Source organism: Erwinia aeris, assembly GCF_041224955.1.
Lineage (GTDB): Bacteria > Pseudomonadota > Gammaproteobacteria > Enterobacterales > Enterobacteriaceae > Erwinia > Erwinia aeris.
The window spans coordinates 57,672-170,113 of record NZ_JBGFFX010000001.1 but is presented as its reverse complement, the minus strand read 5'-3'; the positions used below and the strand labels follow the sequence as shown (position 1 = coordinate 170,113).

118 protein-coding genes and 1 pseudogene (1 of these 119 only partly in view) are annotated in these 112,442 nt (G+C 54.9%); 48 read left to right on the top strand and 71 right to left on the bottom strand.

Annotated features, from left to right (window positions below; genetic code table 11):
- The first annotated feature begins 33 nt into the window (after positions 1-33).
- The 13 genes from AB6T85_RS00825 to AB6T85_RS00765 all read left to right on the top strand — a co-directional run bounded on the left by AB6T85_RS00825 (position 34) and on the right by AB6T85_RS00765 (position 5,841).
- Positions 34-201 carry a hypothetical protein gene (locus AB6T85_RS00825; protein ID WP_369894590.1) on the top strand — a complete coding sequence of 56 codons (168 nt, stop codon included), beginning with the start codon at positions 34-36 and terminating at the stop codon, positions 199-201.
- Positions 198-485: a host nuclease inhibitor GamL gene (gene gamL, locus AB6T85_RS00820; protein WP_369894589.1), complete on the top strand. Its 288-nt coding sequence runs from the start codon at positions 198-200 to the stop codon at positions 483-485. The genes AB6T85_RS00825 and gamL overlap by 4 nt, the downstream gene beginning before the upstream one ends.
- Positions 485-1,234 (top strand): ERF family protein, encoded by a 750-nt coding sequence (locus AB6T85_RS00815; protein WP_369894588.1) that lies wholly within the window; start codon positions 485-487, stop codon positions 1,232-1,234. The genes gamL and AB6T85_RS00815 overlap by 1 nt, the downstream gene beginning before the upstream one ends.
- Positions 1,234-1,914 carry a lambda exonuclease family protein gene (locus tag AB6T85_RS00810; RefSeq protein ID WP_369894820.1) on the top strand — a complete coding sequence of 227 codons (681 nt, stop codon included), beginning with the start codon at positions 1,234-1,236 and terminating at the stop codon, positions 1,912-1,914. Before AB6T85_RS00815 ends, AB6T85_RS00810 begins: the two co-directional genes overlap by 1 nt.
- Before the next feature lie 3 nt (positions 1,915-1,917).
- Positions 1,918-2,328, top strand: coding sequence for an HTH domain-containing protein (locus AB6T85_RS00805; RefSeq protein ID WP_369894587.1), 411 nt, complete (start codon positions 1,918-1,920; stop codon positions 2,326-2,328).
- 1 nt (position 2,329) lies between these two features.
- Positions 2,330-2,857, top strand: a complete 528-nt coding sequence (locus AB6T85_RS00800) for a hypothetical protein (protein ID WP_369894586.1) — start codon at positions 2,330-2,332, stop codon at positions 2,855-2,857.
- 255 nt (positions 2,858-3,112) lie between these two features.
- Positions 3,113-3,352, top strand: a complete 240-nt coding sequence (locus AB6T85_RS00795; protein WP_369894585.1) for a hypothetical protein — start codon at positions 3,113-3,115, stop codon at positions 3,350-3,352.
- Between the two features lie 57 nt (positions 3,353-3,409).
- Complete coding sequence (locus AB6T85_RS00790; protein WP_369894584.1) at positions 3,410-3,622, top strand: hypothetical protein; 213 nt, start codon at positions 3,410-3,412, stop codon at positions 3,620-3,622.
- The gene (locus tag AB6T85_RS00785) at positions 3,622-3,843 is read left to right on the top strand and encodes a hypothetical protein (RefSeq protein ID WP_369894583.1); all 222 of its coding nucleotides are present in this window, start codon (positions 3,622-3,624) and stop codon (positions 3,841-3,843) included. Before AB6T85_RS00790 ends, AB6T85_RS00785 begins: the two co-directional genes overlap by 1 nt.
- On the top strand, positions 3,840-4,046 hold the full coding sequence (locus tag AB6T85_RS00780) for a hypothetical protein (RefSeq protein ID WP_369894582.1): 207 nt from the start codon (positions 3,840-3,842) through the stop codon (positions 4,044-4,046). Before AB6T85_RS00785 ends, AB6T85_RS00780 begins: the two co-directional genes overlap by 4 nt.
- 41 nt (positions 4,047-4,087) lie before the next feature.
- Positions 4,088-4,438, top strand: coding sequence for a helix-turn-helix domain-containing protein (locus AB6T85_RS00775; protein ID WP_369894581.1), 351 nt, complete (start codon positions 4,088-4,090; stop codon positions 4,436-4,438).
- Positions 4,321-5,478 (top strand): site-specific integrase, encoded by a 1,158-nt coding sequence (locus AB6T85_RS00770; protein ID WP_369894819.1) that lies wholly within the window; start codon positions 4,321-4,323, stop codon positions 5,476-5,478. The genes AB6T85_RS00775 and AB6T85_RS00770 overlap by 118 nt, the downstream gene beginning before the upstream one ends.
- Before the next feature lie 9 nt (positions 5,479-5,487).
- Entirely contained in the window at positions 5,488-5,841 is a 354-nt protein-coding gene (locus AB6T85_RS00765; RefSeq protein WP_369894580.1) for a RidA family protein, read from the top strand.
- 32 nt (positions 5,842-5,873) lie between these two features.
- On the opposite strand, the gene AB6T85_RS00760 is transcribed toward AB6T85_RS00765, so the two are convergent.
- Positions 5,874-6,125: a YoaH family protein gene (locus AB6T85_RS00760; protein WP_253460853.1), complete on the bottom strand. Its 252-nt coding sequence runs from the start codon at positions 6,123-6,125 to the stop codon at positions 5,874-5,876.
- A 110-nt stretch (positions 6,126-6,235) separates the two neighbouring features.
- Between AB6T85_RS00760 and pabB the strand changes: the two genes are divergently transcribed.
- The 4 genes from pabB to pdeD all read left to right on the top strand — a co-directional run bounded on the left by pabB (position 6,236) and on the right by pdeD (position 11,585).
- Positions 6,236-7,597 carry an aminodeoxychorismate synthase component 1 gene (gene pabB, locus AB6T85_RS00755; protein WP_369894579.1) on the top strand — a complete coding sequence of 454 codons (1,362 nt, stop codon included), beginning with the start codon at positions 6,236-6,238 and terminating at the stop codon, positions 7,595-7,597.
- Positions 7,590-8,162 carry a CoA pyrophosphatase gene (locus AB6T85_RS00750; protein ID WP_253460847.1) on the top strand — a complete coding sequence of 191 codons (573 nt, stop codon included), beginning with the start codon at positions 7,590-7,592 and terminating at the stop codon, positions 8,160-8,162. Before pabB ends, AB6T85_RS00750 begins: the two co-directional genes overlap by 8 nt.
- Before the next feature lie 332 nt (positions 8,163-8,494).
- Positions 8,495-9,859 carry an L-serine ammonia-lyase gene (sdaA, locus tag AB6T85_RS00745; RefSeq protein WP_253460844.1) on the top strand — a complete coding sequence of 455 codons (1,365 nt, stop codon included), beginning with the start codon at positions 8,495-8,497 and terminating at the stop codon, positions 9,857-9,859.
- A 163-nt stretch (positions 9,860-10,022) separates the two neighbouring features.
- Positions 10,023-11,585, top strand: a complete 1,563-nt coding sequence (gene pdeD, locus AB6T85_RS00740; protein ID WP_253460841.1) for a cyclic di-3',5'-guanosine monophosphate phosphodiesterase PdeD — start codon at positions 10,023-10,025, stop codon at positions 11,583-11,585.
- A 13-nt stretch (positions 11,586-11,598) separates the two neighbouring features.
- Here pdeD and AB6T85_RS00735 read toward each other — a convergent pair whose 3' ends face one another.
- The 6 genes from AB6T85_RS00735 to AB6T85_RS00710 form a co-directional block, all read right to left on the bottom strand.
- On the bottom strand, positions 11,599-13,158 hold the full coding sequence (locus AB6T85_RS00735; protein ID WP_301252794.1) for a TerC family protein: 1,560 nt from the start codon (positions 13,156-13,158) through the stop codon (positions 11,599-11,601).
- Positions 13,159-13,440: 282 nt separating this feature from the next.
- Positions 13,441-14,301, bottom strand: a complete 861-nt coding sequence (gene rlmA, locus AB6T85_RS00730; protein ID WP_369894578.1) for a 23S rRNA (guanine(745)-N(1))-methyltransferase — start codon at positions 14,299-14,301, stop codon at positions 13,441-13,443.
- Positions 14,302-14,461: 160 nt separating this feature from the next.
- Entirely contained in the window at positions 14,462-14,671 is a 210-nt protein-coding gene (cspE, locus tag AB6T85_RS00725; protein WP_001062678.1) for a transcription antiterminator/RNA stability regulator CspE, read from the bottom strand.
- Between the two features lie 53 nt (positions 14,672-14,724).
- Positions 14,725-14,826 carry a DUF2627 domain-containing protein gene (locus tag AB6T85_RS00720; RefSeq protein WP_253461303.1) on the bottom strand — a complete coding sequence of 34 codons (102 nt, stop codon included), beginning with the start codon at positions 14,824-14,826 and terminating at the stop codon, positions 14,725-14,727.
- 543 nt (positions 14,827-15,369) lie between these two features.
- Complete coding sequence (locus AB6T85_RS00715; protein ID WP_369894577.1) at positions 15,370-16,368, bottom strand: MBL fold metallo-hydrolase; 999 nt, start codon at positions 16,366-16,368, stop codon at positions 15,370-15,372.
- 24 nt (positions 16,369-16,392) lie between these two features.
- The gene (locus AB6T85_RS00710) at positions 16,393-16,644 is read right to left on the bottom strand and encodes a YebO family protein (RefSeq protein WP_253460829.1); all 252 of its coding nucleotides are present in this window, start codon (positions 16,642-16,644) and stop codon (positions 16,393-16,395) included.
- Between the two features lie 205 nt (positions 16,645-16,849).
- Here AB6T85_RS00710 and AB6T85_RS00705 point away from each other — a divergent pair, with 205 nt between their 5' ends.
- Positions 16,850-17,086: a YobH family protein gene (locus AB6T85_RS00705; protein ID WP_369894576.1), complete on the top strand. Its 237-nt coding sequence runs from the start codon at positions 16,850-16,852 to the stop codon at positions 17,084-17,086.
- 35 nt (positions 17,087-17,121) lie between these two features.
- On the opposite strand, the gene kdgR is transcribed toward AB6T85_RS00705, so the two are convergent.
- Complete coding sequence (gene kdgR, locus AB6T85_RS00700) at positions 17,122-17,913, bottom strand: DNA-binding transcriptional regulator KdgR (RefSeq protein WP_253460823.1); 792 nt, start codon at positions 17,911-17,913, stop codon at positions 17,122-17,124.
- A gap of 161 nt (positions 17,914-18,074) precedes the next feature.
- On the opposite strand from kdgR, the gene AB6T85_RS00695 reads away from it, so the two are divergent.
- Entirely contained in the window at positions 18,075-19,490 is a 1,416-nt protein-coding gene (locus AB6T85_RS00695; protein WP_369894575.1) for an MFS transporter, read from the top strand.
- A 51-nt stretch (positions 19,491-19,541) separates the two neighbouring features.
- Here the strand turns inward: AB6T85_RS00695 and htpX are convergent, their stop codons facing one another.
- From htpX to msrC, 4 genes are all read right to left on the bottom strand, one after another.
- Positions 19,542-20,423: a protease HtpX gene (htpX, locus tag AB6T85_RS00690; protein ID WP_369894574.1), complete on the bottom strand. Its 882-nt coding sequence runs from the start codon at positions 20,421-20,423 to the stop codon at positions 19,542-19,544.
- 233 nt (positions 20,424-20,656) lie between these two features.
- Positions 20,657-22,684, bottom strand: a complete 2,028-nt coding sequence (gene prc, locus AB6T85_RS00685; protein WP_369894573.1) for a carboxy terminal-processing peptidase — start codon at positions 22,682-22,684, stop codon at positions 20,657-20,659.
- 19 nt (positions 22,685-22,703) lie between these two features.
- On the bottom strand, positions 22,704-23,384 hold the full coding sequence (proQ, locus tag AB6T85_RS00680) for an RNA chaperone ProQ (RefSeq protein WP_369894572.1): 681 nt from the start codon (positions 23,382-23,384) through the stop codon (positions 22,704-22,706).
- A 96-nt stretch (positions 23,385-23,480) separates the two neighbouring features.
- Positions 23,481-23,981, bottom strand: coding sequence for a free L-methionine (R)-S-oxide reductase MsrC (gene msrC, locus AB6T85_RS00675; protein WP_253460817.1), 501 nt, complete (start codon positions 23,979-23,981; stop codon positions 23,481-23,483).
- A gap of 197 nt (positions 23,982-24,178) precedes the next feature.
- Here msrC and yebS point away from each other — a divergent pair, with 197 nt between their 5' ends.
- From yebS to rsmF, 3 genes are all read left to right on the top strand, one after another.
- Positions 24,179-25,423, top strand: coding sequence for a membrane integrity lipid transport subunit YebS (gene yebS / locus AB6T85_RS00670; protein WP_369894571.1), 1,245 nt, complete (start codon positions 24,179-24,181; stop codon positions 25,421-25,423).
- A complete protein-coding gene (locus tag AB6T85_RS00665; protein WP_253460812.1) occupies positions 25,392-28,028 on the top strand; it encodes a PqiB family protein in 2,637 nt (878 codons plus the stop codon). Before yebS ends, AB6T85_RS00665 begins: the two co-directional genes overlap by 32 nt.
- A gap of 87 nt (positions 28,029-28,115) precedes the next feature.
- Positions 28,116-29,552 (top strand): 16S rRNA (cytosine(1407)-C(5))-methyltransferase RsmF, encoded by a 1,437-nt coding sequence (rsmF, locus tag AB6T85_RS00660; RefSeq protein ID WP_369894570.1) that lies wholly within the window; start codon positions 28,116-28,118, stop codon positions 29,550-29,552.
- A gap of 3 nt (positions 29,553-29,555) precedes the next feature.
- Here rsmF and AB6T85_RS00655 read toward each other — a convergent pair whose 3' ends face one another.
- The 4 genes from AB6T85_RS00655 to AB6T85_RS00640 all read right to left on the bottom strand — a co-directional run bounded on the left by AB6T85_RS00655 (position 29,556) and on the right by AB6T85_RS00640 (position 31,494).
- Entirely contained in the window at positions 29,556-30,203 is a 648-nt protein-coding gene (locus AB6T85_RS00655) for a metallophosphoesterase (protein WP_253460810.1), read from the bottom strand.
- Between the two features lie 203 nt (positions 30,204-30,406).
- On the bottom strand, positions 30,407-30,706 hold the full coding sequence (gene yjbD, locus AB6T85_RS00650; protein ID WP_125287823.1) for a DUF3811 domain-containing protein: 300 nt from the start codon (positions 30,704-30,706) through the stop codon (positions 30,407-30,409).
- A gap of 269 nt (positions 30,707-30,975) precedes the next feature.
- Positions 30,976-31,173 carry a hypothetical protein gene (locus AB6T85_RS00645; RefSeq protein WP_253460807.1) on the bottom strand — a complete coding sequence of 66 codons (198 nt, stop codon included), beginning with the start codon at positions 31,171-31,173 and terminating at the stop codon, positions 30,976-30,978.
- Positions 31,174-31,293: 120 nt separating this feature from the next.
- Positions 31,294-31,494 carry a hypothetical protein gene (locus tag AB6T85_RS00640; protein ID WP_369894569.1) on the bottom strand — a complete coding sequence of 67 codons (201 nt, stop codon included), beginning with the start codon at positions 31,492-31,494 and terminating at the stop codon, positions 31,294-31,296.
- 174 nt (positions 31,495-31,668) lie between these two features.
- Here AB6T85_RS00640 and AB6T85_RS00635 point away from each other — a divergent pair, with 174 nt between their 5' ends.
- The gene (locus tag AB6T85_RS00635; protein ID WP_253460801.1) at positions 31,669-31,839 is read left to right on the top strand and encodes a hypothetical protein; all 171 of its coding nucleotides are present in this window, start codon (positions 31,669-31,671) and stop codon (positions 31,837-31,839) included.
- Between the two features lie 278 nt (positions 31,840-32,117).
- Here the strand turns inward: AB6T85_RS00635 and AB6T85_RS00630 are convergent, their stop codons facing one another.
- Entirely contained in the window at positions 32,118-32,579 is a 462-nt protein-coding gene (locus AB6T85_RS00630; RefSeq protein WP_369894568.1) for an OB-fold protein, read from the bottom strand.
- Positions 32,580-32,839: 260 nt separating this feature from the next.
- Between AB6T85_RS00630 and AB6T85_RS00625 the strand changes: the two genes are divergently transcribed.
- Positions 32,840-33,091 carry a hypothetical protein gene (locus AB6T85_RS00625; protein ID WP_253460795.1) on the top strand — a complete coding sequence of 84 codons (252 nt, stop codon included), beginning with the start codon at positions 32,840-32,842 and terminating at the stop codon, positions 33,089-33,091.
- Between the two features lie 355 nt (positions 33,092-33,446).
- Here AB6T85_RS00625 and AB6T85_RS00620 read toward each other — a convergent pair whose 3' ends face one another.
- Complete coding sequence (locus AB6T85_RS00620) at positions 33,447-33,866, bottom strand: PH domain-containing protein (protein ID WP_301252179.1); 420 nt, start codon at positions 33,864-33,866, stop codon at positions 33,447-33,449.
- Between the two features lie 583 nt (positions 33,867-34,449).
- On the opposite strand from AB6T85_RS00620, the pseudogene AB6T85_RS00615 reads away from it, so the two are divergent.
- A pseudogene (locus AB6T85_RS00615) lies at positions 34,450-34,664 on the top strand (site-specific integrase); the annotation flags it as partial.
- Positions 34,665-35,011: 347 nt separating this feature from the next.
- Here the strand turns inward: AB6T85_RS00615 and AB6T85_RS00610 are convergent.
- Genes AB6T85_RS00610 through yobA form a run of 3 tightly spaced genes read right to left on the bottom strand, consistent with a single transcriptional unit; the run spans position 35,012 to position 36,651 of the window.
- Positions 35,012-35,350, bottom strand: a complete 339-nt coding sequence (locus tag AB6T85_RS00610; RefSeq protein WP_125287886.1) for a YebY family protein — start codon at positions 35,348-35,350, stop codon at positions 35,012-35,014.
- 49 nt (positions 35,351-35,399) lie between these two features.
- Positions 35,400-36,278, bottom strand: a complete 879-nt coding sequence (copD, locus tag AB6T85_RS00605) for a copper homeostasis membrane protein CopD (RefSeq protein ID WP_369894567.1) — start codon at positions 36,276-36,278, stop codon at positions 35,400-35,402.
- A gap of 1 nt (position 36,279) precedes the next feature.
- On the bottom strand, positions 36,280-36,651 hold the full coding sequence (yobA, locus tag AB6T85_RS00600) for a CopC domain-containing protein YobA (RefSeq protein WP_253460786.1): 372 nt from the start codon (positions 36,649-36,651) through the stop codon (positions 36,280-36,282).
- A gap of 149 nt (positions 36,652-36,800) precedes the next feature.
- Here yobA and AB6T85_RS00595 point away from each other — a divergent pair, with 149 nt between their 5' ends.
- The 3 genes from AB6T85_RS00595 (at position 36,801) to exoX (ending at position 38,539) form a co-directional block, all read left to right on the top strand.
- Complete coding sequence (locus AB6T85_RS00595) at positions 36,801-37,031, top strand: DNA polymerase III subunit theta (RefSeq protein ID WP_125287889.1); 231 nt, start codon at positions 36,801-36,803, stop codon at positions 37,029-37,031.
- Between the two features lie 74 nt (positions 37,032-37,105).
- Positions 37,106-37,864, top strand: coding sequence for a carbon-nitrogen hydrolase family protein (locus tag AB6T85_RS00590; RefSeq protein ID WP_253460783.1), 759 nt, complete (start codon positions 37,106-37,108; stop codon positions 37,862-37,864).
- A 12-nt stretch (positions 37,865-37,876) separates the two neighbouring features.
- A complete protein-coding gene (gene exoX / locus AB6T85_RS00585) occupies positions 37,877-38,539 on the top strand; it encodes an exodeoxyribonuclease X (protein ID WP_253460780.1) in 663 nt (220 codons plus the stop codon).
- Here the strand turns inward: exoX and AB6T85_RS00580 are convergent.
- On the bottom strand, positions 38,536-40,599 hold the full coding sequence (locus tag AB6T85_RS00580; protein WP_369894818.1) for a prolyl oligopeptidase family serine peptidase: 2,064 nt from the start codon (positions 40,597-40,599) through the stop codon (positions 38,536-38,538). The genes exoX and AB6T85_RS00580 overlap by 4 nt on opposite strands.
- A gap of 138 nt (positions 40,600-40,737) precedes the next feature.
- Entirely contained in the window at positions 40,738-41,382 is a 645-nt protein-coding gene (locus tag AB6T85_RS00575; protein WP_301252184.1) for a tellurite resistance TerB family protein, read from the bottom strand.
- Between the two features lie 208 nt (positions 41,383-41,590).
- Between AB6T85_RS00575 and AB6T85_RS00570 the strand changes: the two genes are divergently transcribed.
- Positions 41,591-42,421, top strand: a complete 831-nt coding sequence (locus AB6T85_RS00570) for a sugar phosphate isomerase/epimerase family protein (protein ID WP_301729448.1) — start codon at positions 41,591-41,593, stop codon at positions 42,419-42,421.
- Between the two features lie 153 nt (positions 42,422-42,574).
- On the opposite strand, the gene AB6T85_RS00565 is transcribed toward AB6T85_RS00570, so the two are convergent.
- On the bottom strand, positions 42,575-42,937 hold the full coding sequence (locus AB6T85_RS00565; RefSeq protein WP_301252185.1) for a YebG family protein: 363 nt from the start codon (positions 42,935-42,937) through the stop codon (positions 42,575-42,577).
- Between the two features lie 138 nt (positions 42,938-43,075).
- On the opposite strand from AB6T85_RS00565, the gene purT reads away from it, so the two are divergent.
- Positions 43,076-44,254 (top strand): formate-dependent phosphoribosylglycinamide formyltransferase, encoded by a 1,179-nt coding sequence (gene purT / locus AB6T85_RS00560; RefSeq protein WP_301729447.1) that lies wholly within the window; start codon positions 43,076-43,078, stop codon positions 44,252-44,254.
- Positions 44,255-44,487: 233 nt separating this feature from the next.
- On the opposite strand, the gene AB6T85_RS00555 is transcribed toward purT, so the two are convergent.
- The 10 genes from AB6T85_RS00555 to AB6T85_RS00510 all read right to left on the bottom strand — a co-directional run bounded on the left by AB6T85_RS00555 (position 44,488) and on the right by AB6T85_RS00510 (position 55,012).
- Complete coding sequence (locus tag AB6T85_RS00555) at positions 44,488-45,126, bottom strand: bifunctional 4-hydroxy-2-oxoglutarate aldolase/2-dehydro-3-deoxy-phosphogluconate aldolase (protein ID WP_253460768.1); 639 nt, start codon at positions 45,124-45,126, stop codon at positions 44,488-44,490.
- A gap of 207 nt (positions 45,127-45,333) precedes the next feature.
- Positions 45,334-46,809, bottom strand: a complete 1,476-nt coding sequence (gene zwf / locus AB6T85_RS00550; protein ID WP_301252187.1) for a glucose-6-phosphate dehydrogenase — start codon at positions 46,807-46,809, stop codon at positions 45,334-45,336.
- Between the two features lie 491 nt (positions 46,810-47,300).
- Positions 47,301-48,524 carry an MFS transporter gene (locus AB6T85_RS00545; RefSeq protein WP_253460762.1) on the bottom strand — a complete coding sequence of 408 codons (1,224 nt, stop codon included), beginning with the start codon at positions 48,522-48,524 and terminating at the stop codon, positions 47,301-47,303.
- 18 nt (positions 48,525-48,542) lie between these two features.
- On the bottom strand, positions 48,543-49,811 hold the full coding sequence (locus AB6T85_RS00540) for an ATP-grasp domain-containing protein (RefSeq protein ID WP_253460758.1): 1,269 nt from the start codon (positions 49,809-49,811) through the stop codon (positions 48,543-48,545).
- A 157-nt stretch (positions 49,812-49,968) separates the two neighbouring features.
- Entirely contained in the window at positions 49,969-51,153 is a 1,185-nt protein-coding gene (locus tag AB6T85_RS00535) for an aminotransferase-like domain-containing protein (RefSeq protein WP_253460755.1), read from the bottom strand.
- A 201-nt stretch (positions 51,154-51,354) separates the two neighbouring features.
- Entirely contained in the window at positions 51,355-51,702 is a 348-nt protein-coding gene (locus AB6T85_RS00530; RefSeq protein ID WP_253460752.1) for a hypothetical protein, read from the bottom strand.
- A gap of 4 nt (positions 51,703-51,706) precedes the next feature.
- On the bottom strand, positions 51,707-52,690 hold the full coding sequence (locus tag AB6T85_RS00525) for a TauD/TfdA family dioxygenase (protein WP_253460749.1): 984 nt from the start codon (positions 52,688-52,690) through the stop codon (positions 51,707-51,709).
- Positions 52,691-52,736: 46 nt separating this feature from the next.
- Positions 52,737-53,468, bottom strand: a complete 732-nt coding sequence (locus AB6T85_RS00520; RefSeq protein ID WP_253460746.1) for an SDR family NAD(P)-dependent oxidoreductase — start codon at positions 53,466-53,468, stop codon at positions 52,737-52,739.
- Complete coding sequence (locus tag AB6T85_RS00515; protein WP_301252192.1) at positions 53,452-54,177, bottom strand: 2OG-Fe dioxygenase family protein; 726 nt, start codon at positions 54,175-54,177, stop codon at positions 53,452-53,454. Before AB6T85_RS00515 ends, AB6T85_RS00520 begins: the two co-directional genes overlap by 17 nt.
- Positions 54,178-54,181: 4 nt before the next feature.
- A complete protein-coding gene (locus AB6T85_RS00510) occupies positions 54,182-55,012 on the bottom strand; it encodes a hypothetical protein (protein ID WP_253460740.1) in 831 nt (276 codons plus the stop codon).
- Between the two features lie 660 nt (positions 55,013-55,672).
- Between AB6T85_RS00510 and pyk the strand changes: the two genes are divergently transcribed.
- Both pyk and AB6T85_RS00500 read left to right on the top strand, forming a co-directional pair.
- The gene (gene pyk, locus AB6T85_RS00505) at positions 55,673-57,115 is read left to right on the top strand and encodes a pyruvate kinase (protein ID WP_125287906.1); all 1,443 of its coding nucleotides are present in this window, start codon (positions 55,673-55,675) and stop codon (positions 57,113-57,115) included.
- A 151-nt stretch (positions 57,116-57,266) separates the two neighbouring features.
- Positions 57,267-58,496 (top strand): MFS transporter, encoded by a 1,230-nt coding sequence (locus AB6T85_RS00500; protein ID WP_369894566.1) that lies wholly within the window; start codon positions 57,267-57,269, stop codon positions 58,494-58,496.
- A 29-nt stretch (positions 58,497-58,525) separates the two neighbouring features.
- Here AB6T85_RS00500 and lpxM read toward each other — a convergent pair whose 3' ends face one another.
- The 3 genes from lpxM to znuA form a co-directional block, all read right to left on the bottom strand.
- The gene (gene lpxM / locus AB6T85_RS00495; protein WP_301729443.1) at positions 58,526-59,494 is read right to left on the bottom strand and encodes a lauroyl-Kdo(2)-lipid IV(A) myristoyltransferase; all 969 of its coding nucleotides are present in this window, start codon (positions 59,492-59,494) and stop codon (positions 58,526-58,528) included.
- Positions 59,495-59,622: 128 nt separating this feature from the next.
- A complete protein-coding gene (gene mepM / locus AB6T85_RS00490; protein ID WP_369894565.1) occupies positions 59,623-60,954 on the bottom strand; it encodes a murein DD-endopeptidase MepM in 1,332 nt (443 codons plus the stop codon).
- Between the two features lie 12 nt (positions 60,955-60,966).
- On the bottom strand, positions 60,967-61,914 hold the full coding sequence (znuA, locus tag AB6T85_RS00485) for a zinc ABC transporter substrate-binding protein ZnuA (protein WP_253460729.1): 948 nt from the start codon (positions 61,912-61,914) through the stop codon (positions 60,967-60,969).
- 77 nt (positions 61,915-61,991) lie between these two features.
- Between znuA and znuC the strand changes: the two genes are divergently transcribed.
- Together znuC and znuB are read left to right on the top strand one after the other, a co-directional pair.
- A complete protein-coding gene (gene znuC / locus AB6T85_RS00480) occupies positions 61,992-62,744 on the top strand; it encodes a zinc ABC transporter ATP-binding protein ZnuC (protein WP_253460726.1) in 753 nt (250 codons plus the stop codon).
- Positions 62,741-63,526 carry a zinc ABC transporter permease subunit ZnuB gene (gene znuB / locus AB6T85_RS00475; protein WP_369894564.1) on the top strand — a complete coding sequence of 262 codons (786 nt, stop codon included), beginning with the start codon at positions 62,741-62,743 and terminating at the stop codon, positions 63,524-63,526. Before znuC ends, znuB begins: the two co-directional genes overlap by 4 nt.
- Positions 63,527-63,580: 54 nt before the next feature.
- Here znuB and ruvB read toward each other — a convergent pair whose 3' ends face one another.
- The 6 genes from ruvB to aspS all read right to left on the bottom strand — a co-directional run bounded on the left by ruvB (position 63,581) and on the right by aspS (position 68,980).
- The gene (ruvB, locus tag AB6T85_RS00470; protein WP_125287913.1) at positions 63,581-64,585 is read right to left on the bottom strand and encodes a Holliday junction branch migration DNA helicase RuvB; all 1,005 of its coding nucleotides are present in this window, start codon (positions 64,583-64,585) and stop codon (positions 63,581-63,583) included.
- 8 nt (positions 64,586-64,593) lie between these two features.
- On the bottom strand, positions 64,594-65,211 hold the full coding sequence (gene ruvA, locus AB6T85_RS00465; RefSeq protein WP_125287914.1) for a Holliday junction branch migration protein RuvA: 618 nt from the start codon (positions 65,209-65,211) through the stop codon (positions 64,594-64,596).
- A gap of 73 nt (positions 65,212-65,284) precedes the next feature.
- Positions 65,285-65,809 carry a crossover junction endodeoxyribonuclease RuvC gene (gene ruvC, locus AB6T85_RS00460; RefSeq protein WP_253460721.1) on the bottom strand — a complete coding sequence of 175 codons (525 nt, stop codon included), beginning with the start codon at positions 65,807-65,809 and terminating at the stop codon, positions 65,285-65,287.
- Between the two features lie 34 nt (positions 65,810-65,843).
- Complete coding sequence (locus AB6T85_RS00455) at positions 65,844-66,587, bottom strand: YebC/PmpR family DNA-binding transcriptional regulator (RefSeq protein ID WP_253460718.1); 744 nt, start codon at positions 66,585-66,587, stop codon at positions 65,844-65,846.
- 178 nt (positions 66,588-66,765) lie between these two features.
- Positions 66,766-67,200 carry a dihydroneopterin triphosphate diphosphatase gene (gene nudB, locus AB6T85_RS00450; protein ID WP_253460715.1) on the bottom strand — a complete coding sequence of 145 codons (435 nt, stop codon included), beginning with the start codon at positions 67,198-67,200 and terminating at the stop codon, positions 66,766-66,768.
- A 1-nt stretch (position 67,201) separates the two neighbouring features.
- Positions 67,202-68,980, bottom strand: a complete 1,779-nt coding sequence (gene aspS, locus AB6T85_RS00445; protein WP_369894563.1) for an aspartate--tRNA ligase — start codon at positions 68,978-68,980, stop codon at positions 67,202-67,204.
- Positions 68,981-69,247: 267 nt separating this feature from the next.
- Between aspS and AB6T85_RS00440 the strand changes: the two genes are divergently transcribed.
- The 5 genes from AB6T85_RS00440 to cmoB all read left to right on the top strand — a co-directional run bounded on the left by AB6T85_RS00440 (position 69,248) and on the right by cmoB (position 72,953).
- Positions 69,248-69,811, top strand: a complete 564-nt coding sequence (locus AB6T85_RS00440) for a hydrolase (protein ID WP_301252217.1) — start codon at positions 69,248-69,250, stop codon at positions 69,809-69,811.
- A 57-nt stretch (positions 69,812-69,868) separates the two neighbouring features.
- On the top strand, positions 69,869-70,693 hold the full coding sequence (locus AB6T85_RS00435) for a DUF72 domain-containing protein (protein WP_369894562.1): 825 nt from the start codon (positions 69,869-69,871) through the stop codon (positions 70,691-70,693).
- A gap of 85 nt (positions 70,694-70,778) precedes the next feature.
- Positions 70,779-71,174 carry an MAPEG family protein gene (locus AB6T85_RS00430; protein ID WP_253460703.1) on the top strand — a complete coding sequence of 132 codons (396 nt, stop codon included), beginning with the start codon at positions 70,779-70,781 and terminating at the stop codon, positions 71,172-71,174.
- 73 nt (positions 71,175-71,247) lie between these two features.
- Complete coding sequence (gene cmoA, locus AB6T85_RS00425; RefSeq protein ID WP_125287922.1) at positions 71,248-71,988, top strand: carboxy-S-adenosyl-L-methionine synthase CmoA; 741 nt, start codon at positions 71,248-71,250, stop codon at positions 71,986-71,988.
- Positions 71,985-72,953 (top strand): tRNA 5-methoxyuridine(34)/uridine 5-oxyacetic acid(34) synthase CmoB, encoded by a 969-nt coding sequence (cmoB, locus tag AB6T85_RS00420; RefSeq protein ID WP_253461296.1) that lies wholly within the window; start codon positions 71,985-71,987, stop codon positions 72,951-72,953. The genes cmoA and cmoB overlap by 4 nt, the downstream gene beginning before the upstream one ends.
- 260 nt (positions 72,954-73,213) lie before the next feature.
- On the opposite strand, the gene AB6T85_RS00415 is transcribed toward cmoB, so the two are convergent.
- Complete coding sequence (locus tag AB6T85_RS00415; RefSeq protein WP_301252220.1) at positions 73,214-73,831, bottom strand: LysE family translocator; 618 nt, start codon at positions 73,829-73,831, stop codon at positions 73,214-73,216.
- A gap of 152 nt (positions 73,832-73,983) precedes the next feature.
- On the opposite strand from AB6T85_RS00415, the gene AB6T85_RS00410 reads away from it, so the two are divergent.
- On the top strand, positions 73,984-75,081 hold the full coding sequence (locus tag AB6T85_RS00410; RefSeq protein ID WP_301252222.1) for a glycerol dehydrogenase: 1,098 nt from the start codon (positions 73,984-73,986) through the stop codon (positions 75,079-75,081).
- Positions 75,082-75,101: 20 nt separating this feature from the next.
- Here AB6T85_RS00410 and AB6T85_RS00405 read toward each other — a convergent pair whose 3' ends face one another.
- Together AB6T85_RS00405 and cutC are read right to left on the bottom strand one after the other, a co-directional pair.
- On the bottom strand, positions 75,102-75,944 hold the full coding sequence (locus AB6T85_RS00405) for a hypothetical protein (RefSeq protein WP_253460694.1): 843 nt from the start codon (positions 75,942-75,944) through the stop codon (positions 75,102-75,104).
- Between the two features lie 157 nt (positions 75,945-76,101).
- Positions 76,102-76,863, bottom strand: a complete 762-nt coding sequence (gene cutC, locus AB6T85_RS00400; RefSeq protein WP_253460691.1) for a copper homeostasis protein CutC — start codon at positions 76,861-76,863, stop codon at positions 76,102-76,104.
- A 100-nt stretch (positions 76,864-76,963) separates the two neighbouring features.
- Here cutC and AB6T85_RS00395 point away from each other — a divergent pair, with 100 nt between their 5' ends.
- Positions 76,964-78,112 carry a MalY/PatB family protein gene (locus tag AB6T85_RS00395; protein WP_369894561.1) on the top strand — a complete coding sequence of 383 codons (1,149 nt, stop codon included), beginning with the start codon at positions 76,964-76,966 and terminating at the stop codon, positions 78,110-78,112.
- On the opposite strand, the gene AB6T85_RS00390 is transcribed toward AB6T85_RS00395, so the two are convergent.
- Complete coding sequence (locus AB6T85_RS00390) at positions 78,101-78,667, bottom strand: VOC family protein (RefSeq protein ID WP_253460685.1); 567 nt, start codon at positions 78,665-78,667, stop codon at positions 78,101-78,103. The two genes, AB6T85_RS00395 and AB6T85_RS00390, sit on opposite strands and share 12 nt — an antisense overlap.
- Before the next feature lie 306 nt (positions 78,668-78,973).
- On the opposite strand from AB6T85_RS00390, the gene AB6T85_RS00385 reads away from it, so the two are divergent.
- Positions 78,974-79,102, top strand: coding sequence for a hypothetical protein (locus AB6T85_RS00385; RefSeq protein WP_301252226.1), 129 nt, complete (start codon positions 78,974-78,976; stop codon positions 79,100-79,102).
- A 196-nt stretch (positions 79,103-79,298) separates the two neighbouring features.
- On the top strand, positions 79,299-81,029 hold the full coding sequence (gene argS / locus AB6T85_RS00380) for an arginine--tRNA ligase (protein WP_301729436.1): 1,731 nt from the start codon (positions 79,299-79,301) through the stop codon (positions 81,027-81,029).
- A gap of 78 nt (positions 81,030-81,107) precedes the next feature.
- On the opposite strand, the gene AB6T85_RS00375 is transcribed toward argS, so the two are convergent.
- Both AB6T85_RS00375 and AB6T85_RS00370 read right to left on the bottom strand, forming a co-directional pair.
- On the bottom strand, positions 81,108-81,629 hold the full coding sequence (locus tag AB6T85_RS00375; protein ID WP_369894560.1) for a hypothetical protein: 522 nt from the start codon (positions 81,627-81,629) through the stop codon (positions 81,108-81,110).
- Entirely contained in the window at positions 81,626-81,985 is a 360-nt protein-coding gene (locus tag AB6T85_RS00370) for a tlde1 domain-containing protein (RefSeq protein WP_253460676.1), read from the bottom strand. Before AB6T85_RS00370 ends, AB6T85_RS00375 begins: the two co-directional genes overlap by 4 nt.
- Positions 81,986-82,850: 865 nt before the next feature.
- Here AB6T85_RS00370 and AB6T85_RS00365 point away from each other — a divergent pair.
- Positions 82,851-83,315: a hypothetical protein gene (locus AB6T85_RS00365; RefSeq protein WP_369894559.1), complete on the top strand. Its 465-nt coding sequence runs from the start codon at positions 82,851-82,853 to the stop codon at positions 83,313-83,315.
- A 413-nt stretch (positions 83,316-83,728) separates the two neighbouring features.
- Here the strand turns inward: AB6T85_RS00365 and flhE are convergent, their stop codons facing one another.
- The 21 genes from flhE to AB6T85_RS00260 form a co-directional block, all read right to left on the bottom strand.
- Entirely contained in the window at positions 83,729-84,121 is a 393-nt protein-coding gene (gene flhE / locus AB6T85_RS00360) for a flagellar protein FlhE (RefSeq protein WP_301252233.1), read from the bottom strand.
- Positions 84,121-86,202, bottom strand: a complete 2,082-nt coding sequence (flhA, locus tag AB6T85_RS00355) for a flagellar biosynthesis protein FlhA (RefSeq protein ID WP_369894558.1) — start codon at positions 86,200-86,202, stop codon at positions 84,121-84,123. Before flhA ends, flhE begins: the two co-directional genes overlap by 1 nt.
- Positions 86,202-87,347: a flagellar biosynthesis protein FlhB gene (gene flhB, locus AB6T85_RS00350; protein WP_253460665.1), complete on the bottom strand. Its 1,146-nt coding sequence runs from the start codon at positions 87,345-87,347 to the stop codon at positions 86,202-86,204. Before flhB ends, flhA begins: the two co-directional genes overlap by 1 nt.
- A gap of 157 nt (positions 87,348-87,504) precedes the next feature.
- Entirely contained in the window at positions 87,505-88,149 is a 645-nt protein-coding gene (cheZ, locus tag AB6T85_RS00345; protein WP_125287937.1) for a protein phosphatase CheZ, read from the bottom strand.
- Positions 88,150-88,158: 9 nt separating this feature from the next.
- Positions 88,159-88,548 (bottom strand): chemotaxis response regulator CheY, encoded by a 390-nt coding sequence (gene cheY / locus AB6T85_RS00340; protein ID WP_034935773.1) that lies wholly within the window; start codon positions 88,546-88,548, stop codon positions 88,159-88,161.
- A 41-nt stretch (positions 88,549-88,589) separates the two neighbouring features.
- The gene (locus AB6T85_RS00335; RefSeq protein ID WP_253460662.1) at positions 88,590-89,639 is read right to left on the bottom strand and encodes a protein-glutamate methylesterase/protein-glutamine glutaminase; all 1,050 of its coding nucleotides are present in this window, start codon (positions 89,637-89,639) and stop codon (positions 88,590-88,592) included.
- Positions 89,639-90,505 (bottom strand): protein-glutamate O-methyltransferase CheR, encoded by an 867-nt coding sequence (gene cheR / locus AB6T85_RS00330; protein WP_301252236.1) that lies wholly within the window; start codon positions 90,503-90,505, stop codon positions 89,639-89,641. Before cheR ends, AB6T85_RS00335 begins: the two co-directional genes overlap by 1 nt.
- A gap of 332 nt (positions 90,506-90,837) precedes the next feature.
- Positions 90,838-92,496 carry a methyl-accepting chemotaxis protein gene (locus AB6T85_RS00325; RefSeq protein WP_253460655.1) on the bottom strand — a complete coding sequence of 553 codons (1,659 nt, stop codon included), beginning with the start codon at positions 92,494-92,496 and terminating at the stop codon, positions 90,838-90,840.
- Between the two features lie 315 nt (positions 92,497-92,811).
- Positions 92,812-94,473, bottom strand: coding sequence for a methyl-accepting chemotaxis protein (locus AB6T85_RS00320; protein ID WP_253460652.1), 1,662 nt, complete (start codon positions 94,471-94,473; stop codon positions 92,812-92,814).
- A gap of 208 nt (positions 94,474-94,681) precedes the next feature.
- Positions 94,682-95,179 carry a chemotaxis protein CheW gene (gene cheW, locus AB6T85_RS00315; RefSeq protein WP_125287941.1) on the bottom strand — a complete coding sequence of 166 codons (498 nt, stop codon included), beginning with the start codon at positions 95,177-95,179 and terminating at the stop codon, positions 94,682-94,684.
- Between the two features lie 24 nt (positions 95,180-95,203).
- A complete protein-coding gene (gene cheA, locus AB6T85_RS00310; RefSeq protein WP_369894817.1) occupies positions 95,204-97,189 on the bottom strand; it encodes a chemotaxis protein CheA in 1,986 nt (661 codons plus the stop codon).
- Positions 97,190-97,199: 10 nt separating this feature from the next.
- Positions 97,200-98,225: a flagellar motor protein MotB gene (gene motB, locus AB6T85_RS00305; protein ID WP_369894557.1), complete on the bottom strand. Its 1,026-nt coding sequence runs from the start codon at positions 98,223-98,225 to the stop codon at positions 97,200-97,202.
- A complete protein-coding gene (gene motA, locus AB6T85_RS00300; protein ID WP_369894556.1) occupies positions 98,222-99,100 on the bottom strand; it encodes a flagellar motor stator protein MotA in 879 nt (292 codons plus the stop codon). The genes motB and motA overlap by 4 nt, the downstream gene beginning before the upstream one ends.
- Before the next feature lie 129 nt (positions 99,101-99,229).
- Positions 99,230-99,808 (bottom strand): flagellar transcriptional regulator FlhC, encoded by a 579-nt coding sequence (gene flhC / locus AB6T85_RS00295; RefSeq protein ID WP_125287944.1) that lies wholly within the window; start codon positions 99,806-99,808, stop codon positions 99,230-99,232.
- Positions 99,808-100,161, bottom strand: a complete 354-nt coding sequence (gene flhD / locus AB6T85_RS00290) for a flagellar transcriptional regulator FlhD (RefSeq protein ID WP_253460647.1) — start codon at positions 100,159-100,161, stop codon at positions 99,808-99,810. The genes flhC and flhD overlap by 1 nt, the downstream gene beginning before the upstream one ends.
- A gap of 930 nt (positions 100,162-101,091) precedes the next feature.
- Positions 101,092-102,516 (bottom strand): alpha,alpha-trehalose-phosphate synthase, encoded by a 1,425-nt coding sequence (otsA, locus tag AB6T85_RS00285; protein WP_253460644.1) that lies wholly within the window; start codon positions 102,514-102,516, stop codon positions 101,092-101,094.
- Entirely contained in the window at positions 102,491-103,294 is an 804-nt protein-coding gene (gene otsB / locus AB6T85_RS00280) for a trehalose-phosphatase (protein ID WP_253460640.1), read from the bottom strand. Before otsB ends, otsA begins: the two co-directional genes overlap by 26 nt.
- Before the next feature lie 427 nt (positions 103,295-103,721).
- On the bottom strand, positions 103,722-104,894 hold the full coding sequence (locus tag AB6T85_RS00275) for an HD-GYP domain-containing protein (protein ID WP_253460637.1): 1,173 nt from the start codon (positions 104,892-104,894) through the stop codon (positions 103,722-103,724).
- Positions 104,895-105,107: 213 nt separating this feature from the next.
- Positions 105,108-105,359: a hypothetical protein gene (locus AB6T85_RS00270; protein WP_253460634.1), complete on the bottom strand. Its 252-nt coding sequence runs from the start codon at positions 105,357-105,359 to the stop codon at positions 105,108-105,110.
- Between the two features lie 115 nt (positions 105,360-105,474).
- On the bottom strand, positions 105,475-105,723 hold the full coding sequence (ycgZ, locus tag AB6T85_RS00265; RefSeq protein WP_253460631.1) for a regulatory protein YcgZ: 249 nt from the start codon (positions 105,721-105,723) through the stop codon (positions 105,475-105,477).
- 294 nt (positions 105,724-106,017) lie between these two features.
- Positions 106,018-106,932 (bottom strand): manganese catalase family protein, encoded by a 915-nt coding sequence (locus AB6T85_RS00260; protein WP_253460628.1) that lies wholly within the window; start codon positions 106,930-106,932, stop codon positions 106,018-106,020.
- A 504-nt stretch (positions 106,933-107,436) separates the two neighbouring features.
- On the opposite strand from AB6T85_RS00260, the gene AB6T85_RS00255 reads away from it, so the two are divergent.
- The gene (locus AB6T85_RS00255) at positions 107,437-108,522 is read left to right on the top strand and encodes an aldo/keto reductase (protein WP_253460625.1); all 1,086 of its coding nucleotides are present in this window, start codon (positions 107,437-107,439) and stop codon (positions 108,520-108,522) included.
- A gap of 215 nt (positions 108,523-108,737) precedes the next feature.
- Positions 108,738-109,622 (top strand): ROK family protein, encoded by an 885-nt coding sequence (locus tag AB6T85_RS00250; protein ID WP_253460622.1) that lies wholly within the window; start codon positions 108,738-108,740, stop codon positions 109,620-109,622.
- A 137-nt stretch (positions 109,623-109,759) separates the two neighbouring features.
- On the opposite strand, the gene AB6T85_RS00245 is transcribed toward AB6T85_RS00250, so the two are convergent.
- Positions 109,760-110,452 (bottom strand): DUF421 domain-containing protein, encoded by a 693-nt coding sequence (locus tag AB6T85_RS00245; RefSeq protein ID WP_253460619.1) that lies wholly within the window; start codon positions 110,450-110,452, stop codon positions 109,760-109,762.
- 365 nt (positions 110,453-110,817) lie between these two features.
- Here AB6T85_RS00245 and umuD point away from each other — a divergent pair, with 365 nt between their 5' ends.
- Positions 110,818-111,252, top strand: coding sequence for a translesion error-prone DNA polymerase V autoproteolytic subunit (gene umuD / locus AB6T85_RS00240; RefSeq protein WP_253460616.1), 435 nt, complete (start codon positions 110,818-110,820; stop codon positions 111,250-111,252).
- A protein-coding gene (gene umuC / locus AB6T85_RS00235) for a translesion error-prone DNA polymerase V subunit UmuC (RefSeq protein ID WP_369894555.1) crosses the window boundary here: on the top strand, positions 111,236-112,442 show its 5' portion. The gene runs 56 nt beyond the window's last position; 1,207 of the gene's 1,263 nt are visible here — the first part of the coding sequence; its start codon is at positions 111,236-111,238; its stop codon lies beyond the right edge, outside the window. Before umuD ends, umuC begins: the two co-directional genes overlap by 17 nt.

Below are 112,442 nucleotides of genomic sequence, written 5' to 3'. Positions count from 1 at the left end.
TGATATGCAACCCACTAACTAAGGAAATCACCCATGCAAATCGCTATTGCAGGGGCGGCATGCGGTCGCCCTTTCCACGCTATCAACAGCATCCAGTTTCACCGTTCCAACATTCTGACCAGCGCGTCATTCACCCCGCCGCCGCGCAAAAGCTGGCTGCAGCGCCTTTGGGAAATTCTTCGCGCGGAGGGTCGCCCGTGAACAGATTTTCAATGTATGACCGCGTGCAGCAGATGCGCGATGACGCTGCTGAAGTGCAGGTAGCTAAAGACGAGTGGATCCGCGAGAAGGCCGACGAGCTGGCCCGTGATTTTCCGCAGTGTGCGATGGATTTTTACCGCCCATCGCTGGGCCTGTCGCCCTATCGCGTCGGCCTCGACTCTGACACGGCGCAGGATGCCTACGCAATTTTTGTTGAATCAGTATGCCTTGCTAAAGCAAAGGAGCTTTATAGCGAGGCGAAGTTTATGGGAGAAGTAGCGTAATGAGTCAGTTAATCGAAAGAGAACAGCCGGAAAGCGCTGTTGCCGTAAATGCACCGATGCGCCTGATTGAAATGGCCGTGTCGAATAATGCCGACATTGAGAAGCTGGAAAAGCTTCTTGATTTGCAAACAAAGTGGGATGCCGAGCAAGCCCGAAAAAGCTACCTGCAGGCTATGGCCTCATTTCAGGCTGCGTTACCAACCATCAAAAAGCTGAAATCTGCGGATTTCGGTCAGGGTAAAGCCAAATACAAATACGCGTCGCTCGATGATATTGCCGAGCAAATTCGACCTTACCTTGAGCAATTTGGCCTTTCTTACCGCTTTGAACAGACAATGAATAACGGAACTATCAACGTCAAATGCATTGCCAGCCACAAAGATGGACATTCAGAAAGCTGCGAGATGATCGCCGCGCCTGACGCGTCGGGTGGGAAAAATAATATTCAGCAGTCTGCATCTACGGTTACATATCTTCGCCGCTACACGCTAACTGGCGCCCTCGGTGTCGTTACAGCTGATGAAGATATTGATGGCCGGTTGCCACAAAAGGCCGCTGAAGGCCTGTCCGTTTCTACCCTAAAGAACATTAACGATTATCTGGTAACCATGGATAAAACATGGGATGCCGACCTGTTGCCGCTGTGCTCTAAAGTTTTCGGGCGAGAAATCACTAAGCCGGAAGAGATGACGGAGGCTGAGGCTAAAAAGGCGTTCGATTTTCTGAAAGCGAGGGCCAGAACAGCATGATAGAAGCTGATCTTATCCTGCAGCGCACCGGCGTCGATGTGCGGGTTATCGAACAAGGTGGCGAAGACTGGCAGCGTCTGCGCCTGGGCGTGATAACCGCCTCTGAAGTTTCCAACGTTATCGCAAAACCGCGCAGCGGCACGAAGTGGCCGGACATGAAAACCTCGTACTTCCACACCCTACTCGCTGAAGTCTGTACCGGCGTCGCGCCGGAAGTAAACGCGAAAGCGCTGGCGTGGGGCAAGCAGCACGAGGAATCAGCGCGGGTACTTTTCGAGTTCACATCAGGCGTTGATGTGACAGAAGCGCCGATCCTCTACCGAGATGAAACGATGCGCACCGCCTGCTCTCCTGACGGCCTGTGCAGCGACGGGCGCGGCCTTGAGTTGAAGTGCCCTTTCACTTCCCGCGACTTCATGAAATTCCGCCTGGGCGGTTTTGATGCCATCAAGTCGGCTTACATGGCTCAGGTGCAATACAGCATGTGGGTAACCGGCAAGGATGCCTGGTATTTCGCAAATTACGATCCGCGCATGAAGCGCGAAGGTATCCATCACGTCATCGTCGAGCGCGACGAAAAATATATCGCCAGTTTTGAAGATGCCGTGCCGGAGTTCATCGAAAAGATGGATCTGGCGCTGGCGGAAATCGGCTTCGAGTTTGGCGATCAGTGGAGGTGATAATTGAAGAAAATCGCAATGTATCGGCGTGGCCGCGATGGCTGCGCTAATGCTGGCCTGAAAGAAAAAATCATGTGGCAGCTGAGCAAAGAGCCGATGACCGGCCAGCAGCTGGCGCAGATACTGAAGATCTCCATTCGCACCATCCACGACAACCTTTCCGATTCTGTCCTGCTTAACCAGAAAGTAGCCACGGTAACGGCCGGCGAATGGTTCTCGAATGAATATGGCGTCCGTGACCGGGTTTATACCGCGCCGCGAAATCCGAAACGCGTGGCAGTGAAGAATAAAACGATCGTCATCAGCAACCGCTCATTCTCCCAGGTCGGCGAAGAGAACCGGCAAAAGAACATCATCGCGGCACAACGTCGCGCCCGGCTGATTGCGGCTGGCCTCTACATCACGGAGCTATGAAATGACTGAATACTATGTAAGCGGCGTTATCGAAATTGAAGGTACTTGCGGACGCGTGACGGATGAAGACGCTGAATTCTTCACGCTGTATGGGAAAGATGATCAGGGCCTTAGTCAGTGCATTGCCGATTTCACAGATCGGCTATCGGCTGAAGCGGCGATGCAGGTTTATCAGGAGCGCGACGCCCTTCAGCAGCAGGTGAACGCGCTGGCGGCTGAGGTTGAGTGTATGCGAGAGCAATCAGAGGTAGTTTACGCCGCTGGGTATAATCATGGTCATTTGCACACTGTCGACGGTATCGCCTATGCACCGGGGGTTAAGGACGATTTTTATCACAGCGCTTTGCAGGTGATGGCAGAAGTTGAAACCCCAGCAACCGATGCCATCAAGCGCCAATGGATGGCTGAGGGAGTTGAGCAGTTTGCGGCCTTCTGGGAGAGCCGCTGTCGCCATAATGACACTTTTGTAGGTGGTGAGGCATCAAACTACGCCGCCCAGCTCCGCCAGCCAGAGGAGAAAGGCCAATGAAGCCATCATTGCTCCTCAGGGCTGGCAGCTTTTACCGGTAGAGCCGACACAAAATATGGTGGATGCGCACATGAATGGTGTCGTATCTGGAGGGTTTCAATGCGGATACCGCGCCATGCTCGCCGCTGCCCCCACCTCATGATAGCCATCAACCTCGCATTCATAGCCCTGATAGTGTGGGCTGTGTGGAAGGATTGATTTAATTGCTGTATTTTATGTTATTAAATAATCAGTTTGATTCACGGGGAAAGTAAATTGAACGAAGACTATTTGATATTTACAAGCTGGTCCAGCAGCAAGCCAGCAAAGTACCTGGCTGGCTTAGAGAAGATTAGCGTTCTTGAATCAGACAAGCCACGCATTTGGAAAAGCCTAAATGTTTATCGATTCGAGTCGGGCGGTGATCATTACAACGTCGCTGCTGAATATCCTCCCTTACAGGATGAGGTAGATAAAGCGGTAAGAGCATTTAAGCCAGAACCGATTATTTACTAATTAAATTTAAGCCACCCGCGAGGTGGTTTTTTTACGCCCAAATTTCAGGAGTTACCCATGTGTGATATCGCAGATAAAGCCTTTGAACGTGAAGAATGGGAGCGCGAACTGGCGCTGAAGAATCGCAAGCTGCCGGCGCCGCCGTCGCCAGTTTGTCGCAACGGCGATTGTGGTGAGAAGTCGCAGCCAGGCACCAGCTATTGCTCGCCGGAGTGCCGGGAAGATGCAGAACGGCTGGCTCGGGCAGAGAGGCAGCGGAGAGTTGCTTAATGGACGCGCCGACTGAAAACGCCCTACGGTCAGTCGCCCGAAGTTGCAGAAAGGAAATCATCAGCGCCAAGAAAGGCAAACCGAAATCCGAGCACGACCGCATTACCACCCTTCTATTAGACAAATACACCAAACTAATCACCGCGCTGCCGCCTGGCAATTTCACAACTAAGCGCTGGCTTACGTATTACGTGCGCGTGGTGGATAAGGAGATGAAATGAGCAAAGTTTATGCAAACTGGAATATCACTCTCGATACGGAATGTCCTGAGTGTGAAGAGTGCTTTGACCTGATCGAGCAGGATGATGATTTCTGGACAGATGCAAAGCATAGCGCTTGTGAGCATGACACTCCCAGCAGTCAGAATGTTGATGTTGAATGCCCTCAGTGTGGCCATCAGTTTAAAGTCGATTTCTGCTACTAATCACCTACCCCCATCATCGCAACCAAATAATCGAGGTCAATATGGAAGCGTACTCACTTACGCTCGATGAGGCCTGCGCGTTTCTCGGCATCTCCCGCCCGACGGCCAGCAACTGGATCCGGTCCGGGCGCCTTACCGCGACACGCAAAGACCCGAGCAAAAACAAATCGCCTTACCTGGTCACGCGGCAGGCGTGTATTGCCGCGCTGAATAATCCGTTGCACACTGTCGCCGTGAGCGCGGGTGATGCACATGAGGAGAAATCACCATGTCGATCTTCCGCAGGGGTGAAATTTGGTACGCCAGTTTCACAACAGCGGGCGGCAAAAGAGTTAAGCAATCTCTTGGCACGTCCGACAAGCAGCAGGCGCAGGAACTCCACGACAGGCTAAAAGCTGAGTCATGGAGAATCGTTAAGTTGGGAGAGCCGGTCTCTATGACATTCGAAGAGGCCTGCGTTCGCTGGATACACGAGAAGTCAGAAAAGAAAAGTCTCGATGACGATAAGCACATCATTAAATTTTGGCTTGAGTCGATGGCAGGAAAGCAGCTGAGGGATATTACTGAAAGGGAAATTTATGCAGCGGTAGCGAAGATCGAAAATCGCAATCACTTTAACCGTTGGAAGCAGAGAGCAGAGGCTTGTGCAAAAAGAGGAAAACCAGCTCCAGAATACAAGCCTAAGCTTGCTTCGCAGGGCACAAGGATAAAGCGCCTCTCCTTCATCAGGTCTCTCCTGCGGGCAGCTGAAAGGGACTGGAAAGCGCTTGAGAGAGCGCCGGTTGTAAAAGTGCCCGTAGCAAAGGAGCGGCGGATCAGATGGCTGAAGCCTGAAGAGGCGCAGCGCCTGATTAAAGAGTGCTCTGAGCCTCTCAAATCTACCGTAGAGTTTGCGCTATGTACCGGCCTGAGGCGCTCAAATATCACTAACCTGAAGTGGGAGCAGATTGACCTGCAGAAGAGGATGGCGTGGATTTATGCGGATGAGAGTAAATCAGGCAGGGCAATTGGCGTTGCCCTGAATGATACAGCCTGCACGGTATTGAGAAAGAATATCGGCAGGAATGACGAATACGTGTTCGCATACGTAGATACAGTTAAACACGATAATGGTGAAGTGACAAAAACTACACGGCCAGTAAGAAGCAATACCAATACCGGGTGGAGGGCTGCTTTAAAGCGGGCTGGGATAGAAGATTTCAGATTTCACGATCTGAGACACACCTGGGCATCGTGGTTGATTATGGCTGGCGTTCCCATCTCCGTTCTGCAGGAAATGGGTGGCTGGCAAAATATCAATATGGTAAGGCGATACGCTCACTTTTCATCAGGCCATTTGTCTCTGCACGCCAGGCGTATTGATGATATTTTTAACCAGAATGTCCCAAATCTGTCCCATACTGATTTTAAGAGTGGAACAAACAACAATTAAGGTTTTGATATGTCTAAGGAAATAATCAGGGTTGAACCGGTTGAACACCGCATGTCGGAAGCGGTTGTGCATAACGATACGATTTATTACACCAGCGTGCCGGAAAACCTGGACGAGGACGCCGAAGCGCAGACGGCTAACGCGCTGGCGGTAATCGACCGCATCCTGACCCGCCTGGGCTCGGATAAAAGCCGTATTCTGGACGCCACTATTTTTCTGGTACACAAAGAGGATTTTCCGGCGATGAACCGCGCCTGGGACGCCTGGGTGTCGCCAGGCAACGCGCCGGTGCGCTGCACCGTGCAGGCCGGCCTGATGAACCCGAAATATCTGGTTGAGATCAAGATCGTCGCCGCCAGATAAACTTATGGCGCACCGGGTGGTGCGCCATTTACTTACTCTTCTTCTTCGTCGTCAGCGTGGTGAGCGTCGTGGTAGTTAGCCCGCTCGCGCGCCTCGTCTTCATCCTCTTCATCTTCATCGTCAAAACGAACGGCAATCATCTCGCCCGTGTGCGTTTCGCGAATTTCAGCCGCCACCAGCTGGATAGCCTGTCCGCTGCTCATGCCGTCGGCCATCAGCTCCTGGATACGCTCCACTGCCTGCTGTTGCTGCTCAAGCGACAGCGCCGGTAAACCACTAATCATAATTGCTCCTGTTTCAGTCGCGGGAATTATTCCACGCGTAACAAACAGATGCCAGCAGCAGAAAAATATGTCAGGCTTGCTGCCTGTTTTAGTTCTGATCTGCCTTAATCATGCCACCTGTTTATTATCCTCTGGAGTATACGCCCGAATCGCTCGGGGATCTGTTTACTGTTGTCGCCCATCAGCCCTGGGCGATGCTGCTGGACTCCGGCTTTGCGGAACACAGCGACAATCGCTTCGATATTATGGTCGCCGACCCCGTCGCCACGCTGACCACCTGTGGCGGTCTGACCTGCGTAGCGCGTGACGGTTTGGTGACGGAAAGCGAACAGGATCCGCTCGTTCTGCTGCATCAGACGTTGCAGGAGAGCAATTTGCAGGCGGCTGAAAGCAGCGACTACCCTTTTCAGGGCGGCGCGCTGGGGCTGTTCGGCTACGATCTGGGGCGGCGATTCGAGAAGCTGCCGCAGCGGGCGAAGCCGGATTTAACCACGCAGGATATGGCCGTGGGCATTTACGACTGGGCGCTGATTGCCGATCACCATCGCCAGACCCTGACGCTGATCACGCATGGCGACGCCGCGCAACGGCTGCGCTGGCTTGATGAACAAACGCCGCAGGTGCCCGAGCCTTTTCGCCTGACCAGCGCCTGGGCTTCCAATATGAGTCGTGAAGCCTACGGCGAGAAGTTCCGTCAGGTGCAGGCGTGGCTGCGCAGCGGCGACTGCTATCAAATCAATCTGGCCCAGCGCTTTCAGGCCAGCTACAGCGGCGATGAATGGCAGGCATACAGATCGCTGACCCGCCAGAACCGCGCGCCCTTCAGCGCCTTTCTTCGCCTGCCGGACAGCGCCATCTTAAGCCTTTCGCCCGAACGCTTTCTGCATATGGCGGCGGGCGAAATCGAAACCCGCCCAATTAAGGGCACGCTGCCGCGCCTGAGCGATCCCCAGGCCGATCGCCGTCAGGCGGAGAAGCTGGCGCAGTCGCCTAAGGATCGGGCGGAAAACCTGATGATTGTCGACCTGCTGCGCAACGATATTGGCCGCGTAGCCGTACCCGGCACGGTAAAAGTGCCGGAGCTGTTTGTCGTAGAGCCTTTCCCGGCGGTGCATCATCTGGTCAGTACCATTACCGGCACGCTGAAACCCGGGCTTACGGCCTGCGATCTGCTGCGCGCCTGTTTCCCTGGCGGATCTATCACCGGTGCGCCTAAAGTACGGGCAATGGCTATTATCGATGAGCTTGAACCGCACCGCCGCAACGCCTGGTGCGGCAGCATCGGTTATCTCAGCGTCTGCGGCCGCATGGATACCAGCATCACCATCCGCACCCTGACGGCGGAAAAGGGCCAGCTTTACTGTACCGCTGGCGGCGGTATCGTGGCCGACAGCGACGAGCAGTCGGAATATCAGGAAACGTTCGATAAGGTAAACCGCATTCTTCCCTGTCTGGAGCACTATCATGCCTGACGCGTCACCGGCGCTGGAGCGTTTTATCACCCGTTTTCAGCTACAGCGGCCCGAGCCTGCCGTGCCTCAGCTGCCCACGCGCCAGGCGGCGGTGCTGGTGCCGATTATTAACCGTCCGCGTCCTGCGCTGCTGCTGACCCGACGCGCCGCCACGCTGCGCAAGCATGCCGGGCAGGTCGCCTTCCCCGGCGGGATGCGGGATAATGAAGATCGGTCACTGATTTACACCGCGCTGCGCGAAGCGCAGGAAGAGGTCGCTATTCCGCCTGAAAGCGTAAAGGTGATCGGCGTGCTGCCGCCCGTGACCAGCAGCACCGGTTTTCAGGTTACGCCGGTAGTAGGCATTCTGCCTGATAATCTTGCCTGGCACGCCAATGAAGCGGAGGTGGAATCGGTTTTTGAGATGCCGCTTCAGGAAGCACTCCGGCTGGGGCGCTATGCACCGCTGGATATCCAGCGCCACGGCATAACGCACCGGATCTGGCTTTCCTGGTTTGACGACTATTTTATTTGGGGCATGACTGCGGGCATTATCCGCCAGCTCAGCCTACAGGTAACAGAGTAGCGGTTTCGCACAAAATAGCGTCTCTTGCCCGCTTTGCCAGAGCTTTACAGCAAAACGGCGAAGAAATTCCCTCTTTTAGTTTGCCTTACCCCTTCACAATTAGCGTAAATCCTTTATATTGCAGCGCAAAAGACCGGCCCCGAATCATAGCGGGCCGGTTTTTGTTTGCCTTAGTTCAGGTCAGGCAGAAAAAAGCAGCGGACGCCAGTGTGATGCAGCCCGCAATAACTTTTCTGTCTGCAGAAGATTAGTTTATTTCATGCGACTATCGTTCACATGATGATTACCATTAAATATTATCCAGCGATTAACTGCGGACCCGGGAGCAGAATGTGATTAGCGTTTTCGACATGTTTAAGATCGGCATAGGCCCATCCAGTTCCCATACGGTGGGGCCGATGAAAGCCGGCAAACAGTTTGTTGACGATCTGGTCAGCCTGGGCAAATTAACCGATGTGACGCGCATCGCCGTCGACGTTTACGGTTCGCTTTCTCTGACCGGTAAAGGGCACCACACCGATATCGCGATTATTATGGGCCTGTCGGGCGCCTCGCCGGAAAGTGTGGATATCGACGGCATTCCGGCCTTTATTCGTGATGTAGAGGCGCGACAGCGTCTGCTGCTGGCCGGCGGCGCGCACGAAGTCGATTTTCCACGCGAAGGCGGCATGGTGTTTCGCAGCGATAATCTCTCCCTGCATGAAAACGGTATGCGCATTCATGCCTTCTCGGGCGACGAGCTGATTTACAGCAAAACCTACTATTCCATCGGCGGCGGCTTTATCGTCGATGAAGAGCATTTCGGCCAGTCCACGCTGAACGAAGTGTCGGTGCCCTATCCGTTCAACTCAGCGAAAGAGATGCTGGCCCACTGTCATGAAACCGGCCTGTCGCTTTCCGGTATGGTGATGAAGAACGAGCTGGCGCTGCACAGCCGGGCGGAGATCGAACACTATTTCGCGGACGTCTGGCAGAGTATGCGCGACTGTATCGATCGCGGCCTGAATACCGAAGGCGTTCTGCCTGGCCCGCTGCGAGTACCGCGCCGCGCCGCCGCGCTGCGCCGTTTGCTGGTTTCCTCCGACAAACTTTCCAGCGATCCTATGAACGTGATCGACTGGGTAAACATGTTTGCGCTGGCCGTTAACGAAGAGAACGCGGCGGGCGGCCGGGTGGTGACGGCCCCAACCAACGGCGCCTGCGGCATCGTGCCGGCCGTGCTGGCCTATTACGATCACTTTATCGCTTCGGTCAGTCCCGATATTTTTATCCGCTATTTTATGGCGGCGGGCGCCGTCGGCATCCTGTACAAGATGAACGCCTCGATTTCCGGCGCGGAAGTGGGCTGCCAGGGCGAGGTCGGCGTGGCCTGTTCAATGGCGGCGGCGGGTCTGGCCGAGCTGCTGGGCGCCAGCCCGGAGCAGGTTTGCGTGGCGGCGGAAATCGGCATGGAGCACAACCTGGGCCTGACCTGCGATCCGGTTGCGGGTCAGGTGCAGGTTCCCTGCATCGAACGTAACGCCATTGCTTCGGTAAAAGCGATTAACTCCGCGCGCATGGCGATGCGGCGTACCAGCGAGGCACGCGTTTCGCTGGATAAAGTGATCGAAACGATGTATGAAACCGGCAAGGATATGAACGCCAAATACCGTGAAACTTCCCGCGGCGGCCTGGCGATAAAAGTACAGTGTGACTGATTTTTCGCCAGCGCCTTCTGCGGCACTGGCGCTTTCCTTTTCCCTCTATTTCTGCTGTTGGCAACCCGCTGTTTAACCCCGTTTTTCATTTCTCAGGACTAAACTTAATCTTACTTTTGCCGATAACAGGCTGGTTCGCGTTTCGCTTTAAGGATGGTCATTAATGCAAGTGTCACAGGAAGCCACTGGGGCGTTTCGCCGCAGACGCTTGTTAATTGCTGTGGTAGTCGCCGCGCTGGTGCTTATCCTTACCCTGGCTTTACGCTTTATCGTCGAAAAAAATCATATCGAAAAGCTGTCGCACACTTTTGCCAGCAAAGCGATCCAGCGTTTCGATCGCCTTTTTTCGCCGCTTGACGTGGCGGCTAATAATACGCAGGGGCTGGTGGGCCTGCCGTGCGATCAGGTTCGTTTTCCGCTGGTAGAAAAGCTGGCCTCGCTGCAAACCGTGCGATCAATTATCCTGGTCGATCGGGACAATATGTACTGTTCCAGCATTTATGGCAGTACCAATCTTGCCTTCAGCGCCACCTATCCCGAACTGGCCGTAAACAATCAGCGAATGTTGCTAAGCACCGACGATCATCTGCTTAAGGGATCACCGGTACTGCTGCTGTGGACGCCGCTGGAAGCAGGCAACAGGGCCGGGATCCTGCAACTCGTTAATATCGAGCTGATGAGCAACTACCTGCTTGAGCCTGAGTTGCCGTGGGTGGAACGCGTTATTTTCAACGTAGGCGAACACAGCCTGGAATACGGCAATCCCCTGATTGAAAAAGCGCTGCCGTCCGAGGATGAAGTCAGCTATCAGGACGCCTCGCTGCGCTATCCTTTTTCCGTCACGCTGTATGGGCCGGCGCCCGCCAGGCTGGCGCTGCTGGCGCTGCCTGAACAGCTGCCGCTGGCGCTGCTGCTGAGCCTGCTGTCCGGCTACATTGTCTGGCTGGCGACCGCGAACCGCATGAGCCTTGCCTGGCAGATCAGCTACGGCATTAACGCGCGTGAATTTATGGTGTACTGCCAGCCGCTGATTAACGCCCGCAGCGGCGAATGCGAAGGCATCGAGCTGCTGCTGCGCTGGCATAACGACCGCCAGGGCTGGGTATCGCCGGATCTTTTTATTCCGCTGGCCGAGCGGCATAATTTAATCGCGCCGCTGACGCGTTATGTGTTAACCGAGGTGGTCAGCCAGCTGCCGCTGCTGCCGGCCCGCTCCGATTTCCATATTGCCATCAACGTCGCTTCCAGCCATTTTCATGACCGGCAAATCGTGACGGATTTGAAGCAGCTCTGGTGGCCGGCGAACCCGGCTCCGCAGCTGATTGTGGAACTGACCGAGCGCGATGCGCTGCCGGAGGTTGACCAGCGCGTGGTGGCTCAGCTGCGCCAGAACGGCGTGAAGCTGGCGATTGACGATTTCGGCACCGGCCACAGTTCGCTCTCCTATCTGAAAACGCTTAGCCCGGACGTGCTGAAAATCGATAAGGTTTTTACCGCGGCGATAGGGACAGACGCGATTAACGCGACCGTTACGGATATGGTGATTTCCCTGGCGCAGCGGCTGAATATCAGCCTGGTTGCGGAAGGCGTGGAAACGGCAGCTCAGGCGGCCTACCTGCGTGAGAAAGGCGTGGATGTGTTGCAGGGATATCTGTTTGCCCGACCGATGCCGCTGGAAAGTTTCCCTCAGTGGCTTAGCGAACATCAGCCGCCCGGCGGCGGCTGATGTTTCGTCAGGTTTAGCCTTCTTCCACCGGGGCTTTTTCCCGCGTCACGCGGACCAGATCAATACGATAGTCGGTAGCAGAGACAATCTGGAAGGCGAACGGCGGCAGTGCTATTACCTCGCCCGCCTGGGGCAGCTGGCCTTTCTGGGCAATCAGCAGTCCCGCCAGCGAAGCATGATCGTCTGCCGGCTTCACCAGCATCTGGGTATCCAGCAGCTGCTGCAAAGAATGCAGATCGGTGCCGCCCTTCACCAGCCAGCCTTCGCCATCAGCGACGATATCAGGCGTTTCATCCTCATCCGGGAACTCGCCCGCAATCGCCTCCAGCACGTCCAGCGGCGTTATCAGACCCTGCACCACGCCGAACTCATTGCTTACCACCACAAAGCTGCCCCTGGCGCGACGCAGCACGCCCAGCAGATTGATCGGATCCAGCGTTTCCGGCACGATCACCGGCGGCATAGCGGCAGCGTAGGTGGCAACATCAATGCCCTGCTCCAGGGCCACCAGCAGCTCTTTTGCCCGCACGACGCCGACAATCTCATCCAGCTCTCCCCGGCAGACGGGGAACAGGCTGTGCGGCGTATCCAGCAGCTGCACGCGGATTTCATCCGCCGGACGCTCGGCGTTGACCCAGGAAATATCGCCGCGCGGCGTCATAATGCTGCGTACCGAGCGCGAGGCCAGCGTCAGCACGCCGTTAATCATATAGCGCTCTTCATCTTTAAAGGTTTCCTGCGGCATCAGCTTGAGGGTTTCGCTCTCCTGTTCGCCGTTATCCGTATGGCCGCCGCGTCGTCCCCCCATAAGCCGCTGAATAGCTTCGGCGGTACGCTCACGCATCGGTCTTTTGGACTGATGGCGAAGAAAATTCACCCGCGCGATCTGATTAAACAGCTCGATCAGAATAGAGAAGCCGATAGCCGCGTAGAGGTAGCCTTTTGGAATATGGAAGCCAAAGCCTTCCGCCACCAGGCTAAGCCCGATCATCAACAGGAAGCTGAGGCAGAGCACCACGACTGTAGGATGCGCGTTGACAAACCGGGTCAGCGGTTTTGAGGCCAGCAGCATCACGCCCATCGCGATCACCACCGCCGTCATCATAATCGCCAGGTTGTTGACCATGCCAACGGCAGTGATTACCGCATCCAGCGAGAAGACGGCATCCAACACCACAATCTGGATAACCACGGACCAAAAGCTGGCATAGCCCTTAGCGCCTCCGCCGATGTGCTCACGGTTTTCCAGCCTTTCATGCAGCTCCATCGTCGCTTTGAACAGCAGAAAGAAACCGCCGACCAGCAGGATCAGATCGCGCCCCGAAAAGCTGAAATCCGCGACGCTGAACAACGGACGCGTCAGGGTCACCATCCAGGAGATCAGAGAAAGCAGACCCAGACGCATAATCAGCGCCAGAGACAGGCCTATCAGACGGGCTTTATCACGCTGCTTTGGCGGCAGCTTATCGGCCAGGATGGCGATAAAAACCAGGTTATCTATTCCCAACACGATTTCAAGGACGACCAGCGTCAGCAGACCGGCCCAGATTGACGGGTCTAAGAGAAATTCCATGACAGGCTCCGAACAGAGATAGGGGAAAAAGAAACTGGCAACACCATCGCGCAGCTTATGGCTGGAGACAAGGAAAGATAAGCGCCATCAAAAGGCAAAGTCAGAGTAGCCGCGTAGGCCGGTGGCTTAGTTAAACAACTTCGGTGACGATCCATAGGGAGGGCGCAGGCCCGTGGCTCCTGTAAAAATTAAGGAGTTCTACTGTAAACAGCGCACGGGACAACGTCAAAATATTTGCTTACATTTACAGAAGGCCGTTCAGTCACAAACGGCCCTGCTCCGCTATTCGCCAGAAGAAGGCGCCTCTGTCTGCTGCGCAGCCTCAGGGTTTTCCTTTTGCCACAGGCGCAGCGTAAAGTCCGTTTCAACCTCAAACGACGGCGTGGTAGCCAGCACGCCCCAGACTTCAGGACGGGCGCGCCACGCAAAAGGCGTCATCTGCAAGAGTGCGGCGGACGTCTCACTGTTAAGGCTCATTAAATAATTAAGCGAATGCTGCTCTACCAGCGTAAAGCCCGGCAACGCTTCGGGCGTTTCATCATGCAGGCGTGCTTCCTGATAGATTAGCTCTTTGAACTGCAGCAGGTGACGCGGCCCCGGCGTAACGGTCAGGACGTAGCCGTGGGGCTTTACTACCCGCGCCAGCTCCTCCGCCTTGCAGGGCGCATAGATACGCAGCACGGCATCAAACTGTTCGCTGGCAAACGGCAGCCGGTGGCTGGACGCCACGCAAAAACGAACGTTGCGATAGCGTTTAGCGCCAGCACGCACCGCGACTCTGGATACATCCAGCGCGTGGACTTCCGCCTCGCCGTTTTTTTGCAGCATATCGGCCACCGCGTGGGTGTAATAGCCTTCGCCACAGCCAATATCGAGCACGCTGGCGTTTTCGGGCGGCAGGATGCGCTGGAAAATATCGCAGACGCTGGACTGGAGAGGCTGATAATGCCCGGCATCCAGAAATTCACGTCGCGCCTGCATCATCTCGGCGCTGTCGCCCGGCTGCTTCGATCGCTTGTGCTGCACCGGCAGCAGATTGACGTAGCCCTCTTTTGCCCGATCGAACTGATGCCGGTTTTCACATCGCCAGCCGGAAGCATCGGGCAGCAAGGGATGATGGCAAAGCGGGCAAAGATAAGACATAACAACTCTCCGGTAACGTTAAGAGCGGCAGTTTACCGGAAATATGCAGGCCAGGGCAGGTTTTCATGGCCGGAAAGGAAAAAGCCCCGCCGATACCGGCAGGGCTTTATTATTCTGATGCTTGCCTGAACCGTCGCGCGGGCAACGGCAAGATCGAAAATTAGATAGCGGTGACGTTCACAGCAGCAGGGCCTTTCTGGCCGTCCTGAATTTCGAACTCAACGTTCTGGCCTTCAGCCAGAGTTTTGAAGCCATTGCCCTGGATAGCAGAGAAGTGTACGAACACGTCTTTGCTGCCGTCTGCAGGGGTAATGAAGCCAAAACCTTTAGACTCGTTGAACCACTTAACCTGACCTTTAATCTTTGCCATTTTGCAAATTCCTTAGAGTGTTAATTCGCCCGGGGGCGTGACGTACAGAAAAATCAGAGACACAACTGCATGAGGCATAAATTAAGGCTCGGCAAGGAAGCGGTATTCAACGTAACGTCTTTACTCAGAACTTCTTTACTGAAGATGCCATACATAAACAGAACTGTACCCCGTTTTACCAAAAGCGTTATCACATATTCGATTATTAATGGCAAGTCATTTTTATAAGGTCGTCGGACTGTCGCACATATTTGAAACGTCTGCGGCACTTATTGCACATCAACAAAGGAATTATTGAACGTCGCCAGAGTAAAACCGAATGGCACAGGCCCGTCGGTCATGCAATTTTCTAAGCACATCTTAGCCTGCCGCCGCTGCCAAGTCTACGGCTTCTCGCTGCGCTCCGGGCGATTTTCCATCCGGCTTATTGCAGAAATATGACATTGCTTACTCAAAAATCTTCATTTAAAGATGGCTCCGCACCACGCAAAATTAGAATGGCATTGGGGTATCAAAAGGAGCATATGGTTCATATTTAAATTTAAACTGCACCAAAATCAGGAAAATGTATTTCTGCCTGCCCCATTTAAATGCAGCTCCCTTCCCGATTAATTGCCATTAGTACCATCAATCTATTTGGATTAACCGGCATTGATATCAGCGCGTACGCATTTTAAATTCTCTTACCAGGATTATTCTTAATTTATATTTTTAAGGGGCATCCTCGCGCCAATTTTCCACGCGCTGAAACGGTGCTCGTCCAGCTTTGCTGCCTGCATTTTTTTGCTCAGCACGCGCGGCGGCTCGTCCAGCGATTCGTCCGCCAGCTCGAATACGCCCCAATGAATGGGAATGGTGACGGGCTGGCCCAGCGCCTGATGTAGCGAAATGGCCTCGTCCGGATCCATATGCTGTCCGCGCATAAACCACTGCGGCGCATAAGCGCCCGTTGGCAAAGCAGCCAGGTTGAAAGGCCCCAGCCTGCGCGGGATCGCCAGCAGCCTTTCGGAATAGCCGCTGTCGCCGCTGAACCAGAAATTTACGCCCTGACTCTTTACTACCCAACCGCACCATAAAGAGCGGTTGCGATCCCAGGGCGTACGCATACTCCAGTGACGCGCCGGAACGGCAAAGATCTGCATTTCGCGATCGGTGACGCTTTCCCACCAGTCCAGCTGCGTGACCTTTTTCGCCCCGCGTTTTTTAAACCAGGGCGCCAGCCCCAGCGGCACCACAAAATGCACGTCCGGAAAATGACGCAGGATCAGTTTGATGGTAGGCCAGTCAAGATGGTCGTAATGGCTGTGCGAAATCAGTACGCGATCCAACGCGGGCAGGTCTTCGACTTTCAGCGCGGCAGGCGTTTTGCGCTGCGGCCCGTAAAATTGGAGCGGCGACGCGCGCGACGCCAGCGCGGGATCGATCAGCGTGTATTTGCCCGAGGTGCGCAGCAGCAGGCAGGCATGGCCCAGCCACCAGACGGCATCCTCCTCGCCGCTTAAATCGGCAGGCTGCCACCACTGACGAATAAACGCATCGTAGCCCTGCGCCGGTGGAAAAGGCAGCCCCTGCGCCTTGCGCTCTTTGCGCCAGCGCTGTAAATCACCGGGCTGGCGGAGATCCTGTTCAGGGTTACGGAAGCCTTCCGGCGTGTGGTGCGCTTTTTGCGGATCGTACCAGGGGTTTTGCCAGGCCATGCGGTGCTCCTTGTGCCGGAGCGATTAGCGCTCCGGAATTAAACGAATAAAATCAGTCTCATTGTTATCTTCAGCCGGCACCTGCCGCGCGCCGACAAGCTTTATCAGCAGCTGGTTCTGCCGTTTCTGCTCGTCAAGCAGCGCCTCCAGCAGGCGGATCTGTTCATTAGCTCTGACGCTGGCGCGAGTGATAAAAAACCAGGCGACCAGCCCGACAAGCATAATGCCGATAAGCAAACCGGCTCCCGCCGCGCCGTTGGCGACCTCGTTTAACATACCTATACTCCTGATGTTACATATAATTATAATGAGCCGAATTTTACCTGCTCATCAACGAATTGATAGCGCGCTGATGGAAATTTAGGAACCTTCGCGCAGGCTTTATGGCGGCACTGCTGTATGCTGACAATGTTTTGCGTATCTGCTCACAATGTACTGGCGTCGGCGACTACGGGAAAGGCCGACGCATAAAGGAGAAAGCATGAAATTTTTTGTTCGTCTTGTTGGCCTGCTGGTCTTGATTTGGCTGGCTCTGCTGGTCACCGGCTATGGCGTACTGGCCGGAAGCCATAAGAATGTCGCAGGGATGGGGCTGCAATGCCAGTATCTTACCGCTCGCGGCATGACTACCGCCCAGTATCTGCACAGCGACAGCGGCATTGTCGGCGTCACCGACTGCCCTTTGCTGAAAAAAAGCAGTGAAGTGATCGATAACTGAAACCGCGACGGGCCGAGCGCTGTCGGCCCGTCGGTTCAGAAAGGATAGTCCCGATAGCCCATCTGTTCCGATATCAGCCTGCCCGCACGGTGCAGCATCGCAACATAGTTGCCCTTCTCTTCTTCCGTAAAACGGATGGTCGGGAAGGAGATGCTCAGTCCGGCAATCACCACGCCAAAGCGATCGAATATCGGCACGGCAATGCAGCGCAATCCCTCTTCCTGTTCTTCGTTATCTTCGCCAAAGCCCTGTGCGCGTACCCGTTCCAGCTGGGTTATCAGCGCGTCCGTAGACGTAAGCGTGCGGGAGGTATTCTTCTGAAAGCTGACCTCTGCCAGGATGCTTTTCACCTCTTCCGGATCGCGCCAGGCCAGCAGCACTTTACCAATAGCGGTGCTGTAAAGCGGATTGCGTCGGCCAATGCGCGAGTACATGCGCAGATTGTAAAGCGAGTCGATTTTGTGAATATAAACAATACTGTCTTCTTCCAGCGCGCCCAGGTGGATCGTCTCGCGGGTGAGGCGGGAAAGTTCGCGCATCTGGATATCGGCGCTGCGTATCAGATCGACATTCTGTAACGCCTTTGCGCCCAGCTCAAACAGCTTCAGGGTCAGGCTATATTTTTCCGTGTCGCCTTCCTGCGCAACGTAGCCCAGCGACTTCATGGTCTGTAAAAAACGATAAACGGTGCTTTTCGACATCATCACCCGCTGTGACAGCTCGGTAATGCCGTGCGCTCGCTCTTCGCCTAACGCCTGTAAAATGCCAAACACTTTCAGTACGGAAGAGACCGAATCGGGCTGTTTATCCACCTCATCCTTCGCCATAACGCTTTTGCCTTATTGTTTTATAAAAAATGGAACACTATTCCCAGTATACTTTTTGCCGTAGCGGCAGCGCAACGCTAACCTGTCGGCAGCACAGACACATTTGCTGATGGTTGAGCGCGCTGAATAAATGGTAAGGCAAGGAAAAAATCATTAGCATTATGATATTCACTCTCCTGACTATTTTCTCTATGCCGCAAACTCTTCCATCGGATGGCCTGCCCGTTCCGCAGCGCTATGGCGCGATTTTAGCTATCGCACTGGGTATTACCGTTGCCGTGCTGGACGGCGCTATCGCCAACGTGGCGCTGCCAACTATTGCCCGCGATCTTCAGGCCAGTCCGGCGGCCTCAATCTGGATCGTCAACGCCTATCAGCTGGCGATTATCGTCTCGCTGCTGTCGCTCTCTTTTCTGGGCGATATCCTGGGCTACCGCCGCGTCTATCAGTGTGGACTGGTGGTGTTTACCTGTACCTCGCTGTTCTGCGCGCTTTCCGACTCGCTGGGCATGTTGACCTTCGCCAGGGTGCTGCAGGGTTTTGGCGGCGCGGCACTGATGAGCGTGAACACCGCGCTGATCCGCATCATTTATCCGCAGCGCTACCTGGGGCGCGGAATGGGCATTAACTCCCTCATCGTCGCCGTCTCAACCGCCGCTGGCCCGACCGTGGCCGCTGCCGTGCTCTCTGTCGCCTCCTGGCAATGGCTGTTCCTGATTAACGTGCCGGTAGGCCTCGGCGCGCTATTTCTCGCCTTCCGCTTTCTACCCGATAATCCGCAAAAAGCCAGCGAACAGCGCTTTGATATTCCCAGCGCCATCATGAACGCGCTGACGTTTGGCCTGTTAATCTCTGCGCTGAGCGGTTTCGCCCAGGGTCAGAGCGGCAAACTGGTTGCGGCGGAACTGGTCGCGCTGGTAGTTATTGGCGTGGTGTTTATTCGTCGGCAGCTGCGGCTGCCGGTGCCGCTGCTGCCGGTCGACCTGCTGCGTATCCCGGTATTCTCGCTGTCGCTCGGCACCTCGGTATGCTCCTTTTGCGCGCAGATGCTGGCGATGGTGTCGCTGCCGTTTTTTCTGCAAACCGTGCTGCATCGCGACGAGGTAGCGACAGGCCTGCTGCTGACGCCGTGGCCGCTGGCAACGATGGTGATGGCACCGATAGCGGGCAGACTCATCGAGCGCTACCATGCCGGGCTGTTGGGCGCTATAGGGCTGGGATGCTTTGCGATCGGCCTGTTTTCGCTGGCGCTGCTGCCAGCTTCGCCGGATAACTGGAGCATTATCTGGCGCATGATGATCTGCGGCGCGGGCTTTGGCCTGTTTCAGTCGCCCAACAACCACACTATTATCAGTTCGGCGCCACGTCATCGCAGCGGTGGCGCGAGCGGCATGTTGGGCACGGCGCGCCTGCTGGGTCAAACCAGCGGCGCGGCGCTGGTCGCGTTAATGTTCAATCTGTTCAGCGATCAGGGCACGCACGCCTCGCTGCTGCTGGCGGGGGGATTTTCTACGCTGGCCGCCATCGTCAGCGCGCTTCGGCTGACGCAGCCGGGGCCGCAACAGAAAGCGGGCTGATCGACAGGCAAAAAAATGCCGGTCAGCGACCGGCATTTATCATCTTAACGACTATTTCAGGTACTGGCCGCTGCGCAACGCCTCGATACGCTTATCCAGCGGTGGATGCGACATAAACAGCCCGCTCAGCGACTTCGATTTACCGTTAATGCAGAACGCCATCATGGTGCTTGCTTCCTGCGGCTCATAGCTGGTTTTCAGACGTTGCAGCGCGGCGATCATTTTCTCGCGGCCAACCAGACGCGCCGAACCGGCATCGGCATGGTACTCACGATGGCGCGAGAACCACATGGTGATAATGCTGGCCAGAATACCGAACACCAGCTCCAGCACCATCGACACCGCAAAATAGACCAGCGGGTTGCCGTTGCTGCTTTCGCCCTCTTCGCGATCGCCCGACATAAAGCCTGCGGCTATCTGCGCGATAATACGCGAGATAAAGATCACAAAGGTGTTTACCACGCCCTGGATCAGCGTCATCGTCACCATATCGCCGTTGGCGATATGGCTGATCTCATGCGCCAGCACCGCCTCGGCCTCATCGCGGTTCATGTTTTGCAGCAGCCCGGTAGAAACCGCAACCAGTGAAGCATCGCGGCGCGCGCCGGTAGCAAAGGCATTAATGTCCGGCGCATGATAAATAGCGACCTGCGGCATAGCAATGCCCGCCTGCTGCGCCTGTCCGGCAATGGTCTGCATCAGCCAGCGCTCGGTTTCGTTACGTGGCTGCTCAATGACCTCACCGCCTACGGAGCGCAGCGCCATCCATTTAGACATCAGCAGTGAGACAAACGCACCGCCAAAGCCAAACAGACCCGCCATGATCATCAGGCCCTGAACACTGCTTGACTGAATTCCCGTCAGACTGAGGATCAGTCCAAAAACCAACATTACGCCCAGGTTGGTTAACAGGAAAAGCGCAATACGCATCATAAAATTTCTTCTTCCTCAGTTAAAAAATCGCTTATAGCGGATAACTATCCTATGGGCGCGGCAAAACATTTCAAGCGGCAAAGGGCATTAAGTGTCTAAAAAGACATAACTTTACATTTTGTCTTAACTTTTAACGTTCAGGAAAAGATTGACTGTCAGGAAAGGCAAAGTTACCGCGTGGATTGGGAAAGTTCAGGTAAAAATAAGGCACAGCTTGCGCTGTGCCCTGGGGGTTATTTGGTGCTCTGGCTTTTTTCCAGCTGCGCCATATCATTGGCGATATTGACCGTTTCGTCCAGGTAAGGATCCGGCTCTTTGTAATCCTTCGGCAGATCCTCAAGCTTCGCCAGCGGCTTTTTGCCTTCCAGCTTGAGACGGGCGTTGATCCGCTCCAGCCGCAGCGCGTCATCCTCGTGATTTTCTTTCTCGCGCTCGGCAAGATTCAGCGAGATGATATTGCGCTTATCCTTCATCGCGTTGAAGCGGGCAATATCTTTCAGGATGTACTGGAACTCCATATCCTTCGCGATACGATCCTGATGCGTCTTGAGCAGCTGCGGGATCAGCGGTTTAACATCGCCGGTTTTGGTATAGGCCGCCGCATCAATGCTGTCCCACGGCAGCGCGTTATCCTCGAATTTCTCACCGGTTTCCACCGCTTCCACGCCGGTCGGCATCAGCAGATCCGGCGTAACGCCTTTACGCTGGGTACTGCCGCCGTTAACGCGGTAGAACTTCTGGATGGTGTAGGTGATGGATCCCAGCGCAGGCCATTCTGGACGCAGCATCTGATCGTAGATACGGTTCAGCGAGCGATACTGCTGCACGGTGCCTTTACCAAAGGTCGGTTCACCGACGATCAGCGCGCGACCATAATCCTGCATGGCGGCAGCAAAGATCTCGGAAGCGGAGGCGCTGAAACGGTCTACCAGCACCACCAGCGGGCCTTTATAGTAAACCATGCTGTCGGTATCGCTGTCCTGACGCACCTTGCCGTTGTTATCGCGCACCTGCACCACCGGGCCGCCCGGAATAAACAGGCCGGAAAGCGATACCGCCTCCGTCAGCGCCCCGCCGCCGTTGGTACGCAGGTCGATCACTACGCTGTCGACATTCTGCTTCTGCAGCTTTTGCAGCTGCACTTTAACATCGTCGGTCAGACCCACGTAGAAGCCCGGAATATCCAGTACGCCGACTTTCTCTTTGCCGACGTTATGCACGCTCATTTTCACCGCGCGATCTTCCAGACGGATTTTTTCACGGGTCAGCGTAATAATACGGGTTTTGGTGCCCTTGCCGGCCGGCAGGATTTCCAGACGCACTTTGCTGCCTTTCGGGCCTTTAATCTGCGCCACGACGTCGTCCAGACGCCAGCCGATCACGTCCTGAACCGGTTTGCCGGGCTGGCCGACGCCGACGATACGATCGCCCACGGTAATCGCTTTGCTTTTGGCTGCCGGGCCGCCCGCAACCATGGAGTTGATCACGGTGTAATCATCATCCATTTGCAGTACGGCGCCGATACCTTCCAGCGACAGACTCATTTCAGTATTGAACTGATCGGTATTGCGCGGAGACAGGTAGCTGGTATGCGGATCGATTTCACGCGCGAAAGCGGTCATCGCCAGCTGGAAAACGTCCTCGCTATTGCTCTGCGCCAGACGGCGGATAGCAAACTGATAGCGCTTGGTGAGAACCTCGCGGATCTCCTTTTCCTCTTTGCCCGTCAGCTTCAGGCTCAGCTCGTCATATTTGACTTTGGCATCCCAAAGCTGGTTCAGCTCCGCAGTGGTTTGCGGCCAGGGTGCCTTGCTGCGGTCGATATCAATAGTATCGTGACCGCTAAAATTCATCGGCTTGTTCAGCACCGTCAGCGCGTATTGATAGCGCTCAAAACGGCGTTTCTGCGCCAGGTTATATAAATCGTAAAAAACATCCAGCTGACCCGATTTCAGTTCATCGCCCAGCGTGGTTTTTTTGGTGTTGTACTGCGCCACGTCAGAAGCCAGCAGCACATTGTGGTTGTAGTCCAACAGATTCAGATAGCGGGCGAAAATTTTCGCGGAGAAATCTTTATCCAGGTCGAACTGACGATAGTGGGAACGCGTAAAGCGCGACGTCACGCGCTCGCTGACGGTCGCGTGCTGCGGTTCCTGATGAAGCTGCGGAATTTGCTCGGCGCGCGTAATAGCATCGGCGGCGAAAACATGTCCGGTAAACAACAGTGCAGCAATAACGGTGGTTTTAAAAAAGTTGTTCATGCCCTGATTGGCCTCCGTATCAGAACTGCAAGTGTTCTGCGCGCACTATCATTGCCAGGCCGGAAGCCAGCTGTACCCGGACGCCATCTTTTGTAATCTCAAGAATGGTTGCATCCATCGCACTTTTGCCTGCCGTGACTTTGATGTTTTGACCCACCTGCAATGCTGCGGTATCCGTAACGGGTGTCGTGCGTTGCGGTTGGCGTTCTGCGGAAGGCGCGCGGCCAGGATTACGCTGCGGCTTGCTGCGTGCGGCCCGAGGCTGCTCGCCTTCAGCAGAAGGTTTACGAACCGGCTTGCGTGGACGACGAGGGGCAGTTTCTTCACCCGCTTCGCGTTTTTTCGCCTGCTGCTGCTCGCGCTGCGCCTGAACACGCGCCTTGGCCTCTTCGAGCTGCTTACGGGCGTGTTCCACGTGCTGCTCGTCCAGAACGCCGCAGGCGTTGCCGTCCAGGTCAACGCGGGTGGCACCAGCTTTGATGCCGTATAAATAGCGCCAGCTTGAAGTATAAAGGCGCAGCGCGGAACGAAGCTGAGTTTTACTCAGGCCCATTTCGCCCTGCAAGCGGTCGACTAAATCCTGAAAGATGCCGATTTTTAGCGGTCGCGCTTCGCCTTCGGCACTGAAGCACTGTGGGAACCGCTCCGCCAGAAAGGCGATTACTTCTTTACTGCTATTCAACTTAGGTTGATTTTCCATGAAATTTCCTGATTACAACGGGTTTGCCAACCAGCGCAGGCATGAACAGGCGTCATTATAATGACACCATCAGCAAATGCTACGTGATCCAGCACTTTAGCTGCGTTTCATGTGAATAAATTTTTCCACGTCCGTGCCGGCAAGCACTTCACACAGCCCGTCAACCAGCGTAATCAGCCCGTTTTCGTCTTCCTGATCGAAGCGATTATATTCCACGCTGTCGATATCCAGTACGCCGATCGTCTCGCCGTTTACCACCAGCGGCAGCACGATTTCGGCATTGCTGGCCGCGTCGCAGGCAATATGCCCGGGGAAGGCATGGACGTCGTCCACGCGCTGTACGGCGCTCTCCGCCACCGCCGTTCCGCAGACGCCGCGGCCTACCGGAATGCGTACGCAGGCGATTTTGCCCTGAAACGGTCCCAGCACCAGGGTCTTCTCTTCCGTCAGCAGATAAAACCCGGCCCAGTTAACGCCTTCCAGGCGCTCAAACAGCAGCGCGCTGCAGTTGCCCATCGCGGCCAGAAAACTGGTTTCGCCAGCGATAAGCGCGCGTAAGTCACGATTGAGATCCGAGTAAAATTCTTTTTTAGTCATTTTTTAACCATTATTAAAACTGTTACGAAGCCCGGAATGGCTTCGCCTGATAAAATAAGCATTAAATGTCCAGACGGACAAGGTGAATGATTCCGTTAGTTAATATACCCTTGTTGGTCTGAAGCTTTAAAAACAAACGTAAGAGTGGTTCGCCGGGGCGATTTTGCCTGACCGTACCCTGCAAATCCGGATAATTCGTGAAAATATACGCTATCAGCCAAATTCTGCCTCAGGCACGTTATCAGCGTTGTCCGCAATGCGATACCCTTTTTTCCTTACCAGATGTTAAATCGAACCAGTCGGCGCACTGCCCGCGCTGCAACGCCCGTATCCTTAACGGACGCGACTGGTCGATGACGCGGCTGGCGGCAATGGCCGTCACTATGCTGCTGCTGATGCCGTTTGCCTTTAGCGAACCGCTGCTGACTATCCGGCTGCTGGGCACCACTATCCGCGCCAGCCTGCTGGAAGGCATTATCCAGATGGCGCAGCAGGGCAACGTGATTACCGCCTCTATGGTGGCCTTTTGCACTATCGGTGCGCCCGCCACGCTGGTGGCGTCAATCGGCTGGCTTTTTTTTGGTGACCGGCTGGGTTTAAATTTGCGGCCGGTGCTGCTGATGCTCGATCGGCTCAAAGAGTGGGTCATGCTGGATATCTATCTGGTCGGTATCGCCGTCGCTTCTATCAAGGTGCAGGACTATGCGGATATCAATCCCGGCACCGGCCTGCTCGCCTTCCTGTCGCTGGCCGCGCTGAGCCTGGTGACGCTTATTCATATCAACGTTGAACAGCTGTGGCATCGCTTTTATCCGCAGCCGCAGCCGCATATCGCCCCCGAGCAGCTGCGCGTTTGCCTGAACTGCCATCATACCTGCCTGCCTGACGAACGGGGCCGCTGCCCGCGCTGCCATACGCCGCTACGCCTGCGTCGTCGCCACAGCCTGCAAAAATCCTGGGCGGCGCTGATCTCTGCGGTGGTATTGCTGATCCCGGCCAATCTGCTGCCGATTTCCGTTATTTATCTCAACGGCGCGCGCCAGGAAGATACTATTCTTTCCGGTATTCTTTCCCTCGCTTCCGGCAATATTCCGGTAGCGATCGTGGTCTTTATCGCCAGTATCCTGGTGCCTTTCACCAAGGTTATCGTGCTGCTGACGCTGCTGCTCAGCATCCATTTTAAATGTGAACAGGGTCTGAAAACGCGCGTTCGTCTGCTGCGGGTAGTTACCTGGGTCGGACGCTGGTCTATGCTGGACCTGTTTGTTATTGCCTTAACCATGTCGCTGGTGAATCGCGACCAGCTTCTGGCTTTTACTATGGGACCGGCTGCCTTCTATTTTGGCTCAGCGGTTATTCTTACTATCCTTGCCGTCGAGTGGCTGGATAGCCGTTTACTTTGGGATGCACATGCAACAGGAAACGCCGACTACACCGACTAGCGCACGCGTGAAAAGCCGCCGCAAAATTTCGCCGTTCTGGCTGCTGCCTTTGATTGCGCTGTTGATAGCGGGCTGGCTCGTCTGGAACAATTACCAGGAGCGCGGCACCACGGTTACCATCGATTTCGCCACCGCTGACGGCATTGTGCCTGGCCGAACGCCGGTGCGCTATCAGGGCGTCGAGGTGGGTCTGGTGCAGGGCATCAGCATGACTGACGATCTGCGCACCATTAAGATCAAGGCCAGCATCAAGAGCGATATGAAAGACGCGCTGCGCGATAAAACGCAGTTCTGGCTGGTGACGCCGAAAGCGTCACTGGCGGGCGTGTCGGGCCTCGATGCGCTGGTGGGCGGCAACTATATCGGCATGATGCCGGGCAAAGGCAAGCCGCAGGAGCATTTTGTGGCGCTGGATACGCAGCCGAAATATCGCATGAACACGGGCGAGATGATGATCCATCTGCACGCTGCCGATTTAAGCTCGCTGAATACCGGCTCGCTGGTCTATTTCCGTAAAATCCCGGTTGGCCGCGTCTATGACTACAGCATCAACCCTGGCAATCAGGGCGTAACCGTTGACGTGCTGATAGAGCGCCGCTTCACCAACCTGGTGAAAAAAGAGAGCCGCTTCTGGAACGTCTCCGGGGTGAAGGCCGATGTGGGCCTGAGCGGTGCCAAAGTGCAGCTGGAGAGCCTGGCGGCGCTGGTCAACGGTGCGATTGCGTTTGACTCGCCAGCCGACTCCGCGCAGGCAAAAAGCGATGACAGCTATCAGCTCTACCCGGATTTGGCGCACAGCCATCGCGGCGTGATTATCACGCTTGACCTGCCCGGCGGCAAAAACCTGAAGGCGGGCAGCACGCCGCTGATGTATCAGGGACTGGAGGTCGGCACGCTAACCGCGCTGAACTTACAGCCCGACGGCAAGGTAAAAGGCGAACTGACCATCGATCCGTCGGTAACCGGCCTGATGCGTACCGGCACCCGCATTGAGATGCGCAGCCCCAAAATCACCCTCGCCGATACCAGCCTCAGCAGTCTGTTGACCGGCAGCACGCTCGAACTGGTGCCTGGCGAAGGCGAACCGCAGGATCGCTTTACCGTGCTGCAAAGCAACGAGTCGCTGCTGCAACGGCCTGACACGCTGGAAGTGAAGCTGACCGCGCCGGAAAGCTACGGTATCGATGCGGGCCAGCCCGTGATGCTGCACGGGATGCAGATTGGCCAGGTGGTCAGCCGCAAGCTCAATGAAAAAGGCGTGAATTTTATTATCGCTGTTACGCCTGAGTATCGCGAACTGGTGCACGGCGACAGCAAATTTATTATCAACAGTCGGCTGGACGTTAAGCTGGGGCTGGACGGTATGGAAGTGCTGGGCGCCAGCGCACGCGAATGGATCGACGGCGGCATTCGCCTGGATCCCGGCAGCAAGGGCGCGCCAAAAGAGAGCTATCCGCTGTTTGCTAATGCGGAAAAAGCCGCCGAAGGCATCACCACCAACCAGCTGCCTACCACCCTGACGCTGACCGCCAACAGCCTGCCGGATATTCAGGCCGGTTCAGTGGTGCTCTATCGTAAGTTTCAGGTCGGCGAGATCGTGGAGGTCACGCCAAGAGCTAACGAGTTCGACGTGCGCGTGCATATCAAGCCGGAATACCGCAAGCTGCTGACGCCGAACAGCGTGTTCTGGTCGGAAGGCGGCGCGCGCGTGCAGCTTAACGGCAGCGGCCTGACCGTGCAGGCTTCGCCGCTTAACCGCGCGCTGAAGGGCGCGATCAGCTTTGATAACCTCAGCGGCGCCGGTGCGGGCCTGACGAGTAAAGACAAGCGCACGCTGTTTGAATCAGAAACGGCGGCCAGAGCGGTCGGCAGTCAGATTACGCTGCATACCTACGACGCCAGCAAGCTCTCCTCAGGGATGCCTATCCGCTATCTCGGCATCACCATCGGCCAGCTGGAATCTCTGGCGCTCAATAACGACAAAAATCAGGTGATTGCCAAAGCCGTGCTTTATCCGGAATACGTACAGGATTTCGCGCGGCTGGGCAGCCGGTTCTCGGTAGTGTCGCCGGAGATTTCCGCAGCGGGCGTTAATCATCTGGATACCCTGCTCCAGCCTTATATCAATGTCGATCCCGGCAAAGGCCGCGCGCAGCGCACCTTTGAACTACAGGAATCAACCATTACCGACGCACGCTATCTGGATGGCCTGAACGTGGTGCTGGACGCGCCTGAAGGCGGCTCGCTGTCTGTCGGTACGCCGGTACTGTTCCGGGGAATCGAGGTCGGTACGGTAACGGGCACCTCGCTGGGATCGATGGCCGATCGCGTGCAGATTACGCTACGCATCAGCAAAAAATACCAGCATCTGGTGCGCAATAACTCGGTGTTCTGGCTGGCCTCCGGCTACAACTTCAAGTTTGGCCTGATTGGCGGCGTGGTGAAAACCGGCACCTTCCAACAGTTTATTCAGGGCGGCATTCAGTTTGCCACCCCGCCGACCGTGCCGCTGGCACCGCAGGCCACCAGCGGCAAGCATTATCTGCTGGAGGACGAGGAGCCGAAAGACTGGCGTAAATGGGGCACGGCGCTGCCGGCAAAATAATCGAAACGGGCAGCCTGGCTGCCCGTTTTTTTTGCCGCCGCAGAGTGTGATAAACTCGCCCCACTTTATTGCCAGCGGAATCTTTCAGTGTCTTCTTCTTCACGCGTGTACTTCCCGGATCTTTTCTTAAATCAGATGCGCGAGCTGCTGCCCGACAGCGCCGGGTTCGAGCAGTTTATTGCCTTCAGCCAGCAGCCGCTGCGCCGCAGCCTGCGCGTCAATACCTTGAAAATCAGCGTTGAGGCGTTTCTGGCGCTGGTCGAGCCTTATCAATGGGCGCTAACGCCCGTCCCCTGGTGTAAGGAAGGGTTCTGGATCAGCCGTGACGATGCCGACACGCTGCCTTTAGGCAGTACGGCGGAACATCTGGCGGGGCTGTTTTATATTCAGGAAGCCAGTTCCATGCTGCCGGTAACCGCGCTGTTTGCCGGTTCGCCCGCGCCGGAACGCGTAATGGACATGGCCGCCGCGCCGGGATCTAAAACCACCCAGATTGCCGCCTCGATGAGCAACAAGGGCGTGCTTCTCGCCAACGAATACTCCGCCAGCCGGGTCAAGGTGCTGCACGCCAACATCAGCCGCTGCGGCGTCAGCAATACGGCGATCGCCCATTTCGACGGCCGCGTCTTCGGGCCGGCGCTGCCGGAAACCTTCGACGCCATTTTGCTGGATGCGCCCTGCTCTGGCGAAGGCGTAATCCGTAAGGACGCCGATGCGCTGCGCAACTGGTCGCCGGAAAGCACCGAGGCGATTGCCGCCACTCAGCACGATTTAATCGATAGCGCCTTTCATGCCCTTAAACCCGGCGGGACGCTGGTCTATTCCACCTGCACCCTGAACCGCAGCGAAAATCAGCAGGTCATCGCCTGGCTGCTGGCGCGCTATCCGGACGCCGTTGTCATCGAACCTTTAGACGACCTGTTTGCCGGCGCCGAACGGGCCAGCACCCCGGAAGGCTTTTTGCACGTTTTCCCACATATTTTTGACAGTGAAGGCTTCTTTGTCGCGCGACTGCGCAAAACAGCGGGCGTGCCGCCCATGCCCGCGCCAAATTATAAACTGGGTAAGCTGCCTTTTACGCCGGTAAAACGTAAAGATGAGCAGGAAATTACGGCCGCTGCCGCTAAATCAGGGCTGGCGTGGGCCAGCGCTGCCCATGCGCTTTGGCAGCGTGATAAGGAGCTCTGGCTGTTTCCGCGCGCCGTGGAGCCGCTGCTGGGCCGGGTTCGCTTTTCGCGTATCGGCCTGAAGCTGGCTGAAACCTTTGCCAAAGGCTATCGCTGGCAGCACGAAGCGGTTATCGCTCTGACGCAGCCGCAGGCGTCAAATCGTTTTGAGCTGACGCTGGCGGAAGCCGAAGAGTGGTATCGCGGACGGGACATTTATCCTGAGCGTGCGCTGCCCGCCGACGAAGTGATTGTCACCTGTCAACAGCAGCCGATTGGCCTGGCAAAGAAAGTATCGAGCCGGATTAAAAACAGCTACCCGCGGGAGCTGGTGCGGGACGGCAAGCTGTTCTCCTGAGCATTACTGTACCTGCACCATTGTGAGCCGGTTGCCGAATACGGCGCCGGTATCGATAAAGTGCAAATTCGCCGCACTCAGCGGCTTGCTTAGCGGCGTGTGGCCAAAATAGAAAGCGTCCGCGCCGCTGATGGCCTTGCCCTTTCCTTGCTGTACCTGTTCAACGCGGCTGCGGCTCCAGACGACCTTAAAAGGATCGACTGCTGCCTCCCACGCATAGCGTTCGGCCGGATAGTCGGCATGAGCGACCACCACCACGCTATTTTCCAGTTCCAGATGAATAATTAAGGGCATCAGGCGACAACGGCTGAGCGCATGTTTCGCCTCAATCATTTTCATGCCTTCCAGCTTATAGAACCAGTCGCCGCCGTTGCCGATCCACTGCTGATGATCGCCCCGCGTCAGCGCCCCGATAGCCATCTCTTCATGATTGCCGCGCACGCTGCGAAACCAGGGCTTATTCAACAGCGCCACGCAGCCAGGGCTGTCCGGGCCACGATCGATCAAATCGCCTACGGCTATCAGCAGATCCTGCCCGGCATCGAATCGCTGAGCCTCTAACTCTTCGTGCAGCATGGCGAGACAGCCATGAATATCACCCACAATATAGATATGCCGCCACGCCGTGCCGTTAAGGTATTGATACACCATAGTTGCATCCTGAAGGAAAAATGACTGGAATGTTTACGAAATGTTCAGTTAACAGGCTCTAAAGTATAGTCTGTTAACTTATCAGGGAGCGGCAATAACATGGAAACAGATCAACAGTTCAGTCTGATGCTGGCACTGGTTATCATCGGCGGCGCCTTGCTGCTGGAAGTCTTATTCAGGGCGCTGCATTTAGTGTTTATCGGCTAGCTGCCTTTTAGCGCCCGTGGATTTTTGCGCAGGGAGGCAGACCAGTTAAACTCTTTGACTTCGCTTTCTTTGGCGGCGGCGGGCTTGCGTGGTTTTTTAGCCACGACGGCTTTGCTGGTCTCTTTGATGACGCGATCCTTCATTACCAGCCGTTTGGCCTCTTTCAGGATCTCTTTTTCTTCTTTTTGCGAAGGAACATGGCCTTTTTTCAGCGTGAGGGCTTTCACTTTAGCGTCAATCAGCTCTTTTTCGCTGTCGGTAAACTGATCGATCGAAATCTCTTTGCTACTTTTCATCAGGCTTGCTCCTGCCAGTACGCCAGACGCGTAAATCGCGTGGCGTGGAAACGGCAGCGTAGAGCTTTCATCTCTGATAAACAAGCCTGAAAGGTAAAGTATCGTGTTGAAAAGCACTTTACCCGGCACCAGAAGAATAAACGTTCGGCGTTTATTCACCCTTATCCAGGGCTTTTTCATAATAACGCGCTAGCGGGCCCGGAGTCAGTACCGATCCTACTCCAGCCAGAATCGTTACCAGGCGGCAGATTTATTTGCTTAAGCGCGCGTCAGCCGTTAAACCACTGCCAAAAACGTACAGCATCCTGCCACAGCGCGACTATACCCCGAATAATAAAAATCCAGGTAAGCAGCAGAAAAGGATGGAAGATGAGATCGTGGGCCGGCAGGCAAGTATGCGACAGAAAAAAGAAAATGGTTATCAGGCTGCCGTAGTAACAGACCCGATATTTGCGGCTATGTTTCATTGCACTCTCCTTTGCAAGGCGCTTTTCCTTTTTTCAGAAGCTAAAGAATAGCGCTGTCCACAACCCTAAAGCAATCGTATAACCTGCGGGCATCAGGCCCGCAGCGGGCCTGAGTAAACCTTATTTTTCCTGATAAGGATCTTTTTTATCTGCCTGGCTATCATCGCGAGTCCGCGGCACTTCACCGTGTTCATCAGGCGCATCCCTGGCCGGATAATCGTCTTCCTCGTAAGCATTACCAGCCGAAGGCGCGGCTTCCGGCAGACCTTTATGCACGTCGCCTTCATCTTTACGTTCTTTATTCGTTTCATGTTTAAACATAACTGCCTCCTTTAGTTTGCAGTTAGTTAAGTGTAGTAGAGGATTTTTCTGTCACCGTCCGATAAAGAAGCAGGAAAATTTTTCCGCTCTGTTTTTGTCAGGCCGCTGCTGGCAATCAACAAACGCCAGGCTACGCTTAAGGCTCTGAATCTTTTTCAACCCACGGAAAATATTATGAAAAATTGCACTAAAGGTCTTATCGCTCTGCTGGCCGTTTTATCCCTGGCGGGTTGTATGAATCGCAGCAGCGCGGTAGGTAACGACGGCCGTCCTCATGCACCAAGCGCGCAGTCCGTGCCGGGCGGTACGCTGGGCGCAGGCCCGGTAGGTCAGCCGCAGTCGTAATCAAGGCCGTTACGCTTTTCGATACCGGCTTCCCGCCGGTATTATTTTGCAGCAGCGTCTCTCCTTTCCCTGTTTAATGAGTTAAAACAGGCCGATAATCCAGACAGCTTAACGCGGGATGCGGCCCTTATTTCCGGAATAGTTTGACCCTGTTAAATTGATAGCTTACTTTGCGCCTGCTGCGGCAAAAATAAGCCCCGGCTCGGTGGCCAGGGCGTTCACGCTATTTTAAGCCAGCCGGAAGCCGGGCTGTGTTTCAGAAATAGTCCGTGCGCACGTTAATTAAATACGCAGCGACGGCCAGAAGGCGTGCCGATAACGCGTGACATGCGCTGACAAACCACCTCAACCTGACTGCCCTTCTTGAGCGTTAAAGCCGTGTTTTTCTCAGAATCCTGCATCTCCATACTGGCGGCCATAAACTGATTCGGGGTTTTCAGTCTGATAATAATGGCATTGGTAAAATCTTTATCGATAGACTGTACCGTGCCCGTTACGGCAATAAGTTTCCCTTTCATCGCCTCATCTGTGGCAAATTCGTTTGCTTCATAATCTTTAAAAAGTTTAGTGGCGGAAACATGGTAAACCTCTTTTTGCGGTGAAGAGGATGCTGCCGCGCCACCCTGCTGCGCCTGGCCGGTATTTGCCGCGTTTTTACTCTGCTCGCTGGGGCCGGTAAGCGCGCGAATCACAATTAGCGCAACGATAATGAAGAACACCCATTTTACTACTTTTTTCATTTTTCATTCCTTGTCAAAAAACACCATGTGTTTAAAAAACAGACCAGCCGTCACTCATATTGGCAGGCTGAAACTACAATAGTCAGAGGCTCTTATCGGCAACAGAATTGAAAAAATTAGGTAAGTAGCAAAAAAAATGCGTATGGCGATTGCACTAACGGATGGTGCCAGTACCGCAAACGATTAATTTGTACTCGTAGACGCTTTGTTTAAATTATCAGCATTACTATGGAAACTGGCATTATTAAAAGGAACTTAAAATGTTAATGAAATATATTGCGCTGGTGAGCCTTTCCCTTACCCTTGCGGCATGCTCAAACCCACAGCCTCAGGACAAGACGCCTTCCCTGAAAATTTGCAAAGGGTTTGGCTGTGATAGCCTTCCGGGTAAACCCCCCAGCAGGGCCGATACACATAAGCCAACAAAAGATGAAAAAATTCGGGCAAGACGAGGAGAATCACCTGATTTTGGTTCGGAGGAGTTAAACGTAGGGGGCCGTTTTCCCTGGTAATAATTGTACGGAAGACCCACTTTTCTGCTTAACGCGATGTCCTTTTTACCCGCTGGGTTATCCCGAAAGTACATCATAAATACTTTTTCAGGCAGCCGACGCATAAAGCAAGCCCGGCAGATAGCTGAGGCTTGCTTCTGCCAGGCAACTAACTGCATTTTTCCTGACGCTGCCGCGAGGGATGGATGAGCTGTCCGCTGCCATTACGCCAGTCGGCAAAAAAAGCTTTCTGGCATTATTCAATATGGTAGCCGAATATACAGCTTCCACTATGCATTAAACAATGCAGCATTACAGTCTTCAGCCGATAAAAAACCCAGCGCTTCGGCTGGGTTAGACTGTACGTGCTGCGCGATTACTTCACGTCATTCTCTTCCTGTAGCTCAAAAAAACGGCGCCTGAACGCCATAGGATCCTTTATATATTTTATAGGGGCACGGGATGCACCTACATCGCAAATAATTAAAGAACCATAGCCGAGAATACGGCCTGCGATACTTTGTTTTATTTGCAGACTGGAAACCTTATTCAACCCTATCTCGATTGTATCTCGCTTGATAATACCAGTTTTAGCAATTACGCGCCTGTCCGTTATCCCGGCTTCGTTAGAACGTATTACAAAATAGCCAAAAGGTATCAACAACAATCCTAAACCTGCTGTAATAGCGCCTAAAATGACACCCCAAATCACCCAAGGCAGTAAGGCCCATAATGTTACCTCACCGCGATAAAGCAGCGTTTCGTTTTTGATAAGATTAGCATCGATGTAAGCCATGGCTTTATAAGTCCCTTATGAGTCATTGCAGAATAGCATCCTATCACCCCCGCTATAAACTGGATAATTTATTTCTTTTTTCCCTTTAAAAAAATAATTAAGTTATACATTTAAAAAACAGTCCGGCAACCTTAATTCAACGTAATTCTGGCACGCGAGAGTGGTCGGGCTGAATCACGTTGCCGGACTACGCTCAAATTAAGGCATTACTGACCGCGTGCATGAAGTACGTGCAGACCGTTGATACCGGCACGCCGGATATTGTCTGGCCGGGAAAGCCAGCATGATACCAATCCCCGCCCGGCGGGGATTATCTGATAAACATACCTGATGCCGGGATGTTTAATTCTGCCACGCAATCATTTCATCCAGCCGTTTCAGTATCTCAGGAAAATAACTTTCGTTGATACTGAAATCTCCTTTAACCCGGACACTGTCAGCATGTGCTTCTGGTCTAAGAACATACTCAATAATCACACTATCAACATCATTCAGTTTCCTGAGTACCAGATCTAATTGATGGCGTTCACTACGAAATTCAAAAGGCTTTATATCACTTTGCGCGATTAATGCTTCGTAATAGTTACCAGAAGGCCAAATGAGCCACGGCGTGCGTCACGGCTTTGCCAGCCACTTTATGATGGCCGGAGGTAATATCGTGGTATTGCTACGCATCTCAGGCCATTCCGATATCGGCGTGACCATGCGTCATGCGCACCTGATCATCTGGAAGAGGCCGTGACCAACAATCTGCTGGCAAGAATGGCGCTAAAAAGTGACTACAAAGTGGCTTCATAGGTTCTTACAAGGGGTAATAGGGTACAACAGGGCTGGGCATAAATGATTGATTTATCTATAAGTTACTGTTTCAAAATCCTAAACAAAAAAAGACCAAAGACGATTCCTGTCTTTGGTCCAGGGGAATGGCTCTGGTAGGAGCCGTGCGCTAAAAGTTGGCATTTATGCAGGCTATGACGCCTTGCTCTTTATAAGGTAGTTCAGGCGCGGAGATTTTCCAGCTGTAGGGTTCAGGGCCAGCTAAAATATGACAGCTCTGTGATCGTAACGGCAGAAACAGTGACAAGATGGCAGGAGTGGACAATTACTGCTACCGCGCTGGCCGGGAAGCCAGCGCGGCAAAACGTTTAATCACACAGCTTTTGCGCACGCTCAATAATTGGCGTCAGGCTCTTTTTCTGGCCCGGCTGCGCAGGGTCATCAATCTGAATAACGTCGATCGGCTGGCCTTTCACCTGCCCGCTTTTCAGCTGCTGCTTTGCGATATCGTTCAGCGGATACTGCATCAGCGTGCTGGGATTAATTGCGTACAGCGCGCCGTCTTTGGTACAGGTCAGCATCACCTCTTCGCGGTTAAAGGCCCATTTGTCCTTGCCCACTTCAAAGCGGCTGACGGTAATCACCTCTGACGCCATCGCGCTGGAACAAAAACTTAAAGCTAGCATCAGGCCGACTAATTTTTTCATGATGTTGCACTACCTCTTGTAGAAACGCCCAACAGCAGGCGGTAAAAATTCAGGCTGGCTCCAGAGTAGCAAAGACGCTCACCAGCGCTATTACCAGCGCGGCAAGCAGCAGCTCGGCCAGCGTGGTCAGGATAAAAAGGTGCCGGGCGCGCTCCCCGTCGGGCTGAAAGCGCGGCACCAGCCAGTAACGATTAAACAGCGCGACGCCGCACATCACCGCTACCAATAGCGCCTTCAGCAGCAACAGCTGGCTGTAGCGCCCAAATGCCGGCGGCCAGCCAGGCAGCAGGATAAAAGCGTCAATCGTGCCGCTGATAATAACCAATGCCACAGCCAGATGACCGTAACGGGAAAAGCGCATCAGCGTACGGATAGCGTCATAGCCCGCCGGGAAACGCGCCATATCGCGCATCAAAATCACTACCGGGAGCAGGCCGCCCGCCCAGAAGGCAGCCGACAGCAGATGTACGCTATGATTCAGACGCTGTAGCCAACCGGCCGTGCCATCCAGCATGGTCGCATGGCCCACAAAGGCCAGCCCAACCAGCTGCCCCGCCCCACTCAGTAATAACAGCCACTGCCGCAGCTGTCCCCTGGCTGATAAGGCGACGACGCCCAACAGCGCGGCGAGCAGCTGCCATTGCCAGGCCTGCCCGAAACGCGTTTGCAGCACCGCCTGCCATATGGCGCTATCGCCAATATCGCGCCAGCCGTCGGCCATCAGACCGGTTTGCGCCACCAGCAGCATTATCGCCGTTGCCAGCGCAAGCAGCGAAGCCGCCACCAGCAGCCGGTGAAGACGCCGTGCCAGATGCGGCCGGAAACGCGCGGGCGCCAACAGCGTGGTGTAGATTGCGCCGCCCGTCAGCGTCATCAACGCGGCAAAATGCAGCCAGCGAGAAAGCAGATAAAACAGGCTGAGGGACATATTACTGCACGCTAAAGGTGTAGGTTCCTTTAGTTTTATGACCATCAACCGACAGCACATGCCAGTTGACCTGATACTGTCCGCTGCTCAGCGGCTTCGCCAGCGGCACGATTAGCTGATTATGCTGCTTTGGTGCACGCTCGGCTTCGGAGAGCGGCATGGCCTGCTGCTGAGCGTTCGTGACCTCAACGCCGCTGAAAGCCGGTTCGATATCTTCCGAAAACGTCAGCGTCAGCGCCTGCGGCGAAGCTTCCACATTGGCATTCGCTGCCGGGTACTGGCTTTTAAGGTGGGCGTGAGCAGAAACCTGCTGTGAAAAAGCGGCGGCACTCAGCGCCAGCGCGAAAATCATTGACCTACGCATTGAATCCATCCCGTTTGGTGCAGCCCGGGGCTGCGACAAGGCCGAAAGAATACTCCGCTACCAATAAAGTGTCGAGTCGTTAAGGGCTTTACCCCGCCGTCAGGCTTGCGAAACGCGGCCGTCTGCTTTATTTTTGCCGCGAGTCAATGGAGGCCATCATGAACTACAATCTGGCGGTGCTGCCGCAGGAAGAAAAAGACAAAATCAATGTTGATATAGCTGCCGCAGGCGTGGCGTTTAAAGAGCGCTACAATATGCCGGTCGTGGCGGAGATGGTGGAGCGCGAGCAGCCGGAGGCCCTGCGCGACTGGTTTCGTCAGCGGCTGACGCATTATCGACAGGCGTCGCTCAGCCTTTCCCGCCTGCCGTATGAGCCGAAGCAAAAATAGTTACGCGAATAACTTGTGTTTCCTGGTCGCTTCGGTTGAGATAACGTCTCAAAAACCGTATCGCGAGTATATTTATGTCCGTCTGGAGCATCGCCGCCGCGCAATCAGGGTCTCGTCCCGGAGAAATCGAGTGGAATATAGAACGCCATCTGGCTTTTGTTCGTCAGGCCGCTGAACATCAGGTTGATTTACTGCTGTTCCCGGAGCTTTCCATCACCGGCTATGAGCTTGCGCTTGCCAGCCAGCTGGCGATGTCGATAGACGATGTGCGCCTTAACGCTTTTGCCGAAGCGGCGACAGAATACCGTATGAGTATTGTTACCGGCGTTCCTTTGCAGGATGGCGATAAAATACGCCTTTGCGCGCTGGCTTTTTTGCCTGACGGCACGCGCCTGGCCTATTTTAAACGCAATCTGGTAGAGGCGGAAAAACCCTTCTTCCATCCCGGACAAAGCGTTCCCGTGTTTGGCTACCAACATCATCATGTGGCGATGGCGGTCTGCGCCGATATCAGCGTGGAAGACTACGCTCGCGATGCCGCGCATCGTGGCGCTAATCTTTATGCCACCAGCGTGCTCCTTTCTGAAAAAGGTTATCACAAGGATTGCGAATATCTGGCGCGCTGGTCGCGTAAGTTCAATATTGCCGTGCTGATGGCTAACCACGCTCTGCCCACGGGCGGTTTTGACAGCGCGGGGAAAAGCGCCGTCTGGGATGAAAATGGCCGGCAGGTTATCGCTGGCGGTCGTGGCGAGCAGCTGGTTATCGCCCGACGTCAGGACAGTAAATGGCAGGGCGAAGTACACGATTTACGCACGGCTACCGCCCTCTGAAAGAGAGAAATTATGTTACGCGTAATAGATACCGAAACCTGTGGCTTGCAGGGCGGCGTAGTGGAAGTCGCCTCCGTTGACGTTATCGACGGCAGGATCGTGAACCCTATGAGCGATCTGATCAGTCCGGATCGGCCCATCAGCCGTCAGGCTATGGCCATCCACCGCATCACTGAAACGATGGTGCTGGGCAAGCCCACCATTGAAGAAGCGATTGGCCGCTATCACGGCAGCCCTTACTACGTCGCTCACAATGCCAGCTTTGACCGTCGGATGCTGCCGGAAATGCCGGGCGAATGGATTTGTACTATGACGCTGGCGAGAGGCCTGTGGCCCGGAAAAAAATACGGCAACCAGGCGCTGCGTGAAGCTTTACAGCTGGACGTGACGCCGCCAGCGGATCTCCACGCTCACCGGGCACTGTACGACTGCTACGTTACGGCGGCTTTGCTGATCCGTATTATGGAATTTTCCGGCTGGGATGCGCCAGAAATGGTGCGCCGGATGCAGGTTCGCGGCTCCAGCGCCACTTTCCCGTTCGGCAAATATCGCGGTAGCCGTATTGATGATGTGGTGAAGCGCGATCCGGGATACCTGAAGTGGATGCTAAAAAATATCCCGGATCTGAAGCCCGATCTCAAAAGCGCGATGGAACGGGCTCTGTCGGCGGATTAACGGGCGCTGGCGGCGCTTAGCGTCTCCTGCGCCAGGCCAATCAGGAAAGCGTATTCCAGCGCCACGCCCTCATAAGATTTAAAACGGCCTGATTTACCGCCGTGCCCCGCATCCATATCGGTACAAAGCAGCAGCAGATTATCGTCCGTTTTAAACTCACGCAGTTTCGCGACCCATTTCGCCGGTTCCCAATACTGAACCTGGGAATCATGCAGCCCGGTGGTCACCAACATATGCGGATAGTGCTGCGCGGTGACGCAGTCATAAGGGCTGTACTGACGCATATAGCGATAGTAACGCTCGTCCGCCGGATTGCCCCACTCATCATATTCTCCCGTGGTCAGCGGGATAGATTCGTCCAGCATCGTGGTGACCACATCCACAAACGGCACCTGCGCCACCACGCCGTGAAAGCGCGTCGGCGCCATATTGATAACTGCGCCCATCAGCAGGCCGCCAGCGCTGCCGCCCATGGCATAGAGCTTTTCCGGGTTACCATAGCCTTTTTCCACCAGCGTATTGGTCACGTCGATAAAATCATGGAAGGTATTGAGCTTGTTCAGCAATTTGCCATCTTCGTACCACTGCTGGCCCAGCTCGCCGCCGCCGCGAATGTGCGCCAGCGCGAAGACGAAGCCGCGATCCAACAGGCTCAGGCGGCTGGAGCTGAAGTCCGCATCCATACAGCTGCCGTAAGAGCCATAGCCGTAAACCAGCATCGGGCTCTTACCAGGTCGATAGTGCTGACGGTGATAGACCAGCGAAACGGGCACTTCCACGCCGTCACGGGCCTTGATCCAGTGATGTTCGCTGCGGTAGTCGTTGGCGTCAAAACCCTTAACTTCCGTCTGCTTGAGGATTTTCCGCTCGCCGCTGTCCATATCCAGCTCGAACAGCGTATCCGGCGTGGTCATTGAGGAGTAGCCATAGCGCAGCTTGCTGGTATTCGCCGTGGGATTGACGGAAAGCCAGGTGACATAGGCCGGATCGTCAAAAGCGATACCGTAATCTTCTCCGCTCTGCCAGTTAATCTGCCGCAGGCTGGTCAGGCCGCGCTGACGCTCTTCCACCACCAGCCAGTCGCGAAACAGCGCAAAATCCTCCAGCATAACGTGATCGCGCGGCGCAATCAGCGTTTGCCATTTTTCCTCTTTCACATGATCGGTGAGATACAGGCCGAAATTTTTGCCTTCGCGGTTGGATCGCACGTAAAAATGGTGATCGTAATGATCCAGGCTGTATTCGTGATCCTTACGGCGCGGGCAGAAAATTTGCGGCTGTGCATCGGCAAATTCGGCGTCCAGCAGCCGGATTTCGCTGGTAGTGGTGCTATTGAGCACAATCAGAATAAAGTGCTCGGACATCGTTTTATGCAGGCTGACGTAAAAAGTCTCATCCTGCTCTTCATAGACCAGTTCGTCATCCCGCTGTGGGGTGCCCAGCCGGTGACGCCATACCTGCCAGGGCAGCAGCGTCTGTTTATCCTTCAGCACATAGTAAAAAGTGCGGCTGTCGCTGGCCCAGACGAAGCTGGAAGAGACGTGATCCAACACCTCCGGATACCAGTTGCCGGTTTTAAGGTTGCGGAAGCGGATGCCGTACTGACGGCGCGACAGAAAATCCTCCGCCAGCGCCATCACTTCATTGTTTGGGCTGATGCCGAGGCCGCCCAGCGTATAAAATTCGCTGTGGGCGGCGCGCTGGTTGCCGTCAACGAGCACCTCCCACTCTTCCGGCGTGGCGGTTTCTTCCGGCTGGCGGGTGTAGACGGCATATTCGTTGCCCTCATCATAGCGTCGCTGGTAGCGATAGCCGTTTTTGACATAGGGAACGGAACTGTCGCGCTGCGGCACGCGATCGACCATCTCTTTCAGTAATTTTTCCTGCAGCGCCTGCTGCGTCTGCATTACGGCCTGCCCGTAGTCGTTTTCCGCATGCAGGTAGTCCAGCACGGCCGTATCTTCACGCTTGTCGTCACGCAGCCAATAGTAATTGTCTATGCGCGTCTCGCCGTGCGCGCTCATCTCGTAAGGTATTTTTTTAGCGACTGGTGGTTTTATCATTTGCTGCCCCGCTGAATCAGTTATACAGAGTAAGGGTGGCAGCTACGGCGGTGATTGCCAAGCGCAGCGCGTTGACAAGAGTTGATAAACAACGTTAAAAAAGCTTTCCGGGCCGGGTAAGGCGCCCGGAAAGAGTCAGGCGACCAGCTTTTGCTTCTCCTGCTGGATATCTTTCGCCATGCTCTCGCGGACGTCCTGCGGAATTTTCAGCTCGTCGCCCAGCGCCTGCAGATAGCTGCGCTCCATAAAGTGATCGACATCAATGACCAGATTACTGAGGAAGTAGAGTTCCAGCGCTTCCTCTTCGTTTTTCACATCCTGCGCCAGCATTTTAGGATCCAGCGGCATATCGATAGCGCGCTGCAACAGCTGCTCGCCTTCCGCGCCCAGCCCCGCCTGATGAATATGCTCATTGATGGCCTTACGTTCTTCGCCGTCAATATGCCCGTCGCTTTTTGCCGCAAACACCAGCGCCTGCACCAGCCGCTCCGCGCGTCTGTCCACTGCGGTGGCCTGCTGCCCAAACTGCGGCTCTTCACGATGCGTTTCGCTGACGCGCTGCTTGTACTTGTTCCAGAGCAGCGCGCCCGCCGCCGCGCTGCCGCCAATAATCAGCGCGTTTTTACCGTATTTGCTCAGCAGGTTACGGGAAGATTTATTGGCGATCAGCAGCCCGGCCAGGCCGCCTAAAGCGCCCGGCGCCAGCATTTTACTCAGGCCCTCGCCGCCGCCCTTGCCTTTCCCTAACACGGTTTGAATTTGTTGCAGCCAGTTAGTCATATGCTCTCCTTATTGTAAAAAAACCAGCATAGAGCGGCTAACGTCAGGAAGCGTCAAGTCAGGCAAAGCCTGGAAAACCTTTAGCGCGCTGATGAGGCTGGCGAATCGGCACAGGTCGCTATACTTGTCAGCAGGCGAGAGTCAAAAGGTCGGACCGTTTACCGGCTCTCTGTCCATTTTTTTGCTATTGAGCTTTAAGGGGAACAGGATGCGTTTTCAACATAATCCACTTTTTATTAATACGGTTTTACTGAGCGGCACAACGGAAGAGAAAATTATCGCCGCCGCTCAGGCTGGCTTCAGCCAGCTGGAATTGTGGCGGCAGGATGTGGACTCGGCTGAAGGTACGCCTCAGGCTGTAGCCAGCCTGCTTGAGGAACAGCGGCTTGCCCTGACGGATTACCAGGTGCTGCTGGATTTTGACGGCGCACCGGACGATCAGCGCGAGGAAAAACGCCGCGACGCGCTGAAAATGATGGAGACAGCGGCGGCGCTGGGCGCCACCACCCTGCTGACGCCAGCCTCTACGCAAAAAGAGTGTATCGCCGGGCGTGAAGAAGAGGATATTCGCTGGCTGGCGCAGGAAGCGGGAAAGCGTGGGCTGCGGGTCGCCTTTGAGGCGATGGCATGGAGCACCCATATCAATACTACGGCCGCCGCCTGGCAGCTGGTACAGCGTATTAACGAGCCTAATCTGGGCCTGGTCGTGGATGCCTTCCATATTTTTGTACGCAACCGAACCGTGGCCGACTTAAACGGCATCCCGATGGACAAAATTTTCCTGGTACAGCTTTCCGATTTAGCCACGCTGCCTTCCGGCAGCGAACTGGTGGAAACGGCAAGGCACCATCGGCTGTTGCCGGGCCAGGGCAACTTCCCGCTCTATACGCTGCTGGACTATCTGGAAGCGGAAGGCTACAGCGGGCCGGTTGGGCTGGAAGTCTTTAATGATGAGATTAAACAGCGCTCGCCTTCCGATGCGGCGAAAGAAGCCATGCACGCGCTGAAACGCTGCTGTGCGCAGGCGACAATCGCCTGAACCTGAAAAGCTGTGGTCTGTAAACGCTAAACAGAAAGATAAAAAGCCTGTCCGAGGACAGGCTGCTACTGATAACGCCCTCTTATCAGGGCATCTGGTAGCGACAGGGCTGGTAAACAAGCCACAACGTCACATACTACAGACGAGACCGCCTCAGGCTGCTTTAATGCGCCCCGCTTTGGGCTTCTTCTCTTCCGCATCGGCATCGGCATCGGCATCGGCATCGGCATCCTCAGCGGTTAACGCAGCGACTGACGCAACGGGACGGGAGGACTCCGCTTCCGGCATTTTGCTGGTACGCAGGATATGCTGCACGGCATCTTTGTTTTCCGACAGGAACATCCCCAACGCCTCGCGCTGATTTTCATCCATATCCAATGGCGCAGCGCTCAGCCAGTCGCAGAACACTTCGGCCATATCCAGCATTTTGTCATAAGCGTCGGCTTCTTTCTTACTGGCGAAAGTCATCTTTTCCTCACCTTTTCTGACGACAACATATTTGATTTCAACAGCCATAGTGCCCACCTCGTTTAACTGTATTTTTATACAGTATATCAGACCGGGAATTTTTCTCAAGCCCGGAAATCGGATGAAGACGCAATCGTTTTCGTTTATACTGCGCCCGCATTTTTTCCTCTAATCAGGTAGAGATTTATGACAACTCTTGGTACTGCGCTGCGTCCTGCGGCAACGCGTGTAATGCTGCTTGGCTCTGGCGAGCTGGGTAAAGAAGTGGCGCTGGAATGTCAGCGTCTGGGCGTTGAAGTCATTGCGGTGGATCGCTATGCCGATGCACCGGCGATGCATGTCGCCCATCGCAGTCACGTAATCAATATGCTGGATGGCGAGGCGCTGAAAGCGCTGGTGGCGCAGGAGCGTCCGGACTATATCGTGCCGGAAATCGAAGCCATCGCTACCGATATGCTGATTGAGCTGGAAAAACAGGGGCAGCGCGTGGTGCCGACGGCTCGCGCCGCTCGTCTGACCATGAACCGCGAAGGTATCCGCCGCCTGGCTGCAGAAGAGCTGGCGCTGCCGACCTCTTCTTATCGCTTTGCCGACAACGTGGCGGACTTTAATCAGGCCGCGCAGGAAATTGGCTTTCCCTGCATCGTGAAGCCGGTCATGAGCTCTTCCGGCAAGGGGCAAAGTTTTATCCGCGAGGCCGCAGGGCTTGCTGCCGCATGGGAATATGCCCAACAGGGCGGACGCGCCGGTGCAGGCCGGGTGATAGTGGAAGGCGTAGTGAAGTTCGATTTTGAGATCACGCTGCTGACCGTCAGCGCTGCCGACGGGATCCACTTCTGTGCGCCGATTGGCCACCGCCAGGAAGATGGCGACTACCGCGAATCCTGGCAGCCGCAGCAGATGAGCGAGCTGGCTTTACAGCGCGCGCAGCAGATTGCCGAGAAAGTGGTTATCGCACTGGGCGGGCACGGGCTGTTTGGCGTGGAGCTGTTCGTTTGCGGGGATGAAGTGGTGTTTAGCGAGGTTTCCCCTCGCCCGCACGACACCGGCATGGTAACGCTGATTTCTCAGGATCTTTCGGAATTTGCGCTGCATGTCCGCGCTTTTCTTGGCCTGCCCGTTGGCGGCATCCGCCAGTATGGCCCGGCGGCCTCGGCGGTGATCCTGCCGGAACTGAGCAGCGATAACGTGCAGTTCGCCAATCTGGATACGGTACTTGGCGCGGGCTTGCAGCTTCGTCTGTTCGGCAAGCCGGAAGTTCAGGGCAAACGTCGCATGGGCGTTGCGCTGGCAACCGGTGACGATATTGATGAGGCCGTGCAGCGTGCTGTCGCCTGCGCTGCTGGCGTAAAAGTCAGCGGTTGACGCCGTGCGCGCTACTGCATAATTAGCGTAAAATCTGCGGCTGATGCTGCCCCGCTTCTGCGCTGCTGGCGTAAAAGTCAGCGGTTGACGCTGTGCGCGCTTCTGCATCGTTAGCGTAAAATCAGCGGCTGATGCGCTCCCGCCTCTGTAAAGCTGGCGGCCGGCGCTGTACCCGCCTCAGCAAAAAGGATGGCCGCCAGCCATCCTTTTTTAGTTTTACGCTCTGAACGGCATTAGCGCGCGCCTGCTACCGCCTCTTTAGCCAGCTGCGTAATGCGATCGTAATCCCCTGCTTCCAGCGCATCCGCCGGCACCAGCCACGAACCGCCGATGCACAGCACGCTTTTCAGCGCCAGATAGTCCCGGTAGTTGGCCGGAGAGATGCCGCCGGTCGGACAGAAGCGAACCTGTGGGAAAGGTCCGCTGATGGCCTGGAGCGCTTTCACGCCGCCGTTGGCTTCCGCCGGGAAAAATTTAAACTCGCGCAGGCCGTGATCCATGCCGGCCATCAGCTCAGATACGGTACTGATCCCCGGAATTAGCGGGATTGGCCCTTCCACGGCAGCCTGTAGCAGCGGCTCGGTGATGCCGGGACTGATAACAAATTTCGCGCCCGCCTGGGTCACTTCCCGCAGCTGCTGCACGTTCAGCACCGTGCCCGCGCCGACGATGGCTTCAGGCACTTCTGCGATCATCGCTTTTATCGCATCCATTGCGCAGGCCGTTCTCAAGGTTACCTCAAGCACTTTCACCCCGCCCGCGACCAGCGCTTTCGCCATCGGCACCGCATGTTCCAGCTTGTTGACTACGATGACCGGTACGACCGGCCCGGTGGTAAGAATTTTTTCAGCGCTTGTTTCCCAGTTACTCATCGTCCTGCTTCTCCTGTCAGGCCTGCCTGCTTCAATAAGGCGGGCAAAAACGACGCGCGCGGCGTCCGAAAAGTGATCGTCTGCTACCATACAGGATTATGAGCGGGTGCGTCCATGCGCCAAAGATATTTTTGAAACTGCGGTTCAATTTTTTACAGGCCGACGCCAGGCGTAAAAAAACCCGCCAAAGCGGGTTAGTCGAGCGTTTTATTCGAACTCGTTCCAGGAACGGCCGTCGCGGGTAATCATCGCGACTGAGGCAACCGGCCCCCAGGTGCCGGCCTGATACGGTTTAGGCGCTTCGTTATCGGCCGCCCAGGCTTCCATGATGGAATCCACCCACTTCCAGGCCTCTTCCACCTCGTCGCGACGTACAAACAGCGCCTGAATGCCGCGCATCGTCTCCAGCAGCAGACGCTCGTAGGCGTCGGCCAGATGCGACTGGTTAAAGGTTTCCGAGAAGCTCAGATCCAGTTTGGTGGTTTGCAGATTGTGCTTGTGATCCAGCCCCGGTACTTTATTCAGGATCTGGATATCCACCCCTTCATCCGGCTGCAGACGAATGGTCAGCTTGTTCTGCGGCAGTTCCTGCCAGGAATCTTTAAACAGATTCAGCGCCGGGTTTTTAAAATAAACCACAACTTCAGAACACTTGGTCGGCAGACGCTTGCCGGTACGCAGGTAGAACGGCACGCCAGCCCAGCGCCAGTCGTCAATATCGACACGAATAGAGACGAAGGTTTCGGTATTGCTGGATTTGTTGGCGTCTTCTTCCTCAAGATAGCCAGGGACTTTTTTGCCCTGCACAAAGCCGGAGGTGTACTGTCCGCGCACGGTTTTATCGCGCACGTTAGTGTGGTCGATACGGCGCAGCGAGCGCAGCACTTTGACTTTTTCATCGCGGATACGGTCAGCGGTCAGATCGGCCGGCGGCGACATCGCAATCATGGTCAGAACCTGTAACAGGTGGTTCTGGATCATATCGCGCATCTGGCCCGCTTTATCGAAGTAACCCCAGCGTCCTTCGATACCCACCTCTTCCGCCACGGTAATCTGCACGTGATCGATGGTGCGGTTATCCCAGTTAGAGGCAAACAGCGAGTTGGCGAAGCGCAGCGCCAGCAGGTTCAGTACCGTCTCTTTTCCCAAATAATGGTCGATACGGAAAACCTGGTTCTCTTCGAAGTATTCGCCCACCTGATCGTTGATCTCGCGCGAGGTTTCCAGCGAGGTGCCCAGCGGCTTCTCCATCACGACGCGTGCAGGCTGCGCGTTCAGTTTAGCGGTGCCCAGACCTTTACAGATGGCGCCGAACGTTCCCGGTGGCATAGCAAAGTAGTTGATGGTGACGCGCTTTTTCTGGTCAAGCATTTTGCCCAGTTTGGTAAAGTGGGCCGCGTCATTAACGTCCAGATTACAGAAGTCGAGTCGGCTGCTCAGCTTATCCCAAAGCGCCTCGTCGATGGTTTCCTTCATAAAGGTTTCCAGCGCTTCACGAACGACTTTGGTATAAGCCGCTTTATCCCATTCCGCGCGGCCCACGCCAATAATGCGTGACTCTTCATGGATTTGTCCGGCTTTTTCCAGCTGGTACAGGGAAGGCAACAGTTTCCGGCGTGCAAGGTCGCCTTTGGCACCAAAAATCACCAGATCGCATGCCTGGGCTGTTTGTGTAACCGCCATTCTATTCTCCTCGTTGCAGGATAAACCCGACCGGCGGATCCCAGCGCGGTCAGGCTTTTAATTTTCTTTCAATACAATGTACTGCTTTTGCCGGGTCGGCGTAAACCTGGCGACGCCCCGCCAGCACAGAGTAGCCAGTCTCAAAGCTTTTTGCCGCCCAATACACAGGCAGTTTGTGCTTAAAATTTCCGCTCGCTTACTAAGCGTTCCGACCAGAAGCACACGGAATATAACGAGGATAATGCGTTAAAATCAGCGAAAAGCAGCTCAACGACAGTTAACTAACGCTTTTTACCGCAGCAAAAAATCATCGATTTCGCCTTTAAAAGAAATCGACGAAACAGATAGTAAAAAAGCACTGTCACTGTTTAAAGTTACAACAGAAGTTGCGCCAGTCTTTTCATAATCCGCCATGCAGCAGTATCCAGAATGTCGCGAAGAGAGCTAAACCTTCCCCCTTGCAGAACGCGAGCATCAGCGATGGCAAAATATCAGCTCGCCTCTTTTGGCACCTGAGGGAAATATTTTTTATAGCCAAACTTTAGTCGACCAACAAAAAGCAGGACTATGGTCAGTACAAACGAGAGCGCAAAGGCCAGTAGAATGATGTTCTGCAGCGTGGTCTTTTCAGAGAGCAGGCTTACGGCGAGGCCGCCTACTGGAATAGAAAGCAAATTCAACATGCCGACCACGCCGATTACCCTGGACAAAATTGCAGCAGGAATAATCGTGCTACGCATAATTCTGATATAAACGCTGAAGCCTCCGTCAAAGGCGCTCAGAAGCGCATAAAGCGCCACGTAAGCATAATAATTACCTGCCAGTCCAAGAAACAGGCCGCTCGCTAATATGATTAACAGTGAAAGTTGCCCAATCAGCGTCACGCTGAAGCGAAGCGTCAACCGAGGAATAAGGTAAAAAAGCAGCACTGACGCTAAAGCCGCAACGCTTTGCATCAGGCCTAACGCTCCCGACTCCAGCTTAAAATGCTTAAGGATAACGGCCGGAGAGATAGCTAAAACCACGCCATAAATGATATTGACAATCCATGTCATAGTGCACAGATAAATAATTTTCTTGTCTTCGAAAAGATAAACAAAGGCTTCGCGATTAGAGCGCAGGATATCTTTGACCTTAGTCACTCCTGCGGATTCAGGCGAGGCAATAGATAATGTTAAAAGGTTCGCGGCCGACAGCAAAAACAGCGCGGCCGAGATCAAAAGAATGCCATTTACGTGTGCGTGGCTATAAATAACAATGGCGATGGCTGGCCCAAGGATCTGTGAAAATTGCTCTACCGTCTGTATCCTGGAATGCACTCTGGCATACTCTTCACGTGGAACATTGGCCGGTATAATGGACTCGATCGAGACAAAATTCAGGACGTAACACAGAGACATGATGGCCATCAGCGTGGTCAGCGTGGCAAATATGCCGGTGATGTTAACCAGTAAAAAAGCAGCCGCCAGGGCTGCGCATCTGAAGACATCTAACGACAAAAATATTTTTTTGAAGTTTTTCCCCTGCAGTAAACTTCCGGCAATCGGAAAAAACAGCACTCGGGGTATCCACTCGATAACAAATGATAAAGCAGACAGGCTGGTCGAACCGGTTGATTTAAGGATAGCCAAAGGAACGGCGAACATCAGAAACTGATCGCAAAGGGCGCCCAGTCCTCTGCTAATGATGAATTTATGAAAATTAAAAGCGCCCAAAACGACTCCTTTACTCTGTTACACAGATTCCGTTATAAAAGTTTGCGCTGAAAGCGTTTTTGCCATTTCAAGATGTCGGGTAAACAGCGTTTCACTTTGCGTTTCGCCCGGCCAGAAAAATTCGATAATACCTTCCCGGTTACGCCACGAGTCCAGCGGAAAAATCTGTTGGCCCTGTACGGCCATGACATTGAGATGCAGGATTTCTTCAGGCAACGAGGCAGGCACGTTTATCTGCGTAAGCCTCCCCGTTTCCGCTTTCATAAAAGCAATAGCGGCAATGCCTTTGGCGGAGTCGAGGCGGGAAGCGAAAACCATTTCAGGATTAATATAGGATGAGACATGCAGCTGATAAGGGTTATAGCCATAAACCTTTTCAACCAGACTCATGATGCTATCACCGCCCGTCCTGGCAGCTACTTCAATAATTTTAATCTCGCCCTTAGCGCTGACTTTGGCTTCGAAATGAGCAATACCGTATTTAATCCCTAACGTACGACAGGTTCTTTCAGCAAGTTCAATAAGATCGCGATGGGAGGTAAATCGGGAAGGTACTACATGCCCCAGTTCAACGAAATGCGGCGGCGCGCCAAGGTATTTATCCGTCACGCCAATAACACGGCTAAAATCAGGGGTATTCAGGACTTCCACACTGACTTCAAACTCATATGCGATAAATTCTTCGACAATAAATAAACTTTCGTCGGCATTGGCTTCGCCATTGATGCTTTTGACATCGGCAATGCTTTTTTCGAAAGCGCGCACCAGCTCTTCTTCCGAAGAAACTTTTATTACGCCCAGGCTGCCCGCCATCAGGCGTGGTTTAATAATGGCCGGATAACCTGTCTGCGCAACGGCGCTACGTAGCTCGTCAAGTTTGGCAACCTGATAATATTTTGGCACCGGCAGGCCCGCATTTTGCAAACATTCCCGCATGATAAATTTATCTCTGCATCTTTCGACAACGGAGAGATCGTTGTGGGGTAATCCGTAATGTTTAGCAACGAAGGCAGCAGTAACTACGGTAAAATCATTGGTAGGAATAACCGCCCTCGGCGTTCTTCCGGTTAATTCCTCGTACCGTATAACTTCCTGTAGAACTTTCTCATGATCCGAGATGGGTGCACAAATATAGCCATCAAAATATTTAAGCGTATGAGAAAAAATAGTATTACTGACGGTAAAAACATCCATTCCTTCAGAAGCGCGTAAAGCGCCGGCAAAGGCACGTTCGCGGAAAGGGACTTCTGCCCCTACCAGAAGGATATAATCGCCATGCTTATTCATAAACTTCCCTCTAAATAATCTTATGTTTTACTGTCTGCCGCTGCATTTTTTACATACGTAACCTGCCCCGTTCATTAACAGCAGGCACGATTAAGGGCGGCAAAAGCCGCGCTGCGATCGAGAACCATTAGCCGTAAAGCTAACGATCCTTATTGGACTATTTTATTTTTTTCAGCGCCCTGGAAATTCGTATCACTGCTTCCCGCGCCGTTTCTGCGGTAAGCATGGAATAAGAGAGCCGCAGTGAATTTTTTTGCGGATCCCGCGCAAAAAACACTTCTCCGGGTACGAACACGACATTTTCTTTAATACATTCCTGCAAAAGCTGCGAGGCGTCGATACCCTCCGCGAGGTGACACCACAGGAACATTCCCCCATCAGGCGTATTCCACGTGATATCGCCGCCTGAATATTCATGTAAGGATCCAATCAGGTAATCGCGTCGGTCTTTGTAGGTGGCCTTTAATATCTCCACTCTTTCATTGATTCTACCGGACTCAATATAATGTGCGGCTATGCTTTGATTTAAAGTAGAAGTATGCAAATCTAATGCCTGCTTGGCGACAACCGTTGCCATGTGGAAATGTTCGGGCACGGCCAGCCAGCCCAATCGTAATCCTGGTGAGAAGATTTTTGAGAAGCTGGACATATAGCAGACGTTATGATTTTTACCGAACAGACTTTGCGCGACAGAAAATATTGAGGGAACGGGGTCACCGCTGAAGCGCAGATGCCCATAAGGATCGTCTTCAATAATAACCACCTGGTATTGTTGCGACAGCTTAGCGATTTTCACGCGCTGTTCATAACTGATGGTATTACCGGTAGGGTTGGCGAAGTTTGGCGTAAGGTAAACCATTTTCACCCCGCCTGCCGCCATCTCTTTTTCCAGCAGGTTCAGTTCAATACCTTCAGAATCATATTCCAGCTCAACGACCGTGGCGTCGGTATAGCCAAAAATTTGCAGCGCCGCCAGATAAGTTGGCCGTTCAACAAATACTTTGTCACCCTTTTCAAGGAAAACGCGACTTAAAAGATCGATAGCCTGTTGCGACCCGTTAGTAATAATAATGCTTTCCGCATCCACATTCAGATTATGCCCGCTGTTCCAGCGAGAAAGCTGCTCACGCAGGTGTTCCTCGCCTTCGGTAACGCTATACTGGAATAAACCTCTGTGCTCACGAGATAAAATATCTTTGAGAACGGTATCGATACCTTCAACATCGATAAGATCGGTGGCAGGAATTCCTCCTGCAAGCGATATAACACCGGGAATTTTGCTGAATTTCAGCAATTCTCTGACAGCAGAGGATTTGATACCAGCGGACTTTTTAGAAAGCATTGCTCACTCCCAATGAAAATTATTTTTTTAATCGCCGTTTTATCTTACTGTTAAAATTCTGTAACTACAATAATGTGAGGAGCCTAATTGCGCGGTAATCATTACTTTTTTCCATGTAAAAAAGCCGCCCGCAGCAAAGCCAGGCAGCGTTTGTTAGCTTCTATTTTTTTGCAACATAAACCGGGGAAATGGCTACCTGAATCAGACCTTATTTATAAATACAAGGTTTTTTGAGGTTAAAAATTGCGTATAGATTTTTAACTTCTCTTGATCGAGGGCGGTATAGTTGAAAATTTTAGTTTCTTCCGAAATTCTGGTAAGAATCCCTGCTAATCCCAGTAATATGTTGTCCCACTTATCTTCCTCGAGTGAAATAACAATATTTTCACTGTCGGCTACAGCTTCATGTAGACTGGAGCCGATGGCAACAAAGGGAGAAGTATCCGCTTCTTCCGGATAGTAACCTTTCACTACGCAAGCGTTATCGGTCAGCGCCGCATCGATTTTACTCAGGTTGACGACTGAATCACTGATGATAAGATTTTTCATAATATTAATAAGTTAACCCAAGGTATCTTTTTGATTCATCTGCCGCGTGATGGCGGGCCATGTTTGCACTACCGTACAGGCGCACCATCCAGCGATCCAGCCCGTTATATCGGGCTACAAACTTCTGTCGGGAATGCAGGGTACGCTGATTTTTAAACAGCAACATATCGCCTGGTGGAAGCTGAAGGCGGTGATAATGCTTAACCTTCTTGGTGGCTTCCATAAAAATGTTTAAGCTGACCAGCGCAGGATAGTCAACAGGAATAACCGTATCCATATCTGTCCTGTTGTAGTACATCCCGTCTTTGATGCCAAGGATAGCTAGCGGCCCTTTCAACTCATCGCCATTAAATGACGATGGCATCCGAAAGTAGTATTTTTTCTCACATAGCTCGTCAATAACGCGTTGTTCAAGCTGTTGCAACACCTCATCCAGCTCCACGACTTCTGTGAAGACGTCCGGATCCGGGCGTATACCATAGAAAGATAAAATTTCCGGCGAACCTGATACATTATTGGTTTCCTCCGGGATTATCGGCAGGATCGGATTTGAAACATGCATATCCAACGTTAATGCGCTGCCGTGAGAGCTGACTCTTTTTGCCCTTTTTCGCGTCGGCACCACGTGACGGAACAGGAGCCCTTTGTTCTCACGCAGATAAGATATCGGGAAAATACCGCAGGCTGCGAAAACAGCAAACTGCATGACGCTGGCTATCGGCAGATCGGCGTTATCAACATAGCCGGTATAAGGTGTCTCTTTAACGTTATAGTCAAAAGGCAGACCGTTGACGCGCAGAATATTTCCTTCACCAGGCATAAAACCAATTAGAGCGGCGAACGTCTCCGGGCTAAGGATATTTTTAACTTGTTCTTTCAGACTTGAGAGCGAGGAAAAAAGCATCTCATCATCAAACTCTTTAAAACTTTCAGCCAGTCTTTTCAGGCCCTGCTGTTCTTCCCATGAAATCCATACGGTTTCGATCACTGATATTCTCCAGTAATTATTTAACGCAGCTGTTAACAGACCGCTATTACAAATCTTTGCCGCAGGTCCATCCGCCATCAATAACAAAATTCGCGCCGTTGATAAATTGCGAATTTCTGTCGGAGAGCAGATTAACCACGGCGGCAATATCCTGGGGTTCGCCTGTTCGGGTTGAATACATTCCACTGTATATTTTTTTCATGGTGGCTTCTTCATGAAAATAGTGTTCAGTCATTCCCGTACGGGTAATAGCCGGTGATACTGAGTTACACCTTATTCCTTGACGACCAAACTCCAGAGCGAACTGTTTTGTCAGGCCAATTAAAGCATGTTTCGACGAGACATAGGCGGTTCTGTCAGGTTCAGCCAGAATCCCGCTTACAGAAGCAATGTTAACAATACTTCCCTCTTTGTTTTGTGCGACCAGCTTTCTGCAAAAGTTTCTCGAAATTAGAAAAGGCGCGGTGGTATTGATTGCATATACAGCCGACCAGTTTTCAAGACTCAGGTCCAGCAAGGGTACGATCTCCCTGATACCGGCAGCGTTGATCAGAAGGTTGTATTCGCCGAACGGTAAGTCATTGAATGAATTTTCATTCAGAGCATTCAGGTCCATCAAATCCGTTCTGATAAATTTAAAGCCATCACGAACTATATCGTTTTCAAGATCCAGTCCGAATACCTGATAGTTCCTCTCGAGCAGGGAGTAAACGATTTCTTTGCCAATACCGCCATTACTTCCGGTAACAATTGCTATATTTTCATTCAATACCTTCACCCGTTTCCCTTTTTTGGAAAGTTACCAGGATGATATCCCTGTGCAAAAATGCATTATCGTCATATTCCTCTGGCACACTCATTGGCGTGACCGCATGAAAACAGCGATGATTAACCACTAACGTATCAAAGGTTTTTTTCATCCTTAATACACGGTCAATCCTCTTAGGATGCTTAGCTATTATGCTTTCTCCGCCGACAAGATCTTCCGAAACATCCACCAGATGCATAAAAACGACGTCCTCATCATCTTTGTGTAGCCATGCAGGAGAACTGTACGCCGGTTCTTTTCCCGCGTTATAGCGAAACAGATGTACACCAATCATTAACTCTTCAACGGGCGGCATGTCTTCGATATTTTTTACAATGTCGATATCTGTTTTCACTATCTTATTGAACAGCGCTGTTTTGAGGATTTCCGCACCGATATTTTGATAGTCTCTGACCACGCCACCTGTTACGGGATTATATCTTTTAGTTTGCTGATAAGGTTCAAACTTTCCATAAGTTACCTCGTTGTTCTGCCAGGCAACCTGAATATAATTTCTTAATCGATTTCCTTCAGAATAGGTATCCAAAGGCATATCGGCAAAATTAGCCTTTAAAATTTTAAGCTCATCTTCAGCAATGGTGAAATCTGTGAAGTTCTTAAGATTAAACTTAGCGTAACCCTGCCCTTGTAAATCCTGAACAATATTATCTATTTCCATTTTTCTACGTCCACCAGACCACTTTATTATCGATATAACCGATAAAGCGACCGGAGCTGATCCTCTCGTTCTCTACCGAACTGGTCACGCCATGGAGATAGGAAGCATTGAGAAAATAAAGATCGCCAGGTTTTAAACGCACTGTGAAACTTTCAAAGCTATCAGCGAACGCCAATGGATAAGGATAACCTGTGTCCAGAACATCAAATTCTTTACGGATATTGTCATCCGGCCTACAGTTCCACACCTTCAGTTCCCCGCCGTTAGCAGCATCGCAAACGCACAGATTGGAAGAAATAACGTTTTTAGCCGCTGCAATTTCATAACCGTCTTGCTCAGCAAATTTTAACTGGGCGCTGTCATCATGTGGCCATAACGACATATTACCGTTGTCCAGCCATCGTCTGGTGGTGGCAAAATTGGCATTATGGCTTTTAAACGCCGACGGTCGATAAGAAATTTTTTCCTGAGAAAAGAAATTTTCCAGCTGTTTATCCATATAAAGCGTTCTCACTACATCATCAGACATACCCTGATATAAATTCAGAACGTCCGCATCCGACTCCAGGGTGGCATTGATGTATTCCATTCCGGTTTTATGGAATTGTGAAGAACCTATCTGTTCTGTTTTCACAAAGCCGTCATCCGGGCGGTGATTGCCTTTTATCCGCATAATTTCATAAAAATTACTTTTTATTTTTTCACAGACCGCCGGGTCTACCGCATTACGAATGATATAAAGCACTCTGCCATCAGCATTTCCTTCCAGGATGATTTTTGATATTTTATATAAGTCCAGGTCTTCGATAACGTCTTCATAGTATTGGAACGGCATACACCCTCACAAAAGTTATTATTGTTATTCCCCTGATACAAAATAATAAATCAATTGTTATAATATGGTTATGTTTTAACACCTGGTTTTTTTAACGTCAACATTATTACTCATTGGGCATTGTCATCGGCGACCAAATTCCACTTTTGTTTTAAGCGTGAAAGTCCTCTCTGTGGATAATAAACTTAAGTGATAATTATTTCGCGAGCGTTGTGAATGATTACTGTTGATAAATTAGTCGCTACTATCCGTTGGTTTGCGGCTTCGCTCTGGCATTAAATGCTGCGCCCGTGAGAATAGCGGCGTACAGAGTGGCTACAGTCTGTCGGAAAACACGGCTAATTTAAGGCATTTTCTCGGCGGTTTTTTTCTTCAGAATCGGAATAATCGCTTAAGCTTTTTGCTCCCTTTTTGCTACCGGATCGTCTGGTGAGATTACGCCGCCTGTTAAAATTGCGGCGGCGGACGGAGACAAGGTGGTGACTTCAGCCACGCGTCCCAGTATTGTATCCATTGAGGGCTTTGCCGCCCGTCTGCAGAACCAATACTAAAAGAAACAGAACGGTTCCCGCTTTGTTTCATCAGTATAGATGTGCACAGATGCACCGCGGGTGACGGCCTGACCTTTCATCCGTGGTTTTTAAACACAAGGAACTCCCCATGACTCGACGTTTAAGAAGAACCAAGATCGTTACCACCCTGGGTCCGGCTACCGATCGCGACAATAATCTCGAAAAAATTATCGCTGCCGGGGCCAACGTGGTTCGACTTAACTTCTCACACGGGACGCCAGAAGATCATATGCAGCGCGCCAGCAACGTGCGCGCAATTGCGGCAAAGCTGGGCCGTCATGTGGCCATTCTGGGCGATCTTCAGGGCCCTAAAATTCGTGTATCCACCTTTAAAGAAGGCAAAGTCTTCCTTAACCAGGGCGACCGCTTTTTGCTGGATGCCAGCCTGAGTAAAGGCGAAGGCGATAAAGAAAAGGTAGGCATCGACTATAAAGGCCTGCCGGCCGACGTTGTGCCGGGCGATATCCTGCTGCTGGACGACGGCCGCGTACAGTTGAAAGTACTGGAAGTCCAGGGCATGAAAGTCTTTACCGAAGTCACCGTCGGCGGCCCGCTTTCCAATAATAAAGGCATCAATAAGCTGGGCGGCGGGCTGTCTGCCGACGCGCTGACGGAAAAAGATAAAGCGGACATTATCACCGCCGCTAAAATCGACGTGGATTATCTGGCCGTCTCCTTCCCACGCTGCGGCGAAGATCTGAATTACGCTCGCCGTCTGGCTCGCGAAGCAGGCTGCGAGGCGAAAATCGTGTCTAAAGTTGAACGGGCGGAAGCCGTAGCGTCGCAGGAAGCCATGGATGACATTATCCTGGCGTCGGACGTGGTGATGGTCGCCAGGGGCGATTTGGGCGTTGAAATTGGCGATCCGGAACTGGTCGGCATCCAGAAAGCGCTGATCCGCCGCGCTCGCCAGCTGAACCGTTCGGTTATCACCGCAACCCAAATGATGGAGTCGATGATCACCAATCCTATGCCGACGCGCGCAGAAGTTATGGACGTGGCGAATGCCGTGCTGGACGGAACCGATGCCGTTATGCTGTCGGCGGAAACCGCAGCGGGCCAGTATCCGGCGGAAACCGTCACAGCCATGGCTAAGGTCTGCCTTGGCGCGGAGAAAATCCCGAGTATCAACGTCTCCAAGCACCGTCTGGACGTGCAGTTCGACAATATCGAAGAGGCCATCGCCATGTCCGCGATGTACGCCGCCAACCATCTTCAGGGCGTTACCGCGATTATCACCATGACGGAGTCCGGCCGCACCGCGCTGATGACCTCACGCATCACTTCCGGCCTGCCGATTTTTGCGATGTCGCGCCATGAGCACACGTTAAACCTCACCGCGCTGTATCGCGGCGTGACGCCGGTCTATTTCGACAGCAACAATGACGGCGTGGTTGCGGCGCATGATGCGATTAATCTGCTGCGTGATAAAGGCTTCCTGATGTCTGGCGATCTGGTCATCGTCACCCAGGGCGACGTTATGAGCACCACCGGCACCACCAATACCAGCCGCGTGCTGCGGGTAGAATAACGCTTACGGTTATCGGGCCTTCGCGCCCGATAACTTTTTCCACCCTGCTGTTCCCTTTTCCGCTATTTTTTCAGCAACTTTTTGTCCGCCCGTCATACAACTCCCGTATGCTGTCGCGATTTAGATCCTGTTTACTCTGGAAGGAGCCTTAATGCCCGCTTTTGTTCCGGTGACGGCCATCACTCGTCGCCATTTGATTTTTCCCCTTTCGCTGGTGCTGTTTGAGTTCGCCAGCTATATCGCCCATGACATGATCCAGCCCGGAATGCTGCTGGTGACCAACGAGTTCGGCGTCGGCCCGGAATGGGTTTCCGCCTCGCTAACCGCCTATCTGGCCGGCGGCATCGTGCTGCAATGGCTGCTGGGGCCGCTTTCCGACAAGCTTGGCCGCAGGCCGGTGATGCTGGCAGGCGTGGCCTTTTTTACCCTGGCCTGCGTGGGGACGCATTGGGTCGGCTCCGTCGGGCAGTTTATTCTGATGCGCTTCCTGCAGGGCACCAGCCTCTGTTTTATTGGCGCGGTCGGCTATGCCGCCATCCAGGAAGCCTTTAACGAAGCCCTGAGCGTGAAAATGATGGCGCTGATGGCTAACGTAGCGCTACTGGCACCGTTGGCAGGCCCGCTGGCCGGTGCCGCCTTTCTCTCGGTGGGCGAATGGCGCACGATGTTCTGGCTGTTCGGCGCCGTCAGCGCGGTAGCGCTGGTCGGCCTGTGGCGAACGATGCCGGAAACCGCGGGCGACCGCAGCACCTCCGTTTCAGTTAAGTCGTTGGGCAAAGGCTATCTTAGCCTGGTGCGGGATCGCCAGGTGATGAGCGGTTCGCTGGCTATCGGCCTGGTCAGTATTCCCTGCCTGGGCTGGGTAGCGCTGTCGCCGGTGATCCTGATCCATGACGAGCATCTTTCCCGTATGACCTACGCGCTGCTCCAGCTGCCGGTGTTTGTGGCGATGATTATCGGCAATCTGACCCTGGGCCGTCTGTCCGGCCGCGTACCGATTGAGCAGCCGCTGAAGCTGGCCGCGTGGCCGATCCTGATTGGCCTGGCGGTAGCAACGCTTGCCAGCGCGCTGAACGCCCACAGCTACCTCTGGCTTACCGCAGGCCTGAGCCTGTACGGTTTTGGCACGGGGCTGGTTAACGCCGGCCTGTACCGCCTGACGCTGTTTTCCAGCTCGTCGGGCAAAGGCAGCGTCGCCGCGATGCTGGGCATGGTGAGTATTCTGGTCTTTACGTTAGGGATCGAAGCGGTGAAAAGCGCCTATTTCAGCGGCGGCAGCTTCTGGTTCAGCCTGGTCAATCTGGCCTGCGGACTGCTCTGGTTCTGGCTGGTGAAAGCCTTTCTGCGCGAGCGTAACCGACGGATAGCGTTGGCACAGTAAAAAAGCCCCGCCAGACGGCGGGGCTTTTTTTATTTTTTAGGGAAAAGATCTTTGCGGCGGTAAGGCTCAGTCTCACCCTCTTTGCGGGTCTTCAGCAGCTTCAAAATCCAGGCGTACTGCTCAGGATTAGGCCGCACCAGAAGCTCCACTTCCTCATTCATTCTGCGCGCCAGCGTTTTATCATCCGCTGCCAGCAGATCGTCCATTGGCGAGCGCAAATAGATATCAAGCCGATGCGTTTTGCTGTTGTAAACCGGGAACAGCGGCACCACGCGGGCACGGCAGACCTTCATCAGCCTGCCTAACGCAGGCAGCGTGGCCTTGTAGGTGGCGAAGAAATCCACGAATTCGCTGTGCTCTGCGCCATGATCCTCATCCGGTAAGTAATAGCCACAGTATCCCTGGCGCACCGAGCTGATAAACGGCTTGATGCCGTTATCCCGGGAGTGCATACGGCCGCCAAAACGGCGGCGCACCGCGTTCCAGATATAGTCCATTACCGGGTTCCGCTGGTGATGGAACATGGCCGCCATTTTATGCCCTTCCGAAGCCAGCGCCATTGCCGGGATATCCACCGCCCAGCCGTGCGGTACCAGAAAGATGATGTTCTGATTTTGCGCGCCGATCTGCTCAATAATTTCTTTATTATGCCAGGTGATACGCTGCACTGCATGGGCCGGACGCAGAGCCAGCTCGGCCATCATCACTATAGACTGCGGCGCCGTGGCGAACATTTCATCAATGATTTTTTCGCGATCGGCTTCTGCTACCTCAGGCATACAGTAAAACAAATTAATTTGCGCACGACGTCGCGCGCTCTTCGCATATTTTCCGGCGAAGCGCCCCAGCGCGCCCAGTAACGGATCCCGCATTTTTGCCGGGAGCCAGGCCATTCCGGCGCAAAGCCCAATCGCCAGCCAGCTTCCCCAATAGCGCGGCAGCAGAAAGGATTTCCGAAAGGTGGGAATAAATTCATTATTGCTTTTCTTGTTTTCCATGCACTCGCCTCAAATTCTGAGCGGCTAATGATAGTGCCGACGCACAATTTTGCAATGCCCGCCTCATTTTACCCATAAAGAAAAGCCGACGGCTAAAGCGTCGGCTTTTTTCGCGGGAAAGTTAATGCTTACTTAAAGCGCAGCTGTGGCGTGACTTCGCGAACCTGCGCCAGATAATCGTTGCGGTCTTTACCGGTCAGCCCTTCCATACGCGGCAGCTTCGCCGTGAGCGGATTGACGGCCTGGTTGTTGATCCAGACTTCAAAGTGCAGATGCGGCCCCGTTGAGCGGCCGGTATTGCCGCTCAGACCAACGCGCTCGCCGCGCTTCACTTTATCGCCTGGCTTCACCAGCAGCTTTTTCATATGCATATAGCGCGTCATATACTGACGGCCATGACGAATGGCAACATAGTTGCCCGCGCCGCCGCTGCGTTTTGCCACGATCACTTCACCGTCGCCTACCGCCAGCACCGGCGTGCCCAGCGGGATAGCGAAGTCCACGCCCTTATGCGGCGCGACACGACCGGTCACCGGATTCAGGCGATGCGGGTTGAAGTTGGATGACACGCGATACTGTCTGGCCGTCGGGAAGCGCATAAAGCCGTGCGCCAGTCCGGCGCCGCTGCGATCGTAGAATTTGCCGTCGGCAGCGCGAATCGCATAGTAGTCTTTGCCGCCGGTTTGCAGACGAACGCCGGCAAGGCGGCTCTGCTGGCTCTTGCCATCCATCATCTCGCGTGACATCAGCACGGAGAAACGGTCGCCGTTACGCAACTTACGGAAGTCCATCTGCCACTGCAACGCTTTGATCACGGCGCTGATTTCGCCGCTGCTCAGCCCGGCGTTTCGCGCGCTGGTCACGAAACTGCCCTCCACCGTGCCGGAGAGCACGTTGTTTTGCCACTCGCCCTGCTGAACCGCAGCGGAGGATTTAAAGGTGTTGCCGGAACGATCGTAGGTGCGGGTTTCGCGGCGCGACGCTTCCCATGTTAGCCGCTGCAGCTGGCCGTCGTCGGTTAACGTCCAGGAGAGCTGCTGACCAATTTGCAGGTTACGCAGATCCTTATCCACCTTGACCAGCTGGTTGATATCTCCCATATCGATGCCATACTGATTAAGAACGCTGCTTAACGTATCTCCCGATGACACCACGTAATCATGCGTGCCGGTTTCGCTGGGCACATCCTGGTCTATCTCATCTTTCGGCACGTCGTCATCAGGCGAAGGCATATCCTGATCGATTGGCTCGCTGGCTTCCGGCAACAGCGTACGCAGCTGCTCTTTATCCAGCTCTATGCTTTTGACGATCGGATTTTCACCGCTGACGGTGGGATGGTAAACGAAAGGCCGCCATACGGAGACGGCCAGCGTAACAACGGTGAGCGAACCCAGCATAACGCGGTGGGTTCGCGGCAATGTATTAAACGCCATAGCGACAGCGCGGGCAATTTGCTGCACGTATTAGTTCCTCTAAGCTCCTTTCAGGCAGCTCGCGTACTGGCTGGACAGCTGTGAGAGGAATTTCACATAGCTGTCTCTTCCCGGAGTGATGTCCGTTCCCAGCGGATCCAGCGTTCCTGTACGCACTTTGGTTCCTCTGGCAACAGCATCGATCACGGCCGGCCTGAATTGTGGCTCAGCAAAGACGCAGACGGCCTTTTGCTCAACCAACTCTGTTCGAATTTGATGTAAACGCTGAGCGCCGGGCTGGATTTCAGGGTTGACGGTAAAATGACCCGCAGGAGTCAGACCGAAATGTTTTTCAAAGTAGGTGTAAGCATCGTGAAAAACGAAATAACCCTTCCCTTTTACCGGCTCAAGCTGAGCGGCTATTTGCGTATCAGCCGTGGCCAATTCTGCCTCAAAATGCTGCAGGTTCGCGTCTAGTTTGTCTCTGCTCTGCGGCATAAGTTCCAATAATTTTGCATGGATTGCAACCGCAGATTGCCTTGCGATTTCCGGGGACATCCACAAGTGCATATTATATTCGCCGTGGTGGTGCGCATGGGCATGTTCATCCGCTGCTTCAGCGCCCTCCTCATGCTCGTGCGCATCGTCATCCGCCCCACGAACCAGCAGGGGTTTAACCGCCGTTAACTCAGCCAGTTCGAGGTTTTTTTGCGCGGGCAGCGCGGCGACCGCCTTCGGCAAGAAAGCCTCCATTTCCGGCCCGATCCAGACCACAAGATCCGCGCTCTGCAGGCGTTTAATGTCCGAAGGACGCAGCGCGTAGTCATGCTCTGAAGCCCCATCCGGCAGTAAAATTTCCACCGGCGTAACGCCATCGGCAATAGCGGCAGCGATAAAGCCCAACGGTTTAACAGAGGCCACTACCGCAGCCTGGGCGGTAGAGGTCAGCGAAGCGGCAAATCCCAGGGCAGAAAGCAGCGTTAACAAGGGCTTGGTTTTATGTAACATAATGATTCAGTCCATCGTGACAGGTCGAAGAATTGTGATATTATAACATTCGATAACTTCTGCAACCCGTAATCACTATGACCTCACTGATTAGCCTTGAAAAAATTTCCGTCAGCTTTGGTCAGCGCGCCGTGCTTTCTAACGTTTCGCTGACGCTGGAGCCGGGCAAAATATTAACGCTGCTCGGGCCTAACGGTGCCGGTAAGTCTACGCTGGTGCGCGTGGTACTGGGACTGATTTCGCCAACGCGAGGCAGCGTGGTGCGCCACGAACAGCTGCGTATTGGCTACGTGCCGCAAAAAATTCATCTGGACGCTACGCTGCCGCTGACCGTCGAGCGCTTTATGCTGCTGCGCGGCGGCGTCAAGCGCGGCGATATCCTGCCCGCGCTGAAAAGGGTGCAGGCCGCACAGCTGGTGGACGCGCCGCTGCAAAAGCTCTCCGGCGGGGAAATGCAGCGCGTGCTGCTGGCCCGCGCCCTGCTCAACCAGCCGCAGCTGCTGGTGCTGGACGAGCCGACGCAGGGCGTTGACGTGAACGGCCAGGTGGCGCTTTACGATCTGATCGATCAGCTACGGCGCGAGCTGAACTGTGGCGTGCTGATGGTTTCCCATGATTTGCATCTGGTAATGGCAAAGACCGACGAGGTGCTGTGCCTGAATCAGCATATCTGCTGTTCCGGTACGCCGGAGGCGGTCTCTCAGCATCCGGAATTTATCTCTATGTTTGGCCCGCGCGGCGCCGAGCAGCTGGCTATCTATCGCCATCAGCATAACCATCGTCACGACCTTCAGGGACGTATCGTTTTACGCAGAGGACAAACCAAGTGATTGAACTGTTGCTGCCCGGCTGGCTGGCGGGTTTCTTTCTGGCGCTGGCGGCTGGCCCGCTCGGCTCGTTTGTGGTCTGGCGCCGCATGTCCTATTTTGGCGATACGCTGGCGCACGCTTCACTGCTTGGCGTGGCTTTTGGACTGTTGCTGAACGTCAGCCCGTTTTATGCGGTGAACGCCGTTACGCTGCTGCTGGCGCTGCTGCTGGTCTGGCTGGAGCGTCGGCCGCATCTGGCTATCGATACGCTGCTGGGCATTATGGCGCACAGCGCGCTGTCGCTGGGCCTGGTGGTGGTCAGCCTGATGTCCGGCGTGCGGGTGGATCTGATGGCCTATCTGTTCGGCGATCTGCTGTCCGTGACGCCGACCGATCTTTATACCATCGCCGCTGGCGTGGTCGTGGTGCTGGCGGTGCTGGCGGCTAACTGGCGCTCGCTGCTTTCCATGACCATCAGCCCGGAGCTGGCCCAGGTAGACGGCGTCAATATCCAGCGGACTAAGATGGTGTTGATGCTGGTAACGGCGCTGACCATCGGCGTGGCGATGAAGTTCGTCGGCGCGTTGATTATCACCTCGCTGCTGATCATTCCTGCCGCAACGGCACGACGGTTTGCGCGCTCGCCGGAGCAGATGGCTGGGGTCGCGGTGCTGGTGGGGATTCTGGCGGTGACTGCCGGCCTGACCTTCTCCGCCTTTTACGATACGCCGGCCGGGCCGTCGGTGGTGCTGGGCGCGTCGCTGATGTTTATGCTCAGCATGGTAAAAAAACCGGCGGTCTGAAACGTCCGTCAGGGAAAGAAAAAACCGGTCGTCGCTGACCGGTTTTTTTATGGCTTACTCTTCCCGCGTGATGCCGAAGTGCTTATAGGCATGCTGCGTCGCCATCCGGCCGCGCGGCGTGCGCTGAATAAAGCCCTGCTGGATCAGATAAGGCTCCAGCACGTCCTCAATGGTTTCGCGCTCTTCGCCGATCGCCGCCGCCAGGTTGTCCAGCCCGACCGGGCCGCCGGTAAACTTATCGATGATCGCCAGCAGCAGCTTGCGGTCCATGTAATCAAAGCCTTCCGTGTCCACGTTCAGCATATCCAGCGCTCTGGCGGCCACGTCGCCGCTCAGGCTGCCCTGCGCTTTGACCTCGGAGAAATCCCTGACGCGGCGCAGCAGACGGTTGGCGATACGCGGCGTGCCGCGCGAGCGGCGGGCGATTTCCAGCGCGCCCTCTTCGCTCAGCGGCAGGCCCAGACAGCTGGCGCTGCGGCCGACGATATGCTGAAGGTCTTTCACCTGATAAAACTCCAGACGCTGCACGATACCGAAACGGTCACGCAGCGGCGACGTTAGCGAGCCGGCCCGCGTCGTCGCGCCAATCAGGGTAAACGGCGGCAGATCCAGCTTGATGGAGCGCGCGGCCGGGCCTTCACCGATCATAATATCCAGCTGATAGTCTTCCATCGCCGGATAAAGCACCTCTTCCACCACCGGCGAAAGACGATGGATCTCATCGATAAAGAGCACGTCGTGCGGTTCAAGGTTGGTCAGCATGGCGGCCAGGTCGCCCGCTTTCTCCAGCACCGGCCCGGAGGTGGTGCGCAGGTTGACGCCCAGCTCGTTGGCGACGATCCCGGCCAGCGTGGTTTTCCCCAGCCCCGGCGGGCCGAAGACCAGCAGATGATCCAGCGCGTCGCCGCGCATTTTGGCGGCCTGGATAAAAATCTCCATCTGCTCACGCACTACCGGCTGGCCGACATACTCTTCCAGCAGCTTCGGCCGGATGGCGCGATCAATGACTTCTTCTTCGCTGAAGGTTCCCGGCGATACCAGGCGATCGGCTTCAATCATGCTTTACCTCAAATAGCTGCGCGCAGGGCTTCACGGATCAGCGTTTCACAATCTGCATCCGGGCGGCCGACTTTGCCGATCATCCGGCTGGCTTCCTGAGGTTTATACCCCAGCGACACCAGTGCGGCAACGGCTTCCTCTTCCGCGCTGTTGCCTGCGGCAGGCGCCTGCACTTCGCTGGTCAGCGCGAAAGGCGCATCGGCGGCAAACAGGTCGCCATGCATCCCTTTAAAGCGGTCTTTCATTTCGACCACCAGACGCTCGGCGGTCTTTTTGCCCACGCCCGGCAGCTTCACCAGCGAGGCGATCTCTTCGCGCTCTACGGCCGTAACAAACTGCTGCGCCGACATGCCGGACAGGATCGCCAGCGCCAGCTTTGGCCCAACGCCGTTAACCTTGATCAGCTCGCGAAACAGCGCTCTCTCCTGACGGCTGTTGAAACCGAACAGCAGCTGCGCGTCCTCGCGCACCACAAAGTGGGTGAACAGCGTTGCTTCGTGATCCAGCTCGGGAAGCTCATAAAAACAGGTCATCGGCATATGCACTTCATAACCCACGCCGCCGACTTCCAACAGCACCAGCGGCGGCTGTTTTTCCAGAATCTTGCCTCTCAGACGACCTATCACCGTAAGCTTCCTTCAGAAATGTGTTAATGCGGGGATTTATATCATAAAAAAAGCTGGATAGATATCCAGCTTATCAGGAACGCAGGCGACCGCGCGCCAGGTTGAGTTTGCCTTCGCCCAGCCGGTTAATATTCTGGCTGAGATGGCAGTGGGTGATGGCGATAGCCAGCGCATCTGCCGCGTCCGCCTGCGGGCTGGCGGAGAGCTTCAGCAGCGTTTTCACCATATGCTGCACCTGGCTTTTCTCTGCGCTGCCGATGCCGACCACGGTTTGCTTGACCTGACGCGCCGCGTATTCGAACACCGGCAGATCGTGATTGACCGCCGCCACGATGGCCGCGCCGCGAGCCTGGCCCAGCTTCAGCGCCGAATCGGCGTTTTTCGCCATAAAGACCTGCTCAATGGCGAAGTATTCCGGCTGAAACTGGGTAATGATCTCGCTGACGCCCGCATAAATCAGCTTCAGGCGGGACGGCAGATCGGTCGAATTGGTGCGGATGCAGCCGCTGCCCAGGTAGGTCAACTGGCGACCTACCTGACGGATAATACCGTAGCCGGTTATCCGCGAGCCGGGATCGATACCTAAAATGATCGCCATTACGCCTCTCCCGGCCGTTGCGTGAAGTGCGCCATTACAGCGTTGCCGCGACCTCGTCGGAGATCTCGCCGTTATGGTAAACTTCCTGCACGTCGTCGCAATCTTCCAGCATATCGATCAGGCGCAGCAGCTTCGGCGCCGTTTCCGCATCCATATCCGCTTTGGTGGAAGGGATCATGGTGACTTCGGCGCTGTCGGCAGTCAGGCCCGCTGCGGCCAGCGCGTCTTTCACTTCGCCCAGCGATTCCCACGCGGTAAAGACATCCATCGCGCCGTCGTCATAGGTCACCACGTCGTCCGCACCCGCTTCCAGCGCGGCATCCATCAGGGTGTCTTCTTCCAGACCCGGAGCGAAAGAGATCACGCCTTTGCGGGTAAACAGATAGGCCACGGAGCCGTCGGTGCCCAGGTTGCCACCGGTTTTGGTGAAGGCGTGACGCACTTCGGAAACGGTACGGTTGCGGTTGTCGCTCAGGCATTCCACCATCACCGCCGTGCCGCCAGGACCATAGCCTTCATAGATGATGGTTTCCATGTTGCTGTCGTCTTCGCCGCCCACGCCGCGCGCGATAGCACGGTTCATGGTATCGCGCGTCATGTTGTTGGACAGCGCCTTATCCATTGCCGCGCGCAGGCGCGGGTTAGAACCCGGATCGCCGCCGCCCAGCTTAGCTGCCGTAACCAGCTCGCGGATAATTTTGGTGAAAATTTTACCGCGTTTGGCATCCTGAGCCGCTTTACGGTGCTTGGTGTTAGCCCATTTACTGTGACCAGCCATTAACTCTTTCTCCAGATATAGATCGGACAGGCTATCCTGCGCGTGATGTTGTCCGCTGGCAGTGTCCGCAGTCCTCACGGACGCATGCCGGCAGCGAACAAACTCACCGCGCCGATAAAAGCCTGAACATTTAACTAATTCCATCCCTTTACCCGGCCATTAGCCAGAAGCCAGGGAGCTAAACTACAAATTCTTCAATGGCCTGGCGGTTGCTCCAGGACTTGCACAGCGCCGCGCCTTCTGCGGCCGCCATCCAGCGCCAGGCCAGATGCTCGCTTAGCGTGACCGGCTGTTCGGCAGGCAGCGCCAGATAAAACCAGTGTTCGCTGTTATGCGTGACCTCCGGCGCGTAGCGGTGGCGAAAATGCGCAAAGATTTCGAATTCTATCCGACGCCGGCAGTCCACTAATGTGAGCTGCCCGGCGTTGATATCAATCCCTGTTTCTTCCAGCACTTCCCGCCGCGCGGTTTCCGCCAGGCTTTCGCCCTCTTCCTGACTGCCGGTAACGGATTGCCAGAAATCCGGATCGTCGCGCCGTTGCAGCATCAGCACCCGCCCGGTATCGCGGGCGAAGATCACCACCAGAACCGATACGGGCCGCTTGAAAGCCATCTTAGTTGCTCTCAGGCTTATCCTTTTTTATCACCTGGATCCCCAGCTCCGTCAGCGAAGCCGGATTGGCGAAGCTTGGCGCTTCGGTCATCAGGCAGGCCGCCGCCGTGGTTTTCGGGAAGGCGATAACGTCGCGGATGTTGTCGGTGCCGGTTAACAGCATAACCAGGCGATCCAGACCAAAGGCTAAACCAGCGTGCGGCGGCGTACCGAACTTCAGCGCATCCAGCAGGAAGCCGAACTTCTCACGCTGCTCCTGCTCGGTGATGCCCAGAATGCCGAATACCGTCTGCTGCATGTCGCCACGGTGAATACGCACCGAGCCGCCGCCCACTTCGTAGCCGTTGATCACCATGTCATAGGCGTTGGCGATCGCCGTTTCCGGCGCGTTTTTCAGATCGATTGGTGTCATGTCGCGCGGCGCGGTGAACGGATGGTGCATCGCAGTCAGCCCGCCTTCGCCGTCGTCTTCAAACATTGGGAAGTCAACGACCCACAGCGGCGCCCAGGCGTTGCCGTTGGTAATATCCAGGTCGCGACCCAGCTTCAGGCGCAGCGCGCCCAGCGCGTCGGCCACGATTTTCTCGCTGTCCGCGCCAAAGAAGATCGCGTCGCCGTCAGCGGCCTCGGTACGGCTCAGGATCGCTTCCACGATGTCCGCGTTCAGGAACTTGGCGACCGGGCTGCTGACGCCTTCCAGACCTTTGGCGCGTTCGTTGACTTTCATCCACGCCAGGCCTTTCGCGCCGTAGATTTCGACAAACTTGCCGTATTCATCAATCTGCTTGCGGCTGAGCTGAGCACCGCCCGGCACGCGCAGCGCGGCGACGCGGCCTTTGGCATCGTTGGCCGGGCCGGAGAAGACCTTGAACTCTACATCTTTCAGCAGATCGGCCACGTCCACCAGCTCCATCGGGTTACGCAGATCCGGCTTGTCGGAACCGTAACGGCGCATTGCTTCGGCGAAGGTCATCATCGGGAAATCGCCCAGTTCGACGCCTTTCACGTCCTGCCACAGCTCGCGCACCATTTTCTCCATGATTTCCCGCACCTGTGGCGCGGTCATAAAGGAGGTTTCGACGTCGATCTGGGTAAATTCAGGCTGGCGGTCGGCGCGCAGATCTTCATCGCGGAAGCATTTGACGATCTGATAGTAGCGGTCGAAGCCGGACATCATCAGCAGCTGCTTGAACAGCTGAGGCGACTGCGGCAGCGCATAGAATTTGCCTTTGTGCACGCGGCTCGGCACCAGATAGTCGCGCGCGCCTTCCGGCGTGGCTTTGGTCAGCATCGGCGTTTCGATATCCAGAAAGCCGTTGTCGTCCATAAAGCGGCGCACGAAGCTGGTGATTTTCGCGCGGGCCTTCAGGCGCTGCGCCATATCCGGACGACGCAGATCCAGATAGCGATATTTCAGGCGCGCTTCTTCGCTGTTGGTCTGATTGGGATCCAGTGGCAGCGGCTCGGCGCGGTTGATAATGGTCAGATCGGTGGCGAACACTTCTACTTCGCCCGTTGCCATCTCGCTGTTTTTGTTTTTTTCGTCACGCGCACGCACGGTGCCGATCAGCTGGATACAGAACTCGTTACGCAGTTCAGAGGCCAGCTGAAAGGCTTCCTGGCGATCGGGATCGAAAAAGACCTGCACGATGCCTTCACGGTCGCGCATATCGATGAAGATCAGGCTGCCCAGATCGCGGCGGCGGTTAACCCATCCGCAAAGTGTCACCTGTTGGCCTACGTGAGACAGGTTGATCTGTCCGCAATACTCGGTACGCATAACGCTATCCTTTTAACTTCGCCGCTCGCGGGCAGCATCTTTAGTTATCTGTTCGGGGCGATGCCGCCGCGAAAAAGGCGGCTATTATAATGGAAAAAGCCCGGCGCGATAAGAGTCGCTTCCTGCAAGCTATGCCGAAAGTCGCTACAATTAGCCTGCGCCTCACAAAAGCTAACAAATTTCCCGCGTCTCTGACATTGTTGTTATCGCGCATTAAGGCTGACTGCCTGTATTCTCAACGGTTTTCCCCAAACACCCGGAGCAAGTATGTTGGAATTAAACGCTGCAACCACCGCGCTGGTGCTGATCGATTTGCAGGAAGGCATTCTGCCTTTCGCTGGCGGCCCTTATAAGGCAGAAGACGTGGTGGCCCGTTCGGCAAAGCTGGCCGATAAATTCCGCGCCGTCAATGCGCCCGTCGTGCTGGTGCGCGTGGGCTGGGCGAAAGATTTCGGCGACGCGCCGAAGCAGGTAGTTGATAACAGCCACGGCGGCCCGCTGCCGGAAAACTGGTGGGACTGGCCGACAGCCCTGGGCAAACAGGACAGCGATATTGAAGTGATCAAACATCAGTGGGGCGCGTTTTACGGCACCGATCTGGAGCTGCAGCTGCGTCGTCGCGGTATTGATACTATTGTGCTGGGCGGCATCTCGACCAATATCGGCGTGGAATCTACCGCCCGTAACGCCTGGGAGCTGGGCTTTAACCTGATCGTCGCGGAAGATATCTGTAGCGCGGGCAGCAGCGAAGAGCACAACGGCAGCTTTAAGCATATTTTCCCCCGTCTGGGTCGTGTACGCACCTCAGACGAGATTATGGCCGCGCTGTAATTTTCCCCGCGATCGCAGGGAAGCGATCGTTATCGTCGGCATGATAAGAGAGGAGCGATGAAACCTTTTTATCTGGGTCTGCCGCAGTGGCAGCATCCGCAATGGAAAAAGTTGGGCATGGAAACCCTTGCCGACTACGCGCGTTATTTTAACTGTGTGGAAGGCAATACAACGCTCTACGCGCTGCCGCGCCCTGAGATCGTCCAGCGCTGGTACGATATGACCCATGACGATTTCCGCTTCTGCTTTAAGTTTCCTGCCACCATCAGCCACAAGGCCGCGCTGCGCGACAGCGGCGATCTGACCGCCGAATTTTTCAGCCTGCTGACGCCGCTCGCCTCCCGCATTGGCCAGTACTGGCTACAGCTGCCCTCCGCGTTTTCGCCGGCGGATCTCCCGGCGCTTTGGGCCTTTCTTGACGGCCTGCCGAAAAGCTTCAGCTACGGCGTGGAAGTGCGTCATCCGGAATTTTTTGCCAAGGGCGAGGCTGAAAAAGCCCTGAACGTGGGGCTGCATCAGCGCGGCGTGAATCGGGTGATCCTGGATACGCGCGGCGTCCATTCCGCCATACCCAGCAATCCGGCCATTATTGACGCGCAGCGCAAAAAACCGCACCTGCCGGTGCATGCGGTGATGACAGCCGACCAGCCAATGATCCGTTTTATCGGCGGCGACGAGGTAAGCGCCAACCTGAAATGGTTTGCAGCCTGGCAAAACAAGCTGCCGCAGTGGTGCGAACAGGGCCAGCCGTGGCTGTTTATTCATACGCCTGACGTGGCCTTTGCGCCGGCGATGGTGCAGAGCCTGTGGGGGGCGTTGCGCCAGGCGGTGCCCGATATCGGCGAGCCGCCGGACTGGCCGCAGCAGGACAGTCTGTTCTGATCCCGGGCGACGCTGCACATATGCTGACAGCTGCTCTTTTCACCGCTATGATGGCGCCAGGAATTTTCGACCGGGTGGAGTAAGGATGGTCAGCGCGCTGTATGTAGTGCTGGGAGCACTGTTTATTATCAAGTTTTCTTTTGACGTAGTGCGGCTGCGTCGCCAGTATCACGTGGCGCACGGCGACGGCGGCTTTTATGAATTGCAGACCGCCATTCGTATTCACGGCAACGCCGTAGAGTATATTCCGCTCGCCCTGCTGCTGCTGGTGATTATGGAAATGAACGGCGCGGAAATGTGGATGCTGCACCTGACCGGCCTCTTCTTTTTCCTGGGCCGCGCGCTGCACAGCTACGGTATGCGCACCAGCACGCTGCTGTGGCGGAAAAACGGTATGATCCTGACGCTGGCATCGCTGCTGGGCATGATCGTGCTTAACCTTGTTTTTCTGCCCTGGGATTTGGTTTTCACGCTGGGCTGAGGCGGAAAAGGTGCAGCCCGCGCCGCTTTCTGCCAGAATACGCCCTTTCCGTTTTTGTTCCGGACTTACCACTATGTCTAACCGCGATACGCTGTTCTCCGCGCCGATTGCCAAACTGGGCGACTGGACGTTTGACGAGCGCGTGGCCGAAGTTTTTCCCGATATGATCCAGCGCTCCGTGCCTGGCTATTCCAATATTATTTCGATGATCGGGATGCTGGCCGAGCGTTTTGTACAGCCGCACAGCCAGGTTTACGATCTGGGCTGCTCGCTGGGCGCCGCCACCCTTTCGGTGCGCCGCAATATCAAAGCCGAAGGCTGCAAAATTATCTCCGTTGATAACTCGCCCGCGATGGTGGAGCGCTGCCGTCGCCATATTGACGCTTTCCGCGCCGACACGCCGGTCGAAGTGATTGAGGCCGATATTCGCGCCGTTCCGATTGAAAACGCCTCGCTGGTGGTGCTGAACTTTACGCTGCAGTTTTTAGAGCCTGCCGAGCGGCAGAGCCTGCTGAATACCATCTGGCAAGGCCTGCGTCCCGGCGGCGCACTGGTGCTTTCCGAAAAATTCAGCTTCGCCGACGCCAGCGTGGGCGAACTGCTGTTCAATATGCATCATGACTTCAAGCGGGCTAACGGCTACAGCGAACTGGAGATCAGCCAGAAGCGCAGTATGCTGGAAAACGTTATGCTGACCGACAGCGTAGAAACGCACAAAGAGCGCCTGCGCCTGGCCGGTTTTGAGCATGCCGAACTCTGGTTCCAGTGCTTTAATTTTGGCTCGTTAATTGCGCTTAAGGCTGGGACGGACTGATGGATTTCGGTAATTTTTATCAGCTGATCGCCAAAAGTCCGCTGTCGCACTGGCTGGAAACGCTGCCTGCACAGATTGCCGCCTGGCAGCGCGAACAGCTGCACGGGCATTTTAAAAACTGGGATCGCTCGGTTGAGCATCTGCCGACCATCGTGCCAGAAACGTTGGATCTGCTGCACGGTGTCACCGCCGACAGCAGCCAGCTCAGCGAGCGCCAGCGCGGCGGTATCGAAAGCCTGCTGCGTAATCTGATGCCGTGGCGCAAAGGCCCCTACTCGCTGTATGGCGTGCATATTAATACCGAATGGCGCTCCGACTGGAAATGGGACCGCGTGCTGCCGCATATTTCCCCGCTGGCGGGCCGAACCGTGCTGGACGTCGGCTGCGGCAGCGGCTATCACATGTGGCGCATGGTTGGTGCGGGCGCAAATCTGGTGGTGGGCATCGATCCGATGCAGCTGTTTATCTGCCAGTTCGAGGCCGTGCGCAAGCTGCTGGGCAACGATCAGCGCGCGCACGTGCTGCCGCTCGGCATCGAGCAGCTGCCGGAGCTGAAAGCGTTTGATACGGTTTTTTCGATGGGCGTGCTCTATCATCGCCGCTCGCCGCTGGATCACCTTTATCAGCTGAAGAACCAGCTGGTCAGCGGCGGCGAGCTGGTGCTGGAAACCCTGGTGGTCGAAGGCGACGAGCACGCGGTGCTGGTGCCGGGCGAACGCTATGCGCAGATGCGCAACGTCTATTTTATTCCCTCTACCGGCGCGCTGAAAAACTGGCTGGAGAAATGCGGCTTTGTTGATGTGAAGATCGCGGACTATTCCGTGACTTCGACGGAAGAGCAGCGCCGCACCGACTGGATGACCAGCGAATCGCTGGCGGAGTTTTTGGATCCCAACGACAGCAGCAAAACCGTCGAAGGCTATCCGGCGCCGCTGCGTGCCGTACTGGTGGCGCGCAAGCCTTAGCACGACCGGCGTCGCCGTGGGCGTAAAGCCTTGGCTTTACTCGTGGCTCATAACTGCCAGCTTTAGCTACCCGTGCGGCTGACTCGGTGCGCAAGCTTCGGGCATAAGCGGCCTTACTGATAGCCAGCCTTAGTTCGTCCGGCGCGGGTGGCTGCTGGTTTCAGCCTCGCTGTAGTAAATAAAGCCGGACGACCATTTTCGCGCAGGGACGCGCGAAAAGTGCGTTCATTATCCGTGCTTTCCCCCTTCCCCGGCAGGTCTTAACGCTTCGCCAGCGCCAGCTTTGCGGCAAAGCCGATAAAGACGCAGCCGGTCAGGCGATCCATGATTTTTATCACCGCCGGCTTACGCAGCTTTTCCGCAAAGTAATGCGTGCAGGCGATCAGCATCCCGTTCCACAACGTGCCGACGACCACGTGGGTAAAGGCCATGCCGATACTCCAGAGCGCCACCGAGCCACCAGCAGGAATAAATTGCGGCAAAAACGAGACGTAGAAGATGCCGACCTTAGGGTTAAGCAAATTGCCTAAAAAACCACGCATAAATACGCGGCGATAGCCGTCCTGCTTAGCCTGCGGCAGAGCGTCCTGGAAGGCGCTGCGCGGTTTTAACAGTAGCCCCACGCCGAGCCATAGCAGATACGCCGCGCCCGCCAGCCTTAAAATGTTATAGGCCACTTCCGATGCCAGAAGCAGTGCGCCAAGCCCCACGCCCACCGCAGTGCCCCACGCCATACAGCCGGCATTGACGCCCATGCTGGTCGCCAGCGCTTTTTTCCAGCCGCTGGCGGCGGACGTACGCAGGATCAATGCCGTATCGAAACCCGGCGTCATGGTCAGCAGCGTAATGGCGAACAGAAAGGTTAATAACGAGGTCATACTGATTTCCCTGGAAAGGAAAAAAAGTTTAGCGATTACGCGGCTGATTGCCTACTACCAATTTTCGTTATGTCACATTTCCATCCCCCTTTTTGCGTTAAAAGGTCTACGGTTGAACCTGTACGACTTTTATTTCACCAAAAGGAGTTCCCATGAGTAAGTTCGTATTCTCTTCACCGCGCAAGTACGTTCAGGGCGCTGGCGTCATGGCTCAGCTGGGCGACTACGTAGCGGAACTGGGCAATAAAGCTTTTGTGGTGGCGGATGAAATCGTCTGGAAACTGACGGGCAAGACGGTGCAGGATGCTTTGCAGCAGCGCAACGTCGAGTTTCATTATCAGCAGTTCAACGGCGAGGCTTCCGGCAATGAGATCGCTCGCCTTACGGCGCTGGCGAAAGAGGCCGATGCGCAGCTGGTGATCGGCGTAGGCGGCGGCAAAACGTTGGATACGGTTAAAGCAGTGGCCGACGAGCTGAAGCGGCCGGTGGTGATTGTACCGACTATCGCCTCGACGGATGCGCCGTGCAGCGCGCTTTCCGTGATCTACTCCGACAGCGGCGTATTCGAAAGCTACCGCTTCTATAACAAAAACCCGGATCTGGTGCTGGTGGATACGCAGGTCTGCGCCCAGGCGCCGGTCAGGCTGTTCGCTTCCGGCATCGCTGATGGTCTGGCGACTTTTGTCGAAGCGCAGGCGGTCAAACGTTCGCACAGCAAATCGATGGTGGATGGCGATCCGACGATTGCAGGTATGGCGATTGCCGAAGCCTGCGAAAAAACGCTGCTGACCTGGGGATACAGCGCTTATCAGGCGGTAGAGAAAAAAGTGGTTACGCCAGCCGTAGAGGCGGTAGTGGAAGCCAATACGCTGCTTTCCGGCCTGGGCTTTGAAAACGCGGGTTTAGCGGGCGCGCACGCTATCCATAACGGCTTTACCGCTATCGACGGCGACATCCACCATCTGACGCACGGTGAAAAGGTCGCCTACGGCACGCTGACGCAAATGGTGCTGGAGCAGCGGCCCGATGAAGAGATTGCACGCTATGTCCGCTTTTATCGCGCGATAAAAATGCCGACCACGCTAAAAGAGATGCATCTGGAAAACGAAAGCTGGGAGAACCTGCTGAAAGTGGGCGAACTGGCTAACAGCGAAGGCGATACGCTGAAGAACCTTAACCCTAACCTTAGCGCGCAGGATATCGCCAGCGCTATCCTGGCAGTAGACGCTTTCAGCCAGACCGTGAAATAACAGCGTTTGGCGCGGGCCGCTTATTTGTCCGCGCCTTCCGCTTTATCCCAGTATTCAAAGCGATAGGCCGCGCTGATATTGCGCAGCACTTCACCGTGCGCAAAGACTTCTCTCTCATGCGAGTAGCTTAGCGTGCAGTTGCCCCGCTCGTCCCACAGCTGGCATTCATCCTGCGTGGTCAGCTCGCTATCGGGGTTATGCGTTTGCATCAGTAGCCCCTTTTCCCGCTTTTTATCGTCATAGCTCCACTGCATTTCGCTGTTGCCCGAACGGCTGGCGATCAGCAGATTTTCCGCATTCCAGCTATAGTGAAACTCGCCGTTGGCCTGCGCGTCCGATCCTCTCGCCACGCTTTTAATCAGCCGCTGACGGCTGTCGTAGCTGTTAGTGGTTTCCGTAAAGCCCTTTTTTCCCTGCAACAGAAACGCCTCGGACGAGCTGGTAATGGTGCCCGTTTTACCGGTCAGATAGTTGACGGTTCCCTGTTTATTGCTGACTTCCACCAGCTTGCCCTTTTGCAGCACGAAGATCGACAGAACGTAGTCGGCCTGCCAGCCGGTGGCGACGCGAGTAATGCTTTGCACCATTCTGAGCGCGACGTTACCTTCGTTCTTGTCAAAGCTGATATCCGCCCGCAGCAGCGCGCCACAGCGATCGAACTCACCGAGAATGCGTTTTTGCTGGTCGACATCCTTACCAAACTCGCCCATTACAACCTGTTTTATCGGCCCTTTCGCGGTACCGCCCAGCAGCAGCAGGCTGTTGCTGTCGTTAACCCGTGCGGCGTTGGCGGGACAGGTATCTGCGCCCTGTGCCGCGCCCGCCAATAGCATGAGCGGCAGCAGAAAAACGTTGGCGGTCATTATGACTTTCATCAGTGAACTCGCAGCAGCCAGAGATGTGTTCAGTGTAAGAGGAATTTCGGTTCTGCGGCAGAAAAAAAGCCTCACCAAAATGATGAGGCCTGGTACTTGCAAACATCACGTCGTTAACCTGGCGTGCTGTGCGGCAAAATCGGGGTCAGGCTACGCTTGCCGACGAGCCAAACGAGAGCGAGAGCGAGGCTTTCATGGCTTCCACCATATCGCCGTCAACGCAGGCGCGGCTGAACTCGTCCGTTTCCGCGACGGAAGTCATGGAAACACCGGCTTTACGGTAGCGCATTGCAGAGGCGATTCGCTGGCTGGCGGAGCTGTGTAGCTCACGCAATCCGGCTTCCACAAACTTATGCAGGTTGCTCATGCGGACGCCAGCGCCGGCCATAATGATTGGACCCTGGGTAAGCTGATTAAGTTCCCTTAATAAAGGTAAACCGCTTTCGGCGCTTTGTTGCTGGCCGGAAGTCAGGATGCGCGCCACGCCCAGGTCGGTAAGCTGCCGCAGCGCCGTCAGCGGGTTGTGACAGAGATCGAAAGCGCGGTGGAAGGTCACCTCCATGCCTGCGCAAAGCGCCATGACCTGCTTCATCCTGGCGATATCAATATGCCCGTCCACATCCAGTATGCCGACCACCACGCCCGGAAAACCAAGCTCGCGGATCCAGGCGACATCGTCTTTAATCTGACGAAACTCGTTGTCACTGAAGCAGAAATCACCGCCGCGCGGACGCACCAGGGGATGAACGGGTATGGACACGGTTTCGCGAGCCTGCAACAGGCTGCCAGCCGAAGGCGTTAATCCGCCTTCCGAAGGCGCAGCGCAAAGCTCCACCCGATCGGCGCCAGCGGTTTGCGCGGCCAGCGCGCAATCAATCCCATAGCAGCATACTTCCAGTTTTAACATTTCATTCTCCTGTTAATGACTGCCGGCTGGTTGTGTAAATCTGTTTCGCTGTTTAGTCTGCTTTCGAACATTAAAAATAATAGTAACGGGAATCACCAACATGACATGCACTTTCGACCAGCGTATCGATCGCCGTCACAGCGATAGTCTGAAATGGCAGAAATATGGCGGTCAGGATATTTTGCCGCTCTGGGTAGCAGATACCGATTTCCGCTCGCCGCAATGTGTGATTGACGCGCTTCAGCAGCGCGTGGCCCATGGTATTTTCGGCTATGGCACCACGCCGGATGAGCTGATTGCTGTCACCACGGCGCGAATGCTGGCGCGCTATCAGTGGAAAATCGATCCGGAATGGCTGGTTTTACTGCCGGGCGTGGTCAGCGGGCTGAATTTAGCGGTACGCGCTTTTACCGAGCCGCATCAAGGCACCGTCGCGCCCACGCCGATTTATCCGCCGTTCCGCTCTGCGGCGAAGCTGGCCGACCGCGCGCAGCTTAACGTGTCGTTAAAACTGCATGAGGGACGCTGGCTGGCGGATTTTGACGAGCTGTCAACCGCCATGACCGGCAACGAAAAACTGTTAATGCTGTGCAATCCGCAAAATCCCGGCGGCACGGTTTATCGTCGCGAGGAGCTGGAGGCACAGCTGCGCTTTGCGCAACGTCACGATCTGATCGTCTGCTCTGATGAAATTCACTGCGACCTGCTGCTGGAAGACGGCGTGCAGCATATTCCTTTTGGCAGTCTTAACGAAGACGCGCAGCGACGCTCCGTGACGCTGATTTCGCCCTCAAAGACGTTCAATATTGCCGGGCTGGGCGCTTCGCTGGCCATTATTCCCGATAAAGCATTGCGCGCGCGTTTCAACAAAGCACGCCTGGGTATTGTGCCGCAACCGGATATCCTGGCGCTGGTCGCCGCGACGGCCGCCTGGCGAGACGGGCAGCCGTGGCTGGACGAGCAGCTGGCCTATCTTAAAACCTCAAGGGACTGGCTGACCGAGCGTGTCAACGCTATTGAGGGGCTTTCGCTGGCCCGCCCGGAGGCGACCTATCTGGCGTGGATTGACGCCAGCCAGCTTAACGTTGCCAGCCCGGCGCTGTTTTTTGAACGGCACGGGCTGGGCTTTTCCGCCGGGCGTGATTTTGGCGACGATAGCTTTGTACGCTTTAACTTTGGCTGCCCGCGCGATCTGATTGTGGAAGCGGTGCGACGGATGGAAAAAGCCGTGCGGACGTTACGACGCTAGCTCGCTCTCTACAATCTCTTTCAGGCTCCAGGGATGGAACTTGATCGTCACCTGGCCGTCGCTGACCGCGAGCGTCGGATTAGGCAGCCTTTCGCCCTCTCCTTTCGGCGCGCTATTTTTAATGGCTATCCCTGGTTTAGAGAGGCTCTCATCCGACAACAGCGCCAGCGCACGCACGCTCAGCTGCGCTTCATCGCCCGGCAGCACGATCTCAACGTGCTCCCAGCCTTCATGCCGATAGACTTTTTCACCGGGCCAGGGCAGCTCCACCATGCTGATTTGCCATGGCCCGACCCGTAATGGTTCATGCAGCTCAAACAGCGCGACCGGCCGTCCGCCTATCATCTTTTCTGAAAACAGCACGCCGTGCTGCAAAAAACCTTTTTTCCAGCGTTCCGCCGTCGCGACCTGATGGCAGCGTACGGCGATGTGATCGGCATGATGCGCAGCCAGATCCAGCCCGAGCCGCGTCGCCAGATGGTTAATTTTGTATAGAAACTCTCCAGAATCCTTAACTAAATCGTTTAATTCTTCCGCTACTTTACCTGAAAACATGCCTTCCTCGTTAAATTACTTTAAAAATATTAATCATTTTTATGCCATCACACCCCGTTTTCGGGCCAGCTTTCCTGATGAAGAAAAACGTAACAGCCCAGGATAGCTCGATAATTGCGGATTATTATCCTTTTCTTTAGTTAAATTTGGTTTAGTCCCAGCATATTATTTAGAAAATTTGGCTTAACTTAATGTTTTAATTTAGTTAAATTTATACAATGCGACTATTCTTAAATCCCGTTCGTCGACTCCAGGGTATTCTTATTTCTTATAGATTCGTTTCGCTTCTCACACAAGGAATAGCAAATGCTGATGTTAATACTTATTGCAGCGCTTATCGTTATGACGGGCTTTGCTCTGGTGAGGCACTGGAAGCTTCGTAACGAAAAGACGACTATCGCCAGCCCGCATCGCCCTCACCGTCGTCGCACCTGACCAGACAACCAGGAAGCAGCGCCCGCTGTTTCCTGTGCCCTCTCCTGTTTACACGCCTGGATAACTACAGCCTAAATGCAGTATACTTTTTCCCTTCTTTTTTAGCGGTAGCGAACAGCCACTCTGCTGTCCGACTCCGTTTAGTATGACGGCCTGGCCTCAGCGCGCAGGCGTTTTTGCATATAAAGGTAATCCGGTGAATATTCAGGCTCTTCTCTCAGATAAAGTCAGTCAGGCGATGATCGCGGCAGGGGCTCCGGCCGACTGCGAGCCGCAGGTGCGTCAGTCCGCTAAGGCACAGTTCGGCGATTACCAGGCAAACGGTATTATGGCCGTTGCGAAAAAACTGGGCAAGGCGCCGCGCCAGCTTGCTGAAGAGGTGCTGACCCATCTCGATCTACAGGGGATCGCCAGCAAGGTTGAAATCGCCGGACCGGGTTTTATCAATCTGTTTCTTGACGCCGACTGGCTTGCCGCCCAGGTAGACCGCGTTGTCGACGCGCCGCGCCTGGGCGTGTCGCCGGTCGAACCGCAGACTATCGTTATCGACTACTCTGCGCCTAACGTCGCCAAAGAGATGCACGTTGGTCACGTTCGCTCCACCATCATTGGTGATGCGGCGGTGCGCACGCTCTCCTTCCTGGGCCACAACGTGATCCGCGCCAACCATGTGGGCGACTGGGGCACGCAGTTCGGGATGCTGATCGCTTACCTGGAAAAACAGCAGAACGAAGCCCATGAAGAGATCGCTTTATCCGATCTGGAAGCCTTCTACCGCGAAGCCAAGCGTACCTATGACGAAGATCCGGCTTTTGCCGAACGCGCGCGCGGCTACGTGGTAAAACTTCAGGGCGGCGATGAATACTGCCGTAAAATGTGGAAGCGTCTGGTGGACATCACCATGTCGCAGAACCAGAAAGTCTACGACCGCATGAACGTGACGCTGAGCCGCAAAGACGTCATGGGCGAAAGCCTGTACAACGATATGCTGCCGGGCATCGTTGCCGATCTGAAAGCCAAAGGCCTGGCGGTAGAAAGCGAAGGCGCTACCGTGGTTTTCCTGGACGAGTACAAAAATAAAGATGGCGAGCCGATGGGCGTTATCATCCAGAAAAAGGATGGCGGCTATCTTTATACCACCACCGATATCGCCTGCGCGAAATACCGTTATGAAACGCTTCATGCCGATCGCGTGCTCTACTATATCGATTCACGTCAGCACCAGCATCTACAGCAGGCGTGGACCATCGTGCGTAAAGCCGGTTATGTGCCGACGTCCGTGCCTTTAGAACACCATGCGTTTGGCATGATGCTGGGCAAGGACGGCAAGCCATTTAAAACCCGCGCGGGCGGCACCATCAAGCTTTCCGATCTGCTGGACGAAGCGGTCGAGCGCGCCACGAAGCTGGTTAGCGAGAAAAACCCGGATATGCCAGCCGACGAACTGGCGAAGCTTGCCAACACGGTGGGTATCGGCGCGGTCAAATATGCGGATCTTTCTAAAAGCCGCACCACGGATTATGTGTTTGACTGGGACAACATGCTGGCCTTTGAAGGCAACACCGCGCCGTATATGCAGTATGCCTATACGCGTGTGCTTTCCGTGTTCCGCAAGGCGGGCATTGAAGAATCCGCCGTCACGGGCAAAACCGTGATTGCTGAAGATCGCGAAGCGGCGCTGGCCGTACGCCTGCTGCAATTTGAAGAAACCATCACCCAGGTCGCGCGCGACGGCACGCCGCACGTGATGTGTGCTTACCTCTACGATCTGGCCGGTCTGTTCTCTGGTTTCTACGAGCACTGCCCGATCCTGTCTGCCGAAGACGAAGCGACGAAGCAGAGCCGCCTGAAGCTGGCGCTGCTGACCGCGAGAACCCTGAAGCAGGGTCTGGATACGCTGGGTATCGAAACCGTCGAAAGAATGTAACAGGCGATCCGCAAAGGGACGAGCTTTCGTCCCTTTTTATCGCTAAAGATTTAGTCTGTTTTATTCTGCCTGGAAAATTTACCCGGAAGCCCGTACCGGATTAAAGCTTTTATTTCCCCATTTCATCTCGCCTCGCTCATCCTCCTGCTGAATTTCCGCCATAGCTGCCTGCATAATATTCAGGCACTCTGCGGCTGGTTTACCTGCTTTTTTAAGCGCTTCCGTTGCCAGAGCGTAATATTTCAGCACAGAAGATTTCGTGTAAGACAGGATGGCAGGTACAGAGCAAATGCTGCCGGAATCAAATCGCTGAACAAGCGTATCAGCGGATGTCCCTATTTCTTCCGTTGCCTGAAGCGTTGCCAACGGCTTATTGATCAATGCAAAACTTATTGCCTCAACGAGCTCAATAGCCTGTGGGTCGGTAATTGAATGACTTATCGCTTTTATTTTTCCAGGTAATACAGCAATCGTCTGGCTATTCCCTTTTGCAATATTGCTAATAAATTTCCCCCAGTTTTCTTCGACCATCACTGAGCTACAGGCTGCGGAAGTGGAAAACAGACATAACGTCATCAACAAGAAAGATAAATTTCTCATCTTATTACCTCCAGCTCTCTGTCATGGGAAGACCAGATACGATCCCGGGTCGCAGACCTCAGGATAATACATCCCTGGGAAGCAAAGCCTGCTGGTTTGCCTATACGTTCGCCATGAATACGAAACTCCGTGCGCCCAAAGGTTTCACCAGTGATTTGCCTGAGCACGATCGTCATTGGCCCTTTTGTGTGGGTACGCTGCGTGATACGCCATTTACCACGCGGGATCGGCCCCATTCCTCTTACCTGCTGTCGGTCGGGATTATTCTTATTGGTCAGCATACCTGAATAACCACGGTCGATATACTCGCTATCGTGATAAAGATTTCCCGTAGATTGCTGATAAATCCATGCCATGTGCATTATCCTTATACAAATCTGTGCGGTTCCAGGTGGCCTGATTAGGTGATTTAGCCACCAGGATATGCCAAAATTATTCTGGTTTAGCTGAAGCGGACTGCCCCTTATACGCGCTATCCTTTTCGAAAATAAGTAGCATAATGAGTGGAATACCCGCCGTTATTCCCCCCTCTTCCTGAAAAGCGGGCAACGTATTTTCATCACACATTGCGCCGCAAAAAAATGATTAAGTTCACCTTATTGCACTATTTACGTTTTGTCTGTTATGACAAACCGCTCCCTGATGCCGTCGCCTGCCCTACAATGACTTCTGTAACCTGCCGCCCATGCCGCAACGACCTTTTCCGCAGACTTGCGTAACCCATCGCCAATCCCGCACCATCCTTACCGCCACGCCGCTGCCTGACCGCAGTAAGAGGCCATGCGGATAAGCGGACTGATTCATCCTGTTTATCAGGAACTGCACAAAATATTTGAAAATAACACCGTTATATAATAATACTCCCGAGCTACTTTCGTCCCCCACCTTCTGACCGCATTGTTATTTAATTATCGGAAGTTAAACAGGATTAATGCTGAGTTCTTTGCAGACAATAAATAGCCGTGCGATCTCACGCCCCTTGCTTGCGGCCTGCCTCACAAAAAACAAGCAACACCTGTTTATTTTCATCTTATTTTACGAGCAGCTTTCCATAACTAAATAAAGGCATAATCCTTTGAAAGAAAACGATCCATGGAGTATTGACGGCGTAAAGAAAAAGCATAGAGTTGATGGGCGGCGCCTGAAGCGAAGCAGAAATAGCGAGACCCGCCAGTGGTGGAACACTGACGAGCCTCTGACCACAATGTTAAAAGGAGTAACATGATGGCTGTAAAACAGTGTACCCAAACTCGCCCTGATTTTACAAATTTTTCCTCGCTACCTGCGGGAATGGACTTTATCGATTTGGCGGAATATAACGAGCGTCTGGTTGCCGCCTTAATGGAAACGGATAATGATATGGAGCGTCTTTCTCTTTATAAAAAAATGGCCGCCAGCCTTGAACAGCTGGCGACGACTTATGAAGAACCGGTGCCTGACGAGCGCCTTCCACAGCTAACGGCGTCGAATATTACGGCTTTTCATCCTGTCACTTTTATTGCGGAACCGGAAAGAGTCACCCAATATTGCCAGGCTTTAACCCGGCAATTAATTCACAACCTGATTGATGCGGAAGCCAGACTGACGCTCAACGATCTGCTGTTTGATCTGGTCAATTATCAGGTGGACGATCTGAAAGCCCCGCGCTATATGGAAACCTGGAACGGTTTAGTCCAGGTTCGCTAAATTCGCCGGGAAAGACAGGCCGCATTCAGTCCGCAGCGGTCTGTTCTTTTGCTTTTCTTTAGTGCCGCAGCGACCTTTGCAACCTATCGCCAATCCCGCCTTTGCAACCTATCGCCAATCTCACCGCCATTCTTACCGCCACGCCGCTGCCTGACCGCAGTAAGGGGCCGTGCGGATAAGCGGACCGTTTGGCGCAGGGACGCGCCAACCGAGCCTCCACGGATGGATTTACGGCGCGTCCGTGTTCCGCACCGTCCCTTGCTGCCTGCCACTTGCCCCGCAGCGACTTCTGTAACCTGCCCCAAGTCACAGCGGCTTTTCTCCGGCTTCAGAACGCAAAAAAGGGGCGAATCGCTTCGCCCCTTTCTGCACTGCCTGCTTTTGCCCTGCACTGCCTGGCTTTGCCCGCCAGGCTACCGGTAATTCACCATCACTTCATTACTCAGCACACGCAGCGTCTGAGGCAGCCGACCTTGTCCCTGCACGCCATAGACAAAGTGCAGCGTTTCTCCGGCATGAATATTGGTTAACCCTCGCGTCGCGCCGCTCGCGCCGTCAAGTGGCACGCAACGCCTTTCGGCACAAAGCCAGGCGGCAAAACCGGAAGGCATTGGGCCGGTCAGCTCATAGCGCCAGCTGATCTCCGTTATCGCGCCGGTCACCGTCTCCGACGCCTTCAGCGCGGGCGACGTTAACTGCATCCCGCGATTCAGCAATCCCGGCCCCGGCGCGGAGGCGTGCCAGGCGCCGCCGGCAGCCAACGCCAGCTGTGGCAGACAGCACAAAAACAGCAACGCCTTTTTCATCAATGACCACCGATAGTCGACGTCATGCGGATCTGACGATTATCGGTCAGCTCCAGGTTAGAAATCACCATCAGCTGCGGCAGGTTGCGACGCAGGAAGCGGGCCAGCAGCGCGCGCAACGGATGGTTAACCAACAGCACCGGCGGCGCGCCCAGCGACTCCTGATGCGCCAGCGCGCCCTGCGCCTGCGCCAGCAAACGATCTGCCAGGCCCGGCTCCAGACCGCCGCCGCCCTGCAACGCCTGCAGCAGCAGACGTTCCAGCGTGGTATCCAGTCCGATAACCTGCACTTCGCCGTTGCCCGGATACCACTGCTGGGTAATCGCCCGGCCCAGCGCCACGCGCACTACGGAAGTCAGCTCGTGCGGATCGGTCTGCACGGTCGCGTGCTCCGCCAGCGTTTCAATAATGGTGCGCATATCGCGGATGGAAACGCGCTCCGACAGCAAATTCTGCAACACCTTATGCAGCGTGGTCAGCGTAATCACGCCAGGGATTAAATCTTCCGTCAGCTTCGGCATATCCTGGGTAACGCGATCCAGCAGCTGCTGCGCTTCCTGACGGCCAAACAGCTCGCTGGCGTACTGGCCAATCAAATGGTTCAGGTGCGTAGCGACTACGGTACTCGCTTCCACTACGGTATAACCCTGGATCTGCGCCTGCTCTTTCAGCGCGCTGTCGATCCAGATAGCGGCCAGACCAAAGGCTGGATCCACCGTCACTTCGCCCGGCAGCGTGCCTGCGGCGGTGCCGGGGTTGATCGCCATCCAGCGGCCCGGATAGGCGTCGCCGCTGCCGATTTCTACGCCCTTCATCAGAATACGGTAGCGCGCTGGCGGCAGCTCCATATTGTCGCGGATATGCACCACCGGCGGCAGAAAGCCCATCTCCTGCGCGAATTTCTTACGAATGCTGCGGATACGACCCAGCAACTCGCCATCCTGCGTATTGTCCACCATGGGGATCAGTCGATAGCCGACTTCCATGCCCAGCGTGTCTTCCAGCTGCACATCGGTCCAGGACGCTTCTACATTCACCGGCGTTTCCGCGCTTTTCACCATGCTGCTCTGCGGCATGGCTTTCGGTTTGGTCTCCTGACCGCGCATATACCACGCAAGGCCCAGCAGCGCGGCGGTAAACAGCAGGAACACCAGGTTCGGCATTCCCGGGATCAGACCCAGTAAACCCAGCACGCCTGCGCTCAGCATCATCACGCGTGGATTTTTGAACAGCTGGGTAACCATCTGCTCGCCAACGTCCTGATCGGTCGCCACGCGGGTCACGATAACGCCGGCTGCGGTTGAGATAACCAGCGCCGGGATCTGAGCAACCAGACCGTCACCGATGGTCAGCAGCGTATAGGTTTCCCCTGCGTGGCCCACGTCCATACCATGCTGCACCACGCCCACCAGCAGACCGCCGATAACGTTGATGACCATGATCATAATGCCCGCGACGGCGTCGCCGCGAACGAACTTACTCGCACCGTCCATCGACCCGTAGAAGTCCGCTTCCTGGGTGACTTCCGCACGGCGTTTTTTCGCTTCGTCTTCGCCAATCAGGCCAGCGTTCAGGTCGGCGTCGATCGCCATCTGCTTACCGGGCATCCCGTCCAGCACAAAGCGCGCGCCCACTTCGGCGATACGGCCAGCACCCTTGGTGATAACCATAAAGTTGATGATAACGAGAATGATAAAGACCACGATACCGATGGCGAAGTTGCCGCCCACCAGAAAGTGCCCGAAGGCCTCAACCACCTGTCCGGCCGCCGCCGCGCCCGTATGCCCTTCCATCAGGATGATACGGGTTGAGGCGACGTTCAGCGCCAGGCGCAACAGGGTGGAGAAAAGCAGAATGGTCGGAAACGCAGCGAACTCCAGCGTTTTCTGGGTAAACATCGCTACCAGCAGCACCATTATCGACAGCGCGATATTAAAGGTGAACAGCAGATCGAGGATGAACGGCGGCAACGGCAGCACCATCATCGCCAGGATCATCATAATCAATACCGGCCCGGCCATAATCTGCCATTGGGTATCTTTCATATTCGGTAAGCGCAACAATGTGGCCAGATTCGCCATCAGTCTTTCTCTCCAGAGCCAAAGTCCAGCGCTTCCGGCACCGGTAAATTAGCAGGTTTTTTCGGGGCCAGGCCGCCTTCCAGCTTCCAGCGACGGAGCTGCCAGACCCAGGCCAACACTTCTGCAACAGCCGCATATAACGTACCGGGAATATGCTGACCAATTTCACTATGTCGATAGAGCGCGCGCGCCAGCGGCGGCGCCTCCAGGACAGGAATACGGTGTTCTTTACCTAATTCGCGAATACGCAGCGCCACTTCGCCTGCGCCTTTCGCCACCACTTTGGGCGCGCTCATTTTCCGTTCGTCATACTGCAAGGCGACGGAATAGTGCGTCGGGTTGGTCACGATAACGTCCGCTTTCGGTACATCCGCCATCATGCGTCGGCGGGCCGCCGCGCGCATCTGCTGACGAATACGCCCCTTAACGTGCGGATCGCCTTCCTGCTGTTTATATTCGTCACGGATTTCCTGGCGAGTCATGCGCAGCCCTTTGTAGTAGCTGTACAACTGCCAGAAAACGTCAAATCCCACCATCGGCGACAGGCCCAGCACCACCAGCACGCAGCACATGGCAATCATGTTCAGCGAGCTGGCCAGCGCGGTATAGGGCGATTCGCTGATCAGGCGCATCATTTCCGGCCAGTTATGGCTGACATACAGCCAGGTCACGCAGCCGACCAGCACCGCTTTCAGAATCGATTTCACCAGTTCCGTCGCGGTCTGCGCGGAGACCAGCTTGGCTAAGCCTTTAATTGGATTCATCTTGCCAACGTCGAACTTAATCGCTTTGCCGCTGATCAGCACGCCGCCCAGCAGCATCGGCGCGGCAATCGCTACCAGCACCAGCCCCGCCATCATCGGCAGCAGCGTATACACCGCCTGCACAAAAAGTCTGCCGATCAGGTGCAGCATCTGGCTGGTATCGCTGACCACCGAGTGGTTGAACACTAATCCCTGAGCCAGCAGCTGACCGATTTTGCGGGCCATGCTTTCGCCGCCCATCCACAAAATACCCAACCCCGCCACCAGCATCAGCACCGAGGTCAGCTCGCGCGAGCGCGGAACCTGCCCTTCTTCTCGTGCTTTTTCAAGTCGGTGGGGGGTTGCGGATTCGGTCTTTTCCTCTTCGCTGTCACCAGACACAGGCTATCCTCAGGGAATTTCTGGAGTACGGAATGAATGCGGTTAGGATGCCAAAAAGGCGCAGGGATGATGCCGCGAGTAAACGCGTAAAAAGGGGGTTATTCAGGTAATAGCAAAAAAGGGCCGATAAGGATCGGCCCTGAGCAGAAGGACAAGCTTAAAACCCGAGGCTGTCGAGCAGGTCGTCGACCTGATCCTGGTTAGCCACCACGCCGGGCGCTTCACCGTTAATCTGCGGGCCGTTTTTCAGGCTGTCCGCATCTTTCTTCGGACGGGCAGGCTGTTCCGGCATGTTTTCCAACAGCACCATCAACAGCTGACGCTCGATTTCCTGGATCACATCCATCATGCGCTTGATGACCTGACCGGTCAGATCCTGGAAATCCTGCGCCATCATGATTTCCATCAGCTGCGCGTTGGTGAAGCTCGTATGCTGCGGCACCGATTCCAGATAACCACGGGTATCCGAAACCAGCGAGCGGGCATCTGCCAGTTCGATAGGATTCTCAAACCACTCATCCCAACGGCCTTTCAGCGCTTTAGCTCCATTCTCCATCTCTGTCTGACGTGGCTGCGCGGCTTCCACACAGTTCAGCGCGCGTTCAGCCGCCTGAGCGGTCATTTGCACTACGTAGTCCAGGCGATCGCGGGCGTCGGGAATGGCTTCCGCCGCTTCAGCAATGGCCTGATCCAGTCCCAGCTCACGCAGGCTGTCGCGCAGCATCCGCGTCAACGAACCAATTCGGGAGATAATGTCGTTCGCGGAAGCCGCGTCGACACTTGGTTTCGGAAGTTCGCTCATCTCGGCTCCTTACATACCCAGCTTTTCGAAGATCTTGCCTAACTTCTCTTCAAGGGTCGCTGCGGTAAAAGGTTTAACGACATAGCCGCTGGCACCCGCCTGAGCAGCCGCAATAATGTTCTCTTTTTTGGCTTCGGCCGTGACCATCAGCACCGGCAGCTTGCCGAGCGTGCCGTCTGCACGAATGGTTTGCAGCAGCTGCAGACCGTCCATGTTTGGCATGTTCCAGTCAGAAATCACGAAGTCAAAGCCGCCGGCACGCAGCTTAGCCAGCGCGTCAACGCCGTCTTCTGCTTCTTCAACGTTATTGAAGCCGAGCTCTTTCAGCAGGTTACGGACGATACGACGCATCGTGTTGAAATCGTCGACCACCAGAAACCGCATATTTTTGTCAGCCATAATTACTCCTGTTTGTGTAGCCCCGCGGGACGGGCGCTGCGTTAGATACGTAATGCCTGTCCGGCGCTAATTTTTGCCAGCATGTGCTGGCTGATTTGGTGGAGATCCACCACTTCACTGGCGCCCCCGAGCGCAATTGCTTCGCGGGGCATACCAAATACGACACAGCTCGCTTCGTTCTGGGCGATGGTCCACGCGCCTGCTTTGTTCATGGTCAGCAGGCCTGCGGCGCCGTCGTTGCCCATTCCGGTCAGGATCACGCCAACGGCGTTGCGACCGGCATACTGCGCGACTGATTTAAATAACACGTCTACCGAAGGCTTATGCCGATTGACCGGCGGGCCGTCGTGCAGTTTCACCTGATAGTTTGCGCCGCTGCGTGCCAGCTCCATGTGCATCGCGCCCGGCGCGATATAGGCATGGCCCGGCAGCACGCGCTCGCCGTCTTCTGCCTCTTTTACCGTGATCTGACACAGCTTGTTCAGCCGTTCGGCAAAAGAGCGGGTAAAGCCTGGCGGCATATGCTGCGTAATCATCAGCGCCGGACTGGTGGCCGGCAGCGGCTGCAACACATGCCTGATCGCTTCCGTACCGCCCGTAGAGGCGCCGATTGCGATCAGCTTTTCACTGCTCAGCATTGGCCCGGCTTTCAGCATCACCGGCGCTGGCTGCGACCGACGCACGTGCAGCTTCGCCCTTGAAGCGGCGCGTACCTTATCGGCAATCATCTGGCTGTAGGCCAGCATGCCTTCGCGGATACCCAGCGACGGCTTGGTGACAAAATCCACCGCGCCCAGCTCCAGCGCGCGCAGCGTCACTTCGGAACCCTGGCCGGTCAGCGAAGAGACCATCACCACCGGCATCGGCCGCAGGCGCATCAGCTTTTCCAGAAAATCCAGTCCGTCCATGCGCGGCATTTCCACGTCCAGCGTCAGCACGTCGGGATTGAATTCTTTAATTAAATCGCGAGCCACCAACGGATCGGGCGCCGTCGCCACCATCTCCATGTCCGAATGACTGTTAATAATCTCCGTCATCAGCTGACGCATCAGCGAAGAGTCATCAACACATAACACTTTGATTTTGCCCATTATCTTTCCTTAGTCAGCCCGTAAACCGTCTGGCCTCGCAGGTAAAACTCTTTGCTGATCTGGCTGAAGTTTTCAGAGTGTCCGGCAAAAAGAATGCCGCCAGGTTTCAGCATCGGGACAAAACGCCGCAGGATCTTTTCCTGCGTCTCTTTGTCGAAATAGATCATTACGTTGCGGCAAAAGATCGCGTCGAACGGGCCGGGAACGGCCCACTCGTTGCCCAGCAGGTTGAGCTGGGAAAACGTAATGGTGTTAGCCAGTTCAGGCCGAACGCGCACCATGCCAGCGTGCGGGCCGGTACCGCGAAAGAAGAAGCGTTGCAGCTGCTGAGGCGACAGCGTGCGCAGCTCTTCCTGGCGATAGACGCCCGACAGCGCTTTTTCCAGCACCTGGGTATCGATATCGCTGGCGTGAACCTGGAACTTGCCTGCGCCTAACGTTTCCGCCAGCGTCATGGCGATGGAGTAAGGCTCCTCGCCCGTCGACGCCGCCGCGCACCAGACGTTGAAACTGCCGCCGCGCCGCTTGGCGTGATCGGCCAGAATCGGAAAGTGATGCGCCTCGCGAAAGAACGCCGTCAGGTTAGTGGTCAGCGAGTTGATAAAGGCCTGCCACTCTGCACTGCCGGAATCACTCTCCAGCAGCGCCAGGTAACGACCAAAATCGTCGATGCCTAACGTCCGTAACCGGCGCACCAGGCGGTTATAAACCATCTCGCGCTTATGGTCGGCGAGAACAATGCCGGCCCGCTGATAAATAAGCTGGCTGATGCGCTTAAAGTGCGCATCGGATAACGGCAGGCGCTGTACCATCTGTGACAACAGCGTTGCGTTCTCCGGCGGTGCTACCAACGTCGATTTTTTCATCCAGATCCACCCTGCAAAGTACAGATTAAGGGGTTAAAACAGTGTGTTCCCTGTGGGTCAGTATCCGAGGCGGTTTGCCTTCTCCTGAACCAACCCGAGCGTGCCTGGGCTGCTGCCGCTTCCACTACCAGCGCGGCGTTCTGTTGCTCTGCTTTGCATCGTCCGGTGGCTATGACACTGGCTAACTACAAATTCAGATTGCTTAACTGTTTATCGGCAGCAATTCGATCTTCCTGAGGCCAAATTGCGTTAAAGCCTTATTTTTTACTGCCTGCCGTCTTAATAACCAGCCTCGCGCCGCCCTCCACAGACGGCGGCGCGGGGTTCAGGGATTAGAACGTTTCCCAGTTATCGTTGGAAACCGGGGCGGCCTGCGCTTTCTTCGGCGCGGCGGCAACGGCCATCGGCTTGCTGGTAGCCTGCACGACGCTGTCCTTACGAATGCGGAACACGGCGACGGCCTGGGTCAGACGGCTGGCCTGCACTTCCAGCGCGGCGGCGGCGGCGGCAGATTCCTCAACCAGCGAGGCGTTCTGCTGCGTCACGCGATCCATCTCGGTTACGGCGATGCCGACCTGATCGATACCGCGACTCTGCTCGCCCGATGCGGAAGCGATTTCGCCCATGATGTCGGTTACGCGGGTAACGGCGTTCACAATATCCGCCATCGTTTCACCCGCGCTTTCCACCAGCTGCGATCCGGTATCGACACGCGCCACGGAATCTTCAATCAGACCTTTGATTTCTTTGGCGGCCTGCGCGCTGCGCTGCGCCAGGTTACGGACTTCACCGGCCACGACCGCAAAGCCACGGCCCTGCTCACCGGCACGCGCTGCCTCTACCGCGGCGTTCAGCGCCAGGATATTGGTCTGGAAAGCGATGCCGTCGATCACGCTGGTAATATCGGCGATTTTCTTCGAGCTGCCCGCGATGTCACTCATGGTTTTCACCACGCCGTCCACCACCTTGCCGCCCTTCTGCGCCGTTTCCGACGCGCTCAGCGCCAGCTGCGAAGCCTGACGGGCGTTCTCGGCGTTCTGCTTCACGGTAGCGGTCAGCTGCTCCATGCTCGCGGCGGTTTCTTCCAGCGAGGCGGCCTGCTGCTCGGTACGCGAAGAGAGATCGTTGTTGCCCGCAGAAATTTCGCTTGCGCCGGTATAGATAGCGTCGGAGCCGTCGCGCACGTCGCTGACGGTACGCACCAGCGACTGCTGCATATCGCGCAGGCTTTCCGCCAGCAGCGTCATTTCGCTACGGCCTTCCACTTCGATGGTCTGCGTCAGGTCGCCGCTGGCGATGTGACGAATGTGCTCGATATTGCTGTTCAGCGGCAGCAGCAGCAGTTTACGGATGCCGCTCCACGCCAGCGCGATGACCGCAGCGGAAACCAGCAGCACGCCCAGCAGCAGCCAGATAGTCTGGTGGTAAGCGTCTTCATTGGTTTTAATACCCTGCGCCGTCAGCTGATTAACCACTTCCAGCCAGTGGTTATAAGCCTGCTGGAACTGTTCCTGATAGCTTTGGGTCGGCTGCGCGACGAAGTCGTCAAAACGGCCGGTTTCCATCATCACAATCAGCTCGGAAAGCGCGGTGTGGAACTGCTTGTAGTTAGCCAGCAGCGTCTGCACGTCCTCCGCTTTTTTCCCGTCTTCGGTCAGCGTGGCGTTGAACACCGCCAGGGATTTATCGGCAGCGGCCAGGTCGGCCTTTGCCTGCGTCATCAGATCGGTGGCAGAGGTGCCCGCGCCCGATTTGCTGACATCCTGCAGGTAACGAATACCGGCGCGGTTCAGCGTGTTGCGTGCCTGCACCAGCGACACCCATGAGTTGCCCATGGACTGTTGCAGGATGCGCATCTGCTGACTTAATTCAAAATTCTGTTTGTCGCTGTGCACGGCTTTGAAGAACAAACCGCCGGTCCCCAGCTGCAATACAGCAAACAACACCAGCACGCTCACCAGGCCGGTCACTACTTTTATACTCTTGAACATAACTACCTCAGTTGGGGGCTATTTGTTTTAGTTATCGGCAGACGCGGGGGGATCTTTATTGAGCTGTAGGGCGCTTTCCGGAAAGCACTACAGGGCTGTGCCGATGTGTCTGGTTCATGCAGAACGGCTGGTTAATTGTTTTGGAAAACCTCTGCCAGGCACGATTTCCTGCCGGTATCGGCAGCCAGAAAGGTGGCTTGTGGCGACGGCTTCCTTCTACCCGCCTCGCGACGGCTAAAAAGAAGCCCGCTCGGGCACGGTGCCGGAGCGGGCTGATTAACATGCTGTTAAGGATTAAGCGCTTGTGCTCTTTACTTAAAACGTTTCCCAGTTGCCTTCTTCAGCGCCTGGCGCGGCGGCTTTACGCAGCGCGGGCTTCAGCGTACGCGGCGCAGGTGCAGCGGCACGAGCGGCCTGTTCTTTGCGTACGCGGAACACGGCAACGGCCTGAGTCAGACGGCTGGCCTGATCTTCCAGCGCTGCGGCGGCCGTGGCGGACTCTTCCACCAGCGAGGCGTTCTGCTGCGTCACGCGATCCATCTCGGTTACGGCGGTGCCAACCTGGTCGATACCGCGGCTCTGCTCGTCGGAAGCAGAGGCGATTTCACCCATGATGTCGGTCACGCGGGTAACGGCGTTGACGATATCGTTCATGGTTTCACCGGCGGTGCCCACCAGGACGGAACCGCTGTCCACGCGCGCCACGGAATCTTCAATCAGACCTTTGATTTCTTTGGCGGCCTGCGCGCTGCGCTGCGCCAGGTTACGGACTTCACCGGCCACGACCGCAAAGCCACGGCCCTGTTCGCCGGCACGCGCTGCCTCTACCGCGGCGTTCAGCGCCAGAATATTGGTCTGGAAGGCGATGCCGTCGATCACGCTGGTAATATCGGCGATCTTCTTCGAGCTGCCCGCGATGTCGCTCATGGTTTTCACCACGCCGTCCACCACCTTGCCGCCCTTCTGCGCCGTTTCCGACGCGCTCAGCGCCAGCTGCGAAGCCTGACGGGCGTTTTCGGCGTTCTGCTTCACGGTAGCGGTCAGCTGCTCCATGCTCGCGGCGGTTTCTTCCAGCGAGGCGGCCTGCTGCTCGGTACGGGCAGAAAGATCGTTGTTGCCCGCCGCGATTTCGCTTGCGCCGGTATAGATAGCGTCGGAGCCGTCGCGCACGTCGCTGACGGTACGCACCAGCGCCTGCTGCATCTCTTTCAGGCTGTTGGCCAGCTGCGCCATTTCGTTACGGCCTTCCACTTCAATCGTGTGGGTCAGGTCGCCGCCGGCGATATGGCTGATGTGTGCGATATTTTCCTGCAGCGGCTTGATCAGCACGGAACGCAGACCGACCCAGCACAGCGCGATCAGCGCGACAACCAGCGCCATGACCGTGCCAATCACCCACAGCATTTTGGTATAGGCGCTTTCGTTATCCGCCACGCCTTTCGTGGTCAGCACGTTCTGCGCGTTACGCCAGGCCTGGTAGGCATCCTGCATATCGTTCTGCTTCTGCTCGATATTCATCTTGAACATCTCGGCCAGCTGCCTGTTTTCCATCAGCGTCACCATCTGGCCCAGCGCTTTGGAATAGGTTTCGTAATTTTTTTCTAACGCTTCGGTGATCAGCGGATCCATCCCCTTGGTATTGGGAATGCCCTGGTAGCGCGCATAAGATTTATCAGCATCAGCCAGCAGCGATTTACTCTGGTTGCTGATATCGGTCAGCGAGGCGCTGTTAATGCTGTTGGCCGTTTCGCTTTGCAGGCGCAACATGCCGCGGTTAATGCTAATACGGGTCTGGTTTAGCGCAACCCAGGCGTCAGTAAAAGCGGCGACGTTCTCACTGGAGTTCTGAGCAATAGAAAAGTTAGTTTTATCGCTGGTCAGCGCGTTAATAAATAATCCGCCCGCCAACAACTGGAGTGAGCCGAATACCAGCAGCACTAACAGCAGGCTGGTGACGACCTTAATGCGTTTAAACATAGGGTACCCTTGGTAGAAGTAAAATGAATCAACACCGAATATATCGGCGTAAATTAATGGAACTTTATGTGCGCCCGAAACAGATTTACTGAAGTGATACTTTAATAACTAAATTAATTATCCGGCCGCAAGACTTTATTGAAACCATAAAAAACACCCTGCCGGCATAATACCAACAGGGTGCCTGATACTTTATTTAAGGCGGCAATTACGCGCTGCGCAGCGTATCCATCAGCGCCATCTCTTCGCTGTTCAACAGCTTCTCGATGTCGACCAAAATCAGCATGCGTTCGCCCAGCGCGCCCAGGCCGGTCAGGTATTCGGTCGACATGGTGACCGCAAACTCTGGCGAAGGACGGATCTGATCGGTGGTCAGCGACAGCACGTCGGACACGCCGTCAACCACGATACCAACCACGCGCTGCTCAAGATTCAGTACGATCACCACGGTATTATCGTTATAAACCACATCCGGCTGCGCGAATTTAATACGCAGGTCGATAATAGGCACGATAACGCCGCGCAAATTAGTGACGCCTTTAATAAAAGCAGGCGTGTTGGCGATGCGGGTTACCTGATCGTAACCGCGGATCTCCTGCACTTTTAAAATATCAATGCCGTATTCTTCGTCACCCAGCGTAAATACCAGGAACTCCTGGCCTACGGTTTCGCCAGCGAGTTTAGTGACAGTTGCCATTCCAGTCATAGTTCTACCCTTAATCGGTTAAAGTCAGGCTGCGGCTCCCGCCACACGCTTTTCACGGTTGAGAGACTGCAGAGCCGACACGTCGACAATCAGCGCCACGCTGCCATCACCCAGGATGGTCGCTGCCGAAATGCCCGGTACTTTGCGATAGTTGCTTTCAAGGTTTTTGACCACCACCTGGTGCTGGCCAATCAGCTGGTCCACCAGCAGCGCATAGCGTTTGCCCGCGCTTTGCAGGATCACCACGATGCCCTGAGTCGCCTCGGTTTTCGCGCCCTGCACATCAAAGACGTTCCACAGCTCAACCAGCGGCAGGTATTCGCCACGGACTTCCAGCACGCGCTCGCCACCGGCCAGCGGGTGCAGATCGTCAGCCAGCGGCTGCAGAGATTCCATTACCGCGTTCAGCGGCAGAATAAAGACTTCGTCAGCGACGCGAACGGACATGCCGTCCAGGATCGCCAGCGTCAGCGGCAGCAGGATACGAATGGTCGTGCCCTTGCCCTGCTTAGAGGCAATTTCTACGTGGCCGCCCATCTCCTGGATGTTACGTTTCACCACGTCCATGCCCACGCCACGCCCGGAGACATCGGTAACCTGCTCGGCGGTGGAGAAGCCCGGCGCGAAAATCAACATGCCCACTTCTTCATCGCTCATCGCGTCGCTCACCGGCAGGCCGGAAGAAAGCGCTTTCGCCAGGATACGTTCGCGGTTCAGACCGGCGCCGTCATCGATCACTTCGATACAGATATTGCCGCCCTGGTGCTCTGCAGAGAGCGTCAGGTTGCCGACGCCCGATTTCCCGGCCGCCACGCGTTTTTCCGGCGATTCGATGCCGTGATCCAGACTGTTACGCACCAGGTGCGTTAACGGGTCGATAATGCGTTCGATCAGGCTCTTGTCCAGCTCGGTGGAGCTGCCCAACAGCGTCAGTTCAACTTCTTTACCCAGCTTGCTGGCCAGATCGCGCACCAGGCGTGGGAAGCGGCTGAAGACATATTCCATCGGCATCATACGGATGGACATCACCGATTCCTGCAGGTCACGGGCGTTACGCTCCAGCTGGCCCATGCTGTTCAGCAGGTCGCCATGCGCTACCGGATCCAGCTCGTTGGAACGCTGGGCCAGCATGGACTGCGTGATCACCAGTTCGCCGACCAGGTTAATCAGCTGATCGACCTTTTCAACCGCTACGCGGATGCTGGTGGATTCGCTGGCTTTGGCCGCCGCCGGTTTTTTGGCCGCTTCACGTTTGGCCGGAGCCGCCGCTTCCGCTACCGCAACGGGCTGAGGAGCTGGCGCAGGCGCTTCTTCCACGGCAGCCGGCGCGGCTTCTGTCACGGCAGGAGCCGACGACGCATCCAGGAATTTGATCTGCGATTCTTCAATCACAAAGCAAAGCACGGCGACAATATCGTCCTGACCGACCGAGGAATCCAGCGTGACCTCTACCGAGGTTTCGCCTTTGATCACGTCGGAGACGGTGCCCAGATTGCCCAGCTCTTCCAGCATCAGCGGGATTTCAGTGGGTTTCAGGTTCACCAGCGCCATCCGCAGGCCGGCCGGAGCCGGAGCAGCGGCAGACGCGGCCGGCGCCGCTACGGCTACGGGCGCGCTTTCGCCTTTGGCTTCCAGCGCCAGCTGACGCAGCGCCTGACAGATATATTCAAAGGTTGCAGCGTCCGGCTCGGTCGCGGTTTTATAGGCATCCAGCTGTTCCTGCATAATATCTTTGGTTTCCAAAAACAGGTTGATGATAGGCGTGCTTAGCTGCATTTCGCCGCGTCGCGCACCGTCAAGAATGTTCTCCAGGATGTGCGTGGTTTCCTGTAATACAGTAAAACCAAAGGTGCCCGCGCCGCCTTTAATGGAGTGGGCCGCACGGAAAATAGCGTTAAGCTGCTCCGCATCCGGTTCCTGCGGGTCTAACCCCAACAGGTGTTGTTCCATGTCGGCTAACAGTTCGTCAGCCTCATCGAAAAACGTCTGATAAAAATCGCTGATATCCATGCTCACGGTATCACCTCTGCTGTGAGTCGCGATCGGTCTGGGCCGCTGGCACAGGCGATGCTGGTGTTAAAGTTGGTGCTGCCTGTTCGCCTGGCGGCTCGGCCGGGTTTGGTTTTTTTGCGGCATCGCCCGGAACGGACGGCGCCACGATTTGCTGTAATGCTGCCGGCTCGCTGTCGCTGATCTGTACCGCGTCGCTTTCCGAGTTCTCTTTCTCAATCTGCGCTTCGGTGTCATGGTTCAGCACCAGCAGGCTGATACGGCGGTTGACGGCGGCGTCGCCGCCACGGTTCTTCAGCTTCATGGTGTCGGCCATGCCCACCACGCGCAGCATTTTGTCGCTGGCCAGCCCGCCGATAATCAGCTCCCGCCGCGAGGCGTTGGCCCGGTCGGCCGACAGTTCCCAGTTGCTGTAGCCGCGCAGGCCGTTAGCGTACTGAATATCGTCCGTATGGCCTGCCAGGCTGATCCTGTTCGGAATATCGTTCAGGATCGGCGCAATGGCCCGCAGGATATCGCGCATATAAGGCTCGACGTCCGCGCTGCCGGTTTTAAACATCGGTCGATTCTGGCTGTCGATAATCTGAATGCGCAGGCCCTCTTCCACCATGTTGATAATCAGGTGCGGGCGCAGCGCCTTCAGACGCGGATCGGCTTCAATCAGCTGATCCAGCTTTTCGCGCAGAAGGTTTAAGCGGATATCGTCCAGCTTGCGTTTCTCCGCGTCCATATCGATAACCTTGTGCACTTCGCCTTTCTGCTGGCTGGGATCCATACCGCCGCCAGGAATAACGCTGGTGCTTTCGCTGGTTTTGGTGCCGCCGGTGATAGCCACCCGCAGCGGCGTCTTAAAGTAATCGGCAATCCCCGCTAATTCCTGAGGCTTGGCGATCGCAATCAGCCACATCACCATGAAAAAGGCCATCATCGCGGTCATAAAGTCGGCATAGGCAATCTTCCAGGAGCCGTGGCCGCCCGCGTGCGCGGAATGCTTTTTCTTCTTAACCAGGATAATCGGGTGATTGTCGTTCTTCATGCGTCCTGACCTTTCGCCGGCGATTTCGCGTTACGAACGTGCTCTTCCAGCTCAGAGAAGGATGGCCGCTCGGTGGAGTACAGCGTTTTACGGCCAAACTCAACGGCGATCTGCGGCGCATAGCCATTCAGGCTGGAAAGCAGCGTGACCTTGATACACTGCATCATCTTGGTGGTTTCAGCACATTTCTGACGCAGCAGTCCGGCCAGCGGGGAAATAAACCCGTACGCCAGCAAAATACCCAGGAAGGTACCGACCATCGCGTGGGCGATAAGCTCGCCCAGCTCGGCTGGCGGACGATCTGCTGAAGCCAGGGTGTGCACCACGCCCATCACCGCCGCCACGATACCAAAAGCGGGTAAAGAGTCGCCTACCGTACCGATAGCCGTAGCCGGTACGTCACATTCGTGTTCGTAGGTTTCAATCTCTTCATCCATCAGGGCTTCGATTTCAAATGCGTTCATATTGCCGCTCACCATCAGTCGCAGATAATCGGTGATAAAGTCCACCAGTCTTTTATCGGCAAGGATGCGCGGGTAATTAGCAAAAATTTCACTTTCCTGCGGACTTTCAATATCGGCTTCCAGCGAGAGCATCCCCTGCTGGCGCGATTTGGCCATCAGGCGATAAAGTAACGCCATCAGATCCATATAAACCGCTTTATTGTATTTCGAGCCTTTCATCAGCAGCGGCATCGCTTTAAACGTTGCTTTAATTGCCTTGCCGTTATTGCCCGCTAAAAATGCGCCAATGCCCGCTCCGCCGATAATTAACAGCTCGGAAGGTTGATAAAGCGCGCCCAGATGTCCGCCTACCATTGCGTAGCCGCCCAACACCGACCCGAGAACCAGGATATACCCCAAAATAACTAACACAATAAATCCTTACGTCTGGCGACGTGTGGGTTAAAGATGAACCGGATTAGGTCAGGTTTATTCCGTCGCGTGGGCAAAAAAAAAGCAGCGGTATTTAACCGCTGCTGGATTCACTCCACGTGGCGAACATTAAACGGCAAGTTTTACCTGTTCATCCAGCAGTTGTGAAATGTTATCGGCAGGTTCTGCGATAAGTTTACGTCTTTTTACCGCACGAGAAGGCGGCTGGCACAGGCTGCAAACAAAGCTGCCGACCGGCTGGTGCGCGTGGTTAATAAAGCTTCCGCCGCAGCATTTGCAGTCGGAAAGCTCCAGCATGCCGCTCTCAACAAACCGGACTAAGGTCCAGGCGCGGGTGAGCGCCAACAGCGGGCCTTCGTCCTGTTGCGGGCATTGCTCCAGGTAGAGACGGTAGGCTTTAATCACCGCGTCCACACCGGTGCTCAAACCGCTTTTGAGTAAAAACTGCCAGGCGTTACAGAACATAGAAGAGTGAATGTTCTGTTCCCAGGTCATAAACCAGTCGGTAGAAAAAGGCAGCATGCCTTTTGGCGGCGGGCTGCCGCGCAGTTCTTTATAAAGTTTAATTAAGCGGCCGCGGCTTAGCTGCGTTTCGCTTTCTAACATTTGCAGGCGAGCGCCTAAAGTAATTAATTCAATCGCCAGCTGAATATCACGCGCTTCCTGAACAATACTTTTTTCACTCATTAACTCGCCCTCTTTTTCGGCAGTTCGTCATTTTTAGCTGATGCATTACGCAATAAACGGCTGGATAACAAAATGCCGGTGTGGATTTGCTGCAAATCATCCACGCGAGATTCCTGAGTTAAGCGATTAATCGTTACGTGATCGGTAAAGCGAAACTGGCATATCAGCTGATTTGTCTCGGCCAGCTTCACCATTTCTGGCAGCGTTAAGTGAGCGAGCGCATCGGCCATCTGCTCATCAATGCCCAGACGAAACATTGCTGAGGCTTTTTCCTGATTAATAAGGCGTTGAGCAAGTAATAAATAAGACAAGTTGATATCGTAAATATTTTTTAGTAATTCTGATGTACCCATTTTTATCCGTCCTGACTGACACGACTTAAACGTTGGCGGATTGCGCCGCTACCTTTGTTGCTGCTGGTAAATCTTATTGTGGCAAAAAATTAAGTGGCAAAAGCCAAACGTTCGCGAAGCTCCAGGCGGCCCTGAAAGCGGCCTGCAGAAAGTAGTCATTAACTCATTTTGCCGGTTACTGCTCCCTTGTTTTCGTCCGCTTCCCTGACGTTCTCCCTGACTGAAAGTTGCTCTGGTTTAGGACTATTCCGAAAACAACGCAACTTTATCTGCTCTAATTTCCGGATACAACGGAGGCCAGCTAAAATTTTAGATAAAGTGTGATCCAGATCACACTTTTGGGGGTAATTTGACAAAATTATCCTTCAGAAACGCTGTTGATTAGTTCACTAACTAAGCAAATTTGGACTTTTTTGTTAAATTTTAACCCTACGCGATCATTTACCGATGAAAATGGTTCCTTTTACGTCGATTGAATGGAGGAATGATGTGTTTACGCGCACAACTGGATGTAAAAACGCATAAAAGACAAATATGCAGAGGAATATGCTGATTTTTGTATGTTAAGCATGTGTAAATCGTAATCACCAAAGGTAACTATCGACAGGGGCAATGATGCGTGCAGAGTAAGATATTGCAGGTTTACGACAGGAAGTGTTTAGGGAGTGTAAGCCGCGTCAGCCCTGTGTTTAGCGGGTGCCAGCGGATGTAACCAGGGGTAACATTAGCAACGCGAATGTTTGTGCCAAAAATTTAACCTCAGGCAGTAGGTATCGGCACGCGCCTTGTTTTCTTTAGTAAAAAGTGATTTTTTTCCTTTTTTTCTTTCCGGTGGTCCTTTTAAGGCACTTTTTTGAGCAATACGGACTTAAAAAATTAAAAAAAAAGGGCGACCCACGGTCGCCCCTAAATTAACTGGCATGACTTATGCTAGACGGAGAGCGTCGCCGCTTTATCCGCCCCGCCCTGTGCCTGGCTACGTACCGGCAATGCCTGGAGATCTTTCAGATAGGATTTGCGCCAGTGCGTAATATCGTTCTTACGCAGCACGTCCATCATGTCGTTGTAGCGTGAGATACGCTCGTCCAGCGGCATGGTTAACGCTTGGTTCAGCGCGGCAGCCACTTCATCACGATCGTAAGGGTTAACGATAAGCGCGGAGGTCAGCTCGTTGGCCGCCCCGGCAAAGCGTGACAGCACCAGTACGCCAGGATCTTCCGGGTTCTGCGCGGCCACATACTCTTTTGCCACCAGGTTCATCCCGTCACGCAGCGGCGTCACCAGACCAATATCGGTCAGGCGGAAGATTTTCATCAGCAGGCGGCGATCGAAATGCTGGTTCAGGTAGTAAAGCGGCGTCCAGCCCAGCGTGCCGTATTTACCGTTAATGCGGCCTGCTTCCGTTTCCAGCTGATGACGAATATCCTGATAGGCCTGCACGTCGCCGCGCGAGGTTGGCGCAATTTGCGAATAACGGATTTTCCCACGATGCTCGGGGAAGTTTTCCAGCAGCGCTTCATAGGCAAGGAAACGCTCCGGCAGCCCTTTCGAGTAGTCCAGGCGCTCACAGGCAATAATGTTTTTGGCGTCGCCCAGATCGCGTTTCATCGCGGCCATCTTCGGCGGCAGCGGCCCTTCAGCCATCTCTTTAATGCTGTCCGGCTCAATGCCTATTGGATACACCTCGGTAGAGAACTGATTGCCGAACGCCACGTGCGTTTTGCCGTTGGTCTGCACGTTGGTCAGCAGCGCCAGTGACTCCAGGAACGCCATACGGTCGCTCTCTGTCTGGAAGCCCAGCAGATCGTAATCGCACATCATCTCCAGCAGCTCATTGTGCGGCGGCAGCGCGTTGAAGATTTCCGGCGTCGGGAAAGGAATATGCAGGAAGAAGCCGATGCGGTTTTTCACGCCCAGCTTGCGCAATGCGGCGGCGAACGGCAGCAGATGATAATCGTGGATCCACAGCACGTCGTCCGGCTCAATCAGCGGCAGCAGGCGTTTCGCCAGCATGGTGTTGACGTGACAGTAGCCATCCCAGGCCTCGCGCTGGAAGTTTACCAGGTCAAGGCGGTAGTGGAAGGCTGGCCAGACGACCGCATTGGAAAATTGCAGGTAATAAAGGTCGTAATCGTTTTGATTAAGGCCAAAAGAAGCGTAGGTGACGTTATCTTTTTCAAACAGATCCATCTCCTTGTCTTCTTCGCCGATCTCGTTGATTTCCCCATTCCAACCAAACCACAGGCCGCCGGTGGTTTTCAGCGCATCCATAATGCCAACGGTCAGTCCGCCCGCGCTGGTTTTTGACCCATCCGGTACGGCGATGCGGTTAGATACGACTACTAAGCGACTCATAACCTTGACTCCTTAATGACTTATCGTCTTGATCTAGTTTTAATAATGTTTGCTCAAGCCAGTGATAAACGGCCTCGACGTCAGCCAGGCGATAGCCCGCTTTTGTCTCACCTTCACCTACCTTGATTGCGATGCCGTCCAGGGCATTGACCGCTTCAAAACCTGCCTCATCGGTCAAATCATCACCTAAAAATACCGGCGTTCTGCCGGCAAAAGGGGCCTGCTGCATAAAATCGGCAATGGCGGCACCTTTACTGACGCCTTTCGGCTTTAGCTCTACCACGCATTTGCCTGGCTGTAGCGCCAGCTCGGGAAAGCGTTGGGTCATCGTTTCCGCCAGCGTCAGGATAGCCTGCTGATAGTGCGGTGCGCGGCGGTAGTGCAGCGCAAATGCCATGCCCTTCGTTTCCAGCTGCGTATCCGGCATCTTCGCCACGGCTTCGCTCAGCAGCGACGTCAATGAGGCAGAGACGTCGTCCGGCAGGGAAAGCCGCTCGGTATGCCCGGCTGCATCGCGACGCTCCGCGCCGTGCACGCCGGCCAGCGGAAAGCGCAAAGGCGCCACCAGCGCATCCAGCTCGCGCGTCGGACGGCCGGAAACCAGCGCCAGCGCGCCGTCGCTCAATTCGGCCAGGCGAGAAAGCGCGGCTTTGGCCGCAGCAGGGATAAAAACCTCTTCCGGGCGTGACTGGATAGCGGCCAGCGTGCCGTCCACATCAAAGAAAAAAGCGTAACGTCCTTCAGGCACTAAAGGGGGTACGGATTCCAGCGTATTCACAAATATTCCTCCTGATTATGTGTGCCACGGCGCTACGTCGGCCCAATGTCTGGACTGACGTTGGCGGAAACAGACGTCAGGTCTGCTTTGCCCACAACGCACGAGGAAAAAATTTTTGTCAGCGGATGTGGCGGAGCGAGAAAGAGGATGCGTTAGAGAGGGTATTCGGCGCTGATTCCTTCTGCATAATCTCTGCACGCCTCGTGCAGTCTGTCTCATCTCGTTGCCACATACGTAACAACATCAGCTATCAGTATAGTCACTGATAGCGGCTCTGCCAGACGTGCTGGCTCCGGGGCCGCTTGTTACGCCTCTAACATGGCAAATAATCGCGACAAAAACCCCAGGAGTAATACGAAATTGTGAAATTTTTGGTAGAAACAGGAAAGTTGGTGTTGAAATGTTAGCGTGCTGTTGTTCCTGCCCGTCAGGCGACGGGCGACATCCACAGCGTATTCAGGTTGTAATGGCTCCAGGTCTCCGCCTCTTCCGGCCCGGCAATACTGTCCCAACAGTAGCGATCGGCCAGATCGATCACTTCCGGCCGCAGCATATGATTGGCAGAAAGCGAATAGAACACGCAAACCCTGGGCAGCAGCAGCGAGCTTTCGCCCGGCTCAATCACCACGGCCACGCGACCGGAAGCCAGACGCACGATTGAGCCGACCGGATAGATGCCGACGGCTTTCACAAAGGCGTAAAAGATTTTGCGATCGAAATGCCCTTCCCAGCTGGCCATCTGGTGCATCGCGCTGGCCGGATTCCAGCCCGCTTTATAAGGACGATTGGAGGTGACGGCGTCATAGACGTCGCAAATCGCCGCCATGCGCGCCAGCTGGGAGATATCTTTGCCTTTCAGGCCGTGCGGGTAGCCGCTGCCGTTGATTTTTTCATGATGATGCAGCGCCACGTCCAGCACCGCTTCGTTTTCACCGCTGCGGCGCAGCAGATCCTCGCCCATGACCGGATGCTGTTTCATCACATCGAACTCATCGTCCGTGAGCTTGCCGGGCTTGTTGAGGATCTCCAGCGATACGCCCGCCTTGCCGACATCGTGCAGCAGGCCGGCCGTGCCTGCCAGGCGGGTCTGTTCATCATTGAGGTTAAGCTGGCGGGCGAGCGATACCATCAGCGCGCAGACCGCCACGGAGTGCAGGTAGGTATAATCATCGTGCGTTTTCAGCCGCACTACGCTCAGCAGCGCGGCCGGATGGCGGCTGAGGGAACCGCCGATTTCGTCCACCAGCGGCAGCGTGCTGCGGGTATCAATCGTTTTACCGAGGCGCGCATCGTTGAACATGCTCATCACTTCGCCTTTGGCATGCAAGCAGATCGCCTGCGCCTGCGCGATCTCTTCATGGATACCCGATACCCTGGGCAGGGCAAGCTGTTCGTGAAGCGGATCCTGACTGTCCGGGCCACGCCCTTTCTCCAGATCGATCCAGACTTCTTTTATGCCGCTTTCCACGATGACGTCAATCTGCTGCTGCGTGGTAAGCAGCATATGGTTACGCACGAGGGGATGCTTCAGCCAGAAAACTTCCAGCTTGTGCACGTACATGCCGGTGCGCAACTCGTGTATCTGAATTCTTATTATCATTTCCCCCCTCCTGCCCCTCCTGCCTTTTCCTCCAATCTGCACAGGTATCGGCGGCACGAAAAAAACCTTCAGCCATTGTCGCCGCTTATTTTGCTTTTTTCGATTTATTTACATTGCCCGGGGCAGGCTGTTCGCCAGCCTGAAAAGGTAAGTCGTTTTCAGGCTGGAAGGCGAAGAAGGCATTACGCCGTACGGAGGTCGGCTTCGGGAAGATTAGTGAATAACGTTGTCGTCGCTGGCGGAACGGCGATTCAGGGCTTCACCGGCGCTGACCTGAGCATGGCGAAGCTCTCTGATAGCGGCAAGGCAGGCTTTGCGGTGCTCTTCATCCGTTTGTCGGGCAGCCAGCGCGCGCAGTTCATTAATAAGCGAGGCAAGATTAAGCGGGCGCTGCTGCTCAAGAAGCGCCAGCGTGGCTTCTCCCAGCATCAGATCCCGTAATTTTTCAGAATGGCGATGGTCCATGGAAACTTCTCTGGCTTGTCTGCCGCGTGGATCGCTTTCCGCGTGGCAGGACGGAACGCCTGAACCCACGCGGAAAGAAAAAGCAGGTCGAACGAGCGGTGGGCTACGCGGGCGTTTAGCTTTCGCGACCGAACAGCATAGCAATCAGTTCGTGATGATGTTTTTCGAGGTCGGGCTCACTGACATCGGCCAGGCGGCTCAGCAGTTTTGCACAGATTGACTGGCGATTAACCGTCATGCCGGATTTTAAAATCTCCATCACTACCTCACCCAGCGTTTCCTGATGAGAAGGTACAGCAGCGTCATGGGCGCCGAAGTAGAGGCTCATGTCCGCGGTTTGTGTGTTGAAATTATCCTGACGCATAATGGATCCTCTTAAGCAGGTGAAAGAATGCCCGAAGGGGGTAACGTTTCTACCCTGTACAGCTTTTCAATTAATGTACAGTATCTTAAAAGTCTGGGGCGGATTTTTTTTGCAAAAAATGCTTTTTTGAGACATAAAAGGCGTTATTTGGTCACATTTTAGTTAATAACTAACAACCTTTTCTCAAAATATTTAGCCGGTTATAACAAAAACAGGAAATGACAGGCTTCAGGGCAAACTTGTACAAGCGCGAGTAAAAACGGGGGAGAACGGCTGTCTCCCCGCGATGACACCTTATTTTTTCGGTACGTTTACTGCAGATTTGCCTACGGTTTCGTTTTCGATTGGCCCTGATGCGCCAAGATCGGTGCCGGTGACCGGGTTCACCGTGGTATCGGAAGCGGTACGCAACGCCAGATTATCCAGCTCGGTTTTCTGATCGGACGGCAGCGTGATGCTGGCATAACCGTCGCCGCCATCTACCGCCGGTGCCGGATCGGCTACGTAAGTGAAGTTTTCGTCCGAGTTCCAGCTTCCACGCACCTCGCCGCCTTCTGACATATTGTAATAAACGTTCGAGTACTGCTCGATAGGCGGCAGCTTGCCGACCGGAAAGTTATTACGAATGGAATAAAGCGCCTTTTCAAAAGAGATCTGATGCGCAACTTCGCGGGTCATCAGAAAGCCTAACGCATCCTTAACACCCGGATCGTCCGTTACATTAATCAGGCGCTCATAGAGGATTTTAGCGCGCGCTTCGGCGGCGATATTAGAGCGCAGATCGGCTGTAGGTTCGCCGATGGTATCGATATAGGCTGCCGTCCACGGCACGCCGCCGGAGTTGGTCAGCGCCGGGCCGCCGCCATAAAGAATCGACGTCAGGTGGCTGTCGTTGCCGTTGCCGGTAATGGAGCGGTACAGCTCGCCCTCTTCTTCCGTGCCTTCGGCCAGCTTGCCTTTGGCGCCCTTGTTCAGCATCCCGACCAGCGAACCGATAATTTCCAGGTGGCTCAGCTCTTCGGTGGCAATATCCATCAGCATATCGCGACGGCCTTCGTCTTCGTCCGACAGGCCCTGGGTAAAGTAGCGGCAGGCCGCGGCCAGCTCGCCCTGTGGCCCGCCGAACTGTTCCAGCAGCAGGTTAGCCAGTCCGGGATTTGGCTCGGCAACGCGAACGGTATACTGCAATTTTTTTACGTGTCTGAACATAGCTCACTCCAGTCAGAAAAGGCTTCCGGCAATCTGCTCTGCGGCAGATCTCTCCGCTCTTTATTGCTGGTTTTCATACCTGAGTTATGGCGGCAGAAATAGATTACATGGGGTATTTCTGCTTGAGGATATTCAACGTCACTATTCAGGTTTAAAAACCTCGTTTAAAGCATAGTTTACTTTTTTCCCCTGCAAGGTATCTGAGCGGAAAGTAAAACGAATAAGATTAGTCCTGGGGTGTTAATTACGACCAGGGAAAAACAGAATTGCGTCCTGCCAGGCTAAATAGCTGTTTTAACCCGCCGTCTTAGCGAAATAATTATCATTAAGATTGCCATGCGAATTACGCAGCGATGATTGCTGCCGTATGGGATTTCTTATTTCGTGTTGGCCGGAATAAAACACCTGAATAATCTGCATTTGTACGAAATAGTTTCCGCGCGGCCTGGTCTGGTTTTTTGTGGTCTATGCTTGCCCTCGGGTTTTCATAGTGAGGAGAAAGCAATGAAGTACAGAAAACTGGGCCATTCCGGCCTGATGGTTTCTGAGCTGACGCTCGGGACGTTAACCTTTAACGGCCAGGCCGGCTTTGAAAAAACCGGTAACGTCGATGTTCGCCAGGCCCGCCGTTTTATTGAGATAGCGCTGGAACGAGGCGTCAATACCGTGGACACGGCCGACCTTTATTCCAAAGGCGGGGCGGAAGAAACGCTGGGCGAGGCGCTGGGTGGCAATCGTCAGCGCGTTATCCTGGCCACGAAAGCCCGCAGCCCGATGAGCGACGATCCTAACGACAGCGGCGCCACACGCTTTCATCTGATTAAGTCCTGCGAGAACAGCTTAAAGCGTCTGAAAACGGATCATATCGATCTCTATCAGATCCATAACTGGGACGGCGTGACGCCGGTGGAAGAGACGCTGCGCGCGCTGGAAGATCTGGTGAAAAGCGGCAAAATCCGCTATTTCGGCACCTCGAACTATACCGGCTGGCAGATGATGAAAACGCTGGGCTGCGCCGAGGTGAATCATCTGCTGAAGCCGGTAAGCCAGCAGATTTACTACACGCCGGAGTCGCGCGAGGCGGAGTTCGAGCTGCTGCCGATGGCGCTGGATCAGAATATCGGCACGCTAATTTGGGGGCCGATGGGCGAAGGTCTGCTGACCGGCACCGTACAGCGCAACGTGAAAACGCCAGCGACCTCCCGTCAGGGCAACGGCTGGCCGGAACCCTACGTGCACGATATGGAGCACGCTTACCGGGTTATCGACGTGCTGACCGAAGTGGGCAAAGAGCATAATGTATCGACCGCGCGGGTCTGCCTGGCCTGGCTGCTGACGCGTCCGGGCATCACGTCGCTGATTGTTGGCAACCGCACCGAACAGCATTTACAGGACAACCTGGCCGCAGCGGAGCTGACGCTGAGCGAAGCGCAGATCAAACGTATTGAGCAGGCGACGCGTCCTGCGCCGCGCTATCCGTACTGGCACCGTTTCACCAGCGGCATGGACAGACTGGATCCTGCGGAAAAAGTTTTTCTGGATGAGTATCAGCAAACGCTGGAAGAACGGAAAGATCTCGACCGTAAATAATCTTTTTGCGGCTAACGAACCCGGCTGACGGGTTCGTTTTCGCGTTTATCGTTGGCCCTTTTATATCTTGTTCACCTGCCTTTATATTCCGCCTTAATCCGTAGCCTCGCCCGTAATAAAAAACAGGCCGCCGCACTTTTGTTATCGCTGTCCGCACAACGCAACGGCGCAATTGGTCTGCGGCTATACTGATAAAAAAACAAAAGGAGAAGGATATGAAACTTGCCGTATTTGATATTGGCGGTACCTCGTTAAAAATGGGCGTTGTAACGGATAAAGGCGACATTCTGGCCAGTGATAAAGCGGATAACGAAGGATCGCGCGAGGCTATTCTGGGCGCTATCCTGGACTGGCTGGAAAAAAAACCCGGCTGCGAAGGCATTGCCGTTAGCGTGCCGGGCTATGTCGATCCGCACAACGGGTTTGTGTCGATGGGCGGCACGGTCAGGGCATTTGATGATTTCCACCTGAGTAAATGGCTGACGGAAAAAACCTCCCTGCCCGCCACCGTGGAAAACGACGCGCACTGCGCCCTGCTGGCCGAACGCTGGCTGGGTAAAGCACGCAATATGTCCGATTTTTTGATGATCACCATCGGCACCGGGCTGGGCGGCGCGGCCTTCTGCAACGACGCGCTGGTACGAGGCAAGCAGGATCGCGCCGGCGAGTTCGGCTGCCTGCTGGTGGCGCGTCCCGCTGGCGGCAGCGTCAGCCACTATACGATGGGCGACAACTGTACGATGACCGCGCTGCGCAAAAGCTATGCGCTGCACAGCGGGCGTGATGTGGACGAGGTCAGCGGCAAAGACGTTTTTTCCGGCTGGGATAATAAAGAGCCGGTCGCCACCAGGCTGGTCACCACCTTTTATCAGGATCTGTGCGCCGGCATTTATAACCTGGCGAACGTATTCGATCCCGAATGCATTTTTCTGGGCGGCGGCATCACCGAGCGCGAGGATTTTCTGGAGGAGGTGAAGTTTCATCTGGCCTGGTTCGGTAAAACCATCCCTGTGGATACGGCCACCTTCGGCAACGATTCCGGGATGTTAGGCGCGGCCTGGCACTTCCTGCAAAGTAACCAGCGCGATACCCACGGCTGACAGGCGTATCAACGCGCACGGGCGCCGTCGGCAAGGCTAAGCCCAGCAACATCGCTGGCGCCATTGGCAAGGCTATACCAATAATTCTGTCAGCGCTCGTTGGGCAGCCTGCCATTATGCTGGCTACGCCAGCCTCGCTAGCGCGCTCGTTGGGTGGTCAGCGCCAGCGACCAGAGATTGCGCTGGCAGCGGGGGCAACTCAGCTGCTGCTGCGCCTGTAGCCGCTGCGTTTCTCCGCAATGGTTGCAGGCGTAGAGGCCATCTGCGGGCACGCAGGTATAATCCTGCCGATGTTGAGGCGGCAGCACGGAAAGGCCCGGCCGCACTTCTTCGCGATCGTAGTAATAGGCGCTGATATCGCCGTCCAGCTCGATCAGCGCCAGCCGGATCTGACCCAGATGCTCCACGCCCTCCTGCCGCAGCTCCATAAAGAATTCGTCCTCAGAAATGTTCAGCCCGTCCAGGCTGTCCAGCACATACAGACCGTCCTGAATCAGTGTGATCACTTCGCCCTCCACCCATCGGGCGACCCGTGAGCTGCGTGCGGTCAGAAAAGTCGTAAAACGATAAAGTACCAGCAGCACCAGGAAAACCATCGCGACCGGCAGCACAGGCACATCATCATAAAAAGTGACGTCTCCTGAGGCCGATCCCAACGTCAGGATAATCACCAGCTCAAACAGCGACAGCTGGCGAATGCCGCGCCTGCCGGAAACTTTCAGAAAGAGAAAAACAACGATGTAGGCGAAGAGTACCCGAACCGCGACCTCGCCTAAAAAAGTAATGGAAAGATCGTTCAAGAAAAAGCGGTGCCAGTCGAAAGAAAACATAAGCGTGCGTGATTATCCCAAAGAAAAAAATGATAAGGCGTCAGTGGAAAAGTTGATATTTTATGACATTTTCCTGCGCAGAAAGCCATTATTAAGATGCATAAAACGAGGCTGGTGGCCCTGCATCCACGCTGGATTTTACTTAGCGCAAAAAAGAAATAAGCGGCTCTTATCCTTCTGCTCCGGCGCAACTATTATTCCCGCTGCAGTATAAGCTGCTTTATTAACCGGGGACGCACCTTTAAGAAAAAGCGAATAAATTCCTGTTATTACAATCTGTTGCCGGAAAGTTCCGATCAATGCCTTGCCTGCCGCCCGCATTCAGCGATACTGTATATAAACACAGTTAAACCGGAATAAGCATTATGCAGCCGATTTCCCCTGCTGAAATTATGGAAGATCTTTTTTTACCGCTGTTTATTGAGCGCGTACCCTGCGGCTTTCCCAGTCCGGCCCAGGATTATATTGAGGACCGTCTGGATTTGAATAAGCTGGTGCTGCGTCATCCCAGCGCCACCTATTTTATCAAAGTAAGCGGCGACTCGATGATTGAGGCCGGGATCGGCCATGACGATCTGCTGGTGGTCGATCGTTCGCTGACCGCAGAGCATGGCGATATCGTGGTAGCGGCCGTGGCCGGTGAATTTACCGTTAAAGAGCTACGCCTCCGCCCTTTTTTACAGCTGATGCCGCGCAATCGTCACTATTCTCCGATTACGTTTCACGATGCGGAAGAGCTGGAAATTTTTGGCGTGGTCACTTTTATTCTGAAATCCACCAAAAATGTTCGCGCTGGTTGACGTCAACAGCTTTTATACCTCCTGCGAAACGGTGTTCCGTCCCGATTTGCGCGGCAGGCCGGTGGTGGTCGTTTCCAACAACGACGGCTGTATTATTTCCCGATCGGCCGAGGCAAAAGCGCTGGGCATTAAAATGGGCGAACCTTATTTTAAAATTAAACAGGATCTCCAGCGTCAGCAGGTGCAGGTTTTCAGCTCAAACTATGCGCTGTATGCCGATCTCAGCCATCGGGTGATGACCCTGCTTGGCGAGCTGGCGCCTGCGAGCGAAATTTATTCTATTGACGAGGCTTTTCTGGATCTGACCGGCGTCAGCAACTGTCTCTCGCTGGAGGATTTTGGCCGCGACATCCGGCAGCAGGTGCTGAAAGCTACCGGCCTGACGGTCGGCGTCGGCATCGCGCCAACCAAAACGCTGGCCAAGCTTGCTAACTATGCGGCGAAGAAGTGGAGCAAAACCGGCGGCGTGGTCGATCTCTCCGATCCGGCGCGCCAGCGCAGGCTGCTGCCGCTGGTGCCGGTTGAAGAAGTCTGGGGCATTGGCCGTCGCGTCGGCAAGCGTTTGCAGCTGATGGGCATTAAAAACGCGCTGGATCTGGCCGACAGTTCCGTCCCCACCCTCCGCAAGCACTTCAGCGTGGTGATGGAGAGAACGGTGCGCGAGCTGCGCGGCGAATCCTGCCTGGCGTTAGAGGAAATGGCACCCGCTAAACAGCAGATCGTCTGTAGCCGCTCTTTCGGGCACCGCGTCACCGACTATCAGGATATGCATCAGGCGATCTGCGCCTGGGCCGAACGCGCGGCGGAAAAGCTGCGCGGCGAGAAACAATATTGCCGCTTTATCAGCGTTTTTATCCGCACCAGCCCGCACGACGACAACGGCACCGGCTATAACAACCAGGCCTCCGGCAGGCTGCTGCTGCCCTCGAACGATACGCGCGATATTATTCGGGTGGCGACCGAGGCGCTGGACCGTATCTGGCGCGAAGGCGAACGCTATATCAAAGCGGGCGTGATGCTGAGCGATTTTTACAGCGAAGGCGTGGCGCAGCTGGATCTGTTTGCCGAAACGCAGCCGAAGGCCAACAGCGCGGCGTTAATGACCGCCATTGATACGCTGAACCGCTCCGGCAAAGGGAAAGTCTGGTTTGCCGGCCAGGGCATTGAGAAAAGCTGGTCGATGAAGCGGG

Bases quoted from the DNA above. Each gene is read 5' to 3' on its own strand.
- cmoA (WP_125287922.1), top strand. From the start codon at position 71,248: ATGTCTAACCGCGATACGCTGTTCTCCGCGCCGATTGCCAAACTGGGC.
- AB6T85_RS00575 (WP_301252184.1), bottom strand. From the start codon at position 41,382: ATGACTAACTGGCTGCAACAAATTCAAACCGTGTTAGGGAAAGGCAAG.
- cheW (WP_125287941.1), bottom strand. From the start codon at position 95,179: ATGACTGGAATGGCAACTGTCACTAAACTCGCTGGCGAAACCGTAGGC.
- AB6T85_RS00260 (WP_253460628.1), bottom strand. From the start codon at position 106,932: ATGTTCAGACACGTAAAAAAATTGCAGTATACCGTTCGCGTTGCCGAG.
- AB6T85_RS00595 (WP_125287889.1), top strand. From the start codon at position 36,801: ATGAACTACAATCTGGCGGTGCTGCCGCAGGAAGAAAAAGACAAAATC.
- cutC (WP_253460691.1), bottom strand. From the start codon at position 76,863: ATGTTAAAACTGGAAGTATGCTGCTATGGGATTGATTGCGCGCTGGCC.
- cheA (WP_369894817.1), bottom strand. From the start codon at position 97,189: ATGGATATCAGCGATTTTTATCAGACGTTTTTCGATGAGGCTGACGAA.
- AB6T85_RS00540 (WP_253460758.1), bottom strand. From the start codon at position 49,811: ATGAATAAGCATGGCGATTATATCCTTCTGGTAGGGGCAGAAGTCCCT.
- AB6T85_RS00375 (WP_369894560.1), bottom strand. From the start codon at position 81,629: ATGAGAAATTTATCTTTCTTGTTGATGACGTTATGTCTGTTTTCCACT.
- AB6T85_RS00455 (WP_253460718.1), bottom strand. From the start codon at position 66,587: ATGGCTGGTCACAGTAAATGGGCTAACACCAAGCACCGTAAAGCGGCT.
- flhD (WP_253460647.1), bottom strand. From the start codon at position 100,161: ATGGGTACATCAGAATTACTAAAAAATATTTACGATATCAACTTGTCT.
- AB6T85_RS00320 (WP_253460652.1), bottom strand. From the start codon at position 94,473: ATGTTTAAACGCATTAAGGTCGTCACCAGCCTGCTGTTAGTGCTGCTG.
- AB6T85_RS00780 (WP_369894582.1), top strand. From the start codon at position 3,840: ATGAGCAAAGTTTATGCAAACTGGAATATCACTCTCGATACGGAATGT.
- prc (WP_369894573.1), bottom strand. From the start codon at position 22,684: ATGAACAACTTTTTTAAAACCACCGTTATTGCTGCACTGTTGTTTACC.
- AB6T85_RS00625 (WP_253460795.1), top strand. From the start codon at position 32,840: ATGTTAATGAAATATATTGCGCTGGTGAGCCTTTCCCTTACCCTTGCG.
- AB6T85_RS00815 (WP_369894588.1), top strand. From the start codon at position 485: ATGAGTCAGTTAATCGAAAGAGAACAGCCGGAAAGCGCTGTTGCCGTA.
- exoX (WP_253460780.1), top strand. From the start codon at position 37,877: ATGTTACGCGTAATAGATACCGAAACCTGTGGCTTGCAGGGCGGCGTA.
- AB6T85_RS00440 (WP_301252217.1), top strand. From the start codon at position 69,248: ATGTTGGAATTAAACGCTGCAACCACCGCGCTGGTGCTGATCGATTTG.
- AB6T85_RS00635 (WP_253460801.1), top strand. From the start codon at position 31,669: ATGAAAAATTGCACTAAAGGTCTTATCGCTCTGCTGGCCGTTTTATCC.
- pyk (WP_125287906.1), top strand. From the start codon at position 55,673: ATGACTCGACGTTTAAGAAGAACCAAGATCGTTACCACCCTGGGTCCG.
- flhE (WP_301252233.1), bottom strand. From the start codon at position 84,121: ATGAAAAAGGCGTTGCTGTTTTTGTGCTGTCTGCCACAGCTGGCGTTG.
- AB6T85_RS00590 (WP_253460783.1), top strand. From the start codon at position 37,106: ATGTCCGTCTGGAGCATCGCCGCCGCGCAATCAGGGTCTCGTCCCGGA.
- copD (WP_369894567.1), bottom strand. From the start codon at position 36,278: ATGTCCCTCAGCCTGTTTTATCTGCTTTCTCGCTGGCTGCATTTTGCC.
- AB6T85_RS00750 (WP_253460847.1), top strand. From the start codon at position 7,590: ATGCCTGACGCGTCACCGGCGCTGGAGCGTTTTATCACCCGTTTTCAG.
- proQ (WP_369894572.1), bottom strand. From the start codon at position 23,384: ATGGAAAATCAACCTAAGTTGAATAGCAGTAAAGAAGTAATCGCCTTT.
- AB6T85_RS00620 (WP_301252179.1), bottom strand. From the start codon at position 33,866: ATGGCTTACATCGATGCTAATCTTATCAAAAACGAAACGCTGCTTTAT.
- cheR (WP_301252236.1), bottom strand. From the start codon at position 90,505: ATGAAAAAATCGACGTTGGTAGCACCGCCGGAGAACGCAACGCTGTTG.
- AB6T85_RS00715 (WP_369894577.1), bottom strand. From the start codon at position 16,368: ATGGCCTGGCAAAACCCCTGGTACGATCCGCAAAAAGCGCACCACACG.
- AB6T85_RS00385 (WP_301252226.1), top strand. From the start codon at position 78,974: ATGCTGATGTTAATACTTATTGCAGCGCTTATCGTTATGACGGGCTTT.
- AB6T85_RS00415 (WP_301252220.1), bottom strand. From the start codon at position 73,831: ATGACCTCGTTATTAACCTTTCTGTTCGCCATTACGCTGCTGACCATG.
- purT (WP_301729447.1), top strand. From the start codon at position 43,076: ATGACAACTCTTGGTACTGCGCTGCGTCCTGCGGCAACGCGTGTAATG.
- AB6T85_RS00335 (WP_253460662.1), bottom strand. From the start codon at position 89,639: ATGGGCAAAATCAAAGTGTTATGTGTTGATGACTCTTCGCTGATGCGT.
- znuA (WP_253460729.1), bottom strand. From the start codon at position 61,914: ATGTTACATAAAACCAAGCCCTTGTTAACGCTGCTTTCTGCCCTGGGA.
- AB6T85_RS00735 (WP_301252794.1), bottom strand. From the start codon at position 13,158: ATGGAATTTCTCTTAGACCCGTCAATCTGGGCCGGTCTGCTGACGCTG.
- AB6T85_RS00610 (WP_125287886.1), bottom strand. From the start codon at position 35,350: ATGAAAAAATTAGTCGGCCTGATGCTAGCTTTAAGTTTTTGTTCCAGC.
- ruvB (WP_125287913.1), bottom strand. From the start codon at position 64,585: ATGATTGAAGCCGATCGCCTGGTATCGCCGGGAACCTTCAGCGAAGAA.
- AB6T85_RS00765 (WP_369894580.1), top strand. From the start codon at position 5,488: ATGTCTAAGGAAATAATCAGGGTTGAACCGGTTGAACACCGCATGTCG.
- motB (WP_369894557.1), bottom strand. From the start codon at position 98,225: ATGAAGAACGACAATCACCCGATTATCCTGGTTAAGAAGAAAAAGCAT.
- AB6T85_RS00790 (WP_369894584.1), top strand. From the start codon at position 3,410: ATGTGTGATATCGCAGATAAAGCCTTTGAACGTGAAGAATGGGAGCGC.
- AB6T85_RS00570 (WP_301729448.1), top strand. From the start codon at position 41,591: ATGCGTTTTCAACATAATCCACTTTTTATTAATACGGTTTTACTGAGC.
- AB6T85_RS00555 (WP_253460768.1), bottom strand. From the start codon at position 45,126: ATGAGTAACTGGGAAACAAGCGCTGAAAAAATTCTTACCACCGGGCCG.
- cheZ (WP_125287937.1), bottom strand. From the start codon at position 88,149: ATGAGCGAACTTCCGAAACCAAGTGTCGACGCGGCTTCCGCGAACGAC.
- ycgZ (WP_253460631.1), bottom strand. From the start codon at position 105,723: ATGCGTCAGGATAATTTCAACACACAAACCGCGGACATGAGCCTCTAC.
- AB6T85_RS00270 (WP_253460634.1), bottom strand. From the start codon at position 105,359: ATGGACCATCGCCATTCTGAAAAATTACGGGATCTGATGCTGGGAGAA.
- AB6T85_RS00255 (WP_253460625.1), top strand. From the start codon at position 107,437: ATGAAGTACAGAAAACTGGGCCATTCCGGCCTGATGGTTTCTGAGCTG.
- pdeD (WP_253460841.1), top strand. From the start codon at position 10,023: ATGCAAGTGTCACAGGAAGCCACTGGGGCGTTTCGCCGCAGACGCTTG.
- AB6T85_RS00395 (WP_369894561.1), top strand. From the start codon at position 76,964: ATGACATGCACTTTCGACCAGCGTATCGATCGCCGTCACAGCGATAGT.
- AB6T85_RS00365 (WP_369894559.1), top strand. From the start codon at position 82,851: ATGATGGCTGTAAAACAGTGTACCCAAACTCGCCCTGATTTTACAAAT.
- aspS (WP_369894563.1), bottom strand. From the start codon at position 68,980: ATGCGTACCGAGTATTGCGGACAGATCAACCTGTCTCACGTAGGCCAA.
- AB6T85_RS00825 (WP_369894590.1), top strand. From the start codon at position 34: ATGCAAATCGCTATTGCAGGGGCGGCATGCGGTCGCCCTTTCCACGCT.
- AB6T85_RS00760 (WP_253460853.1), bottom strand. From the start codon at position 6,125: ATGATTAGTGGTTTACCGGCGCTGTCGCTTGAGCAGCAACAGCAGGCA.
- AB6T85_RS00250 (WP_253460622.1), top strand. From the start codon at position 108,738: ATGAAACTTGCCGTATTTGATATTGGCGGTACCTCGTTAAAAATGGGC.
- AB6T85_RS00640 (WP_369894569.1), bottom strand. From the start codon at position 31,494: ATGTTTAAACATGAAACGAATAAAGAACGTAAAGATGAAGGCGACGTG.
- cspE (WP_001062678.1), bottom strand. From the start codon at position 14,671: ATGGCAAAGATTAAAGGTCAGGTTAAGTGGTTCAACGAGTCTAAAGGT.
- AB6T85_RS00500 (WP_369894566.1), top strand. From the start codon at position 57,267: ATGCCCGCTTTTGTTCCGGTGACGGCCATCACTCGTCGCCATTTGATT.
- AB6T85_RS00705 (WP_369894576.1), top strand. From the start codon at position 16,850: ATGAAATTTTTTGTTCGTCTTGTTGGCCTGCTGGTCTTGATTTGGCTG.
- umuD (WP_253460616.1), top strand. From the start codon at position 110,818: ATGCAGCCGATTTCCCCTGCTGAAATTATGGAAGATCTTTTTTTACCG.
- AB6T85_RS00410 (WP_301252222.1), top strand. From the start codon at position 73,984: ATGAGTAAGTTCGTATTCTCTTCACCGCGCAAGTACGTTCAGGGCGCT.
- flhA (WP_369894558.1), bottom strand. From the start codon at position 86,202: ATGGCGAATCTGGCCACATTGTTGCGCTTACCGAATATGAAAGATACC.
- otsA (WP_253460644.1), bottom strand. From the start codon at position 102,516: ATGAGTCGCTTAGTAGTCGTATCTAACCGCATCGCCGTACCGGATGGG.
- yjbD (WP_125287823.1), bottom strand. From the start codon at position 30,706: ATGAAAAGTAGCAAAGAGATTTCGATCGATCAGTTTACCGACAGCGAA.
- cheY (WP_034935773.1), bottom strand. From the start codon at position 88,548: ATGGCTGACAAAAATATGCGGTTTCTGGTGGTCGACGATTTCAACACG.
- AB6T85_RS00530 (WP_253460752.1), bottom strand. From the start codon at position 51,702: ATGAAAAATCTTATCATCAGTGATTCAGTCGTCAACCTGAGTAAAATC.
- AB6T85_RS00390 (WP_253460685.1), bottom strand. From the start codon at position 78,667: ATGTTTTCAGGTAAAGTAGCGGAAGAATTAAACGATTTAGTTAAGGAT.
- lpxM (WP_301729443.1), bottom strand. From the start codon at position 59,494: ATGGAAAACAAGAAAAGCAATAATGAATTTATTCCCACCTTTCGGAAA.
- ruvC (WP_253460721.1), bottom strand. From the start codon at position 65,809: ATGGCGATCATTTTAGGTATCGATCCCGGCTCGCGGATAACCGGCTAC.
- AB6T85_RS00800 (WP_369894586.1), top strand. From the start codon at position 2,330: ATGACTGAATACTATGTAAGCGGCGTTATCGAAATTGAAGGTACTTGC.
- AB6T85_RS00665 (WP_253460812.1), top strand. From the start codon at position 25,392: ATGCAACAGGAAACGCCGACTACACCGACTAGCGCACGCGTGAAAAGC.
- AB6T85_RS00430 (WP_253460703.1), top strand. From the start codon at position 70,779: ATGGTCAGCGCGCTGTATGTAGTGCTGGGAGCACTGTTTATTATCAAG.
- znuC (WP_253460726.1), top strand. From the start codon at position 61,992: ATGACCTCACTGATTAGCCTTGAAAAAATTTCCGTCAGCTTTGGTCAG.
- AB6T85_RS00510 (WP_253460740.1), bottom strand. From the start codon at position 55,012: ATGCCGTTCCAATACTATGAAGACGTTATCGAAGACCTGGACTTATAT.
- kdgR (WP_253460823.1), bottom strand. From the start codon at position 17,913: ATGGCGAAGGATGAGGTGGATAAACAGCCCGATTCGGTCTCTTCCGTA.
- AB6T85_RS00325 (WP_253460655.1), bottom strand. From the start codon at position 92,496: ATGTTCAAGAGTATAAAAGTAGTGACCGGCCTGGTGAGCGTGCTGGTG.
- AB6T85_RS00775 (WP_369894581.1), top strand. From the start codon at position 4,088: ATGGAAGCGTACTCACTTACGCTCGATGAGGCCTGCGCGTTTCTCGGC.
- AB6T85_RS00275 (WP_253460637.1), bottom strand. From the start codon at position 104,894: ATGATAATAAGAATTCAGATACACGAGTTGCGCACCGGCATGTACGTG.
- nudB (WP_253460715.1), bottom strand. From the start codon at position 67,200: ATGGCTTTCAAGCGGCCCGTATCGGTTCTGGTGGTGATCTTCGCCCGC.
- AB6T85_RS00645 (WP_253460807.1), bottom strand. From the start codon at position 31,173: ATGAAACATAGCCGCAAATATCGGGTCTGTTACTACGGCAGCCTGATA.
- AB6T85_RS00720 (WP_253461303.1), bottom strand. From the start codon at position 14,826: ATGTATGGCATCTTCAGTAAAGAAGTTCTGAGTAAAGACGTTACGTTG.
- AB6T85_RS00655 (WP_253460810.1), bottom strand. From the start codon at position 30,203: ATGGTGTATCAATACCTTAACGGCACGGCGTGGCGGCATATCTATATT.
- AB6T85_RS00630 (WP_369894568.1), bottom strand. From the start codon at position 32,579: ATGAAAAAAGTAGTAAAATGGGTGTTCTTCATTATCGTTGCGCTAATT.
- AB6T85_RS00435 (WP_369894562.1), top strand. From the start codon at position 69,869: ATGAAACCTTTTTATCTGGGTCTGCCGCAGTGGCAGCATCCGCAATGG.
- AB6T85_RS00370 (WP_253460676.1), bottom strand. From the start codon at position 81,985: ATGGCATGGATTTATCAGCAATCTACGGGAAATCTTTATCACGATAGC.
- AB6T85_RS00515 (WP_301252192.1), bottom strand. From the start codon at position 54,177: ATGGAAATAGATAATATTGTTCAGGATTTACAAGGGCAGGGTTACGCT.
- AB6T85_RS00710 (WP_253460829.1), bottom strand. From the start codon at position 16,644: ATGTTAAACGAGGTCGCCAACGGCGCGGCGGGAGCCGGTTTGCTTATC.
- htpX (WP_369894574.1), bottom strand. From the start codon at position 20,423: ATGATGCGTATTGCGCTTTTCCTGTTAACCAACCTGGGCGTAATGTTG.
- AB6T85_RS00245 (WP_253460619.1), bottom strand. From the start codon at position 110,452: ATGTTTTCTTTCGACTGGCACCGCTTTTTCTTGAACGATCTTTCCATT.
- AB6T85_RS00565 (WP_301252185.1), bottom strand. From the start codon at position 42,937: ATGGCTGTTGAAATCAAATATGTTGTCGTCAGAAAAGGTGAGGAAAAG.
- pabB (WP_369894579.1), top strand. From the start codon at position 6,236: ATGCCACCTGTTTATTATCCTCTGGAGTATACGCCCGAATCGCTCGGG.
- AB6T85_RS00785 (WP_369894583.1), top strand. From the start codon at position 3,622: ATGGACGCGCCGACTGAAAACGCCCTACGGTCAGTCGCCCGAAGTTGC.
- AB6T85_RS00695 (WP_369894575.1), top strand. From the start codon at position 18,075: ATGATATTCACTCTCCTGACTATTTTCTCTATGCCGCAAACTCTTCCA.
- msrC (WP_253460817.1), bottom strand. From the start codon at position 23,981: ATGACTAAAAAAGAATTTTACTCGGATCTCAATCGTGACTTACGCGCG.
- AB6T85_RS00535 (WP_253460755.1), bottom strand. From the start codon at position 51,153: ATGCTTTCTAAAAAGTCCGCTGGTATCAAATCCTCTGCTGTCAGAGAA.
- flhC (WP_125287944.1), bottom strand. From the start codon at position 99,808: ATGAGTGAAAAAAGTATTGTTCAGGAAGCGCGTGATATTCAGCTGGCG.
- AB6T85_RS00405 (WP_253460694.1), bottom strand. From the start codon at position 75,944: ATGACCGCCAACGTTTTTCTGCTGCCGCTCATGCTATTGGCGGGCGCG.
- zwf (WP_301252187.1), bottom strand. From the start codon at position 46,809: ATGGCGGTTACACAAACAGCCCAGGCATGCGATCTGGTGATTTTTGGT.
- rlmA (WP_369894578.1), bottom strand. From the start codon at position 14,301: ATGTCTTATCTTTGCCCGCTTTGCCATCATCCCTTGCTGCCCGATGCT.
- yobA (WP_253460786.1), bottom strand. From the start codon at position 36,651: ATGGATTCAATGCGTAGGTCAATGATTTTCGCGCTGGCGCTGAGTGCC.